This window comes from Planococcus sp. SSTMD024, from assembly GCF_041320495.1.
Classification (GTDB): domain Bacteria; phylum Bacillota; class Bacilli; order Bacillales_A; family Planococcaceae; genus Planococcus.
In genome coordinates this window covers 574,189-689,531 of the sequence record NZ_JBGGNS010000022.1, presented here as the reverse complement: position 1 = coordinate 689,531, position 115,343 = coordinate 574,189, and the positions used below count along the sequence as shown (strand labels likewise).

At 50.2% G+C, this 115,343-nt stretch carries 109 protein-coding genes and 3 riboswitches (2 of these 112 only partly in view); of the genes, 28 read left to right on the top strand and 81 right to left on the bottom strand.

Annotated features, from left to right (window positions below):
* The 11 genes from AB9R92_RS12225 to AB9R92_RS12175 all read right to left on the bottom strand — a co-directional run.
* Positions 1–692, bottom strand: the 5' portion of a protein-coding gene (locus AB9R92_RS12225; RefSeq protein WP_370669710.1) for a glycine C-acetyltransferase. 499 nt of this gene lie to the left of the window's left edge; the window shows 692 of its 1,191 coding nt (coding positions 1–692); the start codon lies at positions 690–692; its stop codon lies beyond the left edge, outside the window.
* A 109-nt stretch (positions 693–801) separates the two neighbouring features.
* Positions 802–2,931, bottom strand: a complete 2,130-nt coding sequence (locus AB9R92_RS12220; protein ID WP_370669709.1) for a peptidase M6 — start codon at positions 2,929–2,931, stop codon at positions 802–804.
* Positions 2,932–3,176: 245 nt separating this feature from the next.
* On the bottom strand, positions 3,177–4,310 hold the full coding sequence (locus AB9R92_RS12215) for a bifunctional cystathionine gamma-lyase/homocysteine desulfhydrase (RefSeq protein WP_370669708.1): 1,134 nt from the start codon (positions 4,308–4,310) through the stop codon (positions 3,177–3,179).
* A complete protein-coding gene (locus AB9R92_RS12210; protein WP_370669707.1) occupies positions 4,307–5,242 on the bottom strand; it encodes a PLP-dependent cysteine synthase family protein in 936 nt (311 codons plus the stop codon). The genes AB9R92_RS12215 and AB9R92_RS12210 overlap by 4 nt, the downstream gene beginning before the upstream one ends.
* Before the next feature lie 11 nt (positions 5,243–5,253).
* A complete protein-coding gene (locus tag AB9R92_RS12205; protein ID WP_370669706.1) occupies positions 5,254–5,727 on the bottom strand; it encodes an S-ribosylhomocysteine lyase in 474 nt (157 codons plus the stop codon).
* A gap of 13 nt (positions 5,728–5,740) precedes the next feature.
* A complete protein-coding gene (locus AB9R92_RS12200) occupies positions 5,741–6,376 on the bottom strand; it encodes a class I SAM-dependent DNA methyltransferase (protein ID WP_370669705.1) in 636 nt (211 codons plus the stop codon).
* Positions 6,377–6,535: 159 nt separating this feature from the next.
* Positions 6,536–7,180 carry a YczE/YyaS/YitT family protein gene (locus tag AB9R92_RS12195; protein WP_370669704.1) on the bottom strand — a complete coding sequence of 215 codons (645 nt, stop codon included), beginning with the start codon at positions 7,178–7,180 and terminating at the stop codon, positions 6,536–6,538.
* Between the two features lie 55 nt (positions 7,181–7,235).
* Positions 7,236–7,724, bottom strand: a complete 489-nt coding sequence (gene ybaK, locus AB9R92_RS12190) for a Cys-tRNA(Pro) deacylase (protein WP_370669703.1) — start codon at positions 7,722–7,724, stop codon at positions 7,236–7,238.
* 14 nt (positions 7,725–7,738) lie between these two features.
* On the bottom strand, positions 7,739–9,898 hold the full coding sequence (locus tag AB9R92_RS12185; RefSeq protein ID WP_370669702.1) for a DNA topoisomerase III: 2,160 nt from the start codon (positions 9,896–9,898) through the stop codon (positions 7,739–7,741).
* A gap of 140 nt (positions 9,899–10,038) precedes the next feature.
* A complete protein-coding gene (locus AB9R92_RS12180; RefSeq protein WP_101191391.1) occupies positions 10,039–10,608 on the bottom strand; it encodes an NADPH-dependent FMN reductase in 570 nt (189 codons plus the stop codon).
* Between the two features lie 152 nt (positions 10,609–10,760).
* Complete coding sequence (locus tag AB9R92_RS12175; RefSeq protein WP_370669701.1) at positions 10,761–12,584, bottom strand: cation:proton antiporter; 1,824 nt, start codon at positions 12,582–12,584, stop codon at positions 10,761–10,763.
* 159 nt (positions 12,585–12,743) lie between these two features.
* Between AB9R92_RS12175 and AB9R92_RS12170 the strand changes: the two genes are divergently transcribed.
* Positions 12,744–12,926: an SE1832 family protein gene (locus AB9R92_RS12170; protein WP_068465777.1), complete on the top strand. Its 183-nt coding sequence runs from the start codon at positions 12,744–12,746 to the stop codon at positions 12,924–12,926.
* Between the two features lie 37 nt (positions 12,927–12,963).
* The gene (locus AB9R92_RS12165) at positions 12,964–14,529 is read left to right on the top strand and encodes an ABC-F family ATP-binding cassette domain-containing protein (protein ID WP_370669700.1); all 1,566 of its coding nucleotides are present in this window, start codon (positions 12,964–12,966) and stop codon (positions 14,527–14,529) included.
* Positions 14,530–15,556: 1,027 nt separating this feature from the next.
* Here AB9R92_RS12165 and AB9R92_RS12160 read toward each other — a convergent pair.
* The 3 genes from AB9R92_RS12160 to AB9R92_RS12150 all read right to left on the bottom strand — a co-directional run bounded on the left by AB9R92_RS12160 (position 15,557) and on the right by AB9R92_RS12150 (position 19,064).
* Positions 15,557–17,005 carry a phospholipase D family protein gene (locus AB9R92_RS12160; protein WP_370669699.1) on the bottom strand — a complete coding sequence of 483 codons (1,449 nt, stop codon included), beginning with the start codon at positions 17,003–17,005 and terminating at the stop codon, positions 15,557–15,559.
* A gap of 110 nt (positions 17,006–17,115) precedes the next feature.
* The gene (locus AB9R92_RS12155) at positions 17,116–17,652 is read right to left on the bottom strand and encodes an RNA polymerase sigma factor (protein WP_068870191.1); all 537 of its coding nucleotides are present in this window, start codon (positions 17,650–17,652) and stop codon (positions 17,116–17,118) included.
* A 137-nt stretch (positions 17,653–17,789) separates the two neighbouring features.
* Entirely contained in the window at positions 17,790–19,064 is a 1,275-nt protein-coding gene (locus AB9R92_RS12150) for a hemolysin family protein (RefSeq protein WP_370669698.1), read from the bottom strand.
* A 150-nt stretch (positions 19,065–19,214) separates the two neighbouring features.
* On the opposite strand from AB9R92_RS12150, the gene AB9R92_RS12145 reads away from it, so the two are divergent.
* The 4 genes from AB9R92_RS12145 (at position 19,215) to AB9R92_RS12130 (ending at position 23,328) form a co-directional block, all read left to right on the top strand.
* Positions 19,215–20,594 carry a dipeptidase gene (locus AB9R92_RS12145; protein WP_370669697.1) on the top strand — a complete coding sequence of 460 codons (1,380 nt, stop codon included), beginning with the start codon at positions 19,215–19,217 and terminating at the stop codon, positions 20,592–20,594.
* Positions 20,595–20,666: 72 nt separating this feature from the next.
* The gene (locus AB9R92_RS12140; RefSeq protein ID WP_370669696.1) at positions 20,667–21,242 is read left to right on the top strand and encodes a glycerol-3-phosphate acyltransferase; all 576 of its coding nucleotides are present in this window, start codon (positions 20,667–20,669) and stop codon (positions 21,240–21,242) included.
* 103 nt (positions 21,243–21,345) lie between these two features.
* Positions 21,346–22,209, top strand: a complete 864-nt coding sequence (locus AB9R92_RS12135; RefSeq protein WP_370669695.1) for a DegV family protein — start codon at positions 21,346–21,348, stop codon at positions 22,207–22,209.
* A gap of 99 nt (positions 22,210–22,308) precedes the next feature.
* Positions 22,309–23,328 carry a DUF2804 domain-containing protein gene (locus AB9R92_RS12130; protein WP_370669694.1) on the top strand — a complete coding sequence of 340 codons (1,020 nt, stop codon included), beginning with the start codon at positions 22,309–22,311 and terminating at the stop codon, positions 23,326–23,328.
* 58 nt (positions 23,329–23,386) lie between these two features.
* Here the strand turns inward: AB9R92_RS12130 and AB9R92_RS12125 are convergent, their stop codons facing one another.
* Genes AB9R92_RS12125 through kynA form a run of 3 tightly spaced genes read right to left on the bottom strand, consistent with a single transcriptional unit; the run spans position 23,387 to position 25,129 of the window.
* Positions 23,387–23,551 (bottom strand): hypothetical protein, encoded by a 165-nt coding sequence (locus AB9R92_RS12125; protein WP_370669693.1) that lies wholly within the window; start codon positions 23,549–23,551, stop codon positions 23,387–23,389.
* Positions 23,548–24,258, bottom strand: a complete 711-nt coding sequence (locus AB9R92_RS12120) for a glycerophosphodiester phosphodiesterase family protein (protein ID WP_370669692.1) — start codon at positions 24,256–24,258, stop codon at positions 23,548–23,550. The genes AB9R92_RS12125 and AB9R92_RS12120 overlap by 4 nt, the downstream gene beginning before the upstream one ends.
* A 16-nt stretch (positions 24,259–24,274) precedes the next feature.
* Positions 24,275–25,129 (bottom strand): tryptophan 2,3-dioxygenase, encoded by an 855-nt coding sequence (kynA, locus tag AB9R92_RS12115; protein WP_370669691.1) that lies wholly within the window; start codon positions 25,127–25,129, stop codon positions 24,275–24,277.
* A gap of 148 nt (positions 25,130–25,277) precedes the next feature.
* On the opposite strand from kynA, the gene AB9R92_RS12110 reads away from it, so the two are divergent.
* Positions 25,278–25,796 (top strand): YusW family protein, encoded by a 519-nt coding sequence (locus AB9R92_RS12110; RefSeq protein ID WP_370669690.1) that lies wholly within the window; start codon positions 25,278–25,280, stop codon positions 25,794–25,796.
* Between the two features lie 43 nt (positions 25,797–25,839).
* Here AB9R92_RS12110 and AB9R92_RS12105 read toward each other — a convergent pair whose 3' ends face one another.
* The 4 genes from AB9R92_RS12105 to AB9R92_RS12090 form a co-directional block, all read right to left on the bottom strand.
* Positions 25,840–26,730, bottom strand: coding sequence for a GNAT family N-acetyltransferase (locus AB9R92_RS12105; protein ID WP_370669689.1), 891 nt, complete (start codon positions 26,728–26,730; stop codon positions 25,840–25,842).
* 108 nt (positions 26,731–26,838) lie between these two features.
* Positions 26,839–28,662, bottom strand: coding sequence for an ABC transporter ATP-binding protein (locus tag AB9R92_RS12100; protein ID WP_370669688.1), 1,824 nt, complete (start codon positions 28,660–28,662; stop codon positions 26,839–26,841).
* Entirely contained in the window at positions 28,655–30,379 is a 1,725-nt protein-coding gene (locus AB9R92_RS12095; RefSeq protein WP_370669687.1) for an ABC transporter ATP-binding protein, read from the bottom strand. Before AB9R92_RS12095 ends, AB9R92_RS12100 begins: the two co-directional genes overlap by 8 nt.
* Before the next feature lie 178 nt (positions 30,380–30,557).
* Positions 30,558–31,469: a DMT family transporter gene (locus tag AB9R92_RS12090; protein WP_370669686.1), complete on the bottom strand. Its 912-nt coding sequence runs from the start codon at positions 31,467–31,469 to the stop codon at positions 30,558–30,560.
* A gap of 268 nt (positions 31,470–31,737) precedes the next feature.
* Between AB9R92_RS12090 and AB9R92_RS12085 the strand changes: the two genes are divergently transcribed.
* Positions 31,738–33,744, top strand: a complete 2,007-nt coding sequence (locus AB9R92_RS12085; RefSeq protein ID WP_370669685.1) for a sensor domain-containing protein — start codon at positions 31,738–31,740, stop codon at positions 33,742–33,744.
* A 438-nt stretch (positions 33,745–34,182) separates the two neighbouring features.
* Here the strand turns inward: AB9R92_RS12085 and AB9R92_RS12080 are convergent, their stop codons facing one another.
* The 5 genes from AB9R92_RS12080 to AB9R92_RS12060 all read right to left on the bottom strand — a co-directional run bounded on the left by AB9R92_RS12080 (position 34,183) and on the right by AB9R92_RS12060 (position 40,182).
* The gene (locus AB9R92_RS12080) at positions 34,183–34,650 is read right to left on the bottom strand and encodes a threonine/serine exporter family protein (protein WP_370669684.1); all 468 of its coding nucleotides are present in this window, start codon (positions 34,648–34,650) and stop codon (positions 34,183–34,185) included.
* Positions 34,651–34,662: 12 nt separating this feature from the next.
* The gene (locus AB9R92_RS12075) at positions 34,663–35,418 is read right to left on the bottom strand and encodes a threonine/serine exporter family protein (protein ID WP_121298505.1); all 756 of its coding nucleotides are present in this window, start codon (positions 35,416–35,418) and stop codon (positions 34,663–34,665) included.
* A gap of 90 nt (positions 35,419–35,508) precedes the next feature.
* A complete protein-coding gene (locus tag AB9R92_RS12070) occupies positions 35,509–36,648 on the bottom strand; it encodes a zinc-dependent alcohol dehydrogenase (RefSeq protein ID WP_370669683.1) in 1,140 nt (379 codons plus the stop codon).
* A gap of 145 nt (positions 36,649–36,793) precedes the next feature.
* Entirely contained in the window at positions 36,794–38,932 is a 2,139-nt protein-coding gene (locus tag AB9R92_RS12065; protein ID WP_370669682.1) for a beta-propeller domain-containing protein, read from the bottom strand.
* Positions 38,933–39,003: 71 nt separating this feature from the next.
* Positions 39,004–40,182: an alanyl-tRNA editing protein gene (locus AB9R92_RS12060; RefSeq protein ID WP_370669681.1), complete on the bottom strand. Its 1,179-nt coding sequence runs from the start codon at positions 40,180–40,182 to the stop codon at positions 39,004–39,006.
* Positions 40,183–40,276: 94 nt separating this feature from the next.
* On the opposite strand from AB9R92_RS12060, the gene AB9R92_RS12055 reads away from it, so the two are divergent.
* Positions 40,277–41,188: a diacylglycerol/lipid kinase family protein gene (locus AB9R92_RS12055; RefSeq protein ID WP_370669680.1), complete on the top strand. Its 912-nt coding sequence runs from the start codon at positions 40,277–40,279 to the stop codon at positions 41,186–41,188.
* A 103-nt stretch (positions 41,189–41,291) separates the two neighbouring features.
* Here AB9R92_RS12055 and AB9R92_RS12050 read toward each other — a convergent pair whose 3' ends face one another.
* From AB9R92_RS12050 to AB9R92_RS12040, 3 genes are read right to left on the bottom strand one after another with little or no spacing between them, the layout of a single operon-like run.
* Positions 41,292–42,482, bottom strand: coding sequence for an acyl-CoA dehydrogenase family protein (locus AB9R92_RS12050; RefSeq protein WP_370669679.1), 1,191 nt, complete (start codon positions 42,480–42,482; stop codon positions 41,292–41,294).
* A gap of 16 nt (positions 42,483–42,498) precedes the next feature.
* Complete coding sequence (locus AB9R92_RS12045) at positions 42,499–43,665, bottom strand: saccharopine dehydrogenase family protein (protein ID WP_370669678.1); 1,167 nt, start codon at positions 43,663–43,665, stop codon at positions 42,499–42,501.
* Between the two features lie 14 nt (positions 43,666–43,679).
* Positions 43,680–45,161, bottom strand: a complete 1,482-nt coding sequence (locus AB9R92_RS12040) for an aldehyde dehydrogenase family protein (protein WP_370669677.1) — start codon at positions 45,159–45,161, stop codon at positions 43,680–43,682.
* A gap of 205 nt (positions 45,162–45,366) precedes the next feature.
* On the opposite strand from AB9R92_RS12040, the gene AB9R92_RS12035 reads away from it, so the two are divergent.
* Complete coding sequence (locus tag AB9R92_RS12035; RefSeq protein WP_370669676.1) at positions 45,367–46,161, top strand: MerR family transcriptional regulator; 795 nt, start codon at positions 45,367–45,369, stop codon at positions 46,159–46,161.
* The gene (locus AB9R92_RS12030; protein WP_370669675.1) at positions 46,142–46,282 is read left to right on the top strand and encodes a hypothetical protein; all 141 of its coding nucleotides are present in this window, start codon (positions 46,142–46,144) and stop codon (positions 46,280–46,282) included. The genes AB9R92_RS12035 and AB9R92_RS12030 overlap by 20 nt, the downstream gene beginning before the upstream one ends.
* 51 nt (positions 46,283–46,333) lie before the next feature.
* Here the strand turns inward: AB9R92_RS12030 and trhO are convergent, their stop codons facing one another.
* The 11 genes from trhO to AB9R92_RS11975 form a co-directional block, all read right to left on the bottom strand.
* Positions 46,334–47,296, bottom strand: a complete 963-nt coding sequence (gene trhO / locus AB9R92_RS12025; RefSeq protein ID WP_370669674.1) for an oxygen-dependent tRNA uridine(34) hydroxylase TrhO — start codon at positions 47,294–47,296, stop codon at positions 46,334–46,336.
* A 155-nt stretch (positions 47,297–47,451) separates the two neighbouring features.
* Positions 47,452–48,402, bottom strand: coding sequence for a 2-hydroxyacid dehydrogenase (locus AB9R92_RS12020; RefSeq protein ID WP_370669673.1), 951 nt, complete (start codon positions 48,400–48,402; stop codon positions 47,452–47,454).
* A gap of 47 nt (positions 48,403–48,449) precedes the next feature.
* Positions 48,450–49,064 (bottom strand): DedA family protein, encoded by a 615-nt coding sequence (locus AB9R92_RS12015; protein WP_370669672.1) that lies wholly within the window; start codon positions 49,062–49,064, stop codon positions 48,450–48,452.
* Positions 49,065–49,193: 129 nt separating this feature from the next.
* On the bottom strand, positions 49,194–50,765 hold the full coding sequence (gene mbcS, locus AB9R92_RS12010; protein WP_370669671.1) for an acyl-CoA synthetase MbcS: 1,572 nt from the start codon (positions 50,763–50,765) through the stop codon (positions 49,194–49,196).
* A 21-nt stretch (positions 50,766–50,786) separates the two neighbouring features.
* Positions 50,787–51,341, bottom strand: coding sequence for a hypothetical protein (locus AB9R92_RS12005; protein WP_370670109.1), 555 nt, complete (start codon positions 51,339–51,341; stop codon positions 50,787–50,789).
* A gap of 12 nt (positions 51,342–51,353) precedes the next feature.
* The gene (locus AB9R92_RS12000; protein WP_370669670.1) at positions 51,354–53,000 is read right to left on the bottom strand and encodes a solute symporter family protein; all 1,647 of its coding nucleotides are present in this window, start codon (positions 52,998–53,000) and stop codon (positions 51,354–51,356) included.
* 3 nt (positions 53,001–53,003) lie between these two features.
* On the bottom strand, positions 53,004–53,273 hold the full coding sequence (locus AB9R92_RS11995) for a hypothetical protein (protein WP_370669669.1): 270 nt from the start codon (positions 53,271–53,273) through the stop codon (positions 53,004–53,006).
* Positions 53,274–53,735: 462 nt separating this feature from the next.
* Positions 53,736–54,995 carry a mechanosensitive ion channel gene (locus AB9R92_RS11990; protein ID WP_370669668.1) on the bottom strand — a complete coding sequence of 420 codons (1,260 nt, stop codon included), beginning with the start codon at positions 54,993–54,995 and terminating at the stop codon, positions 53,736–53,738.
* 178 nt (positions 54,996–55,173) lie between these two features.
* A complete protein-coding gene (locus tag AB9R92_RS11985) occupies positions 55,174–57,321 on the bottom strand; it encodes a sensor histidine kinase (protein ID WP_370669667.1) in 2,148 nt (715 codons plus the stop codon).
* A gap of 137 nt (positions 57,322–57,458) precedes the next feature.
* Positions 57,459–58,151 carry a response regulator transcription factor gene (locus AB9R92_RS11980; RefSeq protein ID WP_370669666.1) on the bottom strand — a complete coding sequence of 231 codons (693 nt, stop codon included), beginning with the start codon at positions 58,149–58,151 and terminating at the stop codon, positions 57,459–57,461.
* A gap of 80 nt (positions 58,152–58,231) precedes the next feature.
* Complete coding sequence (locus tag AB9R92_RS11975) at positions 58,232–59,095, bottom strand: EamA family transporter (RefSeq protein WP_370669665.1); 864 nt, start codon at positions 59,093–59,095, stop codon at positions 58,232–58,234.
* A 175-nt stretch (positions 59,096–59,270) separates the two neighbouring features.
* On the opposite strand from AB9R92_RS11975, the gene AB9R92_RS11970 reads away from it, so the two are divergent.
* Positions 59,271–59,501, top strand: coding sequence for a helix-turn-helix domain-containing protein (locus AB9R92_RS11970; RefSeq protein ID WP_068870250.1), 231 nt, complete (start codon positions 59,271–59,273; stop codon positions 59,499–59,501).
* A gap of 247 nt (positions 59,502–59,748) precedes the next feature.
* Here AB9R92_RS11970 and metX read toward each other — a convergent pair whose 3' ends face one another.
* Together metX and AB9R92_RS11960 are read right to left on the bottom strand one after the other, a co-directional pair.
* Positions 59,749–60,768 carry a homoserine O-acetyltransferase MetX gene (gene metX, locus AB9R92_RS11965; protein ID WP_370669664.1) on the bottom strand — a complete coding sequence of 340 codons (1,020 nt, stop codon included), beginning with the start codon at positions 60,766–60,768 and terminating at the stop codon, positions 59,749–59,751.
* Positions 60,769–60,780: 12 nt separating this feature from the next.
* Entirely contained in the window at positions 60,781–62,070 is a 1,290-nt protein-coding gene (locus AB9R92_RS11960) for an O-acetylhomoserine aminocarboxypropyltransferase/cysteine synthase family protein (RefSeq protein ID WP_370669663.1), read from the bottom strand.
* Positions 62,071–62,169: 99 nt separating this feature from the next.
* Positions 62,170–62,284: riboswitch (SAM riboswitch) on the bottom strand.
* A 187-nt stretch (positions 62,285–62,471) separates the two neighbouring features.
* Positions 62,472–62,584: riboswitch (SAM riboswitch) on the top strand.
* Positions 62,585–62,716: 132 nt separating this feature from the next.
* On the opposite strand from AB9R92_RS11960, the gene AB9R92_RS11955 reads away from it, so the two are divergent.
* The 5 genes from AB9R92_RS11955 to pepT all read left to right on the top strand — a co-directional run bounded on the left by AB9R92_RS11955 (position 62,717) and on the right by pepT (position 67,865).
* Positions 62,717–63,748 carry a methionine ABC transporter ATP-binding protein gene (locus tag AB9R92_RS11955; RefSeq protein ID WP_370669662.1) on the top strand — a complete coding sequence of 344 codons (1,032 nt, stop codon included), beginning with the start codon at positions 62,717–62,719 and terminating at the stop codon, positions 63,746–63,748.
* Positions 63,738–64,388 (top strand): methionine ABC transporter permease, encoded by a 651-nt coding sequence (locus tag AB9R92_RS11950; protein WP_370669661.1) that lies wholly within the window; start codon positions 63,738–63,740, stop codon positions 64,386–64,388. The genes AB9R92_RS11955 and AB9R92_RS11950 overlap by 11 nt, the downstream gene beginning before the upstream one ends.
* Positions 64,389–64,457: 69 nt before the next feature.
* Positions 64,458–65,291 carry a MetQ/NlpA family ABC transporter substrate-binding protein gene (locus AB9R92_RS11945; RefSeq protein ID WP_370669660.1) on the top strand — a complete coding sequence of 278 codons (834 nt, stop codon included), beginning with the start codon at positions 64,458–64,460 and terminating at the stop codon, positions 65,289–65,291.
* Positions 65,292–65,357: 66 nt separating this feature from the next.
* A complete protein-coding gene (locus tag AB9R92_RS11940) occupies positions 65,358–66,563 on the top strand; it encodes a M20 family metallopeptidase (RefSeq protein WP_370669659.1) in 1,206 nt (401 codons plus the stop codon).
* 84 nt (positions 66,564–66,647) lie between these two features.
* Positions 66,648–67,865, top strand: a complete 1,218-nt coding sequence (pepT, locus tag AB9R92_RS11935) for a peptidase T (protein WP_370669658.1) — start codon at positions 66,648–66,650, stop codon at positions 67,863–67,865.
* A gap of 88 nt (positions 67,866–67,953) precedes the next feature.
* On the opposite strand, the gene AB9R92_RS11930 is transcribed toward pepT, so the two are convergent.
* The 4 genes from AB9R92_RS11930 to AB9R92_RS11915 form a co-directional block, all read right to left on the bottom strand.
* Entirely contained in the window at positions 67,954–68,442 is a 489-nt protein-coding gene (locus AB9R92_RS11930) for a DUF4825 domain-containing protein (protein ID WP_370670108.1), read from the bottom strand.
* Between the two features lie 54 nt (positions 68,443–68,496).
* On the bottom strand, positions 68,497–69,441 hold the full coding sequence (lipA, locus tag AB9R92_RS11925) for a lipoyl synthase (protein WP_370669657.1): 945 nt from the start codon (positions 69,439–69,441) through the stop codon (positions 68,497–68,499).
* Positions 69,438–70,253, bottom strand: a complete 816-nt coding sequence (locus AB9R92_RS11920) for a lipoate--protein ligase family protein (RefSeq protein ID WP_370670107.1) — start codon at positions 70,251–70,253, stop codon at positions 69,438–69,440. Before AB9R92_RS11920 ends, lipA begins: the two co-directional genes overlap by 4 nt.
* A gap of 111 nt (positions 70,254–70,364) precedes the next feature.
* A riboswitch (TPP riboswitch) is annotated at positions 70,365–70,471 on the bottom strand.
* A 149-nt stretch (positions 70,472–70,620) separates the two neighbouring features.
* Positions 70,621–71,640, bottom strand: coding sequence for an STAS domain-containing protein (locus AB9R92_RS11915; protein WP_370669656.1), 1,020 nt, complete (start codon positions 71,638–71,640; stop codon positions 70,621–70,623).
* Between the two features lie 134 nt (positions 71,641–71,774).
* On the opposite strand from AB9R92_RS11915, the gene AB9R92_RS11910 reads away from it, so the two are divergent.
* Together AB9R92_RS11910 and AB9R92_RS11905 are read left to right on the top strand one after the other, a co-directional pair.
* Entirely contained in the window at positions 71,775–72,005 is a 231-nt protein-coding gene (locus AB9R92_RS11910; protein ID WP_370669655.1) for a hypothetical protein, read from the top strand.
* Positions 72,006–72,072: 67 nt separating this feature from the next.
* Positions 72,073–72,495: a pyridoxamine 5'-phosphate oxidase family protein gene (locus AB9R92_RS11905; RefSeq protein WP_370669654.1), complete on the top strand. Its 423-nt coding sequence runs from the start codon at positions 72,073–72,075 to the stop codon at positions 72,493–72,495.
* A gap of 563 nt (positions 72,496–73,058) precedes the next feature.
* Here AB9R92_RS11905 and AB9R92_RS11900 read toward each other — a convergent pair.
* A complete protein-coding gene (locus AB9R92_RS11900; protein ID WP_370669653.1) occupies positions 73,059–73,493 on the bottom strand; it encodes an RrF2 family transcriptional regulator in 435 nt (144 codons plus the stop codon).
* Positions 73,494–73,709: 216 nt separating this feature from the next.
* Here AB9R92_RS11900 and hmpA point away from each other — a divergent pair, with 216 nt between their 5' ends.
* Together hmpA and AB9R92_RS11890 are read left to right on the top strand one after the other, a co-directional pair.
* Entirely contained in the window at positions 73,710–74,891 is a 1,182-nt protein-coding gene (hmpA, locus tag AB9R92_RS11895; protein ID WP_370669652.1) for an NO-inducible flavohemoprotein, read from the top strand.
* A 95-nt stretch (positions 74,892–74,986) separates the two neighbouring features.
* Positions 74,987–75,667 (top strand): hypothetical protein, encoded by a 681-nt coding sequence (locus tag AB9R92_RS11890; protein ID WP_370669651.1) that lies wholly within the window; start codon positions 74,987–74,989, stop codon positions 75,665–75,667.
* An 85-nt stretch (positions 75,668–75,752) separates the two neighbouring features.
* On the opposite strand, the gene AB9R92_RS11885 is transcribed toward AB9R92_RS11890, so the two are convergent.
* On the bottom strand, positions 75,753–76,616 hold the full coding sequence (locus AB9R92_RS11885; RefSeq protein WP_370669650.1) for a VLRF1 family aeRF1-type release factor: 864 nt from the start codon (positions 76,614–76,616) through the stop codon (positions 75,753–75,755).
* Between the two features lie 163 nt (positions 76,617–76,779).
* Here AB9R92_RS11885 and AB9R92_RS11880 point away from each other — a divergent pair, with 163 nt between their 5' ends.
* A complete protein-coding gene (locus tag AB9R92_RS11880; RefSeq protein WP_370669649.1) occupies positions 76,780–77,091 on the top strand; it encodes a DUF3243 domain-containing protein in 312 nt (103 codons plus the stop codon).
* Positions 77,092–77,139: 48 nt separating this feature from the next.
* Here AB9R92_RS11880 and mdrP read toward each other — a convergent pair whose 3' ends face one another.
* The 13 genes from mdrP to AB9R92_RS11815 all read right to left on the bottom strand — a co-directional run bounded on the left by mdrP (position 77,140) and on the right by AB9R92_RS11815 (position 89,700).
* Positions 77,140–78,414 carry a multidrug efflux MFS transporter MdrP gene (mdrP, locus tag AB9R92_RS11875; protein WP_370669648.1) on the bottom strand — a complete coding sequence of 425 codons (1,275 nt, stop codon included), beginning with the start codon at positions 78,412–78,414 and terminating at the stop codon, positions 77,140–77,142.
* Between the two features lie 30 nt (positions 78,415–78,444).
* Complete coding sequence (locus tag AB9R92_RS11870) at positions 78,445–80,574, bottom strand: ATP-dependent helicase (RefSeq protein ID WP_370669647.1); 2,130 nt, start codon at positions 80,572–80,574, stop codon at positions 78,445–78,447.
* A 78-nt stretch (positions 80,575–80,652) separates the two neighbouring features.
* Entirely contained in the window at positions 80,653–80,829 is a 177-nt protein-coding gene (locus tag AB9R92_RS11865) for a hypothetical protein (protein ID WP_370669646.1), read from the bottom strand.
* Between the two features lie 15 nt (positions 80,830–80,844).
* On the bottom strand, positions 80,845–81,045 hold the full coding sequence (locus AB9R92_RS11860; RefSeq protein WP_058382826.1) for a YwbE family protein: 201 nt from the start codon (positions 81,043–81,045) through the stop codon (positions 80,845–80,847).
* A 93-nt stretch (positions 81,046–81,138) separates the two neighbouring features.
* Positions 81,139–82,263, bottom strand: coding sequence for a YsnF/AvaK domain-containing protein (locus AB9R92_RS11855; RefSeq protein WP_370669645.1), 1,125 nt, complete (start codon positions 82,261–82,263; stop codon positions 81,139–81,141).
* Between the two features lie 123 nt (positions 82,264–82,386).
* Positions 82,387–84,435 carry a catalase gene (locus tag AB9R92_RS11850; protein ID WP_370669644.1) on the bottom strand — a complete coding sequence of 683 codons (2,049 nt, stop codon included), beginning with the start codon at positions 84,433–84,435 and terminating at the stop codon, positions 82,387–82,389.
* Between the two features lie 156 nt (positions 84,436–84,591).
* The gene (locus tag AB9R92_RS11845; protein WP_370669643.1) at positions 84,592–85,563 is read right to left on the bottom strand and encodes a glutaminase; all 972 of its coding nucleotides are present in this window, start codon (positions 85,561–85,563) and stop codon (positions 84,592–84,594) included.
* Positions 85,564–85,676: 113 nt separating this feature from the next.
* The gene (locus AB9R92_RS11840) at positions 85,677–86,279 is read right to left on the bottom strand and encodes an alpha/beta hydrolase (RefSeq protein WP_370670106.1); all 603 of its coding nucleotides are present in this window, start codon (positions 86,277–86,279) and stop codon (positions 85,677–85,679) included.
* Between the two features lie 121 nt (positions 86,280–86,400).
* Complete coding sequence (gene hslO, locus AB9R92_RS11835) at positions 86,401–87,270, bottom strand: Hsp33 family molecular chaperone HslO (protein WP_370669642.1); 870 nt, start codon at positions 87,268–87,270, stop codon at positions 86,401–86,403.
* Between the two features lie 39 nt (positions 87,271–87,309).
* Complete coding sequence (locus AB9R92_RS11830) at positions 87,310–87,519, bottom strand: DUF896 domain-containing protein (RefSeq protein ID WP_370669641.1); 210 nt, start codon at positions 87,517–87,519, stop codon at positions 87,310–87,312.
* Between the two features lie 148 nt (positions 87,520–87,667).
* Entirely contained in the window at positions 87,668–88,114 is a 447-nt protein-coding gene (locus tag AB9R92_RS11825; RefSeq protein ID WP_370669640.1) for a GNAT family N-acetyltransferase, read from the bottom strand.
* On the bottom strand, positions 88,114–88,995 hold the full coding sequence (locus AB9R92_RS11820) for a patatin-like phospholipase family protein (protein ID WP_370669639.1): 882 nt from the start codon (positions 88,993–88,995) through the stop codon (positions 88,114–88,116). The genes AB9R92_RS11825 and AB9R92_RS11820 overlap by 1 nt, the downstream gene beginning before the upstream one ends.
* 27 nt (positions 88,996–89,022) lie before the next feature.
* Positions 89,023–89,700 (bottom strand): SOS response-associated peptidase, encoded by a 678-nt coding sequence (locus AB9R92_RS11815; protein ID WP_370669638.1) that lies wholly within the window; start codon positions 89,698–89,700, stop codon positions 89,023–89,025.
* 164 nt (positions 89,701–89,864) lie between these two features.
* Here AB9R92_RS11815 and AB9R92_RS11810 point away from each other — a divergent pair, with 164 nt between their 5' ends.
* Entirely contained in the window at positions 89,865–90,296 is a 432-nt protein-coding gene (locus tag AB9R92_RS11810) for a hypothetical protein (RefSeq protein WP_058382819.1), read from the top strand.
* A gap of 119 nt (positions 90,297–90,415) precedes the next feature.
* Positions 90,416–91,612: an MFS transporter gene (locus AB9R92_RS11805; RefSeq protein WP_370670105.1), complete on the top strand. Its 1,197-nt coding sequence runs from the start codon at positions 90,416–90,418 to the stop codon at positions 91,610–91,612.
* 15 nt (positions 91,613–91,627) lie between these two features.
* Here AB9R92_RS11805 and AB9R92_RS11800 read toward each other — a convergent pair whose 3' ends face one another.
* The 3 genes from AB9R92_RS11800 to AB9R92_RS11790 all read right to left on the bottom strand — a co-directional run bounded on the left by AB9R92_RS11800 (position 91,628) and on the right by AB9R92_RS11790 (position 94,240).
* Complete coding sequence (locus tag AB9R92_RS11800) at positions 91,628–93,271, bottom strand: SLC13 family permease (RefSeq protein WP_370669637.1); 1,644 nt, start codon at positions 93,269–93,271, stop codon at positions 91,628–91,630.
* 240 nt (positions 93,272–93,511) lie between these two features.
* Positions 93,512–93,700, bottom strand: coding sequence for a hypothetical protein (locus tag AB9R92_RS11795; protein WP_370669636.1), 189 nt, complete (start codon positions 93,698–93,700; stop codon positions 93,512–93,514).
* 63 nt (positions 93,701–93,763) lie between these two features.
* Positions 93,764–94,240, bottom strand: a complete 477-nt coding sequence (locus tag AB9R92_RS11790) for a metal-dependent hydrolase (RefSeq protein WP_370669635.1) — start codon at positions 94,238–94,240, stop codon at positions 93,764–93,766.
* A 104-nt stretch (positions 94,241–94,344) separates the two neighbouring features.
* Here AB9R92_RS11790 and AB9R92_RS11785 point away from each other — a divergent pair, with 104 nt between their 5' ends.
* The 4 genes from AB9R92_RS11785 to AB9R92_RS11770 all read left to right on the top strand — a co-directional run bounded on the left by AB9R92_RS11785 (position 94,345) and on the right by AB9R92_RS11770 (position 97,854).
* Positions 94,345–94,974: a YfbR-like 5'-deoxynucleotidase gene (locus AB9R92_RS11785; RefSeq protein ID WP_370669634.1), complete on the top strand. Its 630-nt coding sequence runs from the start codon at positions 94,345–94,347 to the stop codon at positions 94,972–94,974.
* An 84-nt stretch (positions 94,975–95,058) separates the two neighbouring features.
* Positions 95,059–96,375, top strand: a complete 1,317-nt coding sequence (locus AB9R92_RS11780) for a hemolysin family protein (RefSeq protein WP_370669633.1) — start codon at positions 95,059–95,061, stop codon at positions 96,373–96,375.
* A 119-nt stretch (positions 96,376–96,494) separates the two neighbouring features.
* On the top strand, positions 96,495–96,854 hold the full coding sequence (locus AB9R92_RS11775; RefSeq protein WP_370669632.1) for a YolD-like family protein: 360 nt from the start codon (positions 96,495–96,497) through the stop codon (positions 96,852–96,854).
* A 109-nt stretch (positions 96,855–96,963) separates the two neighbouring features.
* Positions 96,964–97,854: a YihY/virulence factor BrkB family protein gene (locus AB9R92_RS11770; protein ID WP_370669631.1), complete on the top strand. Its 891-nt coding sequence runs from the start codon at positions 96,964–96,966 to the stop codon at positions 97,852–97,854.
* Positions 97,855–97,893: 39 nt separating this feature from the next.
* Here the strand turns inward: AB9R92_RS11770 and AB9R92_RS11765 are convergent, their stop codons facing one another.
* The 17 genes from AB9R92_RS11765 to AB9R92_RS11685 all read right to left on the bottom strand — a co-directional run.
* Entirely contained in the window at positions 97,894–98,865 is a 972-nt protein-coding gene (locus AB9R92_RS11765) for a dipeptidase (RefSeq protein WP_370669630.1), read from the bottom strand.
* On the bottom strand, positions 98,866–99,588 hold the full coding sequence (locus AB9R92_RS11760; RefSeq protein ID WP_370669629.1) for a gamma-glutamyl-gamma-aminobutyrate hydrolase family protein: 723 nt from the start codon (positions 99,586–99,588) through the stop codon (positions 98,866–98,868). It lies immediately after the preceding gene.
* A 179-nt stretch (positions 99,589–99,767) separates the two neighbouring features.
* Entirely contained in the window at positions 99,768–101,267 is a 1,500-nt protein-coding gene (dacB, locus tag AB9R92_RS11755) for a D-alanyl-D-alanine carboxypeptidase/D-alanyl-D-alanine endopeptidase (protein ID WP_370669628.1), read from the bottom strand.
* Positions 101,268–101,492: 225 nt separating this feature from the next.
* Positions 101,493–102,416, bottom strand: a complete 924-nt coding sequence (rbsB, locus tag AB9R92_RS11750) for a ribose ABC transporter substrate-binding protein RbsB (protein ID WP_370669627.1) — start codon at positions 102,414–102,416, stop codon at positions 101,493–101,495.
* Between the two features lie 12 nt (positions 102,417–102,428).
* Positions 102,429–103,373, bottom strand: a complete 945-nt coding sequence (locus AB9R92_RS11745; RefSeq protein ID WP_370669626.1) for an ABC transporter permease subunit — start codon at positions 103,371–103,373, stop codon at positions 102,429–102,431.
* Positions 103,354–104,856 carry a sugar ABC transporter ATP-binding protein gene (locus AB9R92_RS11740; protein ID WP_370670104.1) on the bottom strand — a complete coding sequence of 501 codons (1,503 nt, stop codon included), beginning with the start codon at positions 104,854–104,856 and terminating at the stop codon, positions 103,354–103,356. Before AB9R92_RS11740 ends, AB9R92_RS11745 begins: the two co-directional genes overlap by 20 nt.
* A 26-nt stretch (positions 104,857–104,882) precedes the next feature.
* Positions 104,883–105,269, bottom strand: a complete 387-nt coding sequence (gene rbsD, locus AB9R92_RS11735; protein ID WP_370669625.1) for a D-ribose pyranase — start codon at positions 105,267–105,269, stop codon at positions 104,883–104,885.
* Positions 105,266–106,141, bottom strand: coding sequence for a ribokinase (gene rbsK / locus AB9R92_RS11730; RefSeq protein WP_370669624.1), 876 nt, complete (start codon positions 106,139–106,141; stop codon positions 105,266–105,268). Before rbsK ends, rbsD begins: the two co-directional genes overlap by 4 nt.
* A complete protein-coding gene (locus AB9R92_RS11725; protein ID WP_068870330.1) occupies positions 106,141–107,121 on the bottom strand; it encodes a LacI family DNA-binding transcriptional regulator in 981 nt (326 codons plus the stop codon). Before AB9R92_RS11725 ends, rbsK begins: the two co-directional genes overlap by 1 nt.
* A gap of 143 nt (positions 107,122–107,264) precedes the next feature.
* Positions 107,265–107,633, bottom strand: a complete 369-nt coding sequence (locus tag AB9R92_RS11720) for a hypothetical protein (RefSeq protein WP_370669623.1) — start codon at positions 107,631–107,633, stop codon at positions 107,265–107,267.
* A 79-nt stretch (positions 107,634–107,712) separates the two neighbouring features.
* Positions 107,713–109,125 (bottom strand): MBL fold metallo-hydrolase, encoded by a 1,413-nt coding sequence (locus tag AB9R92_RS11715; RefSeq protein ID WP_370669622.1) that lies wholly within the window; start codon positions 109,123–109,125, stop codon positions 107,713–107,715.
* Positions 109,126–109,286: 161 nt separating this feature from the next.
* Positions 109,287–110,102, bottom strand: coding sequence for an enoyl-CoA hydratase-related protein (locus AB9R92_RS11710; protein ID WP_370669621.1), 816 nt, complete (start codon positions 110,100–110,102; stop codon positions 109,287–109,289).
* Positions 110,086–110,988: an NAD(P)H-dependent flavin oxidoreductase gene (locus AB9R92_RS11705; protein WP_370669620.1), complete on the bottom strand. Its 903-nt coding sequence runs from the start codon at positions 110,986–110,988 to the stop codon at positions 110,086–110,088. Before AB9R92_RS11705 ends, AB9R92_RS11710 begins: the two co-directional genes overlap by 17 nt.
* Positions 110,981–112,162 carry an acetyl-CoA C-acetyltransferase gene (locus tag AB9R92_RS11700; RefSeq protein WP_370669619.1) on the bottom strand — a complete coding sequence of 394 codons (1,182 nt, stop codon included), beginning with the start codon at positions 112,160–112,162 and terminating at the stop codon, positions 110,981–110,983. The genes AB9R92_RS11705 and AB9R92_RS11700 overlap by 8 nt, the downstream gene beginning before the upstream one ends.
* 203 nt (positions 112,163–112,365) lie before the next feature.
* Positions 112,366–113,349, bottom strand: a complete 984-nt coding sequence (locus AB9R92_RS11695) for a quinone oxidoreductase family protein (RefSeq protein WP_370669618.1) — start codon at positions 113,347–113,349, stop codon at positions 112,366–112,368.
* 16 nt (positions 113,350–113,365) lie between these two features.
* Positions 113,366–114,748, bottom strand: a complete 1,383-nt coding sequence (locus AB9R92_RS11690; RefSeq protein ID WP_370669617.1) for a short-chain fatty acid transporter — start codon at positions 114,746–114,748, stop codon at positions 113,366–113,368.
* A gap of 20 nt (positions 114,749–114,768) precedes the next feature.
* Positions 114,769–115,343, bottom strand: the 3' portion of a protein-coding gene (locus tag AB9R92_RS11685) for an SDR family NAD(P)-dependent oxidoreductase (RefSeq protein ID WP_370669616.1). Its footprint extends 199 nt past the window's final position; only the last 575 of its 774 coding nucleotides appear in the window; its start codon lies off the right edge, out of view — the gene reads right to left on this strand; it ends in the stop codon at positions 114,769–114,771.

Below are 115,343 nucleotides of genomic sequence, written 5' to 3'. Positions count from 1 at the left end.
TCCAAACCGAAATGCTTCACAGTGCCTTTGCCTTTGCCCGTGACGCCTGAACCGTGGGCGTCATCGACATAGGTGATCAAGTCGAATTCTTTTGCGATTTCCACGATTTCCGGAAGCTTCGCGATATCGCCGTCCATCGAGAAGACGCCGTCCGTGATGACCATTACTTTATTGTACTGGCCGGATTCAGTCGCTTCTTTCGCTTTCTGGCGAAGGTCTTCCATATCAGAGTGTTTGAACGCGATGATTTTCGCTTTTGACAAGCGGCAGCCATCGATGATCGAGGCGTGGTTCAATTGATCGGACAAGATCGCGTCATTTTTGTCCATGACAGCGGAAATCGCCGCCATATTGCAGTTGAAACCGGATTGGAATGAAATCGCCGCTTCCGTTCCTTTGAACTCAGCCAACTTCTCTTCCAGTTCCACGTGCAAGTCGAGCGTCCCGTTGATGGTGCGGACGGCACCAGCGCCGACTCCGTATTTTTCGATCGCTTGAATCGCCACTTTCTTCAAGTCTTCATCTGTTGCAAGCCCCAAGTAGTTGTTTGATGACAAGTTGATCAGGTCCTTGCCGCCGATTTTAATAATCGCTCCGTTCGGGCCTTCTACCGGGTCGATCTCATTATATAGGCCTTGCTCTTTCAATTCCGTTAAGTTTTCTTCCAAAAACGCATCTAATTTTTTCGACACAGTCCTCTTCCTTTCAAAAAACAAATTCTGACTCCATCTTATCACACCGCCATTTTTTCCAAAAGAAAAAGCGGGCCGCGGCCCGCTCATTCCCGATTATTGCTTTTTGCTATTGCTTTTTGCTATTGCCTTTTCCTTTGCCCTTGCCTTTGCTTTTATCTTCTTTGTACAGCACTTCGTACGTGAATTCTTTTGCCTCTTTCTGGTCTGGCGCCGCTGCATAAGAAGTGATCATTTTCAAATTGCCTTCACGCAGTACTTGCTGCAAGTCGAGCGCTTCTTTATCCGTCACATTGTACGGATCGACATTGAATACGCGCTGCTTTCCATTTTTCTTCGTTTGGATGAACGTGGTCGTAAAGTCGACATACTCGCCTTTCAACTGTCCGAGCGACTGGAACGGCTCTGTAGACGTTCCATCTGCCGAGAAATCACCCAGTTGGATATCTTTGATGAACCAGCCGGCTTCGTTGGAACCCCAGTCCGTCAAGTTGCGGAACGATACCAATACGTCTTGTCCTGCGTAGTCAGCCAAGTCGAAAGTTTCAGTAGACCAATTCGTTTTCTCGCCCGTGAAGCCAGGCAAATTCTCTTTGATTGTCGGGTAACCTTCTTCCACTACATCTGAGCGCGTGTTTTCGTTCGCGAGGGATGTCCACGTTTCGCCATTATCCGTAGACACTTGGACTGCCGCGAAATCCCATTGCTCTTCGATATTGTAATAATGCTCGAAGCTCAAAGTCGGATTGTCAGCTGGAACCGTCGCCCCGAAGATCAAGGCTTGGTCTGCTTCGTCGCCGTTGTTCGCATGAAGCACTTGCTCGGAAGCGTCAAGCGGATTGGCGACCGTGTCCCATTGCAATGGCAGGAAGTCCACGCCGTCAAACTTCATGCCGCGGACAGTGCGGTCCAAGTCGAATTCCTTAAAGTCACCGCCCCATGCCGGAACGCCTTCTTTTTCAAAGGTTTTCGCTTTCTCGAAATCGACGGTCTTGCCGCGTACGCCGTCACCGACTGGCAGTTCACGCAAATCAATGCTATCGAAGTTATAATCCGGGCTGACCGTGCCGTCATCCAGCGTCAAAGCTGTCATGAAGTCTTGGTATAGCTCAGTGAATGTTTTGTTTGTGCCGTAGTCTTCCAATACTTTATCGATGCTTGCGATGCCTTGAGTGTTTCCGTCAGTAGCGATTTCACGGATGAACTCCTTGCCGAATTTATCGTACATATAAAGCGTGAACAAATAGACTTGTCCATAATCCGCGATCGTTTCAGGGCCGGTTGCTGCTGTTCCGTGCTCATCCCAGTTGACGAGCGAATTTTCCGGGTGGTCCAAATAGAAGTTGATCGATCCTTCCCCGTGGCCATAGCCGCCGAGGAATTCAGAGAATGTCGACATCCCTTCGTTGACCCATGTTTCTTCTGCACCGTCGTTATCGGCTTGAATCAAATGCTGAAGTTCGTGGATTGTCGTGCCGAAGAACGTGCTCTCCAAACGCGTTTCCCATGAATTCGTATCAATCGTGATGATGTTGCGGTCCGTGTAGTTTTCAAGCGTCTGCCAGAAGAAACCGGCTACGAAGAACGGGTAAGACGGATTGTTCCACCCTTCATCCTGTACGTTATCGACGAGCATGATCACTTTATCGGAACCATCTTCGTTTTCGTAATAACCTTCAGGAAGGCCGACCATGCCAGGAAGCGGTGATTTCGAGCCGTCGTGTGAATTCGGTGTGCCAAAGAAGTCGGTCGCTACCGGATAGATATTGCTGTCGAATTCGGCTTTCAATTTATTCACTTGCGCTTGCGTGACGATGTCAGCCGGTTTCGGATTGTCCGGGCCATAGGCTAAATCATTGGCAACCCAGATTTCCACATTGTCGCCTACGCTGCGAAGTGTAAATTCTTTGAATGCCAGGTTGCGGTCCAAGAATAGCTTCGTTCCGAAATCTTCAGTGAAATGCTCGCTTGCCGCATTTCCTTCTGAACTGTCTGCTGCTTCATCGCTCAACGACCCGGCTTGGTCCTTGATGCGCTGCTCGGCTTCTTTTTGGAATGACTCGTCATTTGCCAGTCGATTCAGTTCTTGGTCGATATCGATGCGTTCGCCGTAGCGATCTTCGTCCCAAGCGCCGAGTGACGGCAACTCCTCAACCGGTGCAGCACTTGCTGCTGGGGAATAAAGTGAAAGCGCCAGTGCGCTCGCTGATAAAATCGGAAACCATTTGCTTTTTTTCATGAATATGTATCTCCTTCCAGAAATATCTGAATATTTTTTCTTTCTAAAGATTACCACTTCTTTCTGTCTTACTGAATAGGTTAAACTATTTATTTCGTTACCCGAAATACAGGATATTGGTTGTGTCCGATGTGGACATTCAGTAGGTCAATTACATTAATATTCTGATTTGACAGTGTTTTCTTTTTAATAAAATCTATAGAACTCCATTAAAAAAAGCGGGCAGCTGCCCGCTTCTCCATAACTTATGCTAATGCTGACTGTAAGTCTTCAATTAAATCTTCGACATCTTCAATTCCGACAGAAATTCGCACTAAGCCTTCAGTGATGCCGAGTTCAGCACGGCGGTCTTCAGGAATGGAAGCATGCGTCATCTGCGCCGGAACCGAGATCAAACTTTCCACTGCACCCAGGCTTTCCGCCAAAGTGAAGTATTTCAGCTTGGCAAGCAGCTCATCCGCCTTTTCCTTGCTGCCGACATCAAACGATATCATCCCGCCGAAGCCGCGTGCTTGTTTTTCCATCAAGGCTTTGCCGGAATGGCTGTTGAGCCCAGGATAAATGACCGCTTCGACCGCCTCATGCCCATCCAGGAACTCTGCGATTTGCTGGGCGTTGCCATTGGTCTCTTCCATGCGGATGCCGAGCGTTTTCAACCCGCGCATCAACAGCCACGAATCTTGCGGTCCAAGAATGGCGCCAACGGAATTCTGGATAAAATGCAACTCTTCCGCGAGTTGTGCCGTATTGACAACGACAAGTCCCGCGACGACATCGCTATGGCCGCCGATGTACTTCGTCGCGCTATGCAAGACGATATCCGCCCCAAGCGAGATCGGGTTTTGGAAATAAGGTGTCATGAATGTATTGTCGACGACCGTCAACAGCCCGTTTCCTTTGGCGAACGTCGCTACGGCTTCAATATCCGTCACTTTCAACAACGGATTGGTCGGTGTTTCAATGAAGATCGCTTTCGTATTTTCCTGAACGGCAGCTTTCACTTGCTCCAAATCACCCGTATCAACGAATGTGAATTCGAGCCCGAAGCGGTTCAGCACTTTATTCATGACGCGATACGTTCCGCCGTATACATCGTCCGTCAAAATGACGTGGTCGCCGGATGAAAACAGCATCATGACAGAAGAGATGGCCGCCATGCCGGATCCGAATGCAAATCCGGCGTGCCCGTATTCCACATCCGCAATCAGCTCTTCCAGCGCATGGCGCGTCGGATTTCCGGTCCGTGAATATTCATAGCCTTTGAACTTGCCCACAGCTTCCTGCTTGTAGGTGCTCACTTGGTAAATCGGCGTCGAGACAGCGCCGGTCGCTTCGTCTCCGAAGATTCCGCCGTGAATCAATCTGGTTTTCGGTTTCATTGCTTTTCCTCCTTAAAAAGGGCTCCGTAAATATTTTGGCTCAAATAGCGCTCGCTTGAATCTGCAAAGACCGTGCAGATATGGCTGCCTGGTTTTGCAGATTGCGCTTCACGCAAAGCCGCAACAAATGCAGCACCCGATGAACTGCCGACGAGGAGCCCTTCATTTTGCGCAAGCTCACTCACGGCTGCAAACGCCTCTTTATCTGTAATCGTATGGATGGCATCAAAATACTGCGTGTCCATAAACGGCGGCATCAACTCCATCCCGATGCCTTCCGTCTTATGCGGGCCGGATTCCCCGCCGTTTAGTATCGAGCCTTCCGGTTCTACGATGACGGTCTTGATCGCCTGATTTTGCACTTTCAAATAACGGGAAGTTCCCATAAACGTGCCGCCGGATCCTGCTCCCGCAACAAAGACGTCGATCTTGCCGCCCATCTGCTCCCAAAATTCCGGGGCCAGTGTCTGGACATAGGTATCCGGGTTGGCGGCGTTTGCGAATTGCGCCGGCATGAACGCGCCTTCTTGCTGCGCGATTTCCTCCGCTTTTTTGATGGCACCCGTTATGCCTTCAGCGGTCGGCGTGTTGATTACCTCAGCACCTAATGCGCGCATGAGCGTTTGTTTTTCCATGCTGAACTTTTGCGGGACGACCAGCTTCAGGCGATAGCCTTTTCCGATTGCGGCAATGGCGAGCCCGATACCCGTATTGCCGGCAGTTGGCTCAACAATCGTGCCGCCTGGCTTGAGCAGTCCGCGCCTTTCCGCGTCGGCAATCAACGCCACGCCAAGGCGGTCTTTGACGCTGCCGCCCGGATTGAAAAATTCCAGCTTGGCAAAAATCCGGCAGCCGTTCGGAATCGTGCTATGCGTCAATTCCAATACCGGCGTACGGCCAATCAATTGCTGAATCTCTGTTGCGTAATCCATGCTGATTCCCCTTATGCCGTTTCTTCTTTGAATACTTGGCGCCATTCGTCTTTTTTCGCGAGCATTTCACGCGCCAGTTCATGTGCGCCTTCTAGGCTATGGCTTGCCGCCCAACCGCATTGAACTTCGTTGCATGCCGGAACTTCATCTGCCGCAACAACATCTGTCAATGTCGCTTCGAGAATGCGCAAAATGTCTTCGTAATCATCATGGTTGATGACCGACAAATAAAAGCCCGTTTGGCAGCCCATTGGCCCTATGTCGATGATCTGGTCTGAATGGTTGCGGCTGTGCTCCGCCATCATGTGCTCAAGCGAGTGAAGGCCCGGCATGTCCATATGCTCTTTGTTCGGCTGCTTGAAGCGGATATCGTATTTTTTGATGGTGTCTCCGTTAGCGCCTGTTTTTTCACCGGCCAGGCGGACATATGGTGCCGCTACTTTTGTATGATCTAGGTTAAAGCTTTCTACATTCATTTTTTTCATTGGAATCTCCCTCTCATCGTTTAGTTGCATCCATTAAGAATACATAATCGTTTAATCGCGTGAACGCTACATCAAATCCATTTTCCCGGAATATCGCTTCCAGGACAGGCACGGTCGTATAATGTTCACGCTTCAAGTCTTCCACCAGGTTTGCATGGCCTTCGCCTTCCTCATAGACGATGCGCCCAAGCTTCGCTTCTTCCGATTCAAAAACCGTATCGGCAAAAACGATTTTTCCGCCGCTCGGCAAGATCGACGCGTACAGTTTGATCGCTTGTGCTTTTTCTTCATCCGTCAAATGATGGAAAGCATAGCTGCTGACAAAGCTTTTCGGCTGCTGCGGAAGGCTAAAATCCAAGAAATCCCCATCCCACAGCTCGAGGTCCGGAAATTTATCCCCTGCCGCTTTACGCATCGCGGCATTCGGTTCGATGCCCGCAACTTCGAACCCTTTTTTCAAGAGAACTGCTGTCAGATTGCCTGTACCTGTGCCAAATTCTGCGACTGGGCTTACCGCTTTCTTCGCGACCGCCTGCAAAATATCCTCGTAGTTTTCGAAAACTGCTGCATATTCCGGATCTTCGCCACCGACTGAGTCATCGTAGGTATGCACCCACTCATCAAAGATCTCGACAAATTCTCTCCCCATAATTGCACTCCCGCTCTCTTAGATGTTATTATACACAAAACCAATAGTCTTACTTGGTTTTATTTATAACATATGCGTTTCCCCAGTTCAACTGCCAGGAATTAAAGCAGAAGAATTTTTGCATAAAAAAAGACCCGGCCTGGGCCGGATCTTCTGTCATCATATTTTTAAAATCGGCGGCAGTTCCGCTTGGTGCTTCAAAATCAACCGTTTCAACAAGGCTTCGCTTTGCAAGAGTGACACCTGGACCACCCGCCCTACCAATAAAGCGATGACGATGGTCCCGATGCCGACCGGGCCACCGAGCATCCAGCCGAGCAATGCTACCACGACTTCAATGGATGTACGGATCGTACTGACGCTGAAGCCGGTTCTTTGGACCAAGATCAACATCAAATCATCCCGTGGGCCCGCCCCCATTTTCGGCGCAACATACACACCGACGCCATAACCCATTACGATGATTCCAGCTGTAAAGATCAAGATCTGCCCAGCCAGGGAATGGATATCCGGAATGAGGAAATTGAACAAATCAATAAACAAGCCGATCAGCAGCATATTGAGCCAGGTCCCGAATTGCGGCCATTTCCTGCGCACAAGCGAAGTGGTGCTGATCAACGTGAAGCCTGCGATGATCGACCAGGAACCGATTGTCAGCCCGAAATTCTGGTACAGGCCGACATGCAGAACATCCCAGGGGCCGATTCCGAGACGGTCGCCTTTGATGGTCATTGAAATGCCTAGGCCCAGCAGCATCATGCCGAACAGGAAAAACAGCCACCGATAATACATAGAAACTTTCATCCTTTATCCTTCTTTCTTCTGAATCCCTCACGCCAAAGCAGCGGACAGGAAACAATTACGGCTTCGCCGTCAATTCCGCAAACTTACCTTGTGTCGCTTTCAGTAAATCTTGCGGTGCCAACTTCAACTGTGCACCGACCTTTCCGGCGGAAACGATGATTTCATTCAACTGGGAGGCTTGCCCGTCAACGAATGTCCGGAACGGCTTTTTCATGCCGACCGGGGAGCAGCCTCCGCGCACATAACCCGTGAGCGGCAATATCTCTTTGACCGGCACCATCTCGATCTTCTTTTCGCCGCAGGCTTTTGCGGCCAGTTTTAAATCCAGCTCTTCGGCGACCGGCACGAGAAATACATAATGATCCTTGGAAGCCCCCCCTGCCACGAGCGTCTTATAAACAGTCTCTACAGGTGCGCCGATTTTCGCCGCTACTGACACGCCATCGATTTTTCCGTCATCGGTGCTGTACTGCAGCGGCTCATACTTGATTTGTTCACGGTCCAAAATGCGTGCGGCATTGGTTTTCGCTGCTTTTTTCGCCACCTTGCCCCCTCCTGTCAGTCGTTCTGCTCGAGCAGTTTCTTCAAAGCATCCGCCATTGCCGTATTTTGCGGCGGCTCATCCTGTTTCTTCAAATACTTATTAACATCTTTCTTGTTCGCTTTCGATTGTCCTGCTTTTTTGCGTTTTTCAAACGCTGATAGTTTTTCACGGTGACCGCATTTGCAGACAAACATTTTATTGTCGCCATCGCCGACCATGTCCATGCGTTTGTGGCAATTCGGGCAGCGGGCGTTGGTCTGCATCGAGACGTTTTTCTTGAAGCCGCATTCGCGGTCCTGGCACACATGCATCTTGCCGCGTTTGCCGTTCACTTCAAGCAGCGGCTTGCCGCAGTCCGGGCACATTTTGCCGGTGATGTTATCGTGCTTGAATTTTTTGTCGCTCGATTTAATTTCCGCGACCGACTTTTTCGAGAACGCGACCATTTCTTTCATGAACTGCTCTTTCTTCAGCTGGCCTTTGGCAATTTTCGTCAATTGCGTTTCCCAATCCGCGGTCAATTTTGGTGATTTCAAATCTTCCGGGACGAGTTCCAAAAGCTGGCGGCCTTTCGACGTAATCGTCAAATCCTTCCCTTTTTTCTCGATCAGGAAGCTATTGAATAATTTATCGATAATGTCGGCACGTGTAGCGACCGTACCGAGTCCGCCGGTTTCACCGAGCGTCTGGATGAGCGCTTTCGATTCCCCTGCCATGAACTGCGCCGGGTTTTCCATCGCCCCAAGCAATGTTCCTTCATTGAAGAATGCAGGCGGCTTGGTTTTGCCTTCGGTCAAGGTAATGCCTTTCAATTCGACGGCCTGTCCCTGCTCGAATGGCGGCAAAGTCGATTCGCCTTCCTCGTCGGCATCTTTATAGACACGTTTCCATCCTTCGTTGCGGATCGTATTGCCTTTAGCCTGGAATGTCTCACCAGAGACGTCCAAAGTGACGGTCGTCCGGTCGTATTCGTGCTGCGGCAGGAAGACGGCCAGGAAGCGGCGGACGATCATATCATATAGTTTGTATTCCTTGTCGCTGAGCTCGTGAAGCATCGGTGTTTCCTCAGTCGGGATGATGGCGTGGTGGTCCGACACTTTCGAATCGTCGATGACGCCCTTTTGCGGAACGCCTGCACTTTTCAATGCCGTGTTCGCAAGCGAACGGTATTCCCCGACCTGTACCGCTTTGATATGCTCTTTTAAAGTGCCTTTCATATCGCTCGTCAAATGCTTCGAGTCTGTCCGCGGATAAGTGACGATTTTGTAGCGCTCGTACAGGTTCTGCAAAGTATTGAGCGTTTCTTTGGCGGACCAGCTATAGCGTTTATAGGCTTCTTTTTGCAATTCCGTCAAATCGAATAATGGCGGCGCCGGTTGTTTTTTCGGCGTGATTTTCACGTCCGTCACCGTGCCTTTAGTCGCCGTATCGAGCTTGGCGAATAACCGGTCGATTCGCTCTTTGTCGAAGCTTTGCGCCGTTTTCCCGTCTGTCCAAGTGAACGATGCGTTGTCGCTGATTGCCTGAAGGCCGTAAAATGGCTTCGGCTGGAAATTGCGGATATCCTGTTCGCGCTGCGCAATCATCGCCAAAGTCGGCGTCTGCACGCGCCCTGTCGATAGCTGGGCATTATGCTTCACGGTCAGTGCACGCGTCGCATTGATGCCGACGACCCAATCAGCTTCCGCGCGGGCGACCGCTGCCTGGAACAAGCTTTCATACGCTTTGCCGTCTTTGAGGTTTTGGAAGCCGTCTTTGATCGCTTTATCAGTGACGGAGGAAATCCATAGCCGCTTCACCGGCTTTTTGACTTTGGCTTGTTCCAAAATCCAGCGCGCGACCAGTTCCCCTTCCCGCCCTGCATCGGTCGCGATGATGACTTCTTTTACATCGCTGCGGTTCAGCTGCGCTTTGACTGCATTGTATTGCTTCATGGTCTGTTTGATCGGGACCAATTTGAACGGCTCCGGAAGAATCGGCAGGCTTTCCATCTTCCATTCTTTCAAGTCGTTATTGTATTGTTCCGGTTGTGCATGCGTCACCAAATGGCCAAGTGCCCACGTGACGATGTATTGTTTGCCTTCTAGAAAGCCGTTTCCCTTTTGGGAGCATCCGAGCACTCGCGCAATATCGCGCGCAACGGATGGCTTTTCTGCAAGAACTACTGATTTCATAAGCTAAAACCCCTTTTCTACAGCGTCTAGTATAGCATCTTCTCTCCGTTCTTGTGGAGGAAGCCTACTTGATTGGCCTTATGCTTTGTTCAATTAAGTTTAGTGTTCAGGCCGAAAAAAACCTCCCGAGGGAGGTTTTTTTAATGGTCGTCGATATCGAGTGTTTCTTTTGAAAGGTGGGTGCTCATCTCTGCATATTGCACAAATACGCGGGCGAGTTCGCGCAGGCGGTCATGGACATCGTCATTGATGATGGCGTTCGTGTCATCGAAATGGCTTGTGTGCGTGTAGACGTAGTTCGGCGTCACGAGGCAGCGGAAATAATCAAGAATCGGTTTCAGCTGATTCTCGATGACCAAGTGATGCTGATACGTGCCGCCATTTGCGACGATCGACACCGGTTTGTAGCGCATCGTCCGTGGGTGCAGCATGTCGAATGCGTTTTTCAAGACACCTGGAATCGAGCCTTGGAAAATCGGCGAGGCAATGATATAGCCGTCCGCTTCTTCAAAACGCTGCACCATTTCACGCATGCTGTCATTGTATTCCGCGTTTGGGCGGCCATCTACAAATTGATGCTCATATTCGCTCATATTCAAAATGCTTAATTCCATCTCCGGATTCTCCCGCTCGAGATAGACTTTGACCTGTTCCAATACAGCGCCGGTCTTGCGCCCCAGTATTGTTCCATCCACTAATAAAATCTTCATGATCCTGAATCCTCCTTGACTACGTGTAAGCGGGCAGCGGGTTCCACTGCCTTTTCCCATTGATTATCTGGTGCAGTGTATGCTGCAGCTATTGTTTATCATAGCAAAAACGCATTTCCCGTGCGTATCGATAGGGCTTATAATGAAAGATTTCATTCTTTAGTCTGAGAATCCTTTTTGATGCGTTTATTCTCCAAACGTTCTTGGATGCGGTCGGAATCGCGCTCTGGGCCTGTGAAGCTGACAATGGTATCGCCTTGCTTCGGCTCCAATACTTTATCGGAAGTGAAGAATTCGATGTTTCCTTGTGCCGTTTCGATGAATAACGGAATCGTATTGGCCGACCATTTCTTATTGAATTCCTCATAAGTGAAACGTTCCGTCAGTTTCGTGGAGCGGATGGCATATCCTTGCTCCCCTTTTTCATCGAGTGCATGGATATTCCAGTCTTCCGTGAAGAGGATCCTGCCGCTCAGTGACGAATGGAAATCGGCCGGGTCGCCTTGATGAAGTGCCGTCTGGAACAAATTGATGCGGCCCATTTCCGGAACGAAGTTATTGACGACAAGCGCGTTGAAGGAATCCGTCTCCGATGCCACAAGCATCTTCTCGTAAGGCGTGAATTCCACTTCATACTCAGTGTGCTCCGATAAAATATTCCCGACGTATGTTTTAATCCCATACTGACGCGCTTTTTGCAGGCGGCCCCAGGAATCATCGATGAGCAGCACATTTTTGCCCATATCATAGAGGGCTTTCGCCAGCGCAATAGTGAACTTGCTGGCGCCAACGATAATGATCCCAGGCTCTTCTGAGGAAGCGAGCCCCAATTTGCGTCCGACCCAGGTAATGGAAAAGCCGTGCGCAACTACTGTGGAGAACACGAGCGCAAACGTCAGTGCCGTCAAAAGTTCTGCGTCTTCAAATCCGGCATCCAATAAGACGCTTGCGAAATAACCGGACACGGTCAATGCGACGATGCCCCGGGGAGCGATCCATCCGACCAAGGCTTTTTCCTGCCAGCTCAAGTCGGTGCCGATTGTCGACACCCAGATAGACAAGGGCCGGACGATAAATAGCATGACCAACACAAAGGAAATGATGGACCAATTGAAGATTTCAAACAGTACTTCCATGCTGAGTGAAGCTGTCAGCATCAAAAACACGCTGGAAATCAATAGAATGGACATCGTCTCTTTGAAATGGCGCATCTCATTGATCGATGTGATATTCATATTGGCCATCACCATTCCCATCGCCGTTACCGCAAGCAAACCAGTTTCATGCATCACGATGTCTGACATAACAAAGGTCAATAACACCACGCCGAACACCATCGGCGATTTTAAGAATTCCGGAATTTGGCCGCGCTCGAACATCCAGCCCATTCCGAGCCCTGCCCCCGCACCGATCACAGTGGCGAACAGCGAAGCCAGGAAGAACAGGCCGAATGCAGCTGCCGTCACATCCCCTTCTGCGAATAATACGAATTGGAATGCAAACAAAGCCAATAATGCACCGAACGGGTCAACGATGATGCCTTCCCATTTCAATAAGGCTGCAGGGCGGGATTTCAGCTTGGCTTGGCGAAGCAGCGGCATGATGACGGTCGGCCCTGTCACGATGAACAAGCCGCCGATCACAAACGACACTGCCCATGAAAGGCCGGCGACATAATGGGAAGCCAAGGTGCCTCCCGCCCAGGCAAGTAAAGCACCGAATGTGACGATTCGCCACACCGGCTTATTGAATCCGCGAATCTCCTTGAAATTCAAGTTCAAGCTGCCTTCGAATAAGATAATGGCAACGGCAAGCGACACAAGCGGCCGGAATAAATCGCCGAAACTTTCTTCCGGGGAAATCACGGCGAATATCGGGCCAATCAGCAACCCGGCAATCGACATCAACACAATTGCTGGAAGGCGGAGACGCCAGGCGATCCATTGCGACAGAACGCCGAGGAAAATAATTAACATAAGATCAAACAATAAACTGTCGATGGCATCTCACTTCCTTTTTCATTTTTTTGTTATTATAAAGGAGTTGCCGTGCGCAATGAAAGCGAGAAGCCAAGCGTATCGATTTAAATTTTCTCTACTTGTGGTACAATACAGAGAAAAACTAGGGTGATTTTGTTGAACAAGCAGGAAATCGAATACGCCATCGCCGAACTGAAGAGCGATTATGTACGCCAACAGGGCGATATTGAAAAACTGGAAACAACCGGCCACACTAAAATGGTCGACAAAGCCGAAGAACGGCTTGAAAAAATGGAACAGCGTCTTGCGGAATTAAACAAAAAACTCGCGGAACTTTAACCGCGGTTTTTTTTATGGAAAGTGGAGGAACATATACATGAGTTTATTGACAGTAGAAAACCTGAGCCACACATTCGGTGACCGTACCTTATTCAACGACATTTCTTTTCGTTTAGTCGAAGGGGAACATGTCGGGCTGGTCGGGGCGAACGGTGTCGGAAAATCGACACTGATGAATATTTTGACAGGCAAGCAAATCCATGACGGAGGAAAAGTCGAATGGCAGCCGAAGACCCATTACGGATATTTGGACCAGCACACACAGTTGGCGCCAGGACGCACCATCCGCCAAACTTTGCAGGATGCCTTCTTGCCGCTTTATGAAAAAGAAAAAGAATTGAACGATATCGCCATGCAAATGGGCGAAGCCGACCCGGAACAGCTCGAAACTTTGCTCGAGCAGATGGCTGAAGTGCAGGATGCACTGGATGCCGGCGATTTCTATACTTTGGATGTCAAAGTGGAAGAAATCGCTCGCGGGCTTGGGCTCGACGCCATCGGGCTTGAACGCAGCGTCGAATCGCTTTCCGGCGGACAACGGACCAAACTTTTATTGGCGAAACTATTGCTGGAAAAACCGAAAGTGCTATTGCTAGATGAGCCAACCAACTATCTGGATGAAGAACATATCCAGTGGCTCGTCAATTACTTGAAAAACTATCCGCACGCGTTTCTGCTCATTTCGCATGATACGGAATTCATGAGTTCGGTGACCGGAGTGATTTTCCACTTGGAGTTCTCCCGTTTGAACCGCTATACCGCCTCTTATGAGAAGTTCATCGAGCTTGCGGAATTGGCGAAAAAACAGCATCTCGAAGCTTACGAAAAACAAGAAGACATGATCAAGAAAACCGAGACCTTCATCGCGAAAAACAAAGCGCGCGCTTCAACTACCGGACGCGCGAAATCCCGCCAGAAGCAATTGGATCGCATGGACCGCATCGAGAAACCGGAAATGGCAGCCAAGCCGCAATTCGCCTTCAAGGAAACGCGCAGCCCAAGCCGCTATGTCGTCGAAGCGGAAGCGCTCCGCATCGGCTACGACAAGCCATTGCTACCGCCATTGTCGTTCATGATCGAACGCGGCGAAAAAATCGCGCTTGTCGGCATGAACGGTGTCGGGAAATCGACCTTGCTCAAGACGATGCTCGGCAAGATCAAGCCGCTTGATGGGGACGTCATCCGCGGGGAATACTTGACGCCTAGTTATTTCGAACAGGAAGTCAAAGCACCGACGCATCGCCCGATTGACGAGATCTGGGATGCCTATCCTTCAATGGACCAGGGCCAAGTGCGCGGCGCCCTTGCCCGCACCGGATTGAAGAGCGAACACATCGGCCGCCCGATGAACCAATTGAGCGGCGGCGAGCAAGCGAAAGTGCGCTTGTGCAAATTGATGCTTGAAGAAAGCAATTGGCTGATCTTTGATGAACCGACGAACCACTTGGACATCGATGCGAAAGCCGAACTGAAGCGCGCGATGCAAGCCTATAAAGGCACAATCGTCCTCGTCAGCCACGAACCGGATTTCTACGACGGCCTTGCCACGAAAGTCTGGAACGTCGAGGAATGGATCGAAGCCGGCAAGCAGAACGAAGAATAAATTTAAAAACCGCTGCACACGTGAAATTTCGTGTGCAGCGGTTTTTTGATGCGGAATTTTGTGTGTGGAATCGTTCCTAAATTCTATTTTTGCTTCACCTCGCTAGTCGCCGCCTGGCTTTGGGTTGGCCTCTTGCCGCAAGCCAGGAATAACACCTGTCTTACAGCATCGGCTCACCCTTTTACGCTGGCCGGCATGAAGATTTCATTGATTCCGGTGCGTTTAAATAGATCTGCTTCTTTAGGTAGTTGCCGGCTAGTGGGGAAATCGCTTCCCTGGTCTAGTTTCGACTGAGATATTAGAGTTTGTTTGTGGAATCGTTCCCAACCTCCATTTTGCTTCAGCTCACTAGTCGCCGCCCTGCTTTGGGTTGGCCTCTGGCAGTAATGAATTGGCGAAAGGAAGTTGAGCCAATTCATCTGTGATGCTTGAGCGTAGCGAAAGTTGAGCAAGCCGTTTTATATGATGATTGGATGCAGCTTTCACTTACTGCTTCGGCTCACCCTTTTACGCTGGGCGGCTTGAAGACCTTATTGATGGGGGTGCGTTTAATCAGATCTGCTTCTGTACGAGTTGCCGGCTAGTGGGGGAATCGCTTCCCGGGATGCAGCGTCTGGCACGTTGGTGCTTCAGCCAAAAATTTTATTGGTGGATCGGAACTAACTAGCCTCTCCAGACTATAGATAACTTGAGCTACAAAACATGAAGCATTTCCTCATTTTCTATCGAGTGGACAGAAGAAGTTTTCTTCCCCTCTAAAACTAGAGACGAAGTGGAAGGGGGCTGACGCCTGTGGGACCGCGCGGGCTGGCGAGACAATCGTGTCGCGTCCTTTGCGGCACGTTGGCTCAATACCCGCCCCACGGCAAGCAGCCTCCTGCAACGTAGTCGAAAAGCGGAAGCTTTTCCACTCACTTCTTTTTATTTCTCTGGTATCCTGCTGGCCACAAGTAGCCATTGAAGCACAGTCGAATAGCACAAGCTATTCATACTTACTCTGTTTCTCATATTACTTACTTATTTATTTTCAATAAGTCGTCAGCTTGAAGAGTTTTTGGAAGTTATAGATGCCGCGCTGCCAGAAGGTGAAGTCGTCTTGATATTCTTCCACATCCAGCGTATAAAGAGCATCTTCATTATCCCAAAGCCGGTCGAAATAAGTGTCGAGATCCCCGACCAGTTCGCTGTCGGTCGGCGCTTTGATCAGGATATCCGCTTCCAGGTTATAATCCCTTAAGGCCCTTTCTGTCAGATTGGCTGCTCCGCTGACAATGACCGTTTCTTCCTGTTTCTTGATCATTGTCGCTTTTGTATGGAATTGCCCGATCACAGCGTTGTACCAGCGCACTTGCATTTCATCATCGGTTGCGGCGCGCATTTCGTGGACTGCGGGGCGGTTAGGCAACCCGGTCTTTTCGTTTCCGAATGCGTTCGCATTGGGGTCCAGCACGAGCCGGACATCCACCCCCCGGTTGGTAGCCTCGACCAAGCTGTCCATAATATCGCTTTCGGACAAATAAAACATGGCCATGCGGATGCTGTCGCCCGGCTCGGTATCATTGATATGCTCCAGCAAAGCTTTTTGCACTTGGCGTTCGGTGACGTATTGAACACCGTACTCTCCCTCCTGTTCAGGCGCCTGTGCCCGTGGGAAATCGGCGCCTCCAGACATGTGGGAGACCGCTTCTTCAGCTTCGAGCATATCGTCTAATACAGGCCCGCTCACCCGAAACGCCATATTGCCGTGGAAGCCACTTACGTTATGTGGATTGGCGGAGCTGACAATCGCCTCTTTTTCAGAAATGATGGTTTTGCGATGATTCGCCTTAACATTCATCAACTTCATATAGGACGAGAGTGTCATATCGGGAGCATCGCTCGACATCCCATTTTTTATCCAGCCTTTTCCGTCGTTATCGAACCACTGGAAAATCACCCGGTACAGCCCTGAATATAAAGGCATCGAATCGCGCAATTTGTCAAGGTCTGTCAGGATGACTTCTATCCCTTCCGCTTCAAGTGCAGAAAGAAGGAGGCTGTCGTACGACCCATAACCCGTGTTCAACGGGTCCGAAATAAAATAAATTTGAAAATCCGGATTTTCCTGCTTTTTTGCTATCAAGTGATCGGCCAAACGTTCCGCAATGGCAGGAAACTCTTCGTCCTGGTCATTGAAATTATCGAATAAGAAAAAATCGAGGACTAAAAATTCGTCCGCCCGATCGATCAAACCGTTAATTTCATCAAAAATCCTCATTTCATGTTGCAAGCCCTTGCCGTTTTTATCCTGCGCAAAACTGAGGTCATAAATCATCTCCACTTGCTCGGCACTGTGCAGCTCGCCTGCGAATGAAACGCCTTCCGGCAAGGGTTTAAACGTTTGCCAAATAATGACAATTATATACATCGCAGCAAGCACTCCCACGACGCCCATGATAATGCGTCGACGCTTGCTGTAACTCTTGATTTTTTTCATTAAGTTCCCGCCCCTTTGCTTCATTATAAGCGGAAGGGCCACAGAAAAATATCAGTTATTATTTTCCATATAAAAACCCCAGCCACTCTTCAGCTGGGATTTCGGCAATATTAAGCAATTACTACATATTCGCGGGTTCTTACATCTTCCATAAGCATGTCTTTCAAGCGCTGTTTGCCGCGGTGCAGGCGGGATTTCACCGTGCCGATCGACACTTTCATCGTCTCAGCGATTTCCACGAGTGAATATTGATGGACGTAAAAGTAAACGATCGTCGTCCGGTAAATCGCATCCAGTTCCGAAATCTTGTGGCGGATCATGACAGAGACATCTTGTTTTTCCAGTAATTCAGCAGTCCCGGTCTCATCAGTTGGGATCAAATCCAGCAGCGAGACGTCGAGCCCTTCCGGCTGATTGGCGATGTGTTTGCTGCGGCGCACGTTTTTGCGGTAGCGGTCACGGAATGTATTCATGCAAATGGTCGTCAGCCAGGCTTTGGCATGGTCGACTTCGGCGATTGAGGATTCATAGCGTACTACTTTCAGCCATACTTCCTGCATCAAGTCTTCAGCTTCGGCTTTGTTGCGGGTAAGTTTCAGGCATAAATGATAGATATAGCGGTTATATTCGGCATATAGCTCTTCCATCGGTGTTACCTCCGTCCGGTGATCTTATGCCCTTATTGTGCCTGAGTTTCGGCTTACGCTCTATCGTTCCCTCTTTCAGTCTCCTTACAATGTTGTAAGAAATAAAAAAGCCGCCCCACATTCGGGACGACTTTTGCTTATTGTCTTTTGGCTGCGTTTTCGCTGATTGTTTCCCGTTCTTCAGGTTCAGCGAGTTTTGTGATCGTCAGCCGCTCGATGCGGTTTCTGTCCATTTCATTGACGACTACGTGCAAGTTTTCGTAAGTGAATTCTTCGCCGACTTCCGGCACATGGCCAAGCTGCTGCATGACAAAGCCAGCAATCGTGTCATGGTCTTCCGGCACTTCGACTCCGAACATTTCATTGACATCTTCAATTTCCAGGCGGCCATGGCATGACAATTGGCTGTCGTTGATTTCAAAGACCAGTTCATCGTCTTCGTCGTCCGTCTCGTCTTCAATGTCCTGCCCGATCATTTCCTCGATAATGTCCTCGTGTGTCACGATCCCGAGCGTTCCACCGTATTCGTCCAAGATGACGGCCATATGCTTTTTCTTCGCCATCATCAATTTGAATACTTTCTCGACGCTCACCGATTGCACGACGAATAATGGATTGTCATCCATCAGTTCCGTCAAGGTCAAGTTCGGGTTCATCGACCATTCGATGAGCTTTTTGGAATAGAACAAACCGACAACATTGTCCATGCTTTCTTCGTACACGGGATAACGCGTGTACGAGGAATCCAAGATTAAATCACGGACTTCTTCATAAGTCAGGTCAATCGAAATGCCGACCGTGTCCGTGCGGTGTGTCGACATGACATCCGACACGTCCTTATGTGGAAAATCGAGCACGCCTTTAATGCGCTCCGATTCGTCCGCTTCAAACGTTCCTTCAGTCGACGCGATATCGACCATCGTCCGCAGCTCTTCTTTGGTCATCGTCGCTTCTTTGACGCTGCCTTTGGAGATGATGCGGATAAAGATATTCGTGAACTGGGCGAGCAGCCACGTCAATGGTTTAAAGATCACTACCAGAAATCCGATGACCGGCGCTACGATATATGCGATTTTATCCGCAAACGTTGCAGCAATGGTCTTCGGCAGCACTTCACCGAAGATGATCAGGACAACCGTCAAGATGGCTGTCGCCAACCCGACTTCCCATCCTTCCGTGATGGCGATCGTCGTGACGAGTGTAGGCAGCATGATATTGGAAATATTATTACCGATCAAAATAGTCGTAATCATCCGGTCCGGCTTCGCGATCAATTTTTCGAGCTTTTGGGCTTTGACGTCCCCCTGCTCCGCGCGAAGATGGACCTTCATCCTATTAACTGCCGTGAGTGCCGTTTCGCTTCCCGACAGGAAAAACGACATGATCAGAAATAAAGCCAATGCTATAAACAAATTTACTTCCTCCAGTAACATACATATCAAATTTTTTCGATCTGTTTCCGTATTATCCATAATACCACAGCAATTTTCCTCTTGTCGAAAAGGACAACTTAGCTATGCTATAATTTCCACATACTAAAAATACTGGAAAGCAGGGATTTTATGAACGCCACTCAAATCGATAAGTACTTCAAAGATCACCGCCAGGCCCATCTCGAAGAATTGAAAAGTTTTTTGCGCATTCCATCGGTCAGCTCCCTTTCCGAACATAAAGCCGATATGCAAAAAGGCGCGGAATGGCTTATCAAATCGTTGACTAAAGCCGGGCTTGAAAATGCCAGCATCGATGAAACCGACGGCCATCCCGTGGTCTACGCAGACTGGCTCCATGCCGAGGGCAAACCGACAATTCTTGTGTACGGCCATTACGATGTCCAGCCGGTCGACCCGCTTCACTTGTGGGAAACGCCGCCGTTCGATCCGCATGTGCGCGACAACAAATTGTATGCACGCGGTGCGAGCGACGATAAGGGCCAAGTATTCATGCATATGAAAGCAGTTGAAGCGCTTCTTCATTTAAACGGCGAACTTCCCGTTAATATCAAGTTCATCCTGGAAGGCGAAGAAGAGATTGGCAGCCCGAGCTTGCCGAAATACGTCGAAGACAATAAAGAAAAACTCGCGGCTGATGTCATCGTCATTTCCGACACCGGCATGCAAGGGCCAGGGCGCCCGGCTGTCTGTTACGGGCTGCGCGGGCTTGCGGGCATCCAGATCGACGTCAAAGGCCCTAAAGGCGATTTGCACTCCGGCCTTTACGGCGGCGCTGTCCAGAACCCGCTCCACGCCATCGTGGAAATTCTCGAATCGTTCCGCGACAAAGAAGGCGTCATCCAAGTTGAAGGCTTCTATGACGATGTCCGTCCCGTCTCGGACGAGGAACGCGCGGAATTCGCCGTACTGGATTTCGATCTGGAAAATGAAAAGCAGGCAATCGGCATCACGGAAGATTTCGGGGAGACAGGCTACTCATTCGTCGAGCGCACATGGATCCGCCCGACGCTCGAAGTCAACGGCATCACCGGAGGATTTTCAGGCGAAGGCATCAAGACCGTCCTGCCGGCAGAAGCCAGCTCGAAAATCACTTGCCGCCTTGTTCCAGACCAGGACCCGGATGACATCATCGCCAAACTGAAAGCGCATGTTGAAGCGCATAAGCCCGCGGGTGTCACAGTCGACATCATGGAATTCGATAAAGGCAAACCGTTCCTGACGCCATATAACCATCCCGCCATCCAGGCAGCGGGCCGCTCTTATGAAAAGATCTACCAAGTGCCGACCGCCTTCACGCGCATGGGCGGATCGATCCCGATCGTCGCTGCGTTCGATGAAATTCTCGGATTTCCTGTCGTCTTGATGGGCTTCGGCCTTGCGTCAGAAAATTTCCATGCCCCAAATGAACATTTTCATTTGGAGAACTTCGACAAAGGGCTCCGCGTCATCAGCGATTACTTGTTTGAAGCATCCACACTAAGCCAATAATCTTTATAGCCTCCCCCGGTTTGGGGAGGCTATTATTTTTATGAAATTGCATTTATTTGCTGGAGGGATACGATGGTTATTTTGTATTGGATAGGCAGTTATTTACTTGGCACTGTTTTGACCGCCCTGTGGATAGGGAAATGGAAAGGTGTAGACCTGACTGCTTCAGGCAGTGGAAATCCCGGCGCCCGCAACGCCTTGGCCGTACTTGGGCGCAGAGCCTCCCTATTGGTGTTTCTCGGCGATTTCCTGAAAGGTTCAGCCGTCGTATGGGCTGGCCTGTGGCTTGATTTTCCTTTGTGGTCCGTTGCCGTCGCCGGGTTGCTTTCAGTCATCGGGCATATTTATCCGCTATGGCGAAAAGGCCGCGGCGGAAAAGGCATCTCGACATTTGCCGGCGTCGCATTTTGGCTGACGCCCGATTTATTTTTGGCGATGCTCGTCTTGTCATTCGCGTTCTATCCGTGGCTGAAAAGCGCCACTTTATCGATGCTCGCAGGATTCAGCGCGTTTTTCGCCGTCGCTTTTGCGTTTCAGGTACAATCAGTCGTTTGGCCGCTGTTTCTCGCCATTATTATTATTGTGATTCGCCACAAAGCAGACATTAAAGTTTCGGTGGAAACAAGGTTTCCTTCGAATAAAGCCTGACTGTCCTGTAATTGCAGATTTTTTATTCAACAAAGCTAGGACCATATTATTATCCGTGTTATAGTTTTATTATTCAAAATACTCAATAGATAGGGGTTTTACGATGAAAAAGCCAATTGCATGGATCATGGATACGACCGGATACGTCACAGAACAATTCAAATCGCACCCCGATGTTTATATTGTGCCGCTGAATATCCATTTCGGCTCGGAGGAATTTATCGACGATGGCATCGACTTATCGAATGACGAGCTCTATGCACGCATGAAAAGTTCGAAGGATTTCCCGAAGACCTCCCAGCCTTCTGCAGGAAAGTTTGCGGAACTTTATGAAAAGCTGAAAGAGGAATACGAATGCGCCATCGCTGTCCATGCCTCGGCCAAACTGAGCGGCACGATCGCTTCTTCCATGACCGGTGCCGAAATGACCGACTTCAAGGTTTATACCGTCGATTCACTCGCTTTGTCATACGGGCTATCCGGGCTTCTTGAACGCGGCTTGGCGCTTCAGGAACAAGGGCTTTCTGCAGAAGAAATCACCCAGCGCCTCGAGAAGGAAACAACAGATTTCCGCAATTTTATCCTGATCGGCAATTTGAGCCAATTGTACAAAGGCGGCCGGATGAGCGGCGCCCAGTATTATATCGGGAGTGTCTTGAAGATCAAGCCGATCGTCCAGCTCACCGAAAAAGGCGAGCTGGAGCCGATCGACAAGGTACGTTCCCATAAGAAAGCGCTAGCGTATTTGCTCGAACGCGCCAAGGCGGACCACGAACAATACGGCATCAATTACTTCCAAATCATGCATGGCCATATCCCTGAACAGGCCGAAGAATTAAAAACGGAACTTTTGAAGTTCGCGCCTGAAGCGGAAGTGCTAATCGGCAACTTGAGTTCATCATTGGCCGTTCATGCTGGAGAAGGCACCTTAGCCTTTATGTGGAGACGTCCGCCTGCAAACCTATAAGAAAAAGCTAGTCTTTGTGCCCATCTTCCGGCATTTTTCCGGTAAAATCCGGAAATTCCTGATACAATAAGGGCATATAAAGACAGTGAGGTGGATTCGATGCAACATGTGGAACGGGAACTTACAGAACACGTTAAATTATGTGATGCCAAAGGCCAATTGAATCCTAACGCCATCGGCTACGCCAAGAAACCGCTCGTGGAGTGCAATTTGAAAGGCAATTTCCTGCGCAAGAAAAAATGGAATTATTGGTGTGTATTCGGTGATGAGATCGTTTTTTCGGCCACCATCTGCCATCTGGATTATGCCGCTGTCTGCTTTGTTTATTTCCTGAATTATGAAACGCAGCGCTTTTTCGAGAAAACGGTCATGGTGCCGTATTCCAGGAACTTGCGTCTATCTGACAGTGTGTTGGATAACTCGCTTTTCCACAACTCCGAGATGTCAGTCCATTCGATCTACGAAGATGGCAAGACGCGGTTAGCGGTAACCGTCCCCGACTTTGAAGGGGAGAAACTGCATGCTTCGCTGACGATTACGCATCCGCAGGAAATGGAATCATTGAACGTCGTCATTCCCTGGAACCGCCAGACCTTCCAATTCACTGCAAAACATCACGCCTTGCCGACAACCGGCATTGTCCAAATCGGGTCAAAACGCTATGATTTTGATGAATTGGATAGCTTCTCGGTATTGGACTACGGCCGGGGCATCTGGCCGCGTGAAGCGACATGGAACTGGGGGATGGCTTCCCAGCGCTCGCTCGGCAAAGTCATCGGCTTGAATTTTGGCGGCAAATGGACCGACGGCACAGGCATGACGGAAAATGCTTTTTTCGTCAATGGCCGCATGACCAAAATCAGCGAAGACGTCATTTTCCGCTACGATGCCGATGATTTCAAAAAGCCTTGGCTGATCCATACAAAGTTGACCGATGACGTCAAATTGACGTTCACCCCTTTTTACGAGCGGGTTTCGAAATCGAATGCGCGTCTTGTGAAATCGGAAGTCCATCAATTGTTCGGGTATTACAATGGCTATGTCCGCTACGCAGACGGCAAGAAGCTCAAAATCCACCAATTGCTCGGCTCTGCAGAAGAACATTACGCCAAATGGTAATTACTTCAAATGAAAAATCGCCTGATGGATGTCGGATTGACATCCATCAGGCGGTTTTCTATTTGTGTTCAGCTGTTTTCTTCGTATAGCTCGTATACCATGGCTTTCCGATGAAAAAGACAGGCAGCAGGATTAATCCTGTGACGAGCGGCCAGCCTGCAGTACCGGTGACTCCCAAAGTCAGTGCTGCAAGCAGCCAGATGCTCCATGCAGCTCGTTTCATGTCAATTCCTCCAGCATTTTTTGCGGATAATCCGTGAAGATGCCCGAAGCGCCGATCTGCCGCAATTGCTCGGCATAATCCAGCCGGTTTACTGTATAGACATAGACTGCCAAGCCTTTTTCAACCAATTCGGCACCGTGGCGAAGCGCATACGGCAAGGACAAGTGAAGCCGCTCTGTCCCGACCGTCTCCGCGTAAGCGGCCATATCCACCAAAATATTGGAAGCCAAAATCGCTCCCGGCACATGATGGCGATCCACTGCCAATTTTACATCCGGATGATTGAATGAAGAAATGACGAGCTGATGTTCCATCCCCTGCTCAGCGGCAAGCCTTGCCACTTTTTCCACGGCACCCGGGTACGGAAATACATCCGTTTTAAGCTCGACATTCAGCACATGACGGGTGTCTTTAAACACATCGAAAACTTCCGCCAATGTCGGAATCGCCGTTCCAGCCCATTCGCCGGCTTTCCAGTTGCCGGCATCCAGTTGTTTCAATTCGGCAAGTGGCATGTCTTTTACATAGCCTTTGCCATTGGTGGTGCGGTTCACTTTTTCATCATGGATGACGACAAGCTCCCCGTCTTTCGATAAATGAACATCCAGTTCCACCCCGTGAACCGGCAAGGCCGCCGCTTCCACAAAAGCAGGCAGCGTATTTTCGGGATGTGTGCCCGAACTTCCGCGATGCGCAAAAATCTCCATAAGCCAGCCTCCTCTATTAGACGTCTGTCCGGATTTGCCAAAGTTCCGGGAAGAAATATTGATCCAATACTTTTTTCAAATAATTGACGCCAGACGACCCGCCTGTCCCCTGTTTGAAGCCGATAATCCGTTCTACGGTCTTCATGTGGCGGAAACGCCATTGCTGCAGCCAATCTTCGATATCGACCAATTTCTCAGCCAATTGATACAACTCCCAATGCTCGTCGACATTGCGGTAAATTTCCTTCCACGCTTCACGGACGCTGTCATTCGGTTCATATACTGTGCTGACATCCCGCGAAAGCACACTTTCGTCAATCTCAAATCCGCTGCGCGCCAATTTTTGGATGGCGGCATCATATAAGCCCGGTGCATGGAATGCTTCTGTTAACTGCTCGTGCAAGACTGGGTCTTTTTCGTAAATGCTCAAGACATGCTTCGTTTTATAGCCGAGCGCAAATTCAATCATGCGGTACTGGTAGGACTGAAAGCCGCTCGCATTGCCGAGGTCATCCCGGAACTCCAAGTATTCGGCAGGCGTTAAGGTCGACAGCACATCCCAGCCTTGGATGATCTGCGATTGGATGCGCGATACTCGTGCCAATTGCTTGAACGCCGGCTGCAGATCGTCTGCTTCGATGTGGCGGATGGCCGCTGACAACTCATGCAGGATCAGCTTCATCCACAGTTCCGATACTTGATGGATGATGATGAAAAGCGATTCATCGTGATGCCCGCTGACGCCGTCCTGTGCTGATAATAGCTTGTCGAGATGCAAATAATCGCCGTAGGTCATGCTTTCCTTGAAATCCGTGCGGATATTCTGTTCGTTAGCAGCGGCGATATTCTGCCCGTTTTTGTATTTGTCCATTTCAATGGCTCCATTCAAGCTCGGCTTGTGCTCGACTCTGCTCTTGATTACTATTGTGCGATACCTTTTCCATATTTCCATTGCTTATCTTCCATAAATTCGGGAATAGAGCTGTAAACACTTAAAATTGAGAGGGAGTTTGTATACTATGATAAAAAACAAAAAATTGATCTTCCCAGCTCTTATCATGTCCGCTGCACTTGCCCTAACTGCTTGCGGCGATGACGAGGAAGTCACGCAGCCTGTAACAGATGAGGCACCTGAAGAAACGACAGCGCCAGAGGCCGAATCAACTGAAGATGCTTCGCCAAGCGGCGGAACTGAAGGAACTACGGACGGCGAAACTTACGGATTTACTGACTTGTCCGTTGATGTCGATATGCCAGACCAGGATGATGCCCTAGATCTTAGCTACGAAGAAGAGCGCGGTCAGGTAGAGGCCGAATATGAGAATAAAATCGACGGTGTTGACCTGACAGGCGATGACGCTTTCAATGAAATGGAACAAGGCTTATCCCAGTTGAACTTAACCCCTGATACGCCGGATGATGAAGTCATCAGCCAAATCGTCGAAGCGTTCGGCATCGACCCCGGCTTCAAGAAAATCGAAATTGAAATAGACTATGCAGACGGCTCCGATAAAAATTACGAACAAACAAATCAATAAGCCCCAAAAATAACTGTCCGGCGGGTTACCGCTGGACGTTTTTTTATTGCAGCACGCGCTGCCAATAGGAAATGGTCGATAACTTTGCAAAGCCCGCCTTCTCGTAAACCGGCCACGCCGCATTTTCGGTTTCCACTTCGACCAGCACGCGCGCCAGTTTTTTCTGATGCGCCAAATGCCGTGCCCACTTCAAGAATGCCTGGCCATAGCCTGAGCGCTGGATGTCCGGCGCGACCGCAAGCGCAGTCACCCACAACGCCTGATCTTCACTGCTCAATGTAGCCGTCGCCACGAGCTTGCCTTCCTGCCGCATCAAATAAACGTGGCGCTCCGGGTCTTCCAAATTGTGCTCGAGCACCGGAAGGACCGATTCATCAAATGCCTCGCGCAGAAGATCCGCCAACTCGCCCGCATATTGATCTTCGTAGGGGATGATATCAACCGCCTCAGCAAATTGGTACGCTGAAAGCGGCTGCGCTTCAAACTGCAATTCCTGAAAAGAACATTGATAGCCAAGACTTTTCAACCAGCTATCCGATGCACTCTGTTCCGTGAATGCCGCGAGTTCGCTTTCCGCCCCCCGCTGTTCGAGTGAATGCTGCACGCCGTCAGCCAAGGCCGTCGCCAGCCCAAGCCGGCGGTAATCCGGTGAGACAAACGCCGACCATTCGTAATGATGCAAACCGACCAGATCCGCCGCCGCCGCACAGGCCACCAGCTCCCCGCTATTGGTATAGGCCAGCACCGCGAACCCTTTCGCAAACGGTTTTTGCCATAGTTCATTCTGCAGCAGGGTCCGGCATTCTTCCGGCTCGCCGTCAATCAACCGCTCCATTTCCCCGGCAGTCTCCGCATCAAGCGGAAACGACGCAATCGACAGGGACAATTCCATTTCCATCCCGCCTTCCTTTTTCTTCTTATCATAACCGCCCAAAGCGCTTGCCGCCACCTGATTCCTGAAATTAAGAATTCTTCCGCTGCCTCGTCATTTCCATTAAAAAAGCAGAAGGCGGGAAAGATCCCGACTTCTGCTTAGGTTTCGCTATAGTTTGGCGTCTGCCAGCATGGTGGCATACAAGCCGCCTTTTTCCAGCAATTCGGCCTGGCTGCCCGCTTCGACCAGTTTGCCGAGCTCCATGACATAGACGAAATCCGCCTTTCTCACCGTATTCAAACGGTGGGCGATGACGAAACTTGTGCGCCCTTCCATAAGGCGTTCGAGCGCTTCCTGGATCTTCAGCTCTGTCACGGTGTCGATCGAACTTGTCGCCTCATCCAGCAACAAAATGACCGGATCGGCGATAAGCGCCCGGGCGATCGACAGCAGTTGCTTCTGCCCTTGGCTGATCATCGAACCGTCACCAGATAGCACGGTGTCATAGCCTTCCGGGAGTTTGGAGATAAAGTCATGGGCATTGGCTTGTTTCGCCGCTTCCACCACTTCTTCGTCGCTCGCATCAAGTTTGCCGTAGCGGATGTTGTCGCTGACTGAAGCTTCGAACAGGAAAGGATCCTGCAAGACGAACGCAATCTGCTTGCGCAAAGTTTCGCGCGGCATTTCACCAATCGGTGTGCCATCGATGCGGATCTCGCCTTCATCGACATCGTAAAACCTGGCCAAAAGCTGCATGACCGTCGTTTTGCCGGCACCCGTCGCGCCGACGAATGCCGCCGTCTGCCCGGTTTCCACCGTAAAGCTCAAATTGCGGATGGTCCATTCTTCCTCCGCGCCTTCGTATTTGAACGATACATTATCGAATTCAACTTTTCCTTCAAGCCGCTTCTCGGTATTGTTTTTCGTATCGTCCGCTTCTTCCGCTTCGTCCATAATGGCGAAGACGCGTTCCGCTCCCGCAATGGCCGAGAGCACCGTATTGAATTGGTTTGCCAAATCGTTCAATGGCCGCGTAAACTGGCGGGAATATTCGGTGAAAATGACGATTACGCCGATTGTGACCGAACCGTTCAAAGCAAGCAAGCCACCGATGCCTGCAACAAGAGCGAAGCTGCCGTTGTTCAGGAAGTTCATCACTTTCGGAATGAACCCGGCGTATGTCCAAGCCCAGAAACCGGTGCGGCGAAGGCGTTCGCTTTTGACAAGAAACTCATCCATGACGCGGTCTTCCTGGGAAAAGGCTTTGACGATCTTTTGCCCGGAAATGGTTTCTTCGATCATGCCGTTCAGATCACCGACCGCCTTTTGCTGTTCTTTATACAAACGGCCCGTGCGCTTGGTAATCCACCGAATCGACCAGTACATAAGGGGGATGATGATGAATGTCAGGACGGTGAGAATCGGGCTGAGCATCACCATCACCACTGCCGTCCCGACCAGCGTCAAGATACTCGAGAACACCTGGATGAACGACGTATTGAGCGTCGATGAAACGTTTTCGATATCGTTGGTCACACGGCTCATCAATTCGCCGTGCTGGCGCTTATCGAAAAACGATACCGGCAAGCGCTGCAAATGGCCAAACAGCCCCGCGCGCATTTGATAGATGACTTGTTGGGCGATGCCGACCATCCAATAGTTCTGCAAGTAGAGAGAAACCGAATGGAGCACATAGACCATGATGAGCCAGCCGATGATCAAACCCATGCCTTCGAATGCCCCTGGCACAATATACGTATCGATGATATAACCGATCAAAAACGGACCGAGCAGTGCCATCGCGGAACTGATGAACACAAGCGCAAGGACCACGATCAATAGCGTACGCTGTTCGTCCACCAGCTTCCAGATCCGCAGTAAGGTGGATTTCCAGTTTTTTGCGCGTTCGTTCTTCTTATCCGGTGATTTCTTTAAATCTTCTTTCGTCAATACCGGCTCATAGCCAAAAGGCCGGCGAATTGCATCAAACATATTCATCCACCTCCTCTGCTTGCTGGGACTGTGCGATTTCACGATACAAAGGAGACATATTCAATAGTTCGTCGTGTGTACCATAAGCCGATGCGACGCCGTCTTCCAATAGCAGGATGCGGTCTGCGCGCATCGCCGTCCGCACTTTCTGCGTGACCAGCAGCGTCGTCGCTTGTTCTTTGTCGAGCTCCGCCCACAGCGCAGATTCAGTCTTCACATCAAGCGCACTTGTGCTGTCATCAAGAATTAAAATCGACGGTTTGCGGACCAATGCCCTGGCGATCGACAAGCGCTGCTTCTGGCCGCCGGATAAATTGACGCCTTTTTGGCCAACGCGCGTTTCGTAGCCTTTCGGGAAGCGCTGGATCGTCTCGTCAATCTGGGCTTTTTCCGCGGCTTCCGTAAGTTCCGGAAGCTCCGCCTGTTCTTTGCCCCACGACAGGTTATCGGAAATGCTGCCGGTAAAGAGCATCGATTGTTGGGGCACGAGCCCGATCGTCTTGCGCAGTTCTTGAAGATTCCACTCGCGAACATCTCGGCCGTGCACCGATACGCTTCCTTCTGTCGCTTCGTAGAATCTCGGAATCAGCTGCAACAGCGAGGTTTTGCCGGATCCCGTCGCCCCCATAATGGCGAGCTTCTCACGAGGCGCCAGCTCAAAGCTGATGTGTTGAAGCACTCTTCTCGAAGTACCCGGATACGTAAAGGAAACATCATCAAAACGGACGGTCCCTTCTTCGACCGGCACAGTCGCACCATCCAATTCCTCGCCGCCATCCTCTGCCAAAAGGATTTCCTCGATGCGGTCAGAGGATGCCTTGGCGCGCGCAAAGGCCATGATGATAAATGAAAACATCGAAAATGCGCCCGTCATGCGCATCGCGTAATTGACGATGGCGACCAATTCACCGATTTGTGCATCGCCGCCCTGGATCTCAAAAGCCCCGAACCAGATAACCGCCAGAAGCGACACGTTCATGCCGAAAAGCAGGATCGGCAAAATGATTTCCATGATCCGGAACGCTTTGACCGTATCGGTCTTAAGCGCACCCGCCACTTCCGAGAAGCGGTTCGCTTCATACTTGCCGCGCAAATATGCTTTGATCAGCCTGACCGCCTGCAGGTTTTCCTGCACCATGCGGTTGACCTTATCAAGCCGCTGCTGCACAAAACTGAAATAGACGACGCCTTTTCTCACCATGACGTATAAAAACGCCAGCAAAATCGGGAAGACAATGATCAAATAAATCGCCAATTGCGCATTGACGACAAACGCCATGACCATGCTGCCGATGACGAGCAGCGGCGCGCGCAGCATGATGCGCAAGCTCATGTACAGCACTTGCTGGATCAATTGAACATCGCTCGTCAGCCGCGTGATGAGGCCTGATGCCGGAAATTTATTGAACATCGCGAGCGAGAACGACTGGACGCGCCCGTAAACTTCCCGCCTGACATCAAATGAAAAGCTATGGGAGACATGGGAAGCGAAATACGAATTGACGACACCCGATAAAAAAGCGATCAATGACAAGCCCATGAGCACAAGCCCTAGGCGAATGATCGTGTCCTGGTCCCCTGCCACGATGCCGTCATCGATGATGCTCGCTATGACCAATGGCTGCAAAAGCTCCACGGCCAGCTCCAGGAGCATCAGGAACAAGGCGACGCCGATCAAAAATGAATAGGGTTTGGTATAAGAAAAAACAGTTTTCATAAAGGTGCCTCCTGAACATTTCGAAACTCGAACCTTATTTAAAACTAGTATGCCATAATTTTCAGATATCAGGTAGGGATATCCCTTTTTTTGTCATGCATTAAAACAGGATGATGTTGAGCTTAAAATAAAAAAAGCACGCAGCGTTTTGCTGCATGCCCCCTATAAAGAACCTTGATCACGAGCTTGCTTCCCCTGTTTTTTTGTTGCCGGCAAACGATAGCCAAGTAACGAATACCAACATTAGAAAAGCACCACCGATTTGCAGCGGGGAAAGAAAATGGCCGAACCAGACAAGCGAGATGACCATCGCCGTCAATGGCTCCATCGCAGACAAAATACTCGTCTCCACCGGCGAGATGAATCGCATGCTGCTAAGGAACAGAACAAACGCCATCGTGCCGACCAGGATAATCGCAATGATCGCCAAAATGAGCGTCGGGTCTGCCAACAGCCCCCATTCATCCGACAGGAAAATTGGGTTGATGAGCCCGAGAAAGATCCCGCCGAACAGCATCGACCAGCCGACGACTAACAAGACGCCCCATTCCTGCATCAGCCGTGCAGGATACAGCGTGTAGAACGTGAACGCCAAGCCGACAAGAACTCCCCAGAACAGCGCTTCCCCGCTGATAACCAGGGAATCCAAGCGCCCATCCGTCAATAATAAAAACAAGCCGGCGAGTGTGCCGAGCATGCCGAGCACTTGATAGACAGGCGGCCATTTGCGAAGGCGCAGCGAAATGAAGACGATGACATAGACGGGTGCAAGAAACTGCATCAATGTGGCAAAGACGGCATTGCTTGTATCGATTGCCGCAACGAAACTATATTGGACGCCGAGCATGCCGGCCACTGAAAAGATCAATAAAGGACGCGTCCATATCTTTTGCCGGAAAATCGACGTCACTTTCACCTTCTTCATTTTCAAGAACAACAACAGCACGATGCCCGCGACAATGAGCCGGATGGTCAATAGAAATGGCACAGTGATCGGGTAGACATCGAGCGTCCATTCCATGAGCGGCCCGGTCGCTCCCCACAACATCGCTCCTATCAGTATCATGGACACTCCCTTTAGCCGTTCCATTCGCCAGCACTCCTTCCATATGAAAAAACCAACCCGTGACGAATTGGCCTATTCCAACTCTTTTTATCGTTTGAAGCCTTTGTAATCGGGACAAATTAGTCGTTTCCCTCTATTTTCAACCGAATCATGCCTATTCTCTCATGTGAGGGTGAAAAAGGATAGTATGATTTATGTGCTAAAATTCCCGAGTTATATTTTTGTAAAGTAGTGACGAAAGACCTTTTCTTCTTTATAATGAAAGTACAAAACGGTTAAGGAGCGTCAGTTAATGAGTGAAAAGCAGGATTTTTTGGCACAAACCCTAGCATATAACCATATTCCCTTCCCCATCATCATTTTTGATCATGAAGGACTCATCACTTGGTTCAACGGGCACGCCGAACGCATCTTTCAACTAAATACGGAAACCGCTAAAGGCCAACCCTTTTCCTATATGAATCCAGAACAAGCCGCACTCCATAAGCAGCCTTGGGAAATGCTATTGGAAAGCACAAACCCGGTACGGTTCGAAAACATGGAAATTGGCCTTGGAAGCGGCGGGCAAAGCTATTCCACGATCGTCACGAAAGCATTCACATCGCACGGCGAGCGTTTTCTTCTGACCATCTATGAAATCGATGATAGCGTAAGCGCCGGCTCGGCCGCAAGGGAACTAAGCCACCTTCGCCACGGGCTGGATGATTCGTTCATGATGACGTATTTCGACCAAGAGTTCCTGGTCACTTACGCAAACCCCCATTTCCTGAAGCTCAGCAAGTGGACACCAAAACGCGTACTCGGCAAACCTGTATGGCAGATGTTCCATGACAGCGAAGAAGACCTCGAGTTTGTCGATTCGATCCTGGAAAGCTTAAAAAATGGGCATGTATGGAACGGCGAAGCGAAAAAAGCAACAAAAGACGGCGATACTTATTGGGTCGACTTGACGGCGATTCCGATGCAATTATCGGCGGAAGATGCATATTACATTTTCCTTGAAAAAGACATCACCGAAACGAAGCATGCCCAAAAGCACCTCGAGGAAATCGCATTTATCGACCCGATTACAGGGCTTGAAAACCGCCACCGCCTTGAACAGGCTGTCGCGGAACATATCAAGGAAGGCCGCCATTTTTCTTTCCTGTTCCTCGACATCGACCGGTTCTACACCTTGCGTGACGTATCGGATACGGATACGGAAAATGAACTGCTCATCGAATTCACGAAACGCTTGCGCATGTATTTCTCGGATTCATTGATTACACGCGCAGGGCTTCATGAATTTGCGTTGATCACGCCCTTGCCAAACTGGTTCATCGAAGGGTTCCTGCCCTATTTGCAGCAGCACCCAATCTATATCGGCGGCACGGCAGTTCCCTTGACCGTCAGCGGGGCTATCACGAAATATCCGGAAGACCAGCAAAGCTTCGTCCACTTGATCAAAGCTTCCTATGCGACGATCAAGAAAGTCAAAGAACGCGGCGGCAGTGCCATTTCCACGTTGACGGCCGACGACCACGAACGCCTGAACCGGAAAGCGCTCATTGAAAAACGCCTTGTCCATGCACTGGACCGAAAAAACCTGCAATTGCTGTACCAGCCGCAAGTCAACCTTTCGACCGGCAATGTTGAAAGCGTGGAAGCGCTCGTCCGTTGGAATGATGATGAAATTGGCGTTGTAACGCCTGATGAACTCATTCCGATTGCGGAAGAAAATGGCATGATCCATGAAATCGGCAGTTTCGTATTGGAGACCGCCTGCATGCAGCTGAAAGAGTGGAAAGCAAAAGGCATTAATTTGCGCATCAGCATCAACTCCTCCATCCGCGAATTCCGTGATAAGGACATGGCGAGCATGCTGATCGAGCAAATAAAAGCGAATAATTGCGATCCCCATTCCCTCATGATCGAGATCACGGAGAAGTTTGCCCTTGAAGCGGAAGCGGAACGGCCGATCATGCAGCAAATGAACCGCCTGAACCAGCAAGGGGTGCAATTTGCACTCGATGATTTCGGGACAGGCTATGCATCTTTCCGTTATATGCTGCTATTGCCAATTTCTTCTTTGAAGATCGACCGGACCATCATCCAATCGATTACGAAGCAGGAAAAAATGCAGAAAATGATCAACGGCATGATCCAGTTCGGCAAATCGCTCGATTTCCAAGTGATCGCTGAAGGCGTCGAAACGAACGAGCAACTGGAATTGCTTCGGGTGATGGATTGCAATAGCATCCAAGGCTATATCATCAGCCGTCCGATGAACGCCCAGGAACTCGAAAAATGGATAAAATAATCTCTCTCCCCAGACTGTGGACAATCCGCGGTTTGGGGATTTTTTATGTGCTAGGACTGGAGATTTGGTAGAAAGATTTGAAATCATCGGAGATAGCATCACTCAGGTATTCGCTGCCCTGCTTTGGGTTGGCCTTTGGCCGCAAGCCAATGAATTGGCGATGCTTGAGCGTAGCGAAAGTTGAGCAAGGCTGCGTACACGATGTTTTTATTAAGCTTTCTATCGATGGCGTCGGCTCACCCGTGGCGCTGGACGGCTGAGAAACTTCAATGTGTCGAGCATGATTAGATAGATCTGCTTCTATAGTCAGTTGCCGGCTAGCTGGGGAATCGCTTCCCGGGGTTAACGTCGGATTGAGGCGTTCGTTCAAGGTTCTTCGTACATTATTTTTCACAAAAAAAGACCGCCCGCAAAGCTGGCAGCCCGTTGTTTTATGAATTATTCCTGGGTGAAGCCCATTTTTTTCTGAGTCCGTCGTGCCTGATACTTGAAATACAATTGCATGAGCACTTCTGCGAATACCAACCCCATGGCGATGGCGCCCGAAATCATCAACGCCTGCACAGCGAAGTCGACCGCTTCCATGTAATCGTTCTCCACGATATTGCGCATCGCATTGTATGCCCGGCTTCCGGGAACGAGCGGAATGATGCCGGCGACACTGAAAATGATCATCGGCATTTTAAAGATTTTTGCCAAGATGTGCGCAACGATTGCAACAATGAAAGCACCGATGAATGTCGCTTGGATCGGATCATCGAACATGAGGAAATAGCTCCGGTAGAAAAGCCAGCCGCTCATCCCGACAAGGCCGCAACTGATCAGTGTCTTCTTTGGGATATTGAAAATGATGCCGAATGCGCCGGCTGCCAAAAAACTTAGAAATGCCTCCAAAGGCCAGTTCATTCGATCTCCTCCTTAAAATGACAATACGATGGCGATGCCGGCCCCGATGGCGAATGCCGTCAGAAAAGCTTCTGCACCCATCGATAGCCCGGACACAAAATGACCGGCCATCATGTCGCGCACTGCGTTGGTGATCAGCAAACCGGGCACGAGCGGCATGACCGAACCGATGATGATCGTATCGGGATCGTTTCCGAAGCCGCTGTATACTACGAGCACCGCCAAAGTACCGATGGCGACCGCTCCAATGAATTCCGCGAAAAACTTGACCCTCGTTTTTACAAGCACCATTTCCACAATGTAAAAGCCGATTCCACCGATCAGGAACGCGAACGGAATGTCCGCCCAGCCCCCGCCCATCAAAATCAGGAAGCAGGCACTGGCAACCGCAGCTGCAAGGACTTGCAGCCATAAAGGGAACAGGTAATGGTTTTTTTCGATTTCCGTCATTTCTTCATACGCCTGCTGCAAAGTCAGCTGGCCTGCAACGAGACGCCTCGAGACGGCATTGACGCGTGCTACCCGTTCGAGGTCGGTACGCCGCCCATGGATGCGGACAAAGCGCGTCGGTAAATCATTGCTCGGGGAAAACATGATGCCCGCTGGAGTCACAAAGCAATGGGAGTCCATCATATTTTGCGAAACCGCCATCCGGATCATCGTATCTTCCACCCGGTAAGTCTCCGCGCCGCTCTCCATCATGACTTTTCCGGCCAAGAGAAAACAATCCAGCGCAAGTTCTCTTCTGACTTCCGATATTTCGGCCATCTGGTCTTCCCCCTTTTTCTTCTGTACCATCATACCGCAGGCAAGGCAAAATTAAAACGCTCCGGTTACCGGAGCGTTTCATCGGCATCTTTATGGTTTTAAAATGACTTTGGTGCATTCGTCTTCGTGGTCGTTGAATATCCGGTACGCTTCACTCGCTTGTTCGAGCGGCACGATGTGGGAGATGATCTCGCGCGGATCGAACTCGCCTTTTTCGATCTTGTCGAGGAGCATCGGCATCAGATGGATGACCGGCGCTTGCCCCATCTTCATCGTCACGTTGCGCTCGAACAGGTTGCCGAGCGGGAATTGGTTGTAAGTCAATCCGTAGACGCCCGTCAATTGGATGGTCCCGAATTTGCTGACGGCATCTTTCGCGATATCGATTGCACTTAGCGTCCCGCCTTGCAGCATCAATTTCTGCTGAACAGCTTCGGCAGTCGATTTTTTCCCGTCCATCCCTACACAATCAATGACGACACGCGCGCCGCCTTTAGTGATTTCATGGATCAGCGCCCCTGTATTGTCATGCTGGCTGAAGTCGACGATTTCCACATTATTCATTTTTCTCGCTTTTTCCATGCGGTATGGCAATTCATCTACCGCAATGACGCGTGCTGCCCCTTTCATCCAGGCAAACTTCTGGGTCATGAGCCCAATCGGCCCACAGCCGAGTACGACGACCGTGTCGCCTTCTTTTACGCCTGCGTTCTCGACGCTCCACCAAGCTGTCGGCAGTACATCTGACAAGAACAAGACCTGCTCGTCTTCGAGCTCCGAAGACTCCGGGATAACCAATGGCATGAAATTAGCATACGGTACGCGCAAATATTCAGCCTGCCCTCCTGAATAATCGCCATAACGCTCCGTCAAACCGAAATAGGCGCCCGTATCGAAATGGGGGTTGCCATTTGAGTTGTCGCATTGGCTTTCCATTTCATGTGAGCAATAAAAGCAATGGCCACAACTCACATTAAATGGGAGTACGATGCGGTCGCCTTTTTTCACTTTGGTGACATCCGGACCCGCTTCTTCTACGATGCCCATCGGTTCATGGCCGATGACGGTATTCTTGGTAGTGGGCAATGCCCCTTGATAAATGTGCAAATCTGTTCCGCAAATAGCGGTGGAAGTTATTTTTACGATGATGTCGTCACGTTTCTGGAGTTCCGGGTCTTTGACTTCTTTGACTTGCATGTCTTTCGTTCCTTGAAACGTTACTGCCTTCATATTTTTCCCTCCTATGTTACTGATGTCAGAATACTTTTGTTATTCCCTCTTTCTGTAAGTACAAACGTACATTTTAAATACTGCTCAGGCCGGAAACGACAAAGAGCGGATCTCTTTAAAAGAGATTCGCTCCTGTCCATCATGTTTATTGCAGCGGCAAAATGCCTAGTGGTTCAAAATCGGACAAGCGGTAGCTTCGGACTTCTGCATTCGCCACTGTATACATAGCGTCTTTTGCATAAGCCAGGCGCTGGACCGATGCATTCCAGTCTTCATAAGGCTGGCCTGAGGGACGGGTCAAATCGGCTGATAGCTCGATGCCTTCAGGCGTGATCGAGTAAATCAACGCCCCCTCTGCCTGAAATTCAATGTACTCAGTTCCGTCTCCAGTGTAAATCGATACCGGAAAGCCGAATAAGCTTTGTGCTTCATGACGGAACAAAGCCTTGTGGTCGTACTGCAAAGCGGAATAAGTGCCCGGGCCGCCAATGATTTCCGTATCGGTTTCTTTCGGGTCACTCATATCGCTGACATCAAATAATGAAATCTTCATCCCGCCGGTCACGATGCGCGGCTCACCGCCCCCCTTGACTGGTTCGATTTTTGTGTCGTAGCCGAAACCGATTAAATGCTTGTCATCAAGCGGATGCAAGTAATTGGAGAATCCTGGAATCTTTAATTCCCCCAATATTTCTGGCGCGGCAGGATCTGAGACATCGATCGCAAACAGCGGATCGGTCTCACGGAACGTCACCATATAGGCTTTGCTGCCGATAAAGCGGACCGAATAAATGCGTTCACTCGGCGCCAAGTTTTCCACCGAACCGACCTGCTCCAATTGTTCGTTTAAAATGAATAGATGGTTTTTCGGTTCGGAAGCCGGTGCCCAAGCGACGCCTTCTGTTGTCGCCAAACGGAAATGGCCTTCGAATTCATCCATCGAAAACTGGTTCAACAGGGAGCCTTGCACGCGAGCCGAAGCGATAAACTCCACCGCGACTCCGTCCAAGCCGAATTTGAAGATTTCCGTATCCGCTTGTTGCGGGACCCAAAGCGCCGTGTCTTCAAACTCCCCTTCAGCCGTCTCGAAAGCGGAAGCAGTCAAATAAAGATGCTGCTCGTTCATGTACAGCTGTTCATTGCCGCCCAAAAAGCCTTTTGTGGAAATTTCATTGGACTCAGGGGCTTCTAAGCTGATGGAGGCGATGACGCTGTAGCTCCCTTCCATCGTCCCGGGCAAGATGGTCAAGTCTTCGTAAGGCAAGGGTTCAAGCTCTCCGCCTTGTGCGGAATCGAATAGCCTTGGCCGCAGCTCAACATCCGGCTGCTCCTCCAATATCCAGTAATTCGGAAACACATTGCTGACATAATGCAAGATGCCGCCTGATAGCCTTGCATTATTGAATGTGCCTTCGTTGCCGAATTCGCGGATCAGCTCCGGATTGTCGGGCGAAGCTATATCATAAAGCGAGACGACGGTCATTCCTGAATAAGGCATGAAACTCCCCATTTCCGCTTCTCCTTCGGTTTCCATGAGCGAAAAGCGGCTTGAAATGACAATAAGCGTGTCGTCCGATAAAAATAATTCCTCTGGATACGTCTCTCCGTCAAACTCCAGTACTGTCGCAAGAGCCATATTTTCGGGATCCCTGACATCCGAGATCATAACGCGCGACTCGTTGACAGAATAAAGATAGTCACCATCCGTTTGCACAATATCCCCTTCATCGATGCCTTCGACTTGGTTATTGGTTGTCGAATGGTCTCCGCCTCCCATTCCGCCCGCTTCGCCCGAGGCGCTGTCTTCCGCTTCATCCACCCCTTCGCCGAAGCCGCGATAGAACGGGTTATCTTTTTGGAGCTTCAGCAAGCGGGCGAAATAAGTGCGCAGCTCTTCTTCCCCAGCCAGATTCTGGACTTCGTCTTGTATCGTGAACTCGAGCTGGTTTGTCGACAGGGTTTTCAAGAAGCTGCTCGATAAGGCGGATTTGGTAACATGAAGCGTGTAATCTCCGCTAGCGATGTCCGGAACTTCAAGCGTCCGGCCGCCATTCGCAAGGCGCATATCCAGATCAAGCTTTCGGCCATCTGCGTCCGTGAGATAAACGGCTCCTTTCTCAATCGCATTGGGATCCAGCGGCGCTGAAAAATTCGCCCGCCACCCTGATTCCGATAGGGCTGTGGACGAACCGCTGATGGCCACATTTTCCGTCAGCACCACAAACGCTGCGCCGGAAAACACCAAGAGAATCACCGCTATCCACCAAGCTCTGCTCCATTTCACGAAAACCACGACCTTTCCCATGCCATTTATCCATTAGACCCTTCCCCCCTCTAAAAAGTTACAAGATAGGTTCAGCCAGTCGCATGAATTTCGTTGAAGATTTCCTGGAAGCGTTCGAACGGCGCTTCTGTACTGCCGCCCCCTTGCGCAAGTGCAGCGGTACCGCCGCCTTTACCGTCTGTCTCAGCCAGCAAGCGCTTCAAGGTATCCCGCATGTCGGCAGAAGATTCATCGCCCCGGGCACATACCAATCGAATCCGGCTTTCTGTCTCTGCCGCAAGCAATACACAGGCAGACGGGTATTCTTCAGTTGCCAGTCGGGCCAGTTGCTGCAATTCCTTGACTGGCCGGTCGCCGAAATTCCGGACTAGGACGCCCTCTTCCGGGGACAGGGCTTTTGCTTCAACTAGCAGAAGTTGTTTTTTCAATTCCACAATTTCCTTGTCGGCTGCAATTTTTTCTGACAGCAAAACATCTGCAGCCTGCACCAGTTCTGCAAGCGGGGCATTCAGTTTTCCGATTAACGCATCGCCTGTGTCGCTCAACTTGCCGAAATATTCAAGGGCGCGCTCACCGCATAGAAAATAGAGCCGCGTGCCGCCTTTCGCTTTTTCCGTGCCGATAATTTTCAACAGCCCGATGCCCGCCGTATTGTCAGGATGTGTGCCGCCGCAGGCATTCAAATCGATGCCTTCCATTTCCACCAGGCGGATGTCGCCCATGACAGCGGGCGGCTTGCGGAGATCCAATGTCTCAAGTTGCTGTTCATTTACGAAACGCGTGCGGATCGGCAAATGCCGGCTAATGATCCGATTGGCTTCTAGTTCCACTTGCCGCAAAGTTTCTCGGCCAATGGATGCTTGATGCAAATCGATCGACACCCGCTCTTGCCCGAGATGGAAACTGGTAGTTCGGTAACCATGGCGATCTTCTAACAACGCGCTCAAAAGATGCTGCCCGGCATGCTGTTGCATATGATCCCACCTTCTGTGCCAATCGAGCACCGCTTCGTATTCGCCAGGCTCCAGCTTGCAGTCCAGGTAATGGCGCACTTCCCCGTCATGATTCTGCACATCTTGCACTGCGGCCGCTCCGATCATTCCGTGGTCTGCTGGCTGTCCGCCCCCTTCCGGATAAAAGCAGGTCTGGTCGAGAACTACATAGTACCCTCTTTCATCACTTGCCGATTCGGCCACTTGAACCATTATTTCCTTTATATAGGGATCGTCGTAATATAATTTTTTTGTCATATGAGCACTCCTTTTTACGGAATTCCCCGGATGCGTTTACTCGCCCTCCATTAGTGGAATGGTTGAGTAATGATAAAGAATGGAGGACTTACGCATGGCCGGATTCACGCATTCCGTATTATTGTATAATGCAGAGGCAGGTGCGTCCACGCTAGATGCGGTTATGGGCTTGGCCGTTCCGCAACTCGCCGCAGCGTCGAAGACACTGGAACTGATCAAGACCGATTCCCCGGAAGAACTGGAATCGGTCTGCCGTTCTGCCGCAGGGCGCGCCGACGCGTTATTTGTCGCAGGCGGCGACGGTACAGTCCATCTGGCTGCACATGCACTCAGCTCAATCGACAATCCGCCGCCACTCGGAATTTTGCCGAGCGGAACGTGCAACGATTTTGCGCGCACGATGAATATCCCCCTGTACCTGGACGAGGCAGCGAAAAGCTTGAGCCAAGGCAATCTGCAGCAAGTCGACACGGCCACCATCAACGAGGGAACGTTTTTGAACTTTGCAGGCATTGGCTTAATTACAGACGCTTCCTTCAATATCGATCCCGATCTGAAGGAACGCTATGGAAAGCTGAGCTATTTCATGAGTGCAATGCAGACGATGAGGCAAGCAGAACCATTTAATGTAGCGATATCGATTGACGGACAGGAATATGAAGAACAAGCCGTTTTGGTTTTGGCCATGAACGGCAAGTCCATCGGCACGCATCTGTTTCCGATGCAAAGCATCGACCCGGCCGATGGGCTATTGGATATCTTCATCATCCAAAGCTCCTCATTCGCCGCCATCCGGGAATGGTTTTCATTATCCAAACCAAACCTGACTGCAGAGGACCTCGAGCACATCATTCACCTGCAGGGCCGCGAAATCGACATTCGCACAGACGCCCCGATGGATATCGACACCGACGGCGAAATCTACATGAAGACGCCGGCCTCGATCCGTGTTCAACCGGGAAAGCTCAATTTGCTTGTGCCGAACGAAGAAGATATTTTCACGTAAAAAAACTGCCGGCTGCTAACCGGCAGGCGAAGGAGCGGGCGCTGTGCCCGCTCTTTTTTAGTTGTGCCGAAAAAAGCCGATTTTCTAGGCGCGGCAACCCGCTTTACTCGAATGGCCAGGCAGGCAGCATGCGATTCAATTCTTTGTCTTGCCGCTTGCCGAGTACATAATCTGCCTGCATGATCGTATGGATCTCCCGTGTGCCTTCATAAATGACCGGCGCTTTGGAATTGCGCAAGTAGCGGGCAACCGGATAATCATCGGAATAGCCGTAAGCGCCGTGGATTTGCACCGCGTCGTCCGCCGCTTTATTCGCAAAATTGCAAGCCTGCCATTTGGCGAGCGAAGTTTCGCGCGTATTGCGCTTGCCGCTATTCTTCAATTCGCCCGCCCGGTAGACGAGCAAACGGCTCATTTGATAGCCCGCTTCCATATTGGCGAGCATTTGCTGCACCAGCTGATGTTCGCCGATCGGTTTGCCGAAAGTCGTGCGCGTTTTGCAGTAATCCAGGCTCGCTTCCAGACAAGCCATCATCAAGCCACACGCCCCGGCAGCGACCGTGAAACGCCCATTATCGAGCGAAGCCATCGCAATCTTGAACCCTTCGCCTTCTTCCCCGAGCCGATTGCTTGCTGGAATGCGCACTTCTTCCATGAACAATTCACCCGTATTGCCGGCGCGTATGCCGTATTTCCCTTTGATTGCTTTGGAAGAAAAGCCTTCACGGTCACGTTCCACGATAAAAGCGCTGATCCCTTTATGCGATTGCTCTTTATCGACATAGGCAAAGACAAGGAAATGGTCGGCCTGATCGCATAGTGAAATCCACGTTTTCTGCCCATTCAGCACATAATCGTCCCCATCGCGTTTAGCGGTCGTCGAAAGCGCCGCCACGTCCGAGCCGGCTCCTGGCTCCGTCAAACCGAACGCGCCGATTTTCTCGCCTTTTGCCTGAGGGATTAAAAACTGTTGCTTTTGCTCTTCTGTGCCCCATTGCAGAAGCGATAGTGAATTCAGTCCGGTATGGACAGAGACAGCCGTGCGGAACGTGGTGTCGCCCCGCTCCAGCTCTTCGCAGACGATGGCCAGTGAATTATAATCCATGCCGCTGCCGCCGTAAGCTTCCGGAATGCACACGCCCATCAGCCCGAGATCGGCTAAGCGCTGCCAAATCTCTTTCGGGAAGCTTCCTTCTGTGTCCCAGTCTTTTACATAGGGGATGATTTCTTCATCGACAAACTTCCGGACGGTTTTGCGCAGCATTTCTTGTTCTTCGCTGTATTCAAAATCCATGCCGTTTTCCTCCTTGCTAGTTGTGATGCGCTGCCCGCTGCACTGTTTCTATAATGTTTACCCCTCGTTTTTTCATTTCCGCAATGTATTCCGCTCCCGGCACGATTTGTTCCGGCGGGTAGACGCCGCGCTTTTGGATGCGCCCATCGGCGATCATCTGCGCCACTACAGAAATGCTGTAGGCCGTGGCCTGCGCCATGGCCGTCACTCCCGTCGACTCATCGCGGATCGTCACCATTTCATATTGGTATGTGCACTCCTCCTGCTGTTTCATGCCAGAAACCGTGACACGCAAAAGCACGGCATCTTTCTCGTCCCCGAGTTCAGTGATCGGTTCCAGCACTTTCAGCAACACTTCACGGAGCGATACTTCATGTCCGCCGGCCGTCACTTTCCCGTCACGGCTCGTCAAGCCCAATTCGACGAGCAAACGGAACTTATCGGCATGCCCCCGGTAACGGATCGTTTTGTATTCCAGCGAATCCACATCCTGGAACGTCTTCGTCAAGGTCGAAGTGCCGCCTGATGTATGGAAAGCTTCCAATTCATTAAAGCCTTCGAACGTGATTGGCTCGATTTCCGATAGCGATTCGACTTCTTGTAATTCACCACTGCGGATGACGTGCGAAGGATCGGTGTAATGGTCGAAAACGCCTTCGAGCGAGAAAACATGTTTGTATTCAAGCGGCGGTTCCGGATGGAGCGGAATGCCCCCGACATAGATGCGAATCGATTCGACTTCGTCCAACTGGCTCGCCCCATAGCCCGTTAGAATATTGATCATTCCCGGCGCAACGCCGAGATCGGGAATAATGGTGACGCCTCGGCTGGACGCTTGCTCATGCATGGCGAGCACTTTATCCGTGGCGCCGCCGATATGCCCGCCGAGGTCGACGGAATGAACACCGCATTCGATCGCAATTTTCGCCACTTTTTCATTGAAGGTATAAAATAGCGCGTTGATCGCGACATCTGCCTGCGCGATGATTTGCTTTAGTTCATCGTCATGGCTTGCATCCATCTTCATGATGTCTAGCCGTGGATCGTTCATTTGCCGGCGGAACGCTTCCGCTTTTTCCGTCGTCCGGTCCGCCAGAATCACTTTCTCCACTTGTTCATTGCGAAGTAAATCGCGCGCCGCTTGTTTCCCCATCAATCCTGCTCCGAGTACCGCAAATTTCATCTTCGCCGCCCCCTTTATGCTTCGTTGTCAATCTGTGCACGCTGCAGTTTGCCGCTGAAATCCACATAGACACTCTTCCATTCGGTGAAGACGTCAAGCGCCGCGACGCCTGAATCGCGGTGGCCATTGCCGGTGCCTTTTGTGCCGCCAAACGGCAAATGGATTTCAGCCCCTGTTGTCCCGGCGTTGATGTAAACGATGCCGGTATCCAAATCGCGCTGCGCTTTGAATGCCCGGTTGACATCCGCTGTGAATATGGAGCTCGATAAACCGTAAATGACGCCGTTATTCACTTCAATCGCTTCTTCGAAACTAGCAACTTCAATCAAGGAAATGACCGGGCCGAAAATTTCCTCCTGGGCGATACGCATATCCGGAGTGACGCCCGCAAACAATGTCGGTGCGTAATAGTTGCCTTTATCGTAATGGCCACCCGTTAAAATTTCACCGCCCCTGACGAGTTCTGCGCCTTCTCCTTTGCCGATTTCAATATAGGAATGGATTTTCTCCAGCGCTTTCTTGTTGATGACCGGGCCGACTTTGACCGATTCGTCCATGCCGTCGCCGATTGTCAATTTGTCCATCTTTTCGAGCAAGCGCTGTTGCAGCTGCTCTTTCACACCCTTGTGGACAATGACGCGGCTGCAGGCCGTGCAGCGCTGGCCGGCGGTTCCGAACGCACTCCAAAGAATGCCATCCACTGCAAGGTCGAGATCCGCATCGTCCATGACGATGACTGCGTTTTTTCCGCCCATCTCAAGCGACACTTTCTTTAAATGGCGGCCGCCGAGTTCTGCCACTTTGCGTCCTGTATCGGTCGAGCCGGTAAACGAAATGACCCGGACATCGGGGTGTTCGATCATCGCCGTCCCGACTTCTGAGCCGGAACCGAATACAATATTTGCCACCCCATCCGGCAAGCCGGCCTCCTTGAAGATCGTTGCCATTTCATAAGCCATCATCGGCGTTTCCGTGGCCGGCTTCCAAATGAATGTATTTCCCGCCACGATAGCCGGGAATGATTTCCACGTAGCGATCGCTACCGGGAAGTTCCACGGCGTGATGAGCCCGACAACCCCGATTGGTGCACGGATACTCATCGCAAATTTATCCGCCAGTTCCGAAGGCGTCGTTTCGCCAAACAACCTTCTGCCCTCGCCCGCCATATAGAACGCCATGTCGATGCCTTCCTGGACTTCGCCGCGCCCTTCTTCGATCACTTTTCCCATTTCCTTCGTCAGCACCGACGCGAGGTGCTCTTTCCGCTCTTTCATCAAGCGCCCGATTTCATAAAGATAATCGGCACGTTTCGGTGCCGGGACAAGCGCCCATTTCCTCTGGGCTTCTTTCGCTGCTTTTACTGCTTTTCCTACATCTGCAGCAGTTGAACGCCGGACGGCTGCCAACTCTTCGCCTGTTGCCGGATTGACGACAGGCACAAAATCAGCGCCCGCCTCTTGTCCAAACTTCCCATTTACATAATTCGTCAGTTTCATCAAATTACCCCTTTCCGTAATAAATGTAAACGCTTTCACTATTTACTCTATTCCCTACAAAACAGAAAACTCCTACATGCTTTTACAACTTCCTTCCATAACTTTGTAAAGCCGGCCACATTCGGTCGACTTTGCGAGAAAATTGCCAGGAAACGGTTGACACTGACCATTCGTCATAGTCTAATCAAGAGTAGAGGTGATTGAAATGTACAAAGTACAAGAAGTAGCAAAAATCGCAGGCGTCAGTGTACGGACGCTGCACCATTACGACAGCATCGATCTAATGAAACCGAGCAATAAAGGATCGAACCGATACCGCTATTACAGCGACGAAGATTTGAAATTGCTGCAGCAAATTTTATTCCTTAAAGAACTGGGATTCTCATTGAAGAAAATCCAGGAAATCATAAAAAATGGCTACGATGCAGAATATGCCATGGCGCGCCATATCGAACTGCTTGAACAAAAGAAATTCCGCATCGAGCAATTGATCGATAGCGCACGCATGACGCAAGATGAGTTTTCATCCGGTAACCCCCTCAGCAATGAACAGCGGTTTTCTGCATTTTCCATTCGCCATACACCGGATCGCATCGATCTGTACCAGAAACCCGAAATTGAAGTATCCGTTAAGGACGACCTTGAAAACATCAAGGAAGAAACTTCTGTTCTGGAGGCTTCAGAACCCGAGGCAGCAAAGCCGCAGAAAGAAGCCGAGAACTTGGAAGAAATCGACCGGGAAGCCAACCGCATCTACAGTGCTGTAGCAGGGCTTATGCATTTACCGGCCGAGGCACAGGAAGTCCAGAAAGAAATGGCCGCCTATTACCATCTGCTTGACCGCTTCTACGAATGCACACCGAAGATGTTCCGCAACTTGGCCAATCTTTACGCGAACGACAGCCGGTTCTCCCGGACCATTGACCAGCACGGAGACGGCTTATCCGATTATTTGAAAGACGCGATGCATGTGCACGCGAATGCCTTGCACCATGCGTGAACTCATCGGCCCTTGCAGCAATTGCGGCAAAGATGTCTATTGCCGTGACGGATTCCTGGACGGTGTCTACATCGACGGCGAATTGATTTGCCACGAGTGTGCAGAAGAACTCGAAAATTAATCCATAAAGAAAAGCCTGAACGGAGATTGCCGTTCAGGCTTTTTCGATCGCTTATGATTGTGCAGTTTCTTTTAAAGCCTCAAGGCGCTGACGTACTTCTTCGCCTGTCAAGCCATGCTCGAAAGCATAGCGGTTGCGTGGATGCTCGCGGCATTCATCTGAGCACGAACGCATATATTTGTGTTCGTTTTCTTCTGAAGATAAAATCTTCGCGTTGCACTCAGGGTTGGCGCAGTTCACGTAGCGCTCGCAAGGCTCTCCCGTAAAATGGTCTTTCCCGACAATGGTATGTTCGACGCGATTGACCGGCACAGCGATGCGCTCATCAAAGACGTACAATTGCCCGTCCCAGAGCTTGCCTTGTACTTCCGGATCTTTGCCGTAGGTGACGATCCCTCCGTGAAGTTGGTTGACGTCATCAAAGCCTTCGCGTTTCATCCAGCCTGAGAATTTTTCACAGCGGATGCCGCCTGTGCAATACGTCAGGATTTTCTTGCCTTCGAACTGCTCTTTGTTTTCACGGATCCATTCCGGCAAATCACGGAAGGTCTCAACGTCTGGACGCACTGCGCCGCGGAAATGGCCCAAGTCGTACTCGTAGTCATTTCGTGCATCGATGACCACCGTATCCTGGTCTTGCATCAATTTATAAAATTCTTCCGGCTCTAAATAATTGCCGGTCAATTCATTTGGGTTGATATCTTCTTCAAGTCCAAGGTGGACGATCTCTTTTTTCGCACGGACGTGCATTTTTTTGAACGCATGGCCATCCGCTTCGTCGATTTTAAAGACGATGTCAGCAAAGCGCGGATCGCTCTTTACCATCTCCATGTATTGTTCCGTTTGCTCGATCGTGCCGGAGCATGTGCCGTTGATTCCTTCGTCAGATACGAGAATGCGGCCTTTCAATCCGATTTCCTTGCAGGCTGCCAAATGCTCGGCTGCAAACTCTTCCGGATTTTCGAGTGGGGTGTATAGATAGTACAATAAGACATTATGTGTATGATTTTGCATGAATCATACCTCCTGATTTTCGATTTGGCCCATTCCTTTGACACAGGAAAAACCTAGCCTATTTTACCTCACCGCGCGAAAAAATTCAACTTCCCTTGCCGCTTCACCCCTGGAGTCAATCCAAAAAACAGCCCCGGTTTTCGGGGCCGTTTGCCTTAACATACCCGGTTCTTAACGGGTTTTTTGTTTGCGCACGCTTGCAGCGCTTCTTTGTTCAGTTGCATCATCGCATAGCGCGTCTGCACCGTTGCGCTTCCAATATGCGGCGTGACCGTCAAATTATCGAGCGTTTGAAGCGGATGGTCCAGCGGCAGCGGCTCTTGTTCGAACACATCAAGCCCCGCTCCCCAAATGGACTTATTCTTCAACGCTTCATACAGGGCCTGTTCATCGACAATCCCGCCTCTGCCGCAATTGATAAGAATCGCAGTGTCTTTCATCAAGGATAGCTCGCGTTCGCCGATCATGCCTTTTGTTTGTTCGGTTAATGGGGCAAGGATCACCACGAAATCGGAGCGCTTCAACAGATCATCAAGTTCCGCATATTTCGCTTCTTCCAGGCTTTTGCGCGTCCGGTTGTGATAGATGACTTCCATGTTGAAACCTTGTGCACGCATGCACACCGCTTCCCCGATGCGTCCCATGCCAACGATTCCAACAGTGGTGCCGTGCACGTTCTGGCCGGTCAATCCCATCGGTGTCCAAGCCTGCCATTCACCGTTTCTGACCGTTTTTTCCGCTTCGATCAGACGGCGGGCCGTCGCCAGCATGAGCGCAAATGTTAAATCAGCCGTCGTTTCGGTCAAGACATCCGGCGTATTCGTGACGATCACTTTATGTTCTCTCGCTGCATCAAGATCGATATTATTATAGCCGACCGCCAGATTCACAACGATTTTCAAGTTGGGCGCCGCCTCGAACAGCTCACGGTCGATCTGGTCGCCGAGCATCGTCCAGAGCGCCTGCGCTTCCTTCGCTTCCTCAAGCAATTTTTCACGCGGCGCATTGCGTTCTTCTTCAGGCCACATGCGCACATCGTAGACATCGTGTAGATCCGCCACTGCCTGTTCCGGCAATTGCTGGGTAATGAATAAAATCGGTTTCATGAAATTCCTCCACCCTTCTCCTGATTAACTTGCCTATCGCATAAGATTCACTGCCCTGCGCCGCGCCGTTTTTTTAACAGCCACCACAAACCGGCAATGGCACCGGCAATGAGTACGGTATAGACGATATTCGAATAAACGCCCAATTGTTGCAGGATTTCATCCCTGTTTTCACCAACAGCCCGTCCAGCGTAGACAAGCACCGTGTTCCAAATCAAGGTGCCGGCTGTCGTAAATGCCAGGAATAAAATGAACTTCATATTGGACATGCCTGCTGGAATCGATATGAGGCTGCGGACAAGCGGAATCAGCCGACCGATGAATACAGCAAAAACACCAAAGCGGTCAAACCAGCGATCTGCGTTGTAAAGGTCTGCTTTTTTGAGGCGCAGCCAATTGCCGTGTTTGTCGATGATTTGCTCCAGCCGTTCAACGTCCAACAAAAGCCCGAGCCCATATAGCATGACAGCACCGGCAACCGACCCTGCCGTCGCCGACAGGATGACTCCCCACACAGTGAGGCTGGTCGTCGATGTCATAAATCCCCCGGCTGTCAAAACCACTTCAGAAGGCACCGGCGGAAAGACATTCTCCAGCAAAATAAGCAGGAAAATCCCGAAGTAGCCGTAATTTTCCATGACCGATGTAATCCATTGTTCCATAGGTGCCCCCCTCTAAACAGCCGGACTCCCGATTTCCATCATGTCCGTCTACCTATATATATTGACGAAAGCCGGGCATCTTAAACAGCATTGAAAAAGCCGCGCTTGTTTCAGCGCGGCTTGCTTTTATTAAGCGTTCATCTTACGCAATTCCACGCGGCGGATTTTTCCGGAAGTCGTTTTCGGAAGCTCCGTCAAAAATTCGATGACACGTGGGTATTTATAAGGTGCGGTAATTCCTTTGACATGATCTTGCAATTCCTTGATCATCTCTTCGTCCTGCTTGCCTCCGTCTCTCAAAACGACAAACGCCTTGACGATATTGCCGCGAATTTCATCCGGGGCTGCTACGACTGCGCATTCCTGTACGGATGGATGTTTCATCAACGCATCTTCCACCTCGAACGGGCCGATTGTATAGCCAGAAGAAATGATGATGTCGTCGCTGCGGCCTTCGAACCAGAAATAGCCGTCTTCATCGCGTGAAGCCTGGTCGCCCGTCAAATACCAATCGCCGCGGAATGAAGCTTGCGTCCGTTCCGGGTCCCGGTAATATTCACGGAACAGCGCGGGACAACTTTTGTGTACGGCAATATCGCCAACTTCCCCGGGCGCCGCGGGCTGCCCGTCTTCATTGATGATATCAACCCGATTTCCTGGCGTCGGTTTGCCCATCGAACCGGGTTTCATGTCCATGTCCTGCAAGATGCATACGAGCAAGGTATTTTCCGTCTGCCCGTAACCATCGCGAACATTCAATTGGAATGCTTCCTGGAAAGCGTCGATCACTTGGCGGTTGAGTGGCTCACCAGCAGAAACGGCACTGCGCAGATGAGGCAATTTGTATTCATTCAAGTTTTCGACTTTTGCCATGATGCGGTATTCAGTCGGCGTGCAGCATAGCACATTGACTTTCTCTTCTTTCAGTATATCCAAATACTTCAGCGCATCGAACCCGCCGTTATAGACGAGTGCCGTCGCCCCGAGCGTGATCGTCGAAAGGAATGGGCTCCAAATCCATTTTTGCCAACCGGGAGCCGCGGTCGCCCAGACGATATCGCCGCTTTTCACCCCGAGCCACTCAGTCGCAGCCGTCCGGACGTGCGCGTAGCCCCATCCATGGACGTGCACGACACCTTTCGGATTGCCGGTTGTTCCGGATGTATACGATAGAAACGCCATGTCTTCACGGTTCGTCTCGACTGCTTCAAATTCTTCTGATTCTGCAGAAGCCAATTCTTCCAGCGACTGCCATCCCTCTTCTTTTCCGCCGACAATCAATTTATTGTCGAGCGCAGCGTACTTCTCTTCAATAGAGTTCGTTTCAGCCGTCGTTTTATAATGTGCGATAATCGCTTTTGCGCCGGAATGCTCCATGCGGTAGCTCAAATCTTTTTTGCGCAGCATTTCGGAACATGGAATCGCGACCACCCCGGCACGCAAACACGCCAAGTACGTAATGTATGCTTCCGGAATCCGCGGCAGAATGATCAAGACGCGGTCCCCCTTTTCGAGCCCTAATTTCAAGAAGGCTTGCGCATACTGGTTCATTTTGGAGAAAAGCTCCTGATAAGAAAGTTCGATTCGGTTGTTCCCCGCATCAAACCAGCGTACTGCAATCCGTTCGGCATTATTTTTGTATGCTTCCAACTCAGAAGTAATATTGTATTGTTCAGGTGCAATCAATTGTTCAACATTCATCTCATTTCCTCCTCTTCATGTTTAGCTCGCAGGGATAACCAAATAATAGATACTTGCCAGGAACAGGAAGGCCATTCCAGCAGACATATACGCTTTCGTTGCCCCGAACCCTTGTACGGATTGGATGATCTTCACGCTGACCAAATACATCCAAACCACCCCGGCGACAAGAAACGGAATTACCCATAATGCGCCCTCGCCAAGACCGGCCAAATACGGCGCCCCGAGCAGGCCTGGCAATAACGCAACCGGAGTTACCAAGCTGATGGCGCTGTACTTCGCAGTTCCCCCTAAGGCTTTGGATCCCGCCCACAGCAATGCCGCCATTCCGACTTTCGTAATGAACGCTGTCAAGATCCCGAAAATGATGAAGATGGCAGGAACGAGAAAATTCTGCAGTAAGGCGGAATCGAAACTGCTTATGTATGAGGCTTGCGACGCAATCGAAATCGCGCCGTAGCCTATTCCCACGATGAGCAGCAAAATGCGGCTCACCGTTTCGGTTTTTGGTAATTCCAGGAATGACCGGTAAGATGGATCATCCAGGCTTATCATTTTTCCAACCAACTTTGCCACTCCCTTTACCATTTACATTCCCCAAGGCATTAACGCCCAGATTGCTACTGCCGCAGAAACAACGACTGTGATTCCTGCACCAAGCGTACTGTTGTAACGATACGCTTTGATATCTTTCCAGCCATGGATGCGCTCGATCAATTCGATATCGGCTTGTTTCGTCAATTTCCCGGAAAGCGCCGGAATGCGGTTCGTTATATAAGAAACGACAATCAGCAAGATAAAGCTGATCGGTACCGCAAGCATCGCACCGGAAAGTCCCATGCCATCGGTTACGCCGTGCCCCGTCAATACGATGCTCGGGAAGACGAACGGAGACACGATAATATAGATAGCGCCGCCGACGACAGAAGCCACAATGGCACCGAATTTATTTGCCTCTTTCCACCAAACGCCGACAATGATCAGCGGCGCATTGGTGACCCCTGCCAAACCGAACGCCCAGAGGATACTGACGACAAGGAAAGCGGGCGGGTTAATTGCAAGCAGGATACTCGCGATACCACCTGCAAAAATCGCGATAAAGCCGATGCGCAAGTTCAAGCGCTGTGAGATATTCGGTTTCAATGTAGAGATGATGTCTTGTGAGATCAAAGCGCCGATTGCCAGCAAGTTCCCGCTCAATGTCGAAAGACCAGCAGAAATTGCACCGGCAATGACAAGCGCCGTGACCCATTCAGGGTTATAGACCATATTCAAAATAATTGTCAATTTGTCTGCGTCCCCCTCGGAAATCGTGACGCCTTGCGTAGTCGTTGCAAAGACGCCGACAAAGCCCATGGCATATGTCGCAGAAAAAACCAAGCCGAGAATGAACGCGAACCAAACCATCGCTGAACGCGCACTTTTCAATGAAGAAGCCGTATAGACGCGCATCGCCAAGTGAGGCAAACCGAGTGCCCCGACTGTCAGCGCCGGGATGATGGAGAAATACCATTTTGGCGAGAATTGGTAATCAAAGAACGATGGCAATGCATCCATCATTGCCGGAACCATGTCGGAATAAAGCAATGGCGGGAAATACCAGCCCGATGCACCAATCGCTTTCATGATCGCTGCAAGCGGCACGATGAACATCAAGGCGATGATGACCATCTGGATGGCGGCATTATTCGTCGCCCCAGCCATTCCCCCGATCGTGATGTATCCGACAATCAAAATGCCGAAGATGAACAACCCGGTAATATAAGGAATGCCGAGCAATGTCTCAAATGTAATCGCGATGCCGATCATCTGGCCGAGCGCATACATGATCGAAACGAGGATCATGAACAATGCAGCAATGATTGAAGCCGTCGTGCCGTAACGGTCACGGATGAAATGGGTCGGCGAAAATGCCCCCATGCGGCGTAAACTTGTTCCATAAATAATCGTGATCAACGGAATCGCCAATATCAATTGAATCCATAGCATGATAAAAGGAACCTGCAATTGTAAAATAAGAGCGGTAATGCCTAAAAAAGTTGCCAAACTCATGTATGTAGCGGCCATCGCCAAACCATTCGTGATTGCTCCCACGTTCGACCCGCCTACATATAATTCTTTAGCTGATTTGCTTTGGCGGTTCGAAATAAAACCAACGATGTAAAACAACACGAAAGTCGCACCTACGACCACAAGTCCAAGTATTGGATTATCCAGTTGCCAGCTCTGCTCCATCGCTTACACTTCCTTTGCTTCGTCGGCATGGCCGAGCGTATCGTTTTCTCTTTCAATCTCATCATCAATCCGGTTGCCGATTTTCCCAGCCACAAGCGTCAACAGGAAAACGCCGAACCACCCCATCAAAATAGGAACGATGTACATGACGGGAAAGCCGAATAACATGGCATCGACCGGAAAAATAGAAAAAATCAAGCCGACATTCCCCACCAGAATAAACGCTGCCGTCATCCAAATCGTAAACTGGACTTCTTTTTTGTAAGCTTTCATGATTTCCCCTCCATTTTGCGTAATTTTTCTCTCCAATACACCCCAGACTGAGCGTTCGCTCAGATTTAGTTCGCACGATCCCCCTTCAAAAATTATTATCGTAATAACTCTCTTGATTGTAACCGCTTGCATAAATGATAGTCAACTGAATTTTTATAAAATTTAAACAACTATATTAGTAATCTTTTAAGACTATTTTATTTGCAATCAGACCTCAAAAATAAGCTTTTCATCCCTTTGTTGCTTTTACCAAGCTTCCTGCCACGTGTTTTATTCAATGAACGAGATACTATATCAGTATATATTTCATTCGAAATAAAAAAGGGTTTTTCTGACAACCAGCATGTATACTGATGTTTAATTATTCATCCTTCTGACGTTTCCATCGCTTTCCCTCCTACGAGCATATGCTTGCATGAAAAAACTGCGCCTTGGCATATGCCAGGCGCAGCGGAGGATAGCTTACATATTCGGTTTATTGTCTTCTTCTTTCATTTTCTTCTCCATTTTAGCCAACTGGTTTTTTGCGAAGTCGCGTCCGCCAATTCCGAATGCAATGGCGAATGCAACTGCAAGTCCTGCAATGATGAACAGGAAGGCCAGGTTAACGATATTGGAAGCGAAGTTCAATTGGTCGAGCGTCATGAAAATCGCGACGATGAAAATCGCATATTTCACGATGCCGCCAAACAACCGGTTGCCCGAAGCACGTGTGATGTAATTCCCGAGCATGCTGCCCCCGATGAGCCCAAGCCCCAGGATGATCAATGAGCTAATCAATAGCGGCAAGTACGCGATGATCGCGCTGCCGATGGAATTCAATACATCCAGCTGCAGGACATTCATGGCTTCAACCACGAAGAAGATGATGATGATTGCCTGCACGACTTTCCCGATGATCTGGGCAATGTCGAATGACGGCTCCTTGTTTTTGTCCGGGCTCAAATAGGAAGAGAAGCGATTGATCCCTGTGCCATTCAATAGGCCGATCAATAGATCCGCAACGAATTTCGCGATGAAGACACCCGCAAGGATAAGGATGATGCCGACAAAGATATTCGGGATCATTCCAAGCACTTGGTTGAGCATCGATACGATCGGTTGTGAAATCGATTGGATGTTCAAGGTTTCAAGCGCGACCGTTACAATCGGGATCAGCACGATGACAAAGACCACATTCGCCAAAACTTTAGCGAGCGTGTTTTGGTCGCTTGGCGCCACCCGCTCGTTTGTTCCGGATTTATTGGTCATTTTATTGAACCATTTGTCGATATTCATCGTGGCCAATAGGCTCTCTACCAACTTCTTGACGAACTTCGCGATAAAGTAGCCAATCACCAGGATCAGGATCGCCATGAACAGGTTCGGCAGGAATGCCAGGAACTTGTCCATCATGTTCGAAATCGGCTGGGCGACATTATGCATATCGAGCGCTTGCAATACACTTGGAATGAACAGGATGAAAATCAAATAATAAAGAATTTTTCCGATAGAGTCCAGTTTATCATCCGCGTCTTCCTTCGTTTTAGCCATATGGCCTTTGACCATGGCGTTGTCAGCACCGACTTTTTTCAGCCCTTTCGAGAAAATCGCTCTGACGATCGTAGCGACGAGCCAAGCAACGACAAGCAACAATAGGGCGCCGAGAATGTTCGGAATGTAATTGATGATGGTGTTTCCGACATTCTGGAATGAATTGGTTACGTCATTCAAATGTGTCATCTCCTTTACAATTTACTGGTTCATTTTTAGTATCCCCACTTATATTTTTCCTAAACGCACCCTGGTGCTATTCCAGCCCCAATCCCACCTTAATTTTATGGTGACACAGGGCTTCTCCCCAGCTCAGCAAAAAAAACGCCGGCGGGAATCCCATCGGCGGTTTCTTGCGTTCATTCAATTATTGTTGATTTGGCAACAGGACGGTTACCTTGAACAGATCCCCGTCCACTTCCAGTTTCATCTGGCCTCCGTGAAGATCCACGATGGACTGGGCGATAGCGAGCCCGAGTCCTGAGCCCTTCGTCTGCCGCGAGGTGTCGCCACGTTTGAAACGCTCGAGCAATTCCTCTGTATTGTCACCCAATTCGTAGCGCGTAACGTTTTTCATCGTCATGGCCAGTTCCCCGGCTCGTTCTGTCAGCGCAATATAGACACGGCTCCCCGGCAATGAATATTTGGTGGCGTTCAGGATCAAATTATCGAGAAGCCGCCACCACTTCTGGCCATCGACCGAAGCATATACGGGTTGTTCCGGCGCTGCGATGCGGACATCGAGTCCCGCTTCTTGCACTGCTTCTTCATGTTCTGCCAATGCCTGCATTAACAATTGTTTCATATCCAGGCGTTGTTTTGAGATGTCTGCGTTTCCACTCGCCATTTTCGATACCTCGAATAAATCTTCAATCAATACCTTCAACCGCTCTGATTTCCGGTCAAGAATTTCGACATATTTCCGCCGTTCTTCGTTTCCGAGATCCTCATTCTTCAATAGATCCGTATAGGTGATGATCGAGGTGAGCGGCGTGCGCAGGTCGTGGCTGACATTGGTGATCAGTTCCGTCTTCAAGCGCTCGCTTTTTGCCCGTTCAGACACCGACTCCTTGTAACCTTCCCGCAACACATTCAAATGTTCGGCATGTCTACTGAGCGGGGACTTGCCTTTAACTTTCAGTTCCGCTCCCAATCCGCCGGCAGCCAGTTGTTCCGCCCCTTGAAGCAGCCGGTTCAAATATCCAAAACGCGACATCAAGAACAGCAGCGACGGCAGCCCGATCAATAAGGTAGCCGGCAGCCAGACAACGACTGCGACTGGTTGAAATGCCATGAGCGCAGTCCCTGCTCCCCAAAAGAACACCACAGCGAGCACCCAGGCCATCTGGAAACCGATGGTGCGGTTGAGAAAAGCATCTTTCGCCCAGTGGACCTGAGAGACGGTGAAACTTTGCAGAACTTCTTCTTTAAAGCAACTCCATTTGCCAAAATGCCGCCATAGCCAGATTCCCTGCAACATACTTAGCGACAAGAACAGCACCGCGAATGCCAGCGCGATGAAGACTTCCAGGAAAGAGCCATTCCCAGCTTCCCACGGCCTTGTCAACACCGCCGCGAAATGGTTCGCAGCAGCCAAGGCGAGCGTCGCCGATACAGCGAACCCACTAAGCTTCCACTCAACGGCAAGTTTTTGCCATTTGCGATAGCTGGTTAATTCCGTATACCAGGCTGTCCGGACCGGGCGCTTTTTGAATAGCCACCATGCACCGGCCGCTACTGCTGCCAACAAAAAATACAGGAAGAATTTGAGCAGCTGGAACTGGTTTATTCCACTGAGTACCGCAGCCCCGGCCAATCCTTTTTCCGGTATTTGGATGACACCTGAAAACCGGTTGTCGGCCAGCGTGCTGTTGGCATCGTCGTACGGAAAGTCAAAGCTCCAATAACCATTGCCGAAATAAAGCGGCTCTTGTGCAGAATATACCTGTTCGAAAAAAGGTTCATCGTTGATTGTGCCGTTGGTGAATACTTCACCGCTATCCAAATCCCTTAACTGATAGACATAGCCAGAAGCTTGGCCTTCAAATTGCCCTTTCTGCGCTGCCAATTGCTGGAGCGCTTCTTCATAATCCGCTTCGCGTTGCTCGATAATGGCTTTTTTCACAGATTCGTCGTCTGAAAAGTTTTCCCGTACAGCCGAAATTTCCTCCGCGCGCTGCGCTTCCAATTCTTCCGCTAAAGAACTATCGCCTTCTTCCTCAGCAGCTGCAACAGCATCAGCATATCGATCCCGGACCGCCTGAATCTGGTCAGTCAGGGAATTGTTATCCATGCGGTATTGTTCGATTTCCCAGGAAGCGACCGATTGATCGACAGTGGATTTCGGCGGGGCCAGCTCGAACAGCAACAGCCCTTCCGTAAACCTGGCAAAATCATATTGGAAAGCTTCAGTGTCCGTATAAACTTTGCCGAAATAACCCGACCCTTTTTCCATGACCGTCCAAAGGCATAGCATCAACACGGAAAGGCCGGCAAGCCACATCCATTTCTTCATATCATATGTCTCCTTTTGTTAAGTGGCGGAGCGTGGCGAGCAAATCTTCCGGCGATTTAAGCACAAAGTCTAAAATGAAAGAAGAACAGTAGACGAGGCATATCACAGCCACGGCAATCGCAGCGACAGACCAAAGATCATTTTTCCATTTTGTAGCCAATGCCCCACACCACCTTCACATACCTTGGATTTTTCGGATCCGCTTCGATTTTCTCCCGGATTTTGCGGATATGTACAGCGACGATATTCTCTGCATTATATGCCGGCTCCCGCCAGACCCGCTCGTAGATCTCGCTGATGGAAAAGACACGTCCCGGATGTTGCATCAACAACTCGGTTATATTAAATTCCGTTGGGGTCATGCGGATTTCTGCGCCGTCAACTCTCACTGTTTTCGACTCTGAATCCAGCACCAACCCATCGATTTCAAGCGTATGGCCGGACTGCCCATAATCCCCGAGCGCCACGTAACGCCTGAGTTGGGATTTCACCCGCGCCATCAATTCCATTGGATGGAAAGGCTTCGTCACATAATCGTCCGCTCCGATCGACAATCCATGGATTTTATCGGAATTCTCGCTTCTGGCACTCAGCATGATAATCGGGATGTTTCGTTTTTCGCGAATCTTGAAGGTTGAATGAATGCCGTCAAGCTTCGGCATCATAATATCCATGATGACCAGATGCACTTGCGTCGTTTCCAGCAAATCGAGCGCTTCCTGGCCATCTGCAGCCCCTACTACTAAAAAGCCTTCGTTTTTCAAATAGATGCTGATGCCTTCCCGGATTTCCCGGTCATCATCTGCCACCATGACTGTCAGCTGTCCCACACCTTCCACCTCTTTTCATTTCTGGCTTAAGTATAAAATGAAATTCTTAAGGGAAGCCTACCCGAATTCTGAAGAAATTCTTAAGCTTTGCCGTTTTTGCCCAATGCAAGCAGGGCAATACCGCCAATCAATAATGCGACCCCGGCCCAAGACTGACCGCTGAGCGCTTCACCGACTACAGCTACCCCCAATATAGAAGCCGTCAGCGGTTCTGCAAGCGATAAAGTGACCGCTGACGATGAAGGAATGGCCTTCAACCCGCTCGAAAATAATAGATAGGCAAGACTCGTCGCGGCAAGGCCCAGATATGCAACGATCATCAAGTTTTGCGGTTCCGCTAAATAGCCGATGTCCAAGAAAAACAAGAACGGCAACAAGCCGATGCCGCTCAAAGAAAAGATCACAGCCACCGCCGGCACCACATCCATGAGGGCCAATACATTTTTGCTGAACATGGCGTATCCTGCAAAGGCCAATCCTGCTAGCAAGCCGAGAATCACACCGAATGGGTCGACGACATAACTGTCGCGGTTCGCAAAAAGCAAGATACAGCCTGCGACGGATAAGACGCTCGAAAACACCCAGACACGCTCAGGCTTGCGCTTCAACACGAGCGCTTCCAAGATTCCCGAAAAAGCCGGCGCGCTGCCGATCGCCACGACCGTCCCGATTGCGACGCCCGTCAATTGCACGGCTGAAAAAAAGAAAGGTTGGAACAAGGCCATGCATAATGCCGAAAGCGCGACCCAAAGCCACGGAATCCCTACACCTTTCAGCTTCCCTGAAATCCACACAAATGCCAGCAGGCCAAAACCGCCAATTGCGAGGCGCGCTGCCCCAATCGTCAATGGATGGGCCTCTCCCATCAGAAAAGTCTGGGCTGTCCCTGTCGTTCCCCAAAGCATCGCCGCAAATAACACCCATATGTACGCCTTGATTTGCATCAGCTTCCACCACTTTCTCTCTATAATTCACATTGTTTTTTAGCATGGTTGTAAATTGGCCATTCTTGTACTAGATTATGGAAATTCACACATACCCCATAAAGATAACACGGCGCGGATGGTTTGAGATAGGCTGTAAATAAGATTATAATAGAAGAAAAGAGGAGGCGATCGCATGTATATGACAGTCCCGGAAACTGCCGCTTTTTTGTCGATGCCGGAAGAGCAAGTCAACCGTTATGTACTTGAAGGCCGGATTCGTGCAGTCCACGACGGAGAACAATACTTGATCAACACCTCCCAATTCGAAAGCCATTTCCAACAGCTCGAAATCGCCAAACTTGAGCTGGAAGAGTGGCGCGCCACGCCAATCCCCGATGATATCGATATTAAGGACGAGGATTGACGAAACGAAAAAAAAGATCGGAGCCATTTAGGCTTCGATCTTTTTTTACGGCTTGGCGAGAAAGTTATAAAATCGTGTTTTACGAAGCTTACCGAAGTAATGCGTAGCATTATTGAGCAGATTTTTTTCGAGTGAACACTTCTCCAAATACTTATAGAGCTCACTGATTTTAGAATGCAGAAAAGGTCATCAACTTTTTTAATTTATTGCTAACCATGGACTTCTCCAATACTTTTGATGAACAGGTTTATGCTAGTACATGGCTTTTGGCACTCACCGTTTTCTGTAATTGAGCCTGTATATGATGTGCCCACTTTTCAAACTCCACCAAAAATCCGTCGTGGCCAAAATCCGTTTCGATTTTCTCCCACTTGGCATTGGGCTGATTTTCGACCCAAGGAATCATCAATTCTCCCGGATACAATAAATCGTGGCTATAAGAAATCGATAGCAGTTCAGGGGCTAGTTCCGCCTCTTCCACATCGTGGGTATTCATGGCTTTCAGCAAAACGAGGTAGCTATTCGGATCAAAACGCCCTGCCAATTTGCGCCCCTGATAATCCAAATAGGATTGAACTTCGAATTGCTCTCCGCAACGCGCCCGGGCAAAACGGCCGTTGAATAGCCTCCCGCTCCGGTACGTCACCATGCCGGCCATGCGCGCGATTTCAAACCCTTTCAGCCTGGCTTCCGGATGATACTCACCTGACTGGAACTCGGGATCGTTTTCGATTGCCTGAATGCCGATATGATTGAATGCGACGCCATAATCCCCGTAGTAAGGCGTCACGGCGAGTGCAATGGCCGTATCCAGAAACTCAGGGTACAGGCTTGCCCATTCCAAGGTTTTCATGCCGCCGAGAGAACCGCCGATTACTGCAGCGAGGTGGTCGATTCCTAACGCTTCCAATGCTTTGCGCTCCGCTTTCACCATATCCCGGATGGTCAGTTCAGGAAAAGACGCCCGGTAAGGCTTTCCGGTTTCCGGATTGACTGAAAGCGGACCGGTCGAACCGCTGCAGCCGCCCAGTACATTGAACGTGATGACTTGGAATTGCCCGGTATCCACCGCTTTGCCCGGGCCGATCAGCCCGGCCCACCAGCCCGGCTGATCTGCAGTGCCTACTGCAAATTGATCGCCCGTCAATGCGTGGCAAACCAGAATCGCTGGCGCAGAACTGTCTCCGACGCGTTCATACGCCAATTCCACTTCAGGCAATAGTTGATCTGATTCAAGTGTCAGCTGGCCGATGGATACTGTCGTCATCCGAATCCCTCCTTACGCGTTCTCGAGTACTGCTGCTTGGATTGCTTGCTCCAAATCAGCGATTAAATCTTCATGGTTTTCCAATCCTACAGACAAACGGATCAATTCTTCCGTGACACCTGATTTTTTCAGTTCTTCCGTTGTCAGTTGCTGGTGCGTTGTCGATGCCGGATGGATGATCAATGATTTCGCATCGCCGACATTCGCCACGTGCGACCATAGATTGACGCCGTCGATTACTTTGCGGCCGGCTTCCCGCCCGCCTTTAATGCCGAAGTTGACGATCGAACCGTAGCTGTCTTTCAAATATTTATCAGCAAGTGCCTTAGATGGATGCCCTTCAAGGCCAAGGTAATTGACCCACTCGATTTGCGGATGGTCTTTCAAATATTCAGCGACTTTTTGTGCGTTCGTCGCGTGGCGCGGAATCCGGAGATGCAAAGTTTCAAGTCCTTGCAGCAATGCGTGAGCGCTGTCCGCACTGAGCGACGGGCCGAAATCGCGCAACAGCTGAACGCGTAATTTCGTCGCGAATGCGGCTTCCGGCACATCAATTCCGAAGCGGATGCCGTGGTAGGTTTCATCCGGTTCCGTATAATTCGGGAATCGCGGATTGTCCCAGTTGAAACGTCCAGCATCAACTGCTACGCCGCCGATTGTCGTACCGTGCCCGCCGATCCATTTCGTGGCGGAATGTATGACGACGTCTGCACCGAATTCGATTGGGTTGCTGACAAAAGGCGATGCGAATGTATTATCGATCAACAGCGGTACGCCATTTTCATGTGCGATGTCCGCCACACGCTCCACATCGAACACGTTCAAGCTTGGATTTCCGATGATCTCGCCGAACAAGGCTTTCGTTTTGTCTGTGATCGCTGCACGGAAATTCTCAGGATCGGTTGCATCGACGAATTTAACGTTAATGCCATAGCGCGGCAATGTGTTGGCGAATAGATTATAAGTTCCGCCATACAGGTTGCTATCGGCAATAATTTCGTCTCCCGCTTCAGCTATATTCAACACCGAGAATGCAATGGCTGCCATTCCTGACGACAAAGCCACTGCAGCAGTCCCGCCTTCAAGAAGTGCGACGCGCTGTTCGAATACATCGACTGTCGGGTTCATGATGCGCGAATAGATATTGCCTGTCTCTTTCAAGCCGAATAAGTTTTGTGCGTGCTCGGTATCTTTGAATACATAGGAAGTTGTTTTATGGACCGGAACGCCGCGCGCGCCTGTCACTGGATCCGGTTCTTGGCCGCCGTGTAATAGAAGAGTTTCTGGTTTGAAGTTTGTCATTGTCAATTCCTCCTGTTTTCTGATAGTTTGTTCGGTTTGAGGAGGACACAAAAAGGCCCTCTTCAGAAAGAAGAGGGCCGTTATATACGGATTTGCCTCCTCTTATCTTTCAGCGACGCAAATGCGCACTGTAGGATTTAGCACCTTTCCAGACATGAGCCTGTCGGTTGCCGGGCATCGTAGGGCCTATTCCCTCCGCCTCTCGTGATAAGAGTATTCAGTTATTTTTTTGCTTGAGGAAAAGTATAGAGGACAGCGCTGGCTAAAGTCAAGCGTATTTTTCTAAAAATTTTTACTTCTATAACTGTGCGAACTCCCATAAAAAAAATTCATGAAAGCTGTTGACTTTTTCGCTATTTCGAAATAGAGTAGGAATCACGAATTGAATAGCTTACATCACTTTCTTATCCAGAGAAACCGAGGGACAGGCCCTACGACGTTTCGGCAGCAGATTCGCAAATCAGCGAAAACTGTGCTAATTCCTGCAAATGCTTCGGCATTTGGAAGATGAGAATGAGATGGTTTCATATTTTGGAGCCCTCTTTTTTCTTGCGTATAAGAAAAAGGAGGGCTTTTTGTTGTTATTTCAAGAAAGTGTTCGTTCGCACTCATTCGAATCGTTATTTGCAGCCACAGGAGGGACACCATGATTCAATTTGAAGCAGTCAAGAAAACTTATGTATCCGGCAAGCAGCAAGTCCATGCGCTCAATGGCATCGATTTGACCGTCGAGACCGGCGAAATTTACGGCGTCATCGGATTTAGCGGCGCAGGGAAAAGCTCGTTGATCCGCACGGTGAATTTGCTCGAGCGCCCGTCGAAAGGCCGCGTGCTTATCCACGGAGAAGATATTTCCACTTTAAGCGCACGCAAAATCCGCGATACGCGAAAAGACATCGGCATGATCTTCCAGCATTTCAATTTGCTGAACTCGAAAACAGTGCACCATAATATCGCGATGCCGCTGCTTCTGGCCAAGACCCCGAAAACGGAAGTCGACCGGAAAGTCGCAGAACTACTGGAGTTTGTCGGGCTTGCTGACCAAGCTAAGAAATACCCCGACCAACTATCCGGCGGGCAAAAGCAGCGCATCGGCATTGCGCGAGCACTCGCCACAAACCCGTCAATACTGCTTTGCGATGAAGCGACATCAGCACTCGACCCCCAGACGACCCAGTCCATTCTGGATCTGTTGCGCCGCATCAACCAGGAGTACAATATCACCATTTTGCTCATCACCCACGAAATGGGTGTTATCCGGGAGATCTGCGACAAAGTGGCCGTGCTTGAAGAAGGACGCGTCATCGAACAAGGCAGCGTGTTTGAAGTGTTCACCAATCCCCAGCATGCGACGACGAAGCGTTTCGTCCGTTCCGTCATGAACGATGAATTGCCGGACTCGCTGCTTGAGCAGATCCGCCTCAACGATGGCACACGCCCCATCTACCGGGTGCAGTTTACCGGAAATTCAGTCGGCCAGCCGTTCATGTCACGGGTATCGCGTGAATTCCAGCTTGATTTGAACGTGCTGTTCGGCAACATCACAGAACTTCAAGGCATTCCATACGGCAACTTGATTGTAGAGTTCGACGGCGCACCCGCAGAAATCGACCGCGCACTCGCCTCGATCCGAAACGGCAACATCCAAGTAGAGGAGGTGCAGCAACATGCAGGTTGATCAATCACAAATTTTAGAAGCTTTATGGGAGACGCTTTACATGACCGGCGCTTCTTTCGTTTTCTCGCTCTTCATCGGCCTTCCACTTGGCATCTTACTGGTCGTCACGAGAAAAGGCCACCTGCTTGAAAATGAAGCGGTCTTTAACGTATTGAACATCGTCATCAATATATTCCGTTCGGTTCCGTTCATCATCTTGATGGTCGCCATCATTCCATTGACGCGCATCATTGTCGGTACATCGATCGGCACAGCCGCAGCCATCGTCCCATTGGTATTTTACGCAGGGCCCTACATCGCCCGCCTTATTGAAAACTCTTTGCTTGAAGTAGATAAAGGCGTCATCGAAGCTGCCCAGGCGATGGGCGCTTCTCCCGGCCAAATCATTTTCCGCTTCCTTATCCCGGAAGCGCTCAGCTCCCTAGTCCTTGCCTTAACAATCGCCATCGTCGGCTTGATTGGCGCATCCGCCATGGCCGGTGCGATCGGTGGAGGCGGGCTCGGCGACTTGGCCATCACTTACGGCTATCAGCGCTTCGACACAGTGATCATGCTCTTGACTGTCGCCATTCTCGTCGTCCTTGTCCAAGGCGTCCAATCGCTCGGCAACCTCATGTCCAGAAGAGTGCGCCGCAGTTAATCATTCGCATCAATAACCCTGTTCATCAATCAAATCAATTACTTTAAAAACCCATTGGAGGATTTCATCATGAAAAAACTGACAGCACTTTTAGCAACAGCAGGACTAGCTACACTTCTTACCGCATGCGGAGACGACAGCTCGGCCGGAGACACCACGAAAGTGACACTCGGCATCAGCGGGTCGGACACGACGATCTGGGATTATGTCGGCGACAAAGCGGCTGAAGAAGGCATCGAACTTGATATCATCACCTTCTCGGATTATGTCGCGCCGAACCTGGCACTCGCTGAAGGCGAACTCGACTTGAACGCTTTCCAGACCATTTCGTATTTCGATGAATTTGTCGAAGAGCACAATGTCGACATCGTGCCGATCGGTTCTACCGTCATCGCGCCGATGGGCTTGTATTCCGATAAATACGAATCGATTGAAGAACTTCCCGAAGGCGCCCAAATCGCTATGCCAAATGAAGCGACCAATATGGGCCGCGCACTCCTCTTGCTACATGAATCCGGGCTCATCACTTTATCCGACGACGCCGGTTTAACTGGAACAGCAGAAGACATCATCGACAACCCGAAAAACATCGAAGTCGTCCCGATGACTTCCGCCCATACGCCGCGCGCTATGGCTGACGTCGCGGCTTCCATCGTCAATAACGGCATCGCAGTGGATGCCGGCTTGAATCCGACAGAAGATCCGATTGCCCGTGAAAGCGATACGGCCAAACCTTATATCAACTTGATTGCCGCACAAGCTGGCCAGGAGGATAACGAAGCGTATCAGCGCATCGTCGAATTGTATCAGGAAGAAGACACAGCTGAATTTGTTATCGAGCACACTGAAGGCGCCCAAATCCCGACTTTCGTTTCGGTTGAAGAATTAGTCGATTACCAATAAGAAAACAAGCGAATTGAAGTTGCATGCCGTAAAAAAAATGAAATTCCATTCGAGGGGGACGATTACATGACCATCATTAGCGAAGCGCGCGAGACAATTACCGAATCGATCGACAAGAACCGTGCACAATATTTACGCATCAGCCATGCCATCCATGAAAATCCAGAAATCGGCAACGAAGAAGTATTTGCAAGCGGGCTCTTGACCGGATTGCTCGAAGAAGCCGGATTCCAGGTTGAAGACGGTGTCGCTGGCCACCATACCGCTTTTTACGCAGTCCGCGACAGCCAAAAGCCCGGGCCGACCATCGCTTTTCTCGCTGAATATGATGCCCTGCCAGGAATTGGGCATGCATGCGGACACAATATCATCGGCACGACCAGTGTCGCAGCGGCGATTGCACTCAGTAAAACAGTGGAATTGACCGGCGGACGTGTCGTCGTCCTTGGCACCCCAGCGGAAGAAGGCGGGCCGAACGGCAGTGCCAAGGGAAGCTTCGTTAAACACGGTCTGCTCGAAAAAATCGATGCCGCATTGATGCTCCACCCGTCTGGAAACTCAGCGGTTACAGGCCCCTCACTTGCCGTCGACCCATTGAGTTTCCATTTCTACGGCAAGCCAGCCCATGCTGCGGGGTCTCCTGAAAAAGGCATCAATGCACTCGATGCCGTGCTTCAATTGTTCAATGGCATCAACGCCCTTCGCCAACAATTGCCGGATGACGCACGGGTCCATGGCATCATCACGCACGGAGGCGACGCGCCGAATATCATTCCGGAATACGCGTCTGCCCGCTTCTACATTCGCGGCGATTCTTGGAAAAAAACTGCCGAGACGGCGAAAAAAGTACGGGCGATCGCTGAAGGCGCTGCCCTTGCAACAGGCGCCCGTGTCGAAATCGAACGTTTCCAGAATGAAGTGAAAGACCTGGTCGTCACGCCTGAGCTCGATGAAATCCTCAAGGCCGAACTTGAAACATTGGGCGATCAAGTAGCCGACTCGCGCATTTCCGGCCTCGGTTCGACCGATGCCGGCAACATCAGCTATGAAGTGCCGACTGCCCACGGCTATATCAAAATCGGCCCCGAAAGCCTCATTGCCCATACCGAAGAATTCCGTGAAGCCGCCCGCTCGAAAGCAGGCGACGAAGCCTTGATCAAAGGCGCAAAAGCATTGGCCCAAACAGGATACCGTTTGCTCACTGAACACGCTTTATTGGCGCAAGTCAAACAAGCCCACATCCGCTCACTCGCCGCCAAACAGCAAGATTAAAAACCAGCGCCCAGGCGCTGGTTTTTCTATGTATTTCGAATTTCGTGTTAAAATGGAGTCATTACATACATAGGAGGCTCTACCATGATCGAAAACTTGATCGAACGCCTGATTCGCTACGCCAAAATCGACACACAATCCGATTTTGAAAATGACGCAACTCCCTCTACACCTGGGCAATGGGATTTACTCGCTGAATTGGAAAAAGAAATGAAGAGCATCGGCTTAGAGGAAGTTGAAGTGGACGAGCACGGCTATTTATTCGGCACATTGCCGGCGAACACCGAAGAACAGCGCCCCGTTATCGGTTTCCTGGCACATGTCGATACCGCGACCGACTTCACTGGAAAGGGCGTCAACCCACAGCGCATCGAAAATTATGACGGGAAAGACATCCCATTGAACGACAAAGTGACGATGAAAACGGCTGATTTCCCGGCACTGCAAAACTACGTCGGGCATACTTTGATCACGACAGACGGCACGACTTTGCTCGGGGCCGACAATAAAGCGGGAATTGCCGAAATCATGACGGCAATGGAATATTTGATCGAACATCCTGAAATCGAACACGGCAAAATCCGCGTCGGCTTCACGCCGGATGAAGAAATTGGCCGCGGCCCGCATAAATTCGATGTCGCCCGTTTCGGCGCAGATTATGCGTATACAATGGATGGCGGGCCGCTTGGCGAGCTTCAATACGAGAGCTTCAATGCCGCGAGCGCGAAATTGACTGTCCACGGAACAAGCGTCCACCCCGGTTCCGCGAAAGACAAGATGGTCAACGCCATTACGGTCGCGACGCGCTTCCAGGCAGAAATGCCATCAAATGAAGTGCCTGAGAAAACGGAAGGCTACGAAGGCTTTATCCATTTGAACAACTTCAATGGTTCCGTGGAACAAGCAGTGCTTCAGTACATTGTGCGTGATTTCGATAAAGACAAATTCGAAGCGAAAAAGCGCCATATGGAACAAGTGGCTGCTGCATTGCAAAAGGAATTCGGGGAAGAAGCGATCGAACTCGAGCTCGAAGACCAATATTACAATATGCGCGAGAAAATCGAACCGGTGATGGAAATCGTCGACCAAGCCGAACAAGCGATGAAAACATTGGGCCTGTCCCCCGATATCATCCCTGTACGCGGTGGGACGGACGGATCCCAATTATCCTATATGGGCTTGCCGACACCCAATATCTTCACAGGCGGCGAAAACTATCACGGCAAATTCGAGTTCATCTCCGCTGAAAATATGGAAAAAGCGACTCAAGTGATTGTGGAAGTCGCAAAAACCGCAAAATAACTGATTTGCCCTGTTCATTTCCCGGGAAATCTTTTCAGCACAAAAAGCAGCGGCTCAATGCCGCTGCTTTATTTGTTTCATGCAGTTTTTAGGACTCTGTTAATAGCGCGTCGATTTTTTGGTCTTCAGCCAAATACTGGTCGAGCAACTCTTCCAGTTCCTTTTGCTTATCAACACTGGTCAAATCCACACCATACCAAGCTTGCAATCGCTCTCTCGTCAACCGGTACTGTTCCACGCCTGCTCCTGTGTCGAAATCAAATTGGATCCACTCTGCATTGTCGATCAGCGCAAACAAATAAGTCGCATTATGAGCCGCCGTTTCCTTATCGGATGAGGAAGTCTCCGTCCAATCGTAGAAAACGTTGATACCGTATGGCTGTTCTTTAGTCTCGAGTTTTATTCCTGTGAAATTTTCCGCAGCCGGCAGTTGGATAATGGTGTTGACGACGGCACTGTTATTCCCCACTGCGGCCCCTTCGTACTCGAAGAGATCCGGTTCCTCAGCCGCAGGTGAAGGGCTGCATGCGCTGATAAGAAATAGCGGAGCGGAAAACAGAATAGCCGCGGCAAGCATTCTCCCCAATTCAAGCCCTCCTCTCCACCATGTGTATATGCCGCATTCTTCCTCTTAAAATTCGATGCGGTCGATTTTTGCGCCAGTCGATTCGACGCCTTTCATGTATTTGATGCGTTTCTGCACAGCCGTTTCGTTTACTTGTTCATCCGCGTGGTAGGAAGAACGTACCATCGGGCCGGCCTCGCAATGCTTGAAACCTTTCGCCAATGCGATTTCCTTCAATTCCTTGAATTCATCCGGATGGTAATAACGGACAACGTCCAGATGCTTCAACGTCGGCTGTAGATACTGGCCGATCGTCATGATGTCGACTTTGTGTGCCAACAGGTCATCCATCGCTTCGATAATCTCTTCTTTCGTTTCCCCGAGCCCGACCATGATGCTCGACTTGGTCGGCACATGAGGCGCGATTTCCTTGACCCGCAGCAGCAATTCCAGCGAACGGTCGTATGTCGCTCTCGCACGGACACGTTTGGTCAGGCGGCGCACCGTTTCGATATTATGGTTGAAAATATCGGGCTCGCTGCTCATCAACATGTGTAAGCTTTCGTAATCGCCTTTCATATCAGACGGCAAGATTTCGACGGTGGTTTCCGGCATTTTCCGGTGAATCGCACGGACGGTTTCCGCAAAGACTGCAGCCCCGCCGTCTTTCAGATCGTCCCGGGCGACTGCTGTGACGACGACATGCTTCAAGTTCATGATTTCCGTCGACTCCGCTACACGCTCCGGCTCGCCCCAATCCAATTCGTTCGGCAATCCGGTTTTGACGGCACAGAACCGGCACGCTCTTGTGCACGTATCCCCCAGGATCATGAAAGTCGCAGTGCGGCGTTCGCTCCAGCATTCATGGATATTCGGACACTTCGCTTCTTCGCATACCGTGTTCAATTTTTTCTCGCGCATCAATTTCTTCAAGTCATTATACGTTTCGTTCGTGTTCAGTTTCACTTTCAACCATTCGGGTTTACGTTCACGCTGCTTTGTTTTAGTCATCGCATAAGTTCCCCTTTCTCTTCTCGTCTGTGGTTCCATTCTTCGCTTGCATATTTGGCTTCGAGCATGCGCACCTCTTCCAGCAGCTCGGCTGGTGGCTCGAATTTTTCCAAACGAATGCCGAGCCCTGTTTCAAATCCCTCTTTGAATGCCTTTTGCGCTTCATCGAAGCTTGCCGGTTGTTGCATGAGCTCGTTGATCGCTACGGCGCGTGTGCGGAAAGCTTGACGCGCTCTTTCCTTTACCGCTTCACTCGGGTAGACGAACAGTTCAAACAAGCGGTCCTCATTAAGCTCCAACGGAATTGAACCGTGCTGTAAAATGATGCCTTGTTTCCGTGTCTGCGCGCTTCCTGCCGCTTTTCTACCCTCAACAGTCAATTCATGCCAAGACGGTTCTTCAAAACATACCGCCGAAGATTCTTTCGGCCGCTTGGCTTCAGCGGCCAGCTGTGCTTGAATCCCCAAATTGCGGTAGCCTTCAAGCAGGCCGCGGGAAATGACCAAATATGCTTCTTTCACTGATTTCGGCATAAACGGATGGTGCTCTGGAATCACCACACTATAAGTCAATTCCTGTTCATGAAGTACGGCTTTGCCGCCGGTTTGCCTTCTAACCAAGGGAATGCCCATTTGCGCGGCTTTTTCGAGATCGATGCTGCCATTCAATTTCTGAAAAAATCCCACGGAAATCCCAGCCGGCACCCAGCCGTAAAACCTCAGGATAGGCCTCATGCCCGTCTCGCGCTGCCAATTCATCAACGCTTCGTCCATTGCCATATTATAAGCCGGCGTGCAAAATCCCGACTCCATGTACCCCCATGTTTCCTCCAAAAAACTCAACTCCTCTCAGCTTCTGCGCGACTTCCAAATTCCATAAAAAAACACCGCTTTCCCATGGGAAAGCGGTGTATGCAGACAAAGGAAGCATACGTACCACTTCCCTACGCTGGCATGGTCCAGATCAGGTTCAAGGAGTCCAAGCATTCGCTCATCTCAGCCAGTCAATTCCGGCTCCCCCAGTGGTCAGCTATGTATAGTTCTTCTAGAGCTTAACATCCATTTCAAGAAATCACAATATACTAAATAGTATTTTCTTTATCTTTTTATCCAATTTATTCAAAAATATCCAAAAAAAGCTTTCCCTATGCGCTTCTGCGGTTTCGGGAAAGCTTCGCTATTAAATAATGGTCTTGCCATTCTGCGCCAAAGCAAAGTGAATGCTATGTTGAAGCGTCCGGAAGCATTCATAGCCCGAGAGGTCTACGCCCGCTTCGGTAATTGTCATGCTGGTGGACGGCGAAATCCCCGCCAGCACTGTTTTCGTACCGATCAAACCGGCTGCAGAGCCCAACTTTTCGATCAGCATCGCCGCATGCTGGTTGAAGCTTTCGTTCAACCCCGTTAAATCAAGCAGCAAGTAATGCGCTTTGTATTTCGGCAAATTTTCAAGCGTTTTGATCAATAATTCTTCGGCACGCGCTTCATCGTAGCGTCCGAGAAGTGGAACGACCACAATATCTTCCAGCACTGGAATAAGCGGAGAAGAAATGTCCCGGATCATATCATGAAGATCCGCCGTTTTTTCATCCACCAACTGTTCGAGTTCACGGATTTTCTCCGATTCCTTGCGGCGTGCCAGCGTATGAATGTTCTTTTCGATCGTTTCGTCCGATGGGAAATAGCGAATCAAGCATTCATCATGACCTTCAATCTGCGAGTGGATCACTTCATACCAAATGCTGCGGTTCAATAGCGAGCTGAAGATTCCCGCATAATGGGCCGGCAGAAAACTGCCGCCGGTCTGTTTCCCCTGTGCCAGATTGATCTGATATTCCCAACTATTTTTCAGCGTCACTTCCAAGGTGCCGGCTTCCACATCCAAATCGCGGATTGACGCCACTCCCCAGCCAGCTGATGCGTATGTATTGGTAATGAGGTCGGATGCTTTCATCACCGAAATCCCGCCCATTCCATGGAAATAATCTCCGACTACCTGGCCTTGGCGAAACCCAGTCGACTCCAACACGACAGCTGCCGCTTCTTCCCCCGAAATTTCCTCGATGGAATCGAAAAACATTTTCATCGCTGTGGACGTCCAAAACAGCACAGAATTTTGCCCTTCGAACAGGAAGCGCCCTTGCGAAAGGTCCCATTCAAAATCCAAGCCGCCCACGTTTACACTCGTTTGTTGCGTCATTGTACAGCCATCCTCCCTATTTAGTCCTATTGATTAATCATACGCCAGCCCAGTATCTCCAGCAAGTTCAAATGTTTTAAAGCACGCTGATTAAGGAATAGATAGAGAAGAACGCTAAAGGAGAGGTGCTAACGATGGCAGAAAAAGACCGTTTCAATGAAAAAAAACGAAAAACAAGCGACGGAGCTCCAATGGACAATCCTGAGCAAGTGAAGACAGATAAAGAAACCATGACAGAAATGCACGAAGAAGAAATGAACGTAGATTCGATTCCTTTGGAAGACTTGAAGCAGGACATGAAAGACGAAAAGAATCCCCGCGGTACAAAAGACGATTCAGCCAGCGAGGAAAAACATCCCGAATGACCTCTTCTGCGGGCAACACGCCCGCAGTTTTCCTGATAGACGATATTACTGCAAAGGAGAGAGTTGAATGGCACAACAAGAACTGAAACAGCAAGCATTGAAAATCTTGGAAGACAGCATGATCGGGACTTTGGCGACGATCAAAGACAATAAGCCGCATTCCCGTTACATGACCTTCTTCAACGACGAGTTTACTTTGTATACGGCGACAAGCAAGCAGACGCAGAAAGTGGATGAGCTGGAGAAGAACCCGAACGCCCATATCCTGCTCGGCTACGAGGGAGAAGGCGTCGGTGATAGCTTCCTTGAAATCGAAGGGCAAATGTCATTGCGGGATGACCGCGAGATGATCGACAAAGTATGGAATGAACACTTGACCGGCTGGTTTGACGGTCCGGAAGACCCGAACTTGATCATCCTGGCCATTACGCCAACGCGTGTCCGTTTGATGAACCGCAAAGGCAAAGATCCCCAAACAATCGAACTATAAAAAAAAGCCTCCGGCAACGGAGGCTTTTTACAGAGTGTTGAAGAAGTCCATAATCCGCTATGAATGAAAAAGAGAATCACCTTTTCTACATTCAAAAATCAATGTTCTATCTGAGTATTTGGAGAAGCATTCGCTCGACTCCTGTGGGACTAGCGGGTTTGAGAGACCCCGCAGGAACGCAGTGACGAGGAGGCTCGATTCCCGCCCCACGGAAAGCGAGCGATAAGCTTCGGAAAATACGGTTTCCTGAGTTTCTCAACAGCCTGAAAAAAGCCTCCGGCAACGGAGGCTTTTTACAGAGTGTTGAATAAGTCTAAAATCTACTAAACTTTTAAAAAAGTGACTGCGTTTTGACAGTTAAAAATCAAAAATCTAGTTTAGTATTTGGAGAAGCGTTTGCTCGACTCCTGTGGGACTAGCGGGTTTGAGAGACCCCGCAGGTCGCGATAGCGGCTGAGGAGGCTCGATTCCCGCCCCACGGAAAGCGAGCGATAAGCTTCGGAAAATACGGGTTCTTACCTTTCTCGACAGCCTGAAAAAAGCCTCCGGCAACGGAGGCTTTTTTACGTGCGCAATAAATCGCGCAATCCTTCTTTATTAAATAGAAGATCTTGCAGATTGTATTCATCTAAAACCGATAAATAAGCATGCAGCGCTTTTCCGAGAACGCCCCGAAGCCCGCAGATCGGGGAGATCGGGCAAGTGTTGGTCTCTGAACTGAAACACTCCACCAAGTGGAAGTCTTCTTCCATTTGGCGGACGACTGTTCCTACATTTATGTTCTCAGGGCGGTCCGCCAAACGAATGCCGCCTCCCCTGCCCCTGACCGTTTCGATGAATCCCGCTTTGCCGAGTTCGAACGTCACTTTCATCAAATGGTTTTTGGATATATGATAAGCATCGGAAATTTCCTGTATGGTTGTCAGCTTGCCGTCTTCTTTCGTTCCCAAATAGATGAGTACGCGCAATGAATAATCCGTATACATCGTCAACCTCATTGGTTTCACCTTCCCTGCACATTCATTATACGCGCCGCCATAATTTCTGGAAAGGAAACGCATCTGCAGTATTCAGGCTTTTTCAGGTTCATATTCCATGTGTGACTTTTCTGTGAAATGAATTGTGTCTAAATTTTAAAGATGTATTTTAAATATATCTTTTAAATTTCTTTCGGTTTATAGTGGGATTATAGAAAACAAAAGGAGAGATTGACTATGTTATCCGAACAAACAAAAACCATCGTCAAATCCACTGCCCCCGTATTAGCTGAACACGGAAAAACCATCACAACCGTTTTTTACAGCAATATGTTCGAAGCGCATCCGGAACTCTTAAATATTTTTAACCAAGCCAACCAAAAACAAGGCCGCCAACAAACTGCGCTTGCCAATACCGTGTATGCCGCTGCTGTGCACATCGACAATTTGGAAGCAATTCTTCCCGCCGTTGAACAAATCGCCCATAAACACGTGAGCCTCGGTGTCAAAGCAGAACATTATCCGATTGTCGGGGAATACCTTTTGAAAGCAATCAAAGAAGTGCTCGGCGATGCAGCGACAGATGACATCATCAACGCTTGGGCAGAAGCATACGGCGTCATCGCCGATGTTTTCATCAGCATCGAAAACGGCATGTACGAAAAAGCGGAAACCCAGGAGAACGGCTGGAGCTTCTTCAAAGACTTCACCATCGCACGTAAAGTCACAGAAAGTGAAAACATCACTTCCTTCTATTTAAAACCGGCTGATGGCAAGAATGTGCCAAGCTACGAAGCTGGCCAATACATTACGGTCCGCCTGGCCATCCCTGGAGAAGAGTTCCTTTTCAATCGCCAATACAGCTTATCCCAAGCGTCGCGTCCGGATGAATTCCGCATTTCCGTCAAACGCGAAGCCGATAATGACCCGAACGGCCTGGTATCCGTCTATTTGCACGAAAACATGGATGAAGGCGACCGCATCGAAGTGAGTGCACCTGCCGGCGAATTCGTGCTCGATACGAAACGCGATACGCCTGTTGCTTTCGTCAGCGGCGGTGTGGGCATCACCCCGATGATGAGCATGTTCGAAACGGTGGCGACACAAACACCGGAACGCCCAGTTTCATTCCTTCATGCAGCACGCAACGAAACTTTGCATGCTTTCGACAAAGACGTCCAAAAATACGTCGCGACGATGGACAATGCCAAATACAAAACTTTGTATTCCGATGAACCGCAAGGCTATATTACTCGTGAAATCCTCGAAGACATGGTCGATGCAAGCGGTGAAGTCTACGTTTGTGGACCGGTTCCATTCATGGAGAAAATGATCAGCGAATTGCGCGCACTCGGCATGTCCGATGAGCAGATCCACTACGAATTCTTCGGGCCTGCTGTAGCCCTGCAATTCGTGTAAATAGTAAAAACCGCTTCCCAATTCCGGGAAGCGGTTTTTTGTCGCTTGGCAGCCCCATTTCATTCCGGTAGCATGGAGATAAAGGGGGAATCGAGATGCACTTGCCTATCGCTGCCAAACAAGCACTTCAAATGCAATCGGTCATCGTCGACCGTCGTTCTGCCCATCCCTTTTCTTCTAATCCCGAAATATTGATTGAAGAGCTAAAGGATTGGTGCGGGACGGAAAACAACGGGGTCGCAGTTTCTTATTTTTTCCGCCAAATCGCCTTGTTCGTAACAGCCCAATTCACCTTAATCCATCAGCATGGCGGTTATTTTAAAACCCCGCCTGAAAATCTGGGCTTTGGTCATATGCAGAATTACGGCTTGCCGTTGATCTCTTTCCACGTCGAATCCGCTGATTTCATTGAAATATCTGCCGCGCATAGAAGCGAAGCTTTCCGCTATGTATTGATCGGTCAAACTGGCGCGCTGCTCGAGCAGCTGCGCCGCCACGCCAAGATTTCACCGATTACGTGCTGGGAAAACGTGCTCGGTTCACTTGTTTGGTATTACGCAAACCTTCAGCGGCAATATCCACGGATTGCCGCTGAAGATATCGACTGGCTGATGGATGACCGGAATTGGGAACCGCTGCGCAAATCCCCGTGGCGAAATTTCATTGGCACCACGCCGCTTGAACGGGCTGTTTCCGAGCCGATGCGGAAAACCTGCTGCTTGTATAAAGAATTGCCTGTGTTCGGCACTTGCACGTTCTGCCCGCAGCCCAATTAAAAAAGCTCCGGCATCGGGTAGTGCACCCCAAAAGTTAGATTTGAACTCTAACTTTAAGGAGTCACTACCTCGCCGGAGCTTTTTATTATTTCTCGAATACTTCATGCAAGATCTTATCTGCACTATTATTGATCAGGTTTTTATGGATGCAGCTATTGGGCTTTTTGTGGAGCACTTTGGAAAATGACTGGGCATGTTCAGCTTCACCGATGACGTGGATTTCTTCCCAGCGCCGCTCTTTTTTCAGCTTCTCGATTTTCGAGCCCATGTCTTTATAGAAACGGTCCAAGTTTTCCTTTAGGCGATGGTCCAGTTCGTCGGTCGGGCTTCCGCCTCCGCTGCCTCCGATGACCGGGCTGTTTCCGCCGGCAGCCCCGCCCCCAGTCGACCCGGCGCCGCTGCGCCCTTGAATGCGCCCGGAACTTCTGACGCCTTTTTGCTCTGTCCATACTTCGAGGCCTGCATCGAACTCATAATACACTTCTTCATTGACGATGCCGACAGAGGTATCGAGCACGCGAATGCCTTTAAAGCTTGGCAGCACCACACCTGCATATGGATACGCTTTGTAAATATAACGCAATTGGTCAAGCGCCGGTTTGTTTTCCCATTGGAAATCGGTTTTGACGGAAATCTGCAAATGCTTGACCCAAAACAAATCGTCTTGAGTGGATGCAAAAATAACGACACCCTTCTGGAGGTCGCCTTGATTATCCGTTATTTCCTTTTCTACTTTTTTGCGTAATTCTTTGTAGGCTTTCAACTCTTTTTCATCTTTTGAGGCGGTCAAGTATTCATCGAGGCGCTTCAGGCCATTCTTCAGCTGGATCTTCCAGGCCCCATTCTGCGCTTCGCGGTCTGCTGGATTCGTATTGAGATATACACTCAGCACACAGCGGTCTTCACACTCAAATTGTTTCAGCTCTTGGATTTCGTCGTATAATGTCATTCACCCATCATCCTCCTTTAATCCTTACTTGTTATCTGAATACCCCAACCGCTTCTGCTTAAACGGCAGCCGCCCTTTTCTTTTTCAATATTCTAACGTTTAAATTTTCCAGGCAGTGGTAAACACTAACTAGCAACAAAAAATGACGAGGAGTGAATTATACATGGAAAACGTTGATAAAAAAGTAGAAGAAAAATTGAGCAACACGGATAATAAAAAGAAAGAACAGATTCTGGCTGAGTTCTCGACTTTCATCGATTACTTAGGCGATAAAGTACAGATGGGTGAAAAAATGGGCTTAAGCGAAGAGCGCATTGCACAACTGGCATCTAAAGTAGCTGACTACTTGGCGAAAAAAGAAGATCCGAAAAATAGCGAAGAGTATCTATTGCAGCGCTTATGGCAAGTTGGCGACAAAGAAGAGCAGCACATGCTCGCACATATGCTAGTCAAATTGGCAAAAGAACAAAACTAATCATCCAAAAAAGCCTGAGCTTAACCGCTCAGGCTTTTTTCTGCTTAGCTATACATTCGCAACGGCCCTTTTTTCATACAAATGGAACATCCACAAATAAACGAAGCCGCTCAACACCGCAAATGTACCGAGGATAATAAAGGTCCAGCCAAACCCGAACCAAGCGGTCATCGGGATCGAAATCGGCGCAATCATCCGCCCGATTGTATAGCGCAGGCTTGCTGCTGCGAAATACTGGCCGCGCATCGACTCGGGCGCCAGTTTGGAAATAAAGCTTTGCTGCAGCCCGACAATCATCAATTCAGCGAATGTGAAGACCGCCATCGCCACAAAGAATATCCAAAACCACGAAGTCATTGGGAAAATTGCCATCGATAAGCCGAATAACATGGCCGAGAAAAAGAACACCCATTTCTCCGGGAATTTGGTCATCCAACGCGTAATGACTACTGTCAGAAGTGCTACAATCAAGCCATTTTCCGCAAGCAAAATGCCAAAAGACGTTTCTCCAGTCACCGACCACTCACGACCGAGAAAATCGAGAATCGTTTGGCGGTCGATCGTCTCTTTCAAATAAACCGGAATAACCAGGTCCAACTGCATGAAGGTTTGCGCCCCCATGACACCCGCAACGACAAACAGTAAAAAGACACGGTCTTTTAAGATGATGCCGTAGTCTTTTACTTGGGTCAGCACTGCGCCTCTCCAGCCAGTCGTATTTCCCTCTTTCCATTTATCCATCACTGCAGCCGATAGGGTCTCCTCTGTGTAAAGGCGCAATAACAACCCGAGCAGCATCGAAATGACAGCAACTGCCAACAGCAATTCGAAACGGTAAGAAAAGAACAACACCGCGCCGAACAAAGGGCCGATCACGACGGCAATATTCAAGGTCGTGTAAAATACCGCAAATACATCGCTCCGGTATTTTTCCGGAATGACATCCGCAATCATCGCCTGGCTTGCTGGCCAGTACAAGGAGCCGCACATGCCGGCTAAAGTGAAGGCTATAAAACTGAGCTCGGGCGAACTGAGCCACGGCGAGTTTGCCATAGCGAACAGCAAGAAGGCAAAGCCTTGCGCTACTGCTGCCGACACGAGCATGCGCTTGCGCCCGAAACGGTCAGCAAAATAGCCGCCAAATAAATTGGCAGCCACAGAAAACATTTGGGAGACGATCAGCAATAGCCCCGCCATCCCTTTCCCGAACTCTTCCGCGAAATAAATCGCCAAGAATGGGAACACCATCCAAAAACTTGTATTCATGAAAAACTCGCCCACCAGCCTGACTTTCAAGCTGCGATTCCAATCCTTGATCTTCATCTATAATGCCTCGCTTCTGCGTTTGCTTTCTTATACCAGTTCGAGCAATTGATATTGCAGGCAAATTTCCAATAGAAATTCTTTATGCTCTTTGGCAAACTGGATGCCGACTTTCTCATCATCCAAATCCGTAATCCGGCCATTTCCGAAGACGCGGTGACGTATATTCGCCCCCACCCGCAATTCCTCGACGGAACGGACTGCATCAGGATTATCCGGCACAGTAATTTTAGCTTTCGGAGCTTTGGGCGTGGACGGTTTGGCGATTGCTGCTTGCTTCATTTTCGGCAAGGCGATGCGCCGCACTTCTTCCACGAAACGTGATTCCTTGTCGTAGCTGAGCAATTCCAGATGGCGCTTCGCCCGTGTCATGCCGACATAGAACAAACGCCTCGCTTCCTCCAGCAAAGCAGGGTCGTCGGCGTCTTCCTCTGTTGGCACAATCCCTTCGACCAAATCAATCAAATAGACCCGGTCAAACTCCAAGCCTTTTGAGCTGTGCATCGTGGACAAGGTCAACATATCGTCGGTCTTTTCGGTTTTTGCCTGCTTTGTCACTTCCTCCAGCTGTTTCAAACGTTTCGCGAAGTCCATCATTGTCGGAAGCGGTTCAGCGATTTGTTCAAGCGTGCTGAGGATCTGCTGCAAATAATCTAGCTTCATGCCGAATTTCTCCGCACGGCTTTTGAGCATCTGGTCATAGCCCATATCACGGCGGATGGTCTGGATCACTTTCAAAGGCGGCATATCCTTCAACGCGTCCACCGATCTCCGTTGTTCCGCGATGATCCGAAGCTGGTAGTCCTTCATAGTGACAGCCAAGGTGATCTCTTCGAACGCATGCTGCTTCGTCGGCTGCATCCGACCCAATTGCTTAAGCTGCGTGGCCGACCAGTAGGCGTTTGTCTTCGAAGCGACCTTGGAATACAAATCCACCCGTTCCGGACGCAAGCTGAAACGCATGAAGTTCAAAATGTCCTGGACAATCCAATGGCTGAAAAAGCGGTTGTCTGCATCTTTCATATAGAAAGGAATGCCGAGACGGTCCAACTCATCCATCAATAAAGTTGAAGAAGAATTATTGCGGTACAAAATGGCGGCGTTTCCGTATTCCTCGAGGGCGGAAAGTTCTTTCAACAAATACTTCAGCTGCGCTTCTTGCGAGGCGAGGCGCCGGATGACGATCGGTCCGCCTTCCGGACGGTCAGTGAACATATTTTTATCATGGCGCAATTTATTCGCTTTGATGAATTGATTGGCCGTACTGACGATGGTTCCCGATGAGCGGTAATTGCGCTCCATTTTCATGATGTAGGCGTCCGGGTACACTTGGCGGAACTTCAGCAAGTAGCTCGGTTCCGCTGCCCGCCACGTGTAAATCGACTGGTCGTCATCCGCCACGACGCATAAATTGCGATGACTTTCGACCAGCTTCTCAACGATGGCGTGCTGAACCATCGAAGTGTCCTGGCTTTCATCGGTCATGACGTAATCCCAGCGCTGCTGGTATTTCGGCAGTAGCTTACGGTCTGTAGTCAGCGCCTCAAAAGCGATTGTCAGCATATCATCGAAATCCACAAGCCGCGGCTCATGATTTTCTTTGAATTCTTCGTAAATTGTCAAAATATCGATGGCGCTTGGGAATGGTTCGTCGAGTGTCTTCCATTTTCTCTTCGGCACCATTTTGTTTTTCACAAAGCTGATGAACGACAGCAATTCTTCCAATTGATCATCGGTAATGGGCTCGTTATTCTCACGGGCGTAAATGTCTTTCAGCAGGCGTTTTTTATTGAGGCGGTTCGAATCGCCCCCTTCGATCATTACATAGTCGTCTGCCGACAAATAGTCCCTCGTAATCTGAAAAGCCAAACTATGTATCGTGGAAAAATCCACCGGCGCAAGTCCGGGAAAGAACCGCGCGTAGCGTTCTAGCATATCGGTCGCCGATGCCTTGCTGAAAGTGATCGCTTTGATGCGCTTCGGCTGGACGGATTTTTCCTCGATCAAATAACCGATTCTCATGATCATGGTCGTCGTTTTGCCGGAACCCGGGCATGCAAGAAGCAATAGCGGACCTTCTGTCTTCGTTACGGCTTTTTTCTGTATTTTATTTAGCTCGACACCGAGCTCTTGTTTTTTTCGTTCAAAAAAATCACTCATGATGGACTCCTTTTATGCGTTGGCAATCTCTTTCATAATAGCACAAAAGCAGGCCCATTTATGTGGCCTGCTTTCCATTCAAATAAAATTGCGTTTCTGTGGTTTAGCGGGGTCGCCTGTTGGGCGCTTGTCTTTTCTCGTTTCCAAATCTTCATGCACACGCTCTTTTTCGTCCTGCTCCTTGCTCGTGCGGTTCGCCCCGATCCTTCTCGGGTCCGATGATTGCAAGTCGTCTTGGTTGTGCTGATCGCTCATGCAAATCCCGTCCTTTCACTTGCTGTTTAGAATTTCACAAACACGGCCGACCTGCCCGTCCTCTAGGCGTACTTTAATGCCGTGAGGATGCGTCGCAGAGTTCGTCAATAAATCCTTAACGACGCCTTTTGTTTTCTTGCCGGTTCGCTGGTCTTTTTTTAAGATCACATTCACTTCAAGCCCTGGCTTTACATCGCTTCTTTTTTTCCCGTCCATTTTCATCCCTCCAAGCTTGCTTCCATTATAATCGATTTGCCTTAGCCATACAAAAAAGCGGAGGGAAATCCCTCCGCTTTTCATTCAATCTGCTTATAATCTGTCGCGGTCAGTCCGGTCTTTGCGGTCAAACTCGTCTTCTTCGACCAAGTCGCCGTCTTTGTGGATGTCTGCTTCTTCTTTGCGGACTGTTTCGCTGACATGCTCTGTATCCTGTACTTTGTTTTTACCGATGGAGATTTCTTCAGACACTACGTCTTTTTTCGTTACATCAACGCGTTCTTCAGAAACCGGCACGTGAATATCTTCGCCTTCCGTATAATTATGCGTGCCAGTAGTTTCTTCTTCGTTCACTGGGCGGCGCTCAACATATACTTCCTCACGTTCAACCGGTACTTCAAGCGATTGCTCTTCCTCGACGACGTGTTTGTCAACGTGGACTTCGCCCGTTTGGACGCGTTCTTTATTGACTTGTAAGCGTTCTTCGTGCAAACGCAGGCGCTCTTCTTCAGATCCTGCACGGTCTAGGTCGCGGTCGATGTCTTCGACTGTGCGGTTGCGGTTTGTCGTTTCGTCGTTGAAATCAGAAGTCGCACGATGAGTGCCTGTCGCATGGGCATCATCTGTCGTACGGTCTTCGGCGCCAAGGCCGAATCCAGTGCCGCGTTCTCTGTCGACACCTGCTGTCTCAGAGCCCAATGCGTCGCGTTCTGTATTATACGCTACGTCGTTTTCGTCGTTGGTATCGACTGTCAGTCCGTCTCGAGCCACAGCCGAGTTATCGACTTTTGTAGTACTTGTCGTGCTATCGACAGTTCCTGAGTTTGTTGTGCTGTCGACATTGCCGTAGCCAGTGTTGTCGTATGGCGCTGCCCCTTCATAGTTTGCGCCGAATTCGCGGTCGACGAACAAGAGGATTTTGCCGTTTTGTACATCGTTGTAGTAGCGGTCTGCTTCCGCTTCGTCTACACCCATATTGGAGAAGGCTTCGCGCGTCGGTTCATTGCCGGATAGGAAGCCCATGAATTTATCCATCCAATTGCCTTCAGATGATTTGTAATCCACATCTGTGCGTCCGCGTACCATTGAAATCTGGTCTTCGTTGCGGGCCATCACATACATGTCTTCTTCACGTGAGCCTTGCGCTTTCATGTCTTCGATCTTTTTCAATACTTCTGTTTCTGTGTCGAATGTTCCCATGAATTTATTGTTAGCCATTTCAAATTCCTCCATTTTTTTGAGAAGTTTTTTGCTTTCTAGTCTTGAAATTACCCCTCAGTTATGCTATTAAACATTTTCAGGTTGAAATGTGCCAAAATACTACTTTACCACCATATTTTATCAAACTTCACGATTCCAATGGCGGTGCGCAGCAATCGCGTCGATAAAGCTGTCTGCGAAGCCTTTCATCGAATCGCCGGTAACGACGCCCGGCTCTCCTGTGTAGCCATTGGCATCCAGCCACTTCTTGCCTTCATGCGTCGCGCCGATCGGTTTGAAATGGCCGAATGCTTCCGTTACATAGTAAGCGGCGTTGCGTGCGAATTTCTTGCTGACATCCGGCCCGCCGACTGCATAGATGGCATCAAACAAGACGGGGTCCGCAGTGGTGAACGTATGGTCGATTTTTATTTGCTTGCCGTTTCCTGCATCCAGCTTTCCTTGTTTTTCGCTGATGATCTCGTACTGCAAGCCTTTGGATTCGAGCTGGTCAAGCACTTCCATGACTTCCTTGCCGTTAAAATCAGGTGCCACGATAACGCCCACTTTGCGCGTCTTCGCGGATTTCACCGTATTTTCCTGACTCAACGCCGGTGATTGTTTGCTCGTATCGGTATTTCCTGTCTCAGGAGCTTTGACGCCGATATTGGCGGCAATTTCCTGTGCCAGCTTGAGGTTGACATTCGCATACATATCCACGACTTGTTGGCGGATATCGATGCTGTCGCATTTGCCCAGCTCGAAGCTGAACGCTTCGATAATGTGCTGTTGTTCAGCATCGCTCATGCTGTTCCAGAACATCGTCGCTTGCGAGAAGTGATCCTTGAAGCTATCGCTGCGCTTGCGCACCTTGCGGCCTTCCACCTTTTCCTGGTAATGAACATATCCGCCGTCCTCTTCGCTGACCGGTGCCGGCGTATGGTTGGTGAAGGAGCTTTTCTGGTAAGATACTTTTCCTTTATTGATCGTCTGGCGGCCGTAGCCATCGCGCTGGTTGTTATGGAATGGGCAAACGGCGCGGTTGATCGGCAGCTCATGGAAATTCGGCCCGCCCAGGCGGATCAATTGCGTATCTGTATAGGAAAACAAACGGCCTTGGAGAAGCGGGTCATTCGAAAAATCGATTCCCGGCACTACATGGCCTGGATGAAATGCCACTTGCTCGGTTTCCGCAAAGACATTGTCGACGTTGCGGTTCAAGGTCATCTTGCCGACGATGTGGATCGGAATCTCTTCTTGCGGCCACATTTTTGTCGCATCGAGCAAATCAAAATCGAATTTGTGCTCGTCTTCTTCCGGGACAATCTGGACACCCAGTTCATATTCCGGATAGTCGCCGCTTTCAATGGCTTCATGCAGATCCGCCCGGTGGAAGTCAGGGTTTTTCCCGTTGATTTTCTGGGCTTCATCCCATACGAGGGAATGGACGCCGAGCGTCGATTTCCAATTGAATTTCACGAAATGGGATTTTCCTTCCGCGTTGACGAAACGGAATGCGTGAACACCGAATCCATCCATTGTCCGGAAGCTTCTTGGAATGGCACGGTCAGACATCGTCCACATGACCATATGGGCTGATTCCTGGTTGTTTGCGACAAAATCCCAGAACGTATCGTGGGCTGTTGCGGCTTGCGGAATCTCGTTATGCGGCTCCGGTTTGATCGCATGGACCAAATCAGGAAACTTGATGGCATCCTGGATAAAGAAGACCGGAATGTTGTTTCCGACCAAATCGTAATTGCCTTCTTCTGTATAGAACTTCGTCGAAAAGCCGCGTGCGTCGCGCACTGTCTCTGCAGAACCGCGAGAGCCAGCTACTGTGGAAAAACGGACGAAAACGGGTGTCTTCTTGCCTTTTTTCGAAAGGAATTTTGCTTTCGTCAGATGTTCAAGCGAATCATAAGCTTCAAATTCACCGTGTGCTGCAAATCCACGTGCATGGACCACGCGCTCTGGAATGCGCTCATGGTCGAAATGGGTCATTTTTTCACGGAAATGAAAATCTTCCATCAAAGTCGGCCCGCGCTCACCCGCTTTTAAGGAAAATTCGTCCTCCGATAGTTTCAAGCCTTGGTTCGTCGTCAAGTCCTTGCCGCTGTCGTCTGAACGGAATTGCTCCAACTGTTCGTTCTTGCTGTTTTCATCGACTTTCTTCGGATCTTGTGCCATTTTTCCACTCCTCATCCATTTATATATTGCCTAGTCTTTCTGTACCCCCTCACCATAACCGGAAACAAATATATAGAAAAATCGAAAAAAACTATGAAAAAAGGCCTTGCAGTAGAGTGATTTCACTGCAAGGCCTTTCTTCATTTTGGTATTTTATCAAAAAATGCTTAAATCCCACTCTTTTGAAATTTGCCGAAGCATCATCGTTCCGGCAGCGCTGTTCCCTTGCACGTCAATTGCCGGCCCGTAAACGCCGATGCCCGCTCCTGCACGGAATTCATAGGTTTGCGAATGGAGCTTCGGCGGAACGGCTGCCATAATGCCGCCTGAAACGCCACTTTTCGCCGGAATGCCGACATGCGCCGCGAAATTCCCGGATGAATTGTACATGCCGCAAGTAACCATCAACACTTTTGTCACTTGCGCGATTTCTTCGGAAAAATGCTTCACTTTCGTGATCGGGTTGTAGCCGTCGTAGGCGAGGATCAAGCCGAGAAGTGCCAAGTCCTTCACCGATACTTTGATGGCGCATTGGCTGATGTAGATATCGAGCGCTTCTTCCACTTCAAGTTCCAGGAAATTGGCTTCCTTCAAATAATAAGCGAGTGCCCGGTTGCGGTGTGAGGTGGCCCATTCCGACTCGTAAACTTCCTTGTCGATTTCGATCGGATGGCCAAGCAATTCTTCCAGAAACCCCTTCAAAAATTCAAATTTCTTTTGCGCATTCCGTCCCGGCAGCAACGAGGAGATCGTGATGGCCCCTGCATTGATGAACGGGTTGAACGGCTTATTCGGCCGGTGGATTTCAAATGGCACGATGGAATTGAACGCTTCGCCCGTCGGCTCCACGTCCACCCGCTCCAATACGAAGTCCAAACCGTAGTGGCAACTGAGCGCGACAAATGTCAGCGCTTTGGATATGCTCTGCAAGGTGAACTCGGTATCGGTGTCCCCTGCGCAATAATAATGGCCGTCTTCATCGATCATGCAGATTCCGAGTTTGCCTGGGTCGACTTTGCCCAAGGCCGGTATGTACTGGGCTGTGGTGCCGAGGACAGCATGCCCTTTGTTTTCTTTCACCCAAGCTTCAAGCTGCTCGGTGATGCGCGGATTGTTTTGCACCGCCATCCCTCCTTTAGTTCGTTTTCATTAATCATGACCGAAGCATATCATGATTGTCAAAGCTTGCGGAACGGAATCGGGCGAAAGAAAAAACTCCCCCTTAGTCGGAGGAGCTTTGTTCACCCTTTTTCATACCAAGCTTTGGCCGCGGCCAATTCGTCCATTGTCAGCTGGTGGCCCTGGTTTTCCCAGTGCAGGTCGACGTCGGCCCCCGCTGCGCTTAAAAGCTTTTCCAGGTCTTCCGATTCTTCTTTCGGGCAGATCGGGTCGTTGGTGCCAGCAGCGATGAAAACGCGCGTGCCTTCCAAGTTCGGCAATTTTTTAGTGCGGTCCGGCACCATTGGATGGTGCAAGATCGCCGCTTTCAATGAATCATTGTACGAGAACAATAGGTTTGCGGCAATATTCGCACCGTTTGAATAACCAAGTGCGATGACGTTATTGCGGTCAAAGCCGTATTCATCAGCTGCCTGGCCGATAAATGCATGCAGCTCTTCTGTCCGTTCACGCAAATCTTCCATGTCGAAGACGCCTTCAGACAATCGTTTGAAAAACCTCGGCATGCCGTTTTCCGAAACATTTCCTCGAACGCTTAGCACGCCCGCTTCCGGATCGATGTGCCCTGCTGCCGGCAACAAGTCTGTTTCTGTGCCACCGGTCCCGTGCAATAGAAGGAATGTCGGCTTGGACGTATCCGCGGGCGGGTTGTAAATATGTTTCATCATGTGAAAACCTCCCATTTATAATATCTTTAATTCGAGATAACGATATCATATCATAACTGCCTAACGCTTCCAAATCAAAAAGCCTGCGGAATATTCCGCAGGCTTTATATAGCGTTAATTAAGAAAGCATATCCTGCAATTGATCTTTCGTGAACAGATAAGTTTCGTTGCAGAAATGGCATTGCGCTTCCGCCTGGCCATCTGTCACGATCATATCTTCGATTTCCGCGGACCCAAGGCCTTGGATCGCGTTATGGATGCGTTCACGCGAACATTGGCATTGGAAATTCACCGGCATCGTATCGAGCGCTTTGACATTTTCTTTCCCCAATACTTCATCGAGAATATCCTCGGGCGTCAAGCCGGCACGGACCATATTGGAGATGGTCGGGATTTCGGTCAGGCGCTGTTCGAGCTGGCTGATCACTTTTTCATCAGTCCCCGGCATCAATTGGATCATGAAGCCGCCTGAAGCCAGGATGGTATTGTCGGGATTGACGATAACGCCGACGCCGACAGAGGAAGGCGTCTGTTCAGAAGTCACGATGTAATGGGTAAAGTCATCTCCAAGCTCACCGGAGACGATCGGCACTTGCCCGACGTACGGATGCTGCAAACCGATATCTTTGGAGACAGTCAGTGTCCCTTCTGTCCCGACTGCCCGGCGGACATCAAGTTTGCCTTGCTCATTCAAATCAAAGTGGGTCTGCGGATTGGAAACATAGCCACGCACTTCACCCTTTGCGTTGGCATCCACGAGAATCGTGCCAAGCGGGCCGCCCCCATTGATTTTAATCGTCAATTTTTCTTCGCCTTTCAGCATCGCGCCGAGCATGACACTCGCTGTCATCGAACGGCCAAGTGCCGCGGACGCTGTTGGCCATGTATAATGGCGGCGCTGCGCCTCGTTCACCGTTTCTGTCGTGCGCGTTGCAAAGGCACGAATTTGGCCATCGTAGGCCAAGGCTTTCACTAAATAATCGTTCATCTATTTTCTTCCTCTCTGAAATCGTCTGGTTTTTTTCATTTATCTCAAGTCTTTGACTTTGCTCGGTGTAACATCTGCGCCAAGCGGGTCGATAACCGTCATATTCGTTACTGTCGTCTCGACTTGCCCACGGATTTCCTGGAGATACTCGCGGCGGAGCACTTGCTGTTCCCGGATTTCCGCATAGTCCAATCCGTAGCTGCGCTCTTTTTGCGCCAATTCGTTAATGCGCGGCAAAATTTTAATCATCTGAATCGCACTCCTTTCTGTGCGGACAGGGACATATCCACTTCCTCCATTTTATATTATCTCGAATTAAAAATAAATAAATGTGCCTGTATCTCCTGAAAGCATAAAAAACCGCCTGCAGTTTTAGGGGAACTGCGGCGGCAGGCGGTCAATTGGCGAGACGGAATTGAGTGCATGTGATGCCTGGTGCAACCTCGAAAGTTTCTTCCTCACGGAAGCCGAACGATTCATACAGCATGCGGGCCGGCGTATTTGCCGTGCCTGTGCTGACGATTAACTCTTTTTCTTTATTGTGCTCCAGCAGATGACCGACCAGGCTGCGGGCGATGCCTTGCCGAAACTGAAGCGGGTCCACGACGAGCCGGTAAATGTCGATGACCTCGCCTTCTTCTTTATAGGAAATGAAGCCCTTCAGATACTCTTCCTGATAGCCGAGGAATGTCTCGTCGCTTCGCTGGATTTCTTCGATTGTTTCGGAAATGTGGGGGATGTCATGAAACCCCATCAATTCCGCTTCAATCCGGTAAGCCGGCCGCTGGATCGATTGGATGTCACGTGCAGTTTTCTCGTCTGTCTGATCTATTTGGGCAATCATCACAAACTCCTTTCCAAACTTAAAGTATTTTGTTCCTGGATGAATTTCCGGGCCCGTGGCACCATCAACTCTGCATCCCGGTAGCCTTGGACATACAAAGCCGCAAGCCGCTCCTGATCCCGCTCGATGCCGCGCAGCTTATGCAAATTGCGGGGACGGATGATCATGGCTTTTTCCTGCGCTTCAAGCTCCTCTATATGCGCCAATGATTCATTATAAACCCGCTGCCGTTCTTCCAATGCCCGCGCAAGGCCGGGGTACTGGCGGGCAAATGTCGGCGCTAGCCGCATCAAAGGCGTATGGCGCTTCCGGTAGCTCTTTTCTCTAGTCATCACGATGATCGGCTTGGTCACGCCGTCCGACAAGGCTTGTTTGATTGGCAGCGGGTCGGCGAGGCTGCCGTCCATGAGAAGGCGTCCGCCGAATTCCACGGGGCGCGACATGAACGGCAGCGAACTCGACGCCCGCACAACCGCGAGCAATTCTTCCGGGGGCAGCGGCTTGCGGTAATAAATTGCTTCCCCTGTCATGCAGTCTGTAGTGCCGACGACGAATTCTTCCGCGGCTGCACCGAATCCGCCATAATCGAATGGCACCAGCCGGTTCGGGATATCATCGAAAATCAAGTTCATGCCGAACAGTTCCCGTTTCTTCAGAAAATTCTTCATGGAAATATAATCGGGATGCGTGACATAATCGATCATCACCGTCCGGTTCCTGCCGCTTTGCCGGGAAAGATACGAGACGGCATTGCATGCTCCGGCCGACACCCCAATGACGTAATCCGTAAACACATTCTCTTCCATGAGCTTCTGCAGCACGCCCGCCGTATACACGCCCCGCATGCCGCCGCCTTCCAAGATCAATCCGCTTTTCACCATGACCCTCCCCTTTGCCTGAAAGTGTGATCATCCGATTTTCCGAATCAATTCCTGCCCTTTATTCTTTGGCGAGTTGACTGCGCTGGATACTTCGTATGCTTCCAACTCTTTCGCTGCGTAAGGTTGGATAAGTTGCTGCAACAACTCGGGATCCTGGACATCCGGATCCAGCCAAGCCTTCTCAGCGTCCTTTGATAGAATCACCGGCATGCGGTCATGGATATCCGCCATCAAGGCATTCGCCTGCGTTGTCAAAATCGTGCAGCTATGGATCACTTCCCCGTCCGGCGATTTCCATGATTCCCATAGCCCTGCAAACGCGAATAATTCATCGTCCTTCAAATGGATGAGCATCGGCGTTTTGCCATCCTGCCCTTTTTTCCATTCATAGAATGCATTCGCCGGGATCAGGCAGCGTTTTTTCTTGAAAGCATGGCGGAAACTCGGTTTTTCCGCAGCGGTTTCCGCCCGGGCATTGATCATCTTGTAACCGATTTTCTCGTCTTTCGCCCACGATGGGATAAGCCCCCAGCGCAAAGTCCCAAGCCGGTTATGCTCGCCGTCATTGATGACCGCCACGACCTGCTGGGAAGGCGCCACATTATAATTCTCTTCGTAGGAAGCTTGATCGAGCGCGGCTTCTTTTATGTCAAAACGCTCGAGCAAGGCTCCGTAATCTGCATATAATGCAAATCTTCCGCACATTGAAATCCTCCCCTTCTTTTAAGTGGATTCGCTTACCTCCAATATAACAGATTTTTCAAACTTCTCTAGCAATGTGCTGTCCATCCCTTTAAGGGCGCCCTTTCAGCGTTCAAGCCAAAAGAATGTTATAATGGAGAGACTATATGGAAATGAGGAGGAATTGCATGGCTACTGCGCGCGAAATGAATTTGGTCAATAAGGATCTTTTGGTTGAGGAATTGGGCCTCAAGCAATTCGGCAACTCGAATGTGTTTTACAATGAGGACTTTTTTGTCCTTTCTCCGTCTGTGCAACGTTACGAAAAAGGCTTTGATGTAAGTGAGTACAACCTATCGAAATATGACCCTGAGAAGCATCAAGGGTTTGTCATTGTTCGTTACATGGATACGTTCCTGATGGCTAAACTTGAAAGCTTCACTGACAAGATGATGCCGCCTGAACTGCAATTGAAGAAAAAGAACGTGAAACCGCATTGGAAGTTTACAGTTGTCGAAAACCCGGCCTATCATCTCGTGAATACTCAAAACAAGGAATTGCGCTATCGCCTGCAAGAACCTACCCGCAAACAAATTCTTGCGTATTTCAATAAGCTTTAACGACCGGCCCGCACTTTTCATGCGGGCTTTTTTACACCCTTTTGGCCGCTCCCACTTATTTGCCAATGAGTGATAGAATGGAGGGCAGAAGCTCTGACGAAATGGAAGTGATTGTCTCCATGGAAAAACACAAGTACACAGTACGCGACCGCGAATTCTGGAAAATCATTGCGAGCCTGCTTTTGGCTTCGTTATTTATTTTTGCCAATATGTATGCTGTCCAGCCTTTGCTGCCGGTTTTCGTTTCGGATTTCGGTGTGTCGGTCTCGACTTCCAGCTTATCCCTTTCCCTGACCATCCTCGGGTTGATTGCGGGATTGATCATTCTCGGGTTTTTCTCTGACCGCAACGGGCGCCGCTCCTATATCATCTGGTCGCTGCTCGGCTCCGCCATCCCGTTTTTCATCCTGCCGTTCGTCGAATCGTTTACCGTGTTTCTCGCGCTGCGCTTGATCCAGGGCTTCGCGCTTGCCGGGGTCCCGGCTGCGGCGCTCGCCTACATCAGCGAAGAGATCGACCGGAAAAACATTGCCTATGCCACCGCTTTATACATATCGAGCAACGCACTCGGCGGCATGCTTGGGCGCGTCCTGACCGGATTCTTGACCGATGCGTTTTCCTGGCAGGTAACGTTTTTTGCATTCGGCGCCACCGGCATCGCCTTATTTATCGCCGTCTTTCTCCTGTTGCCGCCTTCGCACCATTTTGAACCGAGTCAACTGAGTTTTTCAAAAGACATCGAAGGCTTCCTGTTCCATTTGAAAAATCCGGCATTGCTCGTTGTGTTCGGCCTCGGGGCAATTCTCCAGGTCGCTTTCACCGGCGTTTGGACCTATTTGCCGTTCCATCTCGAAGCACCGCCATTCTCCATGTCGCTGCAGGCGATTTCCTATCTGTTCTTCGCCTACGGCATCGGCGTCATCGGCTCCCCTATGGCCGGACGCGCTGCCGAAGCATTCGGCTTGAGGCGCGTACGCATTATCGGCGTGTTCATTTTTTCGGGTGGCGTATTGATGACGCTAGGCCCGGAACTGTGGATGGTCGCAGTCGGCTTATGCATTACTTGCCTCGGGTTTTTCACGGCCCATTCACTGACCGCCGCTTCTGTCGGCCAGCAAGCGACACATCATAAAGGCAGCGCATCAAGCCTGTATCTCGTCTCGTATTATATCGGTGTCGCTGCAGGAAGTTCCCTGCTCAGCCCCATCTGGACCCGTTTTGGCTGGAACGTGCTGATCCTGCTTTGCGCAGCGATGCCGGCGCTTTACGTAATGATGGTTACGTGGTACAGAAAAAGAGCCGCCTCGATTGCATGAGGCGGCTCTTTTAGTTTATTCCAGGAACCGTGCCGGGGTGCTCAATAAATCGATGCCCCAAACGAGCGGCAGGAAGTAGTAAACAGCGAGACCGACAAAGACGATCCCGAAGACGTTCAATATGAACCCTGCACGGGCCATATCGATGATTTTCAAATAACCGGAACCAAAGACAACGGCATTTGGCGGTGTCGCCACCGGCAGCATGAATGCGCAAGAAGCCGTGACAGCAGCCGTCACCATCAACGCATACGGATGTATGCCGAGTGCGACTGCCAAGGAAGCCATGATCGGGAACATCATCGACGCCGTGGCGGTATTGGACGTGATTTCTGTCAGGAACAGAACAAACGCCGCAACGACAAGAACGATGATCAGGACATTGATTCCTTGCAAGCCGATCAATTGGCCGCCTACCCATTCAGAGAGCCCTGATTGGGTGAAGCCTGCGGCAATCGCCAAGCCGCCCCCGAAGAGCAGCAGGATGCCCCATGGCAATTTAACAGCTGTCGCCCAGTCCAGCAAATGATCGCCTCTGCGGTTTTTCGATGGAATTGCGAACAAGATCAAGGCCGCGATCAACCCGACCATTGCATCGTTCAGGCCAGGCAAGAATTCCACCAGCAAGAACGAGCGGGTGATCCAAGCAAAAGCTGCCAGCAGGAAGATCGCAAAAACGACTTTTTCTTCGTAGGAAGCGTTGCCGAGCTCCGTCTTCTGTTCTTTAATGACGGCGCTGCCCCCCGGCAATTCTTTCAGTTTCAACGGAAAAGCGATTTTGATCAGATAAAACCAGGCCACGAAGATAAAAATCCAGGCAAGCGGCACGCCGAACAGCATCCATTCGGCAAAAGTGATTTCAATGCCGTAGATTTCATTGACCGCACCGGCAAGCAAGGTATTCGGCGGCGTCCCAATCAAAGTCGCGATTCCGCCAAGAGATGCGGAATAGGCGATGCCGAGCATGAGCGCTTTGCCGAACCCGAAGTTTTCCTGCGACGTATCGATCGAGTCGTCATGTTTCAACGCCTCCGATACTTGGTAAATGATCGCGAGGCCGATCGGCACCATCATCATGGCCGTGGCCGTATTGGAAATCCACATCGACAAGAACCCGGTCGCCACCATGAACCCAAGAATGATGCGTTCTGTGTTTGTGCCGATCAAGGAAATGATGGTCAAGGCAATGCGTTTATGCAGATTCCATTTTTCCATCGTCAGGGCGATCATAAAGCCGCCCATGAACAGGAAAATCGTGTCGTTTCCATAAGCGGACGTGGTCTCTCCTATGTCCAATCCCCCGGTTAAAGGAAACAAGACAATCGGCAAGAGCGAAGTCGCCGGAATCGGGATCGCTTCCGTGATCCACCAAGTGGCAATCCAAATGGTACTCGCCAGGATCGCTTTCGCTTCCGGCGTCAGCCCTTCCGGATTCACGAACAGCATCGTCAAGATGAACAGCAAAGGGCCGAGGAACAGCCCAATCAGCTGCGGCGTATTGTAGCTTTTCTTTTTGAAGCGTTCATCGTATGTACCTGCATCTTCTGCCCGGTCGCGGTCATCGGGCTGAGAAGTTGAGCCGGGCTTGGCGAAAAAGCGCAGCATATCTTTTGCCTGATGGTGCTTTTCCCACATCCAATTCCACGTTGTCGAAATCATCTTATCCCTCCATTTTCCAAATGATAAAAATTGTTTAATTATTCCACCTGTTTAAGTGTAGCCGTTTTCATTTTTCAGAACAAGTACTGCAATAGCATCTAGAGAGTGAATCTCCCGTTTTTTGAAAACCACAATCTCAGTTTATCAGTATTTTTTTGCATCCGTTTTTGCCAGGCTTAATCAGGGATTAGTCCAAAAAAGAAGCTGCCGGTCAATTTCCGGCAGCTTCTCCTCATGCTATTATTTATTTTCCGATTCGCCGATCGGATTTCGTTCATGGCCAACGCCTGTGTTGCTGTGGGCGCCTTCTTTTCTCATCTTCTCTCCATCTTCCTGCGACTCGCGGTCGATTCCTTCAAACTCTTCACGTTTTCTACGGTCAGTATTTCGTGATGGGTTGGCATCTTTAGAAAATTCGTCTCTAGGCATTGAGTTTCCTCCTCATTGGACTGCTTTCTCCTCCTATTCCCTAAGAACACTGCTTGAAACGTATTATGAAAAGTTGAACAGGTTATAGCCGAAATAAACCGACAGGACCGACAAGGCAGCGAACACCAGATGTTCCGTAAAACTGCCAGTGGACGTCGTAAGTGGCAAACGTAGCGTCATGCGCAGCGGGAATAAAAGCTTCACTCCCCGTTTCGTCGCCATATCAAGCAGAAGATGGCTGGCCATCCCGACGATGATGCCTGCCGAAAGTGCTTCATTCAATCCGACCGCTTCGAACAAAGCAACCGCCAACAGCAAAAACAATAAACTGTGCGTAAAAGTCCGGTGGCCGAACAGAGCGTTGATGATTTTCGATAAGAATGGCAATTTCCTGCCGATGGTGCTCGAGCCGTGGCAAATATCCGGGATCAACGCCCCGGCCACACCGCCGATCAATAAGATGGCGGGCTCGTAATGGGAAACTTGCGCAAATGCCAGGCTTGCTGCGATGCCGCCTGTGATGTGTGTTTTTCCTGTCATAGCCGATTGCGCTCCTTTTCCGCGTGAATCACTCTTCAATTTCTATTATAGCGTTTTTCGGTTATGCTAAAGACATCGAAATCAGCAAAAAGGAGTCGTTTTTCATGGGAATTCATCGTTTTTTCACCTCATTAAATGATTTGGAGCGAATCATCCGTGCGCCCGGCAGGTTCAAGTTTGAAGAGCATAATGTTGCTGCGCATTCCTGGAAAGTCAGCCAGTATGCGATGTTCTTCGCTACGATCGAAGAACGCGAAGGACGCCCTGTCGACTGGAAATCCCTTTATGAGCGGACCATTAACCATGACTTTGCCGAAGTGTTTATCGGGGATATCAAAACCCCGGTAAAATACGCATCCCCCGAACTCAAGGAAATTCTCGCAAAAGTCGAGGAAGGAATGATGGAGAAATTCATCCTGAAAGAAATTCCGGAAGAATTCCAGCAAGTGTTTTTCGACCGGATGAAAGAAGGCAAGGACGAGTCACTCGAAGGCCGGCTATTGGAATTCGCCGATAAGCTCGACCAATTCTACGAAGCGTTCGCGGAACTGAAGCGTGGCAATACCGATAAGGAATTCCTGAAAATGTACCGCATTGCGCTCAGCAAGATCCTCGACCTCCCGCTTACCGCGAGTGTCACTTATTTCCGCGATATCATACTCGATGACATCATGACGGAAGATACAGCGATCGATATCCGCAAGATCACAAAGCGCGTGCTCGAGGCCCATTGATGCAATTCCTCAGCACTATGAAGTAAATTGTGATAAATTAGAAGAAACTATCCCGGAGGTGAATCCCTTATTTAAGGGAATTTATTGGACCCCATACTTTTACTGAATTTAGCCCTTCTTGTCTTACTCATTGCATTAACCGCATTTTTCGTCGGTACGGAATTCGCTGTCGTCAAGGTCCGCATGTCGCGCATCGAACAGCTGATCGAAGAAGGAAATAAAAAAGCCGTCACCGTCAAGAAAGTCGTCAGTGACCTGGATTATTATCTATCCGCCTGCCAGCTTGGCATCACCGTGACCGCCCTTGGCCTCGGCTGGCTCGGGGAACCGACGGTCGAACGCCTTATGCATCCGCTATTCGACTGGCTCGGGGTGCCTTCAGCCGTGTCGACAATCGTTTCATTCGCCTTTGCCTTTGCGCTGGTGACATTTTTACACGTCGTCATCGGGGAATTGGCGCCAAAATCGCTGGCATTGCAATTTGCGGAGCGGATGACTTTGTCGCTGGCCCCTGCGCTTTATATCTTCGGGAAGATCATGTACCCGTTCATTTTCGTCTTGAACGGTTCTGCCCGTTTGCTGCTTCGCATGTTCGGCGTCGAACCTGCCGGCGAACAGCAAGCCCATTCTGAGGAAGAACTGAAGATCATCATGGCGCAGAGTTTCCAGAGCGGCGAAATCAACCAGACGGAGCTTTCCTATATGCAGAACATTTTTGCATTCGATGAGCGCAGCGCCAAAGATGTCATGATCCCGCGCACGCAGATGGTCGCTTTTCCCGACGATTTGTCGACTGATGAATTGCTCGCTGAACTTCGGGAGCACCGCTTTACGCGCTACCCGATTGCACGCGATGGCGATAAAGATGATTTGATCGGCTTCATCAATGCCAAGGAAGTGCTGACCCATTATGCGATCAATAACGATGTCCAAATGACGGAACTCATCCATGACCTTCCGTATTTCCACGAAACGACACCGCTGCAGATGGCGCTCGTGAAAATGCAGAAAGACCGCACCCATATCGCACTTGTCATCGACGAATACGGCGGAACGTCCGGCCTGATCACAATGGAAGATATTCTCGAGGAAATTGTCGGGGAAATACGGGATGAGTTTGATGAAGAAGAGGAAGCTGAAATCGTGAAAGAAAGTGACACCCGTTATGTCGTGAATGGCCGCGTCCTGTTGAAAGACCTGGAAGAACGATTCAGCCTGAAATTTGCAGACAGCGACGAAATCGATACCATCGCCGGCTGGATGCAGCATCAGCTCATCGAAGCCGAAGCTGGGGATTCATTCGAAAAAGGCGGCTACCAATGGGAAATCATTGCAATGGAAAACCACCATATCCTCAAAATCGCTTTCGAGAAACTCGAAGAACCGGAAATCAACGCGTAAACAGGGCTGCCTATAGGCAGCCCTGTTTTTTTGGGGGGAAAAGAAGTGATTGACCATTCTCCATTATTTCTTTACGATAAGAACAAATGTTCTTATTTTTTTAGAAAGGAGTGGTGAAAATGAAAAAGAATCAGCATTTGACGGTAAAAGGGGATGTGTTGGACAGGGGGCAACTGAAATGGGGGGCGCTGATGCTGCCCGAACATGTCCGGATGCTGCGGGAATGGCGGGCCGATGAACCTTCCAGACATAAGCCGCACCTCAATGAAGAAGAACTCAGTTTATTGCAGGAGGAAATCGGCATTGCCCACCAGCGGCAATGCCTGGCGGAACTTCGCTATTGGAACGGCGGGCAGACAGCCGTATCCGGAATCATCGTGTCTGTCGACTTGCACAACCAAAGCATAAAGATCACTTCCGGGGCTGATGTTGCCCGTATCGCTTTTGCCGACCTTCTTGGCATTCGAATGATCGATTAAAGCTCTTCACAATGGAGTAAAAACGGATATTTTCCTTTTTTAAGGTTATTTCCTGGCTGCAGCGGGCATATACTTAATAACTTTACAAAACAAATGGAGGTATAAAGTGATGAGCAAAGTGACGTCCTACGCCAAAGAACTTGGCCAAGAATTCAAAAAAGATAATGCGACGACACTTGCGGCAGCCCAGGCCTATTACTACCTATTGGCAATTGTCCCCTTATTGATTTTGCTATTGGCCATCCTGCCGTATTTGCAGCTTGACCCACAGCGGGTAGTCGATTTCATCGGCACCATCCTGCCAGGTGAAGTCGCAGCTACATTCGAAGAAAACATTATCAGCGTCGTGACGACACCCTCCGGCGGTCTCCTGACTTTCGGTATTTTGGGTACGCTTTGGTCGGCATCCAATGCCATGACCGCATTTATAGATGCGACAAACCAAGCATACGACGTAGAAGAAACCCGTTCATTCATCAAGAAGAAGGGCATGGCCATCGTGTTGACGATTTTTATGCTAATTGCTGTCATCGTCGCGCTGGTCCTACCGATTTTTGGCGGTGCCATCATCAATATGGTCACCGAGTTCCTGAGCTTGCCTCAACAAACAGAAATCATTTTCCAAGTATTGCGCTGGGTCATCTCAATTGTGGTCATGAGCCTTGTATTGGCCATCCTTTACAAATTCGCGCCGAATAAGCATTTCCCATTTAAGGAAGTCCTTATCGGCGCAGTCATTGCCACGATTCTCTGGCAGCTTGTTTCGCTTGGATTTTCTTTCTACGTCTCAAACTTCGGAAATTTTTCCGCTACTTATGGTAGCCTCGGTGGTTTGATTATTTTGATTCTTTGGTTCTTCCTGACAGGATTGATCTTGGTCGTCGGAGCTGAAATCAATGCAATCCTGCACCGCCGGAAACATGCCAAGAGCGATTCGGAAGAAAGCAAATTGCAAACTGCCGAATCAGGCGAAACAGAGTCTTCCATGAATAAGTATTAATGTTAAAAGCCATCCGCTGGCCAATCAGCGGATGGCTTTCTACGTTCTCCTGTTCGCCTCCCCTATACCCGGGCGATGCGCCAGGAAATTCCGGAACGCAAACCCTTCCACTTGGCTTTCCGAATAGCGCTTTTGCAAAGCCTCGATTAAATTCGGGTAAGCCGAAGCGTTTTCAAGCCACGTGACATGATCGAAAATGCCGTCAAAATCAGACCCCAAGCCGATGTGCCGTTCTCCTCCGAGCGCACAAAGATGATCGATGTGGCGCAGCAAATCATCGATCGTCGCCTGCTGGCTCCCGGGGTTGATGAACTCAGGACAGAACACGACATCAATCAAGCCATTGCGGGAAAACATGGCTTCGATTTGCCCATCGTCCAAATTCCGCGGATGATCGCATAATTTGCGTGCATTGGAATGGCTCGCAATCGGATACTCAGCAAGTTCCATCACTTCCCAAAATCCTGCGATCGACAAATGGGAGACGTCCGTAAAAACACCATGGTCATTATTCAACTGCACAACTTGCTTGCCGAGCAGTGTCAACCCGCCGCCTCTAGTTTCCCCGACCCCATCCGCGCAAAGGTTGGCGAAATTCCACGTCAATCCGAGCGACAGCACACCGAGCCTGTAGAGATGGCGAAGTTTTGCAAGGTCGTTCCCGAAAACATCCGCCCCTTCAAGCGCGAGCACCGCCCCGATTTCATCCGGGCCCAGCGTATCAATATCTTCCCAGCTGCGGATGTGTTTGACGAGCGGCTGCGCGAGCACTTCGCTGTAGAACAAATCGACCTGCTCTAATGCATGCTGCCATTTTTCATTGTCCGGCAGCTCTGGATGCACGAACACCGCGAAAAACTGGACTCTCACGCCGCCTTGCTGCAAACGCAGGAAGTTGGCGTCAAGCTCTTCCGCGTCGAAAAAGCGCACCGGCTTTCCACGAAATAATTCGTTGCGCTTCGCCACCTGCAATTTCAATAGCGCGTCGCAGTGCGTATCGATAATCTGCACTCATTCATCCCCCTCTTCTGTACAGGCACTGACAAAGCCTTCAAAGATGCGCAAAGACGCGGCATCCCCCGCACGCGCCATATTTTCCGGATGCCATTGCAATCCAAGCGCAAAACCATGCCCTTTGCTCTCGATCGCTTCTATGACCCCGTCGCTTGCAATGCCGGAAACGAGATAATGCTCCGGCACGTGGCGGTTTGACTGGTGGTGCCGGCTATTGACCTTGAGTTTCAGGGTATCCGTCAGCCGGTGCAAGAGCGAACCTTCCGCGACTTCGACAAAATGCGAGCCATGCTCTTTCGGCGCCCGCTGTTGATGCTGCAGCAAATTTCCAGCCAGTTGCGATGGTGTATCCTGATACATGTCCCCGCCGGCTGCGATATTTAAAATCTGGGCGCCCCGGCAAATCGCCAGCACCGGCTTGTTTTTCTCCAGCGCTTTTTCCAATAGCTCCAGCTCAAAACGGTCTCGTGAGGGGATGATGACGCCAAGGCCCGGATGCGGCTCTTCGCCGAATAAAGTCGGGTCAATATCCCAGCCTCCGGCAAGGAACAGACCGTCGATATGCTCGGCAAGTTCTTCGAGTTCCGCTTGCCCTTCAATATGCGGCAGCATAATCGGCAAACCGCCCGCCCGGACGATCGCTTCTGTATCCGCAAGCTCCACATTGTATTCGTCTTTCCCCAATTCCTTTGACGCGGTAATGCCAATGATCGGTCTCATTTTCACCACTCCTAATTTGTTTGAATTCTTGATATATTCACCATACAGAACTTTTTTCAGGATGGAAAGAACAATCCAATCTTTCCCATAAAAAAGAAACAGCCGGCGAAAGACCCAAAGCTTTCCGCCGCTGTTTCTGTCAGAACAGCCCTTTTATGACCTTTCGAAGGTTCTGCCTGTCATTTGGCTTGGTATTCAGCAATCGCCTCCGCAATTGCATTTTCAACCGGCGTGACGTTCGCCAGGTCATTATTCAGGATAATCGCGAAGATCAGCCGCTCGCCGTCTTGTGTCGTCGCGTAGCCCGCCAAAGAAGAAACCGAAGACAAGCTGCCGGTTTTTGCCTGGACATTGCCTTCTGCCGCTGTGCCTTTCATGCGATTGCGCAGCGTGCCGCCGACAAAGCGTTCTGTGGCCCCTGCTACCGGCAAGGAGTCCAGGAATGTATCGAACCATGGCTCGTCTTGCGCTCCGGCCAATAACTGAGAAATCTCATTCGCTGGAATCAAGTTGACGTGGGACATACCCGAAGCGTCGCGCAGATGGATCGTATCGACATTGACGCCAAGCTTTTCGGCGGTTGCCTCCATCACTTCAAGCCCGGCATCCCAGCTGCCTTCTCCTTTCAAGACGCGCCCCATCTCTTTCGCCAACGCTTCGCCGTGCCCATTATTGCTCAGTTTCATGAACGGAATCGACAGTTCCGCAAGCGTCATCGAGTGGTGCTGCACAAGCGTGTGGCTGCCTTCAGGCGTCACGCCCATTGTGGTTTCGGACTTCCCGATCAGCTCGATGCCTTCCTTGCCGAGCGCTTTTTCAAATAAGCTGAGCGCGTATCCGGACGGTTCATCAACTGCGATCCACTCGCGCGTCCGGCTTCCTTGTTCCGGGATATTGCCTTCGATGATGATTTCATTCGTGCCATGGTCTCTCGTGATGTTCAGTGTTTTCGGTTCGCCCGCTGCCACCGTTTTGGCATTGTTGGTGATTGTCACGTAATCCGTTTCAGGCGACAAACTCACCCGCACCTCATCTCCTGCCGCATCTCCGGCGTTCGCTTCCACGATGATCGACCCGGCGTCGTAGTCTTTATTCGGGGAGGCGGTCAATGCGGATACTTGCGCCCCGACATACGACACTTCATTTTTCCACGTCATGTCTTCAGACAAGCGCTCATCGTCAAACCAGCTGTCGTCGCCGACGAGCTTGCCTTTCACTTTATGTATGCCCTGTGCTTTCAATTCTTGTGCAAAGCGTTCGAAATCCTCCTCGAGCAATGTCGGGTCGCCTTTGCCTTTCAAATAAAGGTTTCCGTGCAGCACTTTGCCTTTCAGTTCCCCGTCGGTAAGCAGTTCTGTCGAGAATCGGTGATCTTCTCCCAATGTCTCAAGTGCCGCCGCTAAAGTGAAGAGTTTCATATTGGATGCCGGTTTCAAGCGGATGTCGCCAAAATGATCGTATATCTTCTCCCCACTGTCCGCCTTCCGGATGCTGACACCTGCTAGGGCACCGTCCAAGCTTTCGTCCTGTAAAATTTCATTCACTTCAGCAGTCAATGCTGCATATTCCCCGTCTGCCCCTGCCATTTTTCCGTCACTTCCCATCTGTAGCGGGGATGCCGCCAGAGCCCCTGCCAGCACGAGCAATCCCGCGGCTCTCCATCGATTTAATTTCGCCATTTCGCTTCCTCCTCCAAGTGGTTTATAAAAAATGTACCATACTTGAAGTAAGAATTTTCTGATACCTGAATAATCAGAACTAATGGCTTACTACTATTTTATATTAATAGTAAAAAAATCCAAATGAAATCTCTCTATTTTCTTGAAATCTTTTTCGCTAAGTTCTTTCAGCCTAGCTGCATAAAAAAACCGCACCGGCAAATGGCCGATGCGGTTTCTTCTTCCTTATTCCTGGATCAATTCCAATTCTACTGGAATCGATGCTTCCACTTCTTCGCCATCCAAATGCTGGATTGCCGTTTCGAGAGCCATTTCACCGATCATTTCCGGTTTTTGGGCAATCGTTCCGGCAAGACGCCCTTCTTCTACTGCGGCGACCGCGTCATCTGTCGCGTCGAACCCGACCACTGTAACATCTTTGCCCGAAGCTTCGATCGCTTCAAGCGCGCCAAGCGCCATTTCGTCGTTGTGCGCAAACACTCCGGTTACATCAGGGTTTGCTTGCAGGATGTTTTCCATGACCGACAAACCTTCTGCACGGTTGAAGTTCGCTGTTTGCTTGGCGACTACATCCAAGTTGTCTGCTGCGATATTATTGAAACCTTCTCCGCGTTCACGTGCTGCAGAAGATCCTGGAACACCTTCCAATTCCGCTACTTTCGCGCCGTCACCGACCAGCGACAACAAATGTTCAGCTGCCATTTCACCGCCCGCTACGTTATCCGAAGCGATGTGGGACACGACTTCTCCGCTTTCTGCGCTGCGGTCTACAGTGATGACCGGGATGTCGGCATTGTTGGCAGAAGCCACGGCTGAAGCCACTGCCTCAGAATCGACGGGGTTGATGAGAATCATGTCTACGCCTTGCTGGATCAAGTCTTCTACATCACTTGCCTGTTTCGATGCATCGTCTTGTGCATCCACTACGGAAAGAGTCGCGCCAAGTTCAGAAGCTTTGGCTTCCGCCCCTTCACTCAATGTCACGAAGAACGGGTTATTCAATGTCGAGATCGAGAAGCCGATTGTGTAATCTCCGCTTGCTTCTTCTCCGCCTGTCGTTTCTTCTGAATCCGAACCTGGTGCTTCCATGGAACATGCGGCCAAAACCATCATTGCCAAAAGGACGAACATCAATAGCATTTTCTTCATTTCTACCACTCCTTATGCTGTTTTTTTACGGTCTAGCAATACTGCAAGCAATATAACTGCACCCTTCACCACTTGCTGGAAGAAGGAGGAAACCCCGATTAAATTCAATCCGTTGTTCAAGACGCCGATGATCAGCGCACCGATCAAAGTGCCGACAATCCACCCGCGGCCGCCTGTCAAACTCGTTCCGCCGAGCACCACGGCTGCGATGGCATCAAGTTCAAACATCTGGCCGGCTGTCGGCTGCGCTGAATTCAAACGCGAAGTCAAGATCAAAGAAGCCAAACCGGCAAGCGCGCCGACCAAGGAATATACATAAATCTTGATGCGGTCGGCATTGATTCCGGAAAGCACAGAAGCTTCCTCGTTGCCGCCCACTGCGTAGACGCGGCGGCCGAATGTCGTTTTCTTCAAAATGAAATAAAGGATCCCGAAACTGATGAGCATCGTGACGACTGGAACCGGGATGCCGAGGAAATAGCCTTTTCCAAGCATCTGGAAAGCCATGCTGTCGCCAAGCCCTGAAATTGGCCGGCCTTCTGTGTAGACAAGCGTCAAGCCCCTGTAGATGGTCATCGTCGCCAGTGTCGCGATGAACGGCGCTACTTTCCCTTTCGCGATGATGACGCCGTTGATGGCTCCGAGAACTGCCCCGAGGAACAGCCCTAACAGCATCGCCAAGATCGGGTCAACTCCTGAAGCCATCATGCCGGCTGTCACAGCACCCGTAAGCGCCAAGATCGAACCGACCGATAAGTCGATGCCGCCGGTCAAGATGACGAAGGTCATGCCGAATGCGATCAACGCATTAATCGACACTTGCCGGAGGACGTTCAAGATATTGCTCATGGATAGAAAACTCGGGTTAATTGCGGTAATGATGATGATGATTAAAATCAAACCGATGAACGGCGCGATTTTTTGGAACAAGCTTGTATTAGCGGACTTCAGCTTCAAGTTTCCCACCTCCTGTTGCATAATGCATAATCGTTTCCTGCGTCATTTCCTGCTTCGGCAGATCTGCCGTCAGCTTGCCTTCGTGCATGACGAGCACACGGTCGGCCATGCCGATCACTTCCGGAAGTTCGGAAGAGATCATCAAGATGGCGACGCCACGAGCGGCCAATTCGTTGATGATCGAATAAATCTCTTTCTTCGCACCGACATCGACGCCGCGCGTCGGCTCATCGAGTATGAGTACATCCGGTTCGATGCCGAGCCATTTCGCGATGACGACTTTTTGCTGGTTGCCTCCGCTGAGCGATTTGGCAGCCTGGTCTGGCCCTGATGTCCGGATGCCAAGGCGTTTCACCATCCGGTCGTACAGGCTGCGTTCTTTGTCTTTCGACAGCAAACCTTTTTTGGAAATGGATTCAAAGTTTGCCATGCTGATGTTTTCTTCGACTGTAAAATCGACGATCAGCCCTTCGGATTTTCGGTCTTCGGTCACGTAGCCGATGCCGAGTTCTTTCGCTTTTTGCGGATTGTCGATTTTCGCAGGCTTGCCATCGAGTTCCACCGTTCCTGAATCCGCTTTCTTATAACCGAATAGAGACTGTGCCACTTCTGTGCGCCCGGCCCCCATGAGCCCGGCAATCGAAACGATTTCCCCTTTATGGATATCGAAGGAAATGTCTTCAAAGCAATCTTTCCGTGATAAGCCTTTAACCGACAGCTTCACGTCGCCAATCGCCGAGCTTCGTTCCGGGAAACGGTCGCCGAGTTCACGGCCGACCATCAACTGGACTATTTCTTCGAAGCTAGTGTCGCTGATTTTCCGTTCGCCGACAAATTCACCGTCGCGCAAGATGGTGATCCGGTCGCATAGCGAAAAGATTTCTTCCATGCGGTGTGAGATATAGACGAAAGAGACGCCGCGCTTTTGAAGATCCCGGATGGTCACGAATAAAGTTTCGATTTCCCGGTCCGTCAATGCTGCTGTCGGTTCGTCCATAATGATCATTTCTGCATCCATCGACAAAGCTTTGCCGATTTCCACCAATTGCTGCTGGCCGACAGACAATGTGCTTGCGGGAAGCGACGGGTCGATATCGAGCCCCAAATCCCCCAGGATCTTTTTCGTTTTGCGTTCCATGTCTTTCGTCTTCAGTATGCCTGTGCGCCCAACGGTTTCCTCACGGCCAAGAAAAAGATTGTCCGCAATTGACAGGTGCGGCAGGATATTCAATTCCTGGTGGATGACGGCGATGCCTTCCGCTTCTGCCTGCTTCGGTGAAGTGAACTCGACTTCTTTGCCTTTCACTTCCACCGTTCCGGAGTCGCGGGTATAGATGCCGGACATGATTTTCATCAAGGTCGATTTGCCGGCCCCGTTCTCGCCCATCAAGGCGTGAATTTCGCCTTTTTGTAGAGAGAAATGGACGTTTTTTAAGACAGCGTTGCCGCTGAACGATTTGCAAATATCGGTCATGTTGATCATTTCGGTCATTTCGTTCACCTGCCTCATTAAAAGATGACGCCCGACTGGAGAATGACATTCGCATAAGGGCTTGCTTCCCCTGTGCGGATGATCAGTTTGGCGTTATGGCTCATCGCCTTTAATTCCTCGTGGCTGAGATAGCGGCAATCCAATTGCTGTTGCATGCCGGCTTCCAAACCTTTATTGTGATCGCTTATTTCCCGGGCAATATAAGCCGCTTCCGCCTCAAAATCCTCAAGCACTGCTTCCAGCACCGTTTCAAATGACGGTTCCCCGATGCGGTATGATAAATCGACGCACGGTACATGTTGCGGCACCGGCAGCCCGCAATCGGCAATGACAAGCAAATCCGTATGCCCGAACCTTGCCAAATGGCCGGCGATGTCACGATTGATGATGCCTTGTTTTTTCATTTTGCCGCCTCCATCCGGGAAACGACTTCCGGACGGTTCGGCATGCCGCCTTGCGCCCCGAATTTTTCCACCGATAAGGAGGCAGCGGCGTTGGCGAAGCGCACAGCTTCCTTGAACTCGCTGCCTTCCACTAAGGCAACTGCCAACGCGCCGTTAAAAGTGTCCCCCGCACCCGTCGTATCGACCGCTTGTGTCGGATAGCCTTCGACCGTTACGTGCTGTTCGCCGTCAAAATAGCGGGCACCGTTTTTTCCAAGCGTCACGACCATGCGGTTCGGGTAGCGTTCCAATTCCAATTCCCAGTTTTCGCCGAACAGCTCTTGTGCTTCGGTTTCATTTGGCGTCAAAAAGTCCGCTTGTTTCATCGCCCCCGTGAATCCACCAGCTGGAGCTGGATTCAGGATGGTCGGCACGCCGAGTTCTCTGGCAAGTTGCAGCGTGTATTCCACGACTGCAATCGGCAGTTCCAGCTGCAAAATGACCATTGAGCTTTTCTCGATTACCGTTTTCTGTGCATCGATATCAGCTGTTGTCAGTTCATGGTTGGCACCTGGGACGACGATAATGCGGTTGTCGCCTTCTGACAGCAAGATATTGGCGATTCCGCTGGCGCCGTCCGTTTTTTTGACGCCTTGTGTATCGATCTGTTCTGCTTCCAGCCCTTTGAGGAGCTGTGTGCCGAATGCGTCGCTGCCGACTGCACCGACCATATGGACTTGATCGCCGAGCCTCGCTGCGGCGACTGCCTGATTGGCGCCTTTTCCGCCAGGGACGGTCGTATATAAATTGCCGAGCACGGTTTCGCCTTGTTTCGGGAATCGTTCCGTTCCGACGACAAGGTCCATATTGATACTGCCCACTACTGTAATCATCATTCCACACTCCTTGTTGTGCCACGTAAGACGAGCTTGACCGGAATTTCGTAGAAGCTTTCTTCCACGGGCTTGTTCTCGATCCGCTTAATCAGGACACGCGTTGCGATTGCGCCCATTTTGTAAACATCTTGTGCGACGGTTGAGAGCCCCGGAGAAAGCATCTCGCCCATGGCGATGCCATCAAACCCGACAATCTGCAAATCGTCCGGCACTTTTCTGCCGAGCAGAACGGCCGCTTTCAAGGCTCCTGCTGCCGACACATCGCTCGAGGCGAAAATGCCGTCGATTTCCGGGTTGTCCTTCAGTTCGCGTTCCACGATCTTCTGTGAGTCCGCGTAATGGAACGGGCAAGTGACGATGCGGTAGTCGACATCCGATTTACCGATCGCTTCCATAAATCCGTCATAGCGGTCATTCGCGGGATTCAGTGCCTCCGGTCCCCGAAGGAACAGGATGTTTTGGCATCCGCGCTCGAGCAGCGCATTGGCCCCAAGCACCGCTCCCTCTTTATTATTCGATGAGACCACGGGGATCTTCTCGTTGATGGCCCGGTCCAGTGCCACAATCGGCAGCTTCGTATCCGCATAATGCGGTGCGTCGAGCTGATTCGATGTCACGATGAAACCCGCGATGTATTTCTTTTTCAAGGTTTCGATATAGTTCTTCTCTTTTTTCGGGTCTTCGTCCGAGTTGCACAGGATGACGGTATAGCCATAGCTCAAAGCGACATCTTCCACCGCCCGCGCAAGTTCCGGGAAAAACGGATTCGTGATGTCCGGCAAAATGAGCCCGATCAAACTGGAGCGTTTCGTGTTCAAAGAGCGTGCGACCGGATTCAATTCATATTCCAATTCCTCCACCGCTTCAGTTACCGCTTTGGCGGCGTCTGCGCTGACATAGCCGCTGCCATTCAAGAAACGTGAAACCGTCGCAACGGAAACGCCTGCTTTTTTCGCTACATCTCTGATCGTTGTCATCGCTCTTCTCCGTTCTCAGGTTATGTGTAACCGGTTACACATACTATAAAACGTCTCTTTCCGCTTGTCAACGCGATTTGATATTTTGGTATTTTTCAAAATATATAAAAACACCCCGACAATTGATGTCGGGGTGAGCATAATCAATGGGCAAGCATCCGCTCACCGCAATCTTCTTCGGTTAAGCTATAGCTGACGACAATCTTCCCTTTTTTCCGCAGCAAGCGGACAGCCATATTCTTTTCCATTTCATCAGAAGCGATGACGTGGGTCGGACGGTCCGGTATTTCTTCGTAGCTGCGGAGGAAATAAGCGACCGGAAGTTCGAACGCGCCATCGACGGGATCTTTATAGGAGATATTATAGGCTCTCACATCCAGCAAGAGAATATCTGCGTTTTCTTTCAGGTTGTCAACACAGTCGTGCTTGACCCCTTTGGCCGTGACATAGCGTTTATAGAAACCGTTAGAGCCGGCAAGAGCCAGCAATGCGATCGGGATGCCCATACTCATTGTTTCGATCTTTCCTTTCGGGGGTGTGTTTTTTTAAAGGAAAACCGCTAAAGCCAAGACTTAAGCGGTCATGCTGCTATTATTGTTTAACGGATGCGACTTCTTGCTGCCATTTGCTGTAGCCGCCTGTCATATTGACCAGGTTGTCGATGCCGTTCGCTTTCAGGACGCTTGCCGCGATAGCAGAACGGGCGCCTGCCTGGCATTGGACAATGACGGTTTTATCCGCATCCACTTCATCGATCCGGTTTTTCAAGGTGCCGACCATGATGTGTTTGGCGTTGTCGATATGCCCTTCATCGAATTCCGTCTGGTTGCGCACATCGAGCACATACGCTTCGCCTTTTTCGACCATTTCATTCGCCTCGGTTGGCGAAACGTTTTCATAAGAAGACAAGTTTTCAGCTTGTGCCATGACGCTTTCCGCTTCCGCAAAGCCGTAGACTTCATCGATTCCGACCGAACGGAGGGCGACCAATGCTTCATCGAGCACTTTTGTATCGAGAAGCAAGTAGAGCGGCTTGTTGTAATCGACGATCCAGCCTGCCCAGTTCGTAAAGGAATTATTGAACGGGATGTTGATCGTTCCTTGGATATGGCCTTGGCTGTAGGCATCTGCGGGGCGCATATCAAGTACTTGCTTGCCTTCTGCAAGAAGCTTTTCGATATCTGCAGCTGATGTGATTTCTTTCAGTTCCGGCAAGTCTTTGATCAGTTTCTGGCCCACTTTGTTGACCGATTTCATCACTGCGAAGTAGTACGGCGGTTCCGGCTGCCCTTCCAATAAGGCTTTTTTGAAGGAAGCTTCATCATCGAATTGCATTGCCCAGTTAAAGGCTTTTTCGTAGCCGACCGTAGTTGATGGCACTGCACCGAGCGATTTACCGCAAGCGGATCCGGCACCATGCGCTGGCCAAACTTGCAAATAATCCGGCAGCGCTTTGAAGCGTTCGATCGATTTGAACATCGCCACAGCACCGGATTCGGATGTACCTTGGATGCCTGCCGCTTTTTCAAGAAGGTCTGGGCGCCCGACGTCGCCGACAAAGACGAAATCGCCTGTAAAGATGCCCATCGGCTTATCCGCGGATCCGCCTTTATCCGTCAACAGGAACGAAATGCTCTCCGGGGTATGCCCTGGCGTGTGCATCACGTCAAATACCAAGTTGCCGATCTTGAACTGGTCGCCGTCCTTCAACAATTGATGGGAGATCCCGTCCAGGTTCTGATACTTCCAATCGGCATCGCCTTCATCCGAAATATAGAGCTTCGTGCCGAAACGGTCATTCAGCTCCCGTGAACCGGATACAAAGTCAGCATGGATATGCGTTTCAAGAGCGCCGACAATATTCAGTTTCTCTTTTTTCGCCAGTTCTTCGTATGCTGTGATATCGCGCATCGGATCAACGACCACTGCTTCGCCTGTTTTTTGGCACCCTACTACATAAGATGCGTGAGCCAATTTTTCGTCATAGAAATATCGTAATAACATGGAATCAATCTCCTTTTGTTTATTTTCGTTTTCTTAAGATCAATATACCCCATAGGGTATAAAATGTAAACACATATGCTTCATCTTTCCATCCATTTTCTACAACACATTAAAAAAGCTGCTAAAGCGCAGTTACAGCGCTTTAGCAGCTTAAGGACAACTTATTTTTCATCGAAAAAATCCGGAAGCTCGCTTGCTTTCATCGGAAACTCCGCTTTTCGCTTGTCGACAAAGGATTGGATGCCTTCATCGGCATCGGCATTGTTCCCCGCCCAGTGGAGGAACTTCGATTCCGCAAGATGCGACTCGTGCGGATGATCCGCCCCAAGCATCTTCCACAATAATTGGCGAGTGAAACTGTTCGATGTGGCAGCAGTATTTTCTGCGATTTCCCGGGCGATTTCATACGCTTTCGCAAGCGGATCTTCTGATTCATATTGCATTAGCCCCGCTTCTACGGCTTCTGAAGTCGGGATGTAACGCCCCGTCAACGTCCACTCGAGCGCTTTCCCGATACCGACAATACGCGGCAAGAACCAGCCGGAGGAAGCTTCCGGTCCGATCCCGCGGCGCCCGAAGACGAAACCAATCTTCGCATCTTTTTTGACGATGCGAATATCCATCGGCAAAGTCATCGTCATGCCGATGCCGACCGCAGGGCCATTGATGGCAGCGATAATCGGTTTTTTCACTTCGTAGACCTGGTTGCTGACCTGGCCGCCGAGGTCGCGGTATTCTTCTGCGCTTTGTTCAGAAGCGAAAGTTGCGCCCCCGTCCGATAAGTCCATTCCGGCACAAAACGCACGCCCCGCTCCGGTCACGACCACGACGCGCACTTCGTCGTCCGAGTTCACGTTGCGGTAGAAATCGAGCAGTTCCTCATTCATTTTTTCCGTATAAGCATTCATTTTATCGGGGCGGTTCAAAGTCAATGTCAAGATCCCGTCCGATAGTTCGGTTTTAATGGTTTGGTACAAGCGCATTCACTCCTTCTTCGTATTCCCGCTCCAATTGCTCGACAGCCTCCTTGACCGTCTCGCGCTTCGTCACCGTCGTCACGCCGTGTCCGGCCGACCAAATATCACGCCATGCCTTGGCATTGACGAGATGGGATAGGTCGACATCTTTTTTTGGCTTCAAGGTTTTCGGGTCGATGCCTTGTTTTTCAAGGCTCGGGATGAGGACATTCACCGGAACGCCGCTGAACGAATCGGTATATAAAACATCTTCAATCGAAGAATCGATGACCATCTGTTTATAATCTTCGGGCGCGCTGCTCTCTTCTACCGCCAAAAAGCGGGTACCCATATAAGCATAATCTGCCCCCATCAATAAAGCGGCTGCCACATCTTGCCCAGTGGACAAAGAACCCGACAGGATAATCGTGCCGTCGAAGAATTTTTTGACCGCCGCAATGAAAGCAAATGGGTTGAGTGTGCCCCCGTGCCCGCCAGCGCCTGCACATACGAGAATCAATCCATCAACGCCGCTTTGTGCCGCTTTTTTCGCGTGCTTGACGTTGGCCACATCGGAATAGACGAGTCCGCCGTAGCCATGGACGATTTCGAGCACTTCTGCAGGCGAGCCTAGCGAAGTGATGACAATCGGCGGCTGATGCTCACGGATCAATTCCACATCTTCGTCGTAGCGCTTGTTTGAGCCGCGGTGGCTGATGAAATTGACGGCCCAGGGAATTTCCCCGAGCGCTTCTTTCACTTCGACCAGCCATTTTGCGCATTCTTCGGCAGGGCGTGCATTCAATAGAGGAAACGAGCCGATCACTCCCGCGCGCCCTGATTCAATGACCATTTCCGGTGTCGACACAAGAAACATCGGCGCCACGATGACAGGCAGCTTAGGCATGTTCAATCACCACCGCAATTCCCTGCCCGCCGCCGATGCAAAGACTGGCGACTGCATATTTCCCTCCGCGGCGCTTCAGTTCATAAGCCGTTGACAGCAAGATCCGCGCACCGCTCGCGCCGACCGGATGTCCCAGTGCGATCGCCCCGCCGTTGACGTTCACTTTCGAACGGTCCAGCCCGAGTTCTTTTTCCACCGCCAAATATTGGGCTGCGAAGGCTTCATTCACTTCAACTAAATCGATATCGTCGATTGTCAGCTCCGCTTTTTCGAGTGCGCGGCGGATAGCGGGAGCCGGGCCGATGCCCATGATGGTTGGGTCGACACCAGCCACATGCCAGGAAACGATGCGGGCGACAGGTGACAAACCATGCTTTTTCACGGCATCTTCCCCTGCCACCACAAGAGATGCCGCACCGTCATTGATGCCGGAAGCATTGCCTGCCGTTACAGACCCGTCTTTCTTGAACGACGGGCGCAGTTTCGACAAACCTTCTGTATTGGCATCCGGTTTGATGTGTTCATCCTTGTCCACCACGACCGTGCCTTTGCGCGTTTTCACCTCAACGCCGACGATTTCTTCGTCAAACTGTCCGCCCGTTGCCGCTTTGGCTGCCCGCTGGTTCGATTCGACCGCGAATTCATCCTGGGCTTCACGGGAAATATCGTATTGCTCCGCCAGTTTTTCGGCCGTCATGCCCATGCCGCTGCCGGTATATTGGTCAGTCAGCGTCGCGAGAAGCATATCTTCGAACTGCATCGGCCCCATCTTCGCTTTGCTGAAACGCTGCGTGAAATTCGCATAAGGCGACATCGACATATTCTCTGCGCCGCCCGCCAGGACAATATCCGCTTCACCAAGAAGGATGTGCTGCGCTGCGGAAACGACCGCCTGCGCACCGGAGCCGCAAAGCCGGTTCAAGGTCAGGGCCGGTACTTCCTGGGGAACGCCTGCATTCAATCCAATATGGCGCGCAAGATATGCTGCATTGACGTTCGACTGGATGACGTTTCCATAAATGACATGATCCACATCTTCCGCTTTGACATTCGCCCTTTTGAGCGCTTCCACCGCTGTCGCTGTGCCAAGCTCTGTTGCATCCGTATTTGCAAACGACCCGCCAAATGCCCCGAATGCCGTTCTGGCCCCGTCTACTAGATATACATGTTTCATGTTCATTTCTCCTTTTCGCCCCAACTGAAAGGGCTTACATATTTTTCTTTCACTTATCAGAAAATTTAATTTTCTATTCCATCATACCGCTCAGTATGTTCATTTGCAAAAATATTTTACCTTCCATTTAAAATTCAACGCATTGTTTAATTCAATTTGTATACCACTGAAAAAGAAGACCCGCGACGAGTCTTCTTCGATTGTTAAGGCAGCAAAATCAGTTTGCCTGTGCTTTTCCTGCTTTCCATAAGTGCATGGACTTTTGCCGCCTGTTCAAGCGGATAGCGCCCGGTGATCGAAACGTTCAGCTGTCGCTGTTCGAGCAGTTCGCTGATTGCGGCTTCTGCAGTCCTTAAAAATCCGGGACGCTGTTTGCGGTAGGTGCCTGTGCTGTACCCGAGCACCGCCCGGCAGCTGGAATGAAGTTCATCAGTTTTGACATTCCCCGGAACGGATCGTTCATTGGCATGGCCAAACGACACGATGCGGCCAAAAGGAGCCAGAACATCCAGGCTGCGCTCAAAATTTTCACCGGCGATCGTATCCAGGATGACATCTACGCCTTTTCCGCCCGTCAGTTCAGCCACCACTTCCGCAAAATTTTGCTCGCGGTAATTGACCGCCATGGCGCCGAGTTCCTCCACCACTCTCTTTTTCTCTTCACTGCCGACCGTTCCGTAGATTTCGGAAGCGCCGGCGAGTTTCGCCAATTGGATGGCGGTCGTGCCGATGCCGCCGGCCGCAGCATGAATCAACACCGATTCACCCGGCTGAATCCGGGCGACTTCGTGCAGCACATTATAGGAAGTGATGCCGACAGTCAAAGTCGCTGCCGCTTCCTCAAAAGAAACATTGTCTGGAATCTTGTAGACAAGTTGGTCAGAGGCGACAACATATTCCGCATAGGACCCGGAAGCCGGGAATGCGCGCACGCGGTCTCCCGCGGAAAAGCCGGTGACTGCGCTGCCGGCTTCTGCTACGATGCCTGCGCAATCGAGCCCCGGTATGAATGGCTCGTTTGCCGCCACTCCGTGATATTGGCCGATGCGTGCTTTAATATCAGCAAAGTTGACACTGATCGCTTCGACTTTGATGAGCACTTCATGGTCTTTGGGTGTTGGTTTCGGCACTTCCTGAAGCTTCAGCACTTCGGGAGGGCCGGTCGTTTCAGCAATGATCGCTTTCATGTGAACGCTCCTTTCTTTAGAAAATCAGCAGGCAGGCGCCGATGACCAAGCCGCCGTAAATCAAGGCGATCATCGTATAGCCCATGATGTCGCGGATTTTCAAGCCGGCAATCGCGAGCAGCGGAATCGCCCAGAATGGCTGGATCATATTCGTCCAGCTATCGCCCCAGGCTACAGCCATGACGATTTTCGCCGGCTCGATGCCCATTTCAAGCGCGGCTGGAAGCATGATTGGTGCTTGGACCGCCCACTGGCCGCCGCCGGAAGGGATGAAAACATTCAATATCCCAGCAGACAGGAACGTAAACAGCGGCAAGGTCGTTTCATTCGAAATATCAATGAAGAAATTCGACATCATGACAGCAAGCCCCGATGCGCTGAGCATCCCCATGATCCCCGCGTAGAACGGATACTGCAATACGAACTGGCCGACACTGCTGACGGATTTCAATAATCCCGCCGCCAGCTCCCGGACATTGCCGAACATGAGAAGCGCGGCAGTCAAGAAGATCAAGTTGACGGTATTCAAATCGAGCGAGAAGCCATTCATATAGAAATGGTTGATCAAATAACTTAAACCGAGGAATCCGCCAATCAATGGAATGAGGCGGGATTTTTCGATTTTATCGTTTGGATTCTCCTCATGATCTTGCGCCGACTCTTCTGTAACCGGGTCTTCCAGACGCGCCGGGTCCACCAAGTAACGGTCATCCGGGTTGCGCGGATGGATAAAGCGCATGACGAACGGAAGCGTGAAGAACAGGATCACGACAATCGCAATATTCAATGCCGATAACAGCGTTTCCGATATCGGGACAATTCCAATATCCCCTTCAAACACATGCCCTGCAGTAGCGACAAAAAGTGCCGGGGAAGAAGACAATCCGCCTTCCCATATTAAAAACCCTGAATACCCTGCAGCGACAAGCACGCGGTAGTCGACGTCGCGCACTTTCTTTGCGACCAGTTTCGCGATGATTCCCGCTACAACAAGGCCGAAAGCCCAGCTGATGAGAGATGCGCCAAGCGCCGTGAAAGTCACCATCAAAATCGCGGAGTTCGGCCCTTTAGGGATGCCGGCAATTTTTTCAAGCGCCCTGGAAACGGTCGGTGTCAAAGCCAGCGCATAACTCAATACGAAAGTTGTGATGATCTGCGCTGTAAAAGTCAAAAGGCCCCACATGCCATCTCCCCAATGGCGCATCATATCGATTGGGCCAGAATCGGTGAAAAAGACACCCGCAACGAATGCGATCATCGTCAGCAATACCGCGAATACGAATGCATCCGGCAGCCATTTCTCGGCGATTTTGGCGAATACACTCGCTACTTTGGCGAGCGGATTGTTCTGCTGTTTCTCTAAAACTAGATCTCTCTCAGTATCTCTGCCATTTGCCATTGTCTTTCCCCCTCATTTTTCTAATTGGCAGTCCATCCGCCATCTACATAAAGAATCTGTCCCGTCACATAGCTGGATGCTTCCGACGCCAGAAATAAAGCCGGCCCGATCATCTCTGCCGCTTCACCCATGCGCTTCAGCATCGTTCTGCTGACTAGTTTTTCCAGCCGTTCCGGATCCTTTAGGAACGGTTCCGTCATCGGTGTTTTGATATAAGCGGGCGCCAAGGCGTTGACGCGGATATTGTGTTCTGCGAGTTCCGCTGCCCACACTTTCGTCAATTGGTTGATTCCGCCTTTGCTTGCCGCATAACTCGTCTGGAGCGGGTTGCCCACGTGCCCCATAATGGAGGAGATATTGATGACGCAGCCGCTTTTTTGGCCGATCATGCGCTTTGCAGCTTGCTGGCCGACCAGGAAGATGCCCTTTAAATTGGTGTCCAGTACACGGTCCCAGTCTTCCTCTTCCACCTCCACTAAAGGTTTGCGGATGTTCATTCCGGCGTTATTGACGAGTATATCCACTCCCCCGAAATCGGCATCGATGAATTCGAACAACTCGGCCACGGCTTGTGGTGATGTGACATCCGCCGATT

Excerpts from the sequence above, each read along its gene's own strand:
- AB9R92_RS12080 (WP_370669684.1), bottom strand. The coding sequence starts at position 34,650 with ATGAACTGGCCTTTGGAGGCATTTCTAAGTTTTTTGGCAGCCGGCGCA.
- AB9R92_RS12205 (WP_370669706.1), bottom strand. The coding sequence starts at position 5,727 with ATGAAAAAAATGAATGTAGAAAGCTTTAACCTAGATCATACAAAAGTA.
- trhO (WP_370669674.1), bottom strand. The coding sequence starts at position 47,296 with ATGCAAAATCATACACATAATGTCTTATTGTACTATCTATACACCCCA.
- AB9R92_RS11975 (WP_370669665.1), bottom strand. The coding sequence starts at position 59,095 with ATGCAAATCAAGGCGTACATATGGGTGTTATTTGCGGCGATGCTTTGG.
- AB9R92_RS11800 (WP_370669637.1), bottom strand. The coding sequence starts at position 93,271 with ATGATTTCGACAACGTGGAATTGGATGTGGGAAAAGCACCATCAGGCA.
- AB9R92_RS11890 (WP_370669651.1), top strand. The coding sequence starts at position 74,987 with ATGCACTTGCCTATCGCTGCCAAACAAGCACTTCAAATGCAATCGGTC.
- AB9R92_RS12210 (WP_370669707.1), bottom strand. The coding sequence starts at position 5,242 with ATGGATTACGCAACAGAGATTCAGCAATTGATTGGCCGTACGCCGGTA.
- AB9R92_RS11825 (WP_370669640.1), bottom strand. The coding sequence starts at position 88,114 with ATGATTGCCCAAATAGATCAGACAGACGAGAAAACTGCACGTGACATC.
- AB9R92_RS12220 (WP_370669709.1), bottom strand. The coding sequence starts at position 2,931 with ATGAAAAAAAGCAAATGGTTTCCGATTTTATCAGCGAGCGCACTGGCG.
- AB9R92_RS11715 (WP_370669622.1), bottom strand. The coding sequence starts at position 109,125 with ATGTTATTACGATATTTCTATGACGAAAAATTGGCTCACGCATCTTAT.
- AB9R92_RS11855 (WP_370669645.1), bottom strand. The coding sequence starts at position 82,263 with ATGGCTAACAATAAATTCATGGGAACATTCGACACAGAAACAGAAGTA.
- AB9R92_RS11695 (WP_370669618.1), bottom strand. The coding sequence starts at position 113,349 with ATGAAAGCGATCATTGCTGAAACGACCGGCCCTCCCGAAGTGCTGAAG.
- AB9R92_RS11725 (WP_068870330.1), bottom strand. The coding sequence starts at position 107,121 with ATGACAACGATCAGAGATGTAGCGAAAAAAGCAGGCGTTTCCGTTGCG.
- AB9R92_RS12085 (WP_370669685.1), top strand. The coding sequence starts at position 31,738 with ATGAGTGAAAAGCAGGATTTTTTGGCACAAACCCTAGCATATAACCAT.
- AB9R92_RS11805 (WP_370670105.1), top strand. The coding sequence starts at position 90,416 with ATGGAAAAACACAAGTACACAGTACGCGACCGCGAATTCTGGAAAATC.
- AB9R92_RS12180 (WP_101191391.1), bottom strand. The coding sequence starts at position 10,608 with ATGAAGATTTTATTAGTGGATGGAACAATACTGGGGCGCAAGACCGGC.
- AB9R92_RS11785 (WP_370669634.1), top strand. The coding sequence starts at position 94,345 with ATGGGAATTCATCGTTTTTTCACCTCATTAAATGATTTGGAGCGAATC.
- mdrP (WP_370669648.1), bottom strand. The coding sequence starts at position 78,414 with ATGAAGATCAAGGATTGGAATCGCAGCTTGAAAGTCAGGCTGGTGGGC.
- AB9R92_RS11705 (WP_370669620.1), bottom strand. The coding sequence starts at position 110,988 with ATGCCTAAGCTGCCTGTCATCGTGGCGCCGATGTTTCTTGTGTCGACA.
- pepT (WP_370669658.1), top strand. The coding sequence starts at position 66,648 with ATGATCGAAAACTTGATCGAACGCCTGATTCGCTACGCCAAAATCGAC.
- AB9R92_RS11910 (WP_370669655.1), top strand. The coding sequence starts at position 71,775 with ATGGCAGAAAAAGACCGTTTCAATGAAAAAAAACGAAAAACAAGCGAC.
- AB9R92_RS12160 (WP_370669699.1), bottom strand. The coding sequence starts at position 17,005 with ATGAAAAAAATCAAGAGTTACAGCAAGCGTCGACGCATTATCATGGGC.
- AB9R92_RS12050 (WP_370669679.1), bottom strand. The coding sequence starts at position 42,482 with ATGGATTTTGAATACAGCGAAGAACAAGAAATGCTGCGCAAAACCGTC.
- AB9R92_RS12145 (WP_370669697.1), top strand. The coding sequence starts at position 19,215 with ATGAACGCCACTCAAATCGATAAGTACTTCAAAGATCACCGCCAGGCC.
- AB9R92_RS12040 (WP_370669677.1), bottom strand. The coding sequence starts at position 45,161 with ATGAAACTGACGAATTATGTAAATGGGAAGTTTGGACAAGAGGCGGGC.
- AB9R92_RS11690 (WP_370669617.1), bottom strand. The coding sequence starts at position 114,748 with ATGGCAAATGGCAGAGATACTGAGAGAGATCTAGTTTTAGAGAAACAG.
- AB9R92_RS12015 (WP_370669672.1), bottom strand. The coding sequence starts at position 49,064 with ATGGAACAATGGATTACATCGGTCATGGAAAATTACGGCTACTTCGGG.
- AB9R92_RS11865 (WP_370669646.1), bottom strand. The coding sequence starts at position 80,829 with ATGAGCGATCAGCACAACCAAGACGACTTGCAATCATCGGACCCGAGA.
- AB9R92_RS11700 (WP_370669619.1), bottom strand. The coding sequence starts at position 112,162 with ATGAAACATGTATATCTAGTAGACGGGGCCAGAACGGCATTCGGGGCA.
- AB9R92_RS12070 (WP_370669683.1), bottom strand. The coding sequence starts at position 36,648 with ATGAAGGCAGTAACGTTTCAAGGAACGAAAGACATGCAAGTCAAAGAA.
- AB9R92_RS12090 (WP_370669686.1), bottom strand. The coding sequence starts at position 31,469 with ATGGAACGGCTAAAGGGAGTGTCCATGATACTGATAGGAGCGATGTTG.
- kynA (WP_370669691.1), bottom strand. The coding sequence starts at position 25,129 with ATGGACAAATACAAAAACGGGCAGAATATCGCCGCTGCTAACGAACAG.
- AB9R92_RS11815 (WP_370669638.1), bottom strand. The coding sequence starts at position 89,700 with ATGTGCGGAAGATTTGCATTATATGCAGATTACGGAGCCTTGCTCGAG.
- AB9R92_RS11940 (WP_370669659.1), top strand. The coding sequence starts at position 65,358 with ATGACCATCATTAGCGAAGCGCGCGAGACAATTACCGAATCGATCGAC.
- AB9R92_RS12125 (WP_370669693.1), bottom strand. The coding sequence starts at position 23,551 with ATGAAACGAGCTGCATGGAGCATCTGGCTGCTTGCAGCACTGACTTTG.
- AB9R92_RS12060 (WP_370669681.1), bottom strand. The coding sequence starts at position 40,182 with ATGACAAAAAAATTATATTACGACGATCCCTATATAAAGGAAATAATG.
- AB9R92_RS11760 (WP_370669629.1), bottom strand. The coding sequence starts at position 99,588 with ATGAGACCGATCATTGGCATTACCGCGTCAAAGGAATTGGGGAAAGAC.
- AB9R92_RS12140 (WP_370669696.1), top strand. The coding sequence starts at position 20,667 with ATGGTTATTTTGTATTGGATAGGCAGTTATTTACTTGGCACTGTTTTG.
- AB9R92_RS11990 (WP_370669668.1), bottom strand. The coding sequence starts at position 54,995 with ATGACACATTTGAATGACGTAACCAATTCATTCCAGAATGTCGGAAAC.
- AB9R92_RS12200 (WP_370669705.1), bottom strand. The coding sequence starts at position 6,376 with ATGGGGAGAGAATTTGTCGAGATCTTTGATGAGTGGGTGCATACCTAC.
- AB9R92_RS11915 (WP_370669656.1), bottom strand. The coding sequence starts at position 71,640 with ATGACGCAACAAACGAGTGTAAACGTGGGCGGCTTGGATTTTGAATGG.
- AB9R92_RS11840 (WP_370670106.1), bottom strand. The coding sequence starts at position 86,279 with ATGAAACATATTTACAACCCGCCCGCGGATACGTCCAAGCCGACATTC.
- AB9R92_RS11950 (WP_370669661.1), top strand. The coding sequence starts at position 63,738 with ATGCAGGTTGATCAATCACAAATTTTAGAAGCTTTATGGGAGACGCTT.
- AB9R92_RS11970 (WP_068870250.1), top strand. The coding sequence starts at position 59,271 with ATGTATATGACAGTCCCGGAAACTGCCGCTTTTTTGTCGATGCCGGAA.
- AB9R92_RS11795 (WP_370669636.1), bottom strand. The coding sequence starts at position 93,700 with ATGCCTAGAGACGAATTTTCTAAAGATGCCAACCCATCACGAAATACT.
- hmpA (WP_370669652.1), top strand. The coding sequence starts at position 73,710 with ATGTTATCCGAACAAACAAAAACCATCGTCAAATCCACTGCCCCCGTA.
- AB9R92_RS12175 (WP_370669701.1), bottom strand. The coding sequence starts at position 12,584 with ATGTTAATTATTTTCCTCGGCGTTCTGTCGCAATGGATCGCCTGGCGT.
- AB9R92_RS11985 (WP_370669667.1), bottom strand. The coding sequence starts at position 57,321 with ATGAAGAAATGGATGTGGCTTGCCGGCCTTTCCGTGTTGATGCTATGC.
- AB9R92_RS12095 (WP_370669687.1), bottom strand. The coding sequence starts at position 30,379 with ATGAAAACTGTTTTTTCTTATACCAAACCCTATTCATTTTTGATCGGC.
- AB9R92_RS12120 (WP_370669692.1), bottom strand. The coding sequence starts at position 24,258 with ATGGAGATTTTTGCGCATCGCGGAAGTTCGGGCACACATCCCGAAAAT.
- AB9R92_RS11740 (WP_370670104.1), bottom strand. The coding sequence starts at position 104,856 with ATGATCAACATGACCGATATTTGCAAATCGTTCAGCGGCAACGCTGTC.
- AB9R92_RS11905 (WP_370669654.1), top strand. The coding sequence starts at position 72,073 with ATGGCACAACAAGAACTGAAACAGCAAGCATTGAAAATCTTGGAAGAC.
- rbsD (WP_370669625.1), bottom strand. The coding sequence starts at position 105,269 with ATGAAAAAACAAGGCATCATCAATCGTGACATCGCCGGCCATTTGGCA.
- AB9R92_RS11770 (WP_370669631.1), top strand. The coding sequence starts at position 96,964 with ATGAGCAAAGTGACGTCCTACGCCAAAGAACTTGGCCAAGAATTCAAA.
- lipA (WP_370669657.1), bottom strand. The coding sequence starts at position 69,441 with ATGACTAAAACAAAGCAGCGTGAACGTAAACCCGAATGGTTGAAAGTG.
- AB9R92_RS12165 (WP_370669700.1), top strand. The coding sequence starts at position 12,964 with ATGAGTTTATTGACAGTAGAAAACCTGAGCCACACATTCGGTGACCGT.
- AB9R92_RS11810 (WP_058382819.1), top strand. The coding sequence starts at position 89,865 with ATGGCTACTGCGCGCGAAATGAATTTGGTCAATAAGGATCTTTTGGTT.
- AB9R92_RS11790 (WP_370669635.1), bottom strand. The coding sequence starts at position 94,240 with ATGACAGGAAAAACACACATCACAGGCGGCATCGCAGCAAGCCTGGCA.
- AB9R92_RS11880 (WP_370669649.1), top strand. The coding sequence starts at position 76,780 with ATGGAAAACGTTGATAAAAAAGTAGAAGAAAAATTGAGCAACACGGAT.
- AB9R92_RS12075 (WP_121298505.1), bottom strand. The coding sequence starts at position 35,418 with ATGGCCGAAATATCGGAAGTCAGAAGAGAACTTGCGCTGGATTGTTTT.
- AB9R92_RS12035 (WP_370669676.1), top strand. The coding sequence starts at position 45,367 with ATGTACAAAGTACAAGAAGTAGCAAAAATCGCAGGCGTCAGTGTACGG.
- AB9R92_RS11775 (WP_370669632.1), top strand. The coding sequence starts at position 96,495 with ATGAAAAAGAATCAGCATTTGACGGTAAAAGGGGATGTGTTGGACAGG.
- AB9R92_RS11955 (WP_370669662.1), top strand. The coding sequence starts at position 62,717 with ATGATTCAATTTGAAGCAGTCAAGAAAACTTATGTATCCGGCAAGCAG.
- AB9R92_RS11945 (WP_370669660.1), top strand. The coding sequence starts at position 64,458 with ATGAAAAAACTGACAGCACTTTTAGCAACAGCAGGACTAGCTACACTT.
- AB9R92_RS12185 (WP_370669702.1), bottom strand. The coding sequence starts at position 9,898 with ATGAAATCAGTAGTTCTTGCAGAAAAGCCATCCGTTGCGCGCGATATT.
- AB9R92_RS11870 (WP_370669647.1), bottom strand. The coding sequence starts at position 80,574 with ATGAGTGATTTTTTTGAACGAAAAAAACAAGAGCTCGGTGTCGAGCTA.
- AB9R92_RS11820 (WP_370669639.1), bottom strand. The coding sequence starts at position 88,995 with ATGGTGAAAAGCGGATTGATCTTGGAAGGCGGCGGCATGCGGGGCGTG.
- AB9R92_RS12000 (WP_370669670.1), bottom strand. The coding sequence starts at position 53,000 with ATGGAGCAGAGCTGGCAACTGGATAATCCAATACTTGGACTTGTGGTC.
- AB9R92_RS12045 (WP_370669678.1), bottom strand. The coding sequence starts at position 43,665 with ATGAAATTTGCGGTACTCGGAGCAGGATTGATGGGGAAACAAGCGGCG.
- AB9R92_RS11860 (WP_058382826.1), bottom strand. The coding sequence starts at position 81,045 with ATGGACGGGAAAAAAAGAAGCGATGTAAAGCCAGGGCTTGAAGTGAAT.
- AB9R92_RS11885 (WP_370669650.1), bottom strand. The coding sequence starts at position 76,616 with ATGACATTATACGACGAAATCCAAGAGCTGAAACAATTTGAGTGTGAA.
- rbsK (WP_370669624.1), bottom strand. The coding sequence starts at position 106,141 with ATGATTACAGTAGTGGGCAGTATCAATATGGACCTTGTCGTCGGAACG.
- AB9R92_RS11720 (WP_370669623.1), bottom strand. The coding sequence starts at position 107,633 with ATGAGTATGGGCATCCCGATCGCATTGCTGGCTCTTGCCGGCTCTAAC.
- AB9R92_RS11900 (WP_370669653.1), bottom strand. The coding sequence starts at position 73,493 with ATGAGGTTGACGATGTATACGGATTATTCATTGCGCGTACTCATCTAT.
- AB9R92_RS12130 (WP_370669694.1), top strand. The coding sequence starts at position 22,309 with ATGCAACATGTGGAACGGGAACTTACAGAACACGTTAAATTATGTGAT.
- metX (WP_370669664.1), bottom strand. The coding sequence starts at position 60,768 with ATGACGACAGTATCCATCGGCCAGCTGACACTTGAATCAGATCAACTA.
- AB9R92_RS11850 (WP_370669644.1), bottom strand. The coding sequence starts at position 84,435 with ATGGCACAAGATCCGAAGAAAGTCGATGAAAACAGCAAGAACGAACAG.
- AB9R92_RS11845 (WP_370669643.1), bottom strand. The coding sequence starts at position 85,563 with ATGGCGGTGCAAAACAATCCGCGCATCACCGAGCAGCTTGAAGCTTGG.
- dacB (WP_370669628.1), bottom strand. The coding sequence starts at position 101,267 with ATGGCGAAATTAAATCGATGGAGAGCCGCGGGATTGCTCGTGCTGGCA.
- AB9R92_RS11930 (WP_370670108.1), bottom strand. The coding sequence starts at position 68,442 with ATGCTTGCCGCGGCTATTCTGTTTTCCGCTCCGCTATTTCTTATCAGC.
- hslO (WP_370669642.1), bottom strand. The coding sequence starts at position 87,270 with ATGAACGATTATTTAGTGAAAGCCTTGGCCTACGATGGCCAAATTCGT.
- AB9R92_RS12020 (WP_370669673.1), bottom strand. The coding sequence starts at position 48,402 with ATGAAACCGATTTTATTCATTACCCAGCAATTGCCGGAACAGGCAGTG.
- AB9R92_RS12155 (WP_068870191.1), bottom strand. The coding sequence starts at position 17,652 with ATGGAAGAGCTATATGCCGAATATAACCGCTATATCTATCATTTATGC.
- AB9R92_RS12215 (WP_370669708.1), bottom strand. The coding sequence starts at position 4,310 with ATGAAACCGAAAACCAGATTGATTCACGGCGGAATCTTCGGAGACGAA.
- AB9R92_RS11920 (WP_370670107.1), bottom strand. The coding sequence starts at position 70,253 with ATGGAGTCGGGATTTTGCACGCCGGCTTATAATATGGCAATGGACGAA.
- AB9R92_RS11995 (WP_370669669.1), bottom strand. The coding sequence starts at position 53,273 with ATGAAAGCTTACAAAAAAGAAGTCCAGTTTACGATTTGGATGACGGCA.
- AB9R92_RS12110 (WP_370669690.1), top strand. The coding sequence starts at position 25,278 with ATGATAAAAAACAAAAAATTGATCTTCCCAGCTCTTATCATGTCCGCT.
- mbcS (WP_370669671.1), bottom strand. The coding sequence starts at position 50,765 with ATGAATGTTGAACAATTGATTGCACCTGAACAATACAATATTACTTCT.
- AB9R92_RS11960 (WP_370669663.1), bottom strand. The coding sequence starts at position 62,070 with ATGACAAACTTCAAACCAGAAACTCTTCTATTACACGGCGGCCAAGAA.
- AB9R92_RS12030 (WP_370669675.1), top strand. The coding sequence starts at position 46,142 with ATGCCTTGCACCATGCGTGAACTCATCGGCCCTTGCAGCAATTGCGGC.
- AB9R92_RS12135 (WP_370669695.1), top strand. The coding sequence starts at position 21,346 with ATGAAAAAGCCAATTGCATGGATCATGGATACGACCGGATACGTCACA.
- AB9R92_RS11830 (WP_370669641.1), bottom strand. The coding sequence starts at position 87,519 with ATGATTAAAATTTTGCCGCGCATTAACGAATTGGCGCAAAAAGAGCGC.
- AB9R92_RS12195 (WP_370669704.1), bottom strand. The coding sequence starts at position 7,180 with ATGAAAGTTTCTATGTATTATCGGTGGCTGTTTTTCCTGTTCGGCATG.
- rbsB (WP_370669627.1), bottom strand. The coding sequence starts at position 102,416 with ATGAAGAAAATGCTATTGATGTTCGTCCTTTTGGCAATGATGGTTTTG.
- AB9R92_RS12055 (WP_370669680.1), top strand. The coding sequence starts at position 40,277 with ATGGCCGGATTCACGCATTCCGTATTATTGTATAATGCAGAGGCAGGT.
- AB9R92_RS12100 (WP_370669688.1), bottom strand. The coding sequence starts at position 28,662 with ATGTTTGATGCAATTCGCCGGCCTTTTGGCTATGAGCCGGTATTGACG.